General features: G+C 41.8%; 98 protein-coding genes and 2 riboswitches (1 of these 100 only partly in view). Of the genes, 69 read left to right on the top strand and 29 right to left on the bottom strand.

Annotated elements, in window-relative coordinates:
- The 6 genes in view from CSV68_RS08920 to CSV68_RS08945 are tightly spaced (at most 56 nt apart) and all read left to right on the top strand, a layout consistent with a single transcriptional unit that may run on beyond the window.
- Positions 1–545: the 3' portion of an ABC transporter ATP-binding protein gene (locus tag CSV68_RS08920; RefSeq protein ID WP_099661952.1), read on the top strand. Its footprint begins 166 nt before the window's first position; the window shows 545 of its 711 coding nt (coding positions 167–711); the start codon falls outside the window, past its left edge; its stop codon occupies positions 543–545.
- Positions 546–585: 40 nt separating this feature from the next.
- Positions 586–1,329, top strand: coding sequence for an IclR family transcriptional regulator (locus CSV68_RS08925; protein ID WP_099661953.1), 744 nt, complete (start codon positions 586–588; stop codon positions 1,327–1,329).
- 18 nt (positions 1,330–1,347) lie between these two features.
- Complete coding sequence (locus CSV68_RS08930; RefSeq protein ID WP_099661954.1) at positions 1,348–2,679, top strand: MmgE/PrpD family protein; 1,332 nt, start codon at positions 1,348–1,350, stop codon at positions 2,677–2,679.
- Positions 2,680–2,735: 56 nt separating this feature from the next.
- Positions 2,736–3,350 carry a flavin reductase family protein gene (locus CSV68_RS08935; protein ID WP_099661955.1) on the top strand — a complete coding sequence of 205 codons (615 nt, stop codon included), beginning with the start codon at positions 2,736–2,738 and terminating at the stop codon, positions 3,348–3,350.
- Positions 3,351–3,367: 17 nt separating this feature from the next.
- Entirely contained in the window at positions 3,368–4,582 is a 1,215-nt protein-coding gene (locus CSV68_RS08940) for a CaiB/BaiF CoA transferase family protein (RefSeq protein ID WP_099661956.1), read from the top strand.
- A gap of 14 nt (positions 4,583–4,596) precedes the next feature.
- Positions 4,597–5,538, top strand: coding sequence for a hydroxymethylglutaryl-CoA lyase (locus tag CSV68_RS08945; RefSeq protein WP_099661957.1), 942 nt, complete (start codon positions 4,597–4,599; stop codon positions 5,536–5,538).
- Between the two features lie 102 nt (positions 5,539–5,640).
- On the opposite strand, the gene CSV68_RS08950 is transcribed toward CSV68_RS08945, so the two are convergent.
- Positions 5,641–8,226, bottom strand: a complete 2,586-nt coding sequence (locus CSV68_RS08950) for a CBS domain-containing protein (protein WP_099661958.1) — start codon at positions 8,224–8,226, stop codon at positions 5,641–5,643.
- Between the two features lie 170 nt (positions 8,227–8,396).
- Positions 8,397–8,837 carry a cell wall hydrolase gene (locus CSV68_RS08955; RefSeq protein ID WP_099634562.1) on the bottom strand — a complete coding sequence of 147 codons (441 nt, stop codon included), beginning with the start codon at positions 8,835–8,837 and terminating at the stop codon, positions 8,397–8,399.
- A 364-nt stretch (positions 8,838–9,201) separates the two neighbouring features.
- Between CSV68_RS08955 and CSV68_RS08960 the strand changes: the two genes are divergently transcribed.
- From CSV68_RS08960 to CSV68_RS09000, 9 genes are all read left to right on the top strand, one after another.
- Entirely contained in the window at positions 9,202–9,981 is a 780-nt protein-coding gene (locus CSV68_RS08960) for a gluconate 2-dehydrogenase subunit 3 family protein (protein WP_099634561.1), read from the top strand.
- A 23-nt stretch (positions 9,982–10,004) separates the two neighbouring features.
- The gene (locus CSV68_RS08965; protein WP_099661959.1) at positions 10,005–11,765 is read left to right on the top strand and encodes a GMC family oxidoreductase; all 1,761 of its coding nucleotides are present in this window, start codon (positions 10,005–10,007) and stop codon (positions 11,763–11,765) included.
- A 72-nt stretch (positions 11,766–11,837) separates the two neighbouring features.
- A complete protein-coding gene (locus CSV68_RS08970; protein WP_099661960.1) occupies positions 11,838–12,410 on the top strand; it encodes an SCO family protein in 573 nt (190 codons plus the stop codon).
- Between the two features lie 223 nt (positions 12,411–12,633).
- On the top strand, positions 12,634–14,229 hold the full coding sequence (locus CSV68_RS08975; protein ID WP_099661961.1) for a long-chain-fatty-acid--CoA ligase: 1,596 nt from the start codon (positions 12,634–12,636) through the stop codon (positions 14,227–14,229).
- Positions 14,230–14,427: 198 nt separating this feature from the next.
- Positions 14,428–15,717, top strand: a complete 1,290-nt coding sequence (locus CSV68_RS08980; protein ID WP_099661962.1) for a polysaccharide deacetylase family protein — start codon at positions 14,428–14,430, stop codon at positions 15,715–15,717.
- A gap of 19 nt (positions 15,718–15,736) precedes the next feature.
- Positions 15,737–16,237, top strand: coding sequence for a sigma-70 family RNA polymerase sigma factor (locus CSV68_RS08985; protein ID WP_099634556.1), 501 nt, complete (start codon positions 15,737–15,739; stop codon positions 16,235–16,237).
- Positions 16,230–17,306 (top strand): S26 family signal peptidase, encoded by a 1,077-nt coding sequence (locus CSV68_RS08990; protein ID WP_099661963.1) that lies wholly within the window; start codon positions 16,230–16,232, stop codon positions 17,304–17,306. Before CSV68_RS08985 ends, CSV68_RS08990 begins: the two co-directional genes overlap by 8 nt.
- 384 nt (positions 17,307–17,690) lie before the next feature.
- Positions 17,691–18,083 carry a hypothetical protein gene (locus CSV68_RS08995; RefSeq protein WP_099661964.1) on the top strand — a complete coding sequence of 131 codons (393 nt, stop codon included), beginning with the start codon at positions 17,691–17,693 and terminating at the stop codon, positions 18,081–18,083.
- Positions 18,084–18,651: 568 nt separating this feature from the next.
- Positions 18,652–19,131, top strand: a complete 480-nt coding sequence (locus CSV68_RS09000) for an OsmC family protein (protein WP_099634553.1) — start codon at positions 18,652–18,654, stop codon at positions 19,129–19,131.
- A gap of 89 nt (positions 19,132–19,220) precedes the next feature.
- On the opposite strand, the gene CSV68_RS09005 is transcribed toward CSV68_RS09000, so the two are convergent.
- Together CSV68_RS09005 and CSV68_RS09010 are read right to left on the bottom strand one after the other, a co-directional pair.
- Positions 19,221–19,652: a GMC oxidoreductase gene (locus CSV68_RS09005; RefSeq protein WP_099661965.1), complete on the bottom strand. Its 432-nt coding sequence runs from the start codon at positions 19,650–19,652 to the stop codon at positions 19,221–19,223.
- A gap of 26 nt (positions 19,653–19,678) precedes the next feature.
- Complete coding sequence (locus CSV68_RS09010; RefSeq protein ID WP_099634551.1) at positions 19,679–20,482, bottom strand: gluconate 2-dehydrogenase subunit 3 family protein; 804 nt, start codon at positions 20,480–20,482, stop codon at positions 19,679–19,681.
- Between the two features lie 359 nt (positions 20,483–20,841).
- Here CSV68_RS09010 and CSV68_RS09015 point away from each other — a divergent pair, with 359 nt between their 5' ends.
- Positions 20,842–21,414: an SCO family protein gene (locus CSV68_RS09015; RefSeq protein ID WP_099634550.1), complete on the top strand. Its 573-nt coding sequence runs from the start codon at positions 20,842–20,844 to the stop codon at positions 21,412–21,414.
- A 72-nt stretch (positions 21,415–21,486) separates the two neighbouring features.
- Here CSV68_RS09015 and CSV68_RS09020 read toward each other — a convergent pair whose 3' ends face one another.
- From CSV68_RS09020 to CSV68_RS09030, 3 genes are all read right to left on the bottom strand, one after another.
- Positions 21,487–22,623, bottom strand: coding sequence for a CapA family protein (locus tag CSV68_RS09020; RefSeq protein ID WP_099661966.1), 1,137 nt, complete (start codon positions 22,621–22,623; stop codon positions 21,487–21,489).
- A 182-nt stretch (positions 22,624–22,805) separates the two neighbouring features.
- Positions 22,806–23,780 carry a bile acid:sodium symporter family protein gene (locus CSV68_RS09025; protein WP_099661967.1) on the bottom strand — a complete coding sequence of 325 codons (975 nt, stop codon included), beginning with the start codon at positions 23,778–23,780 and terminating at the stop codon, positions 22,806–22,808.
- Positions 23,777–25,177: an FAD-binding oxidoreductase gene (locus CSV68_RS09030; protein ID WP_099661968.1), complete on the bottom strand. Its 1,401-nt coding sequence runs from the start codon at positions 25,175–25,177 to the stop codon at positions 23,777–23,779. Before CSV68_RS09030 ends, CSV68_RS09025 begins: the two co-directional genes overlap by 4 nt.
- Before the next feature lie 313 nt (positions 25,178–25,490).
- Between CSV68_RS09030 and CSV68_RS09035 the strand changes: the two genes are divergently transcribed.
- The 4 genes from CSV68_RS09035 (at position 25,491) to CSV68_RS09050 (ending at position 28,969) form a co-directional block, all read left to right on the top strand.
- On the top strand, positions 25,491–26,714 hold the full coding sequence (locus tag CSV68_RS09035) for an ATP-grasp domain-containing protein (protein WP_099661969.1): 1,224 nt from the start codon (positions 25,491–25,493) through the stop codon (positions 26,712–26,714).
- A 6-nt stretch (positions 26,715–26,720) separates the two neighbouring features.
- A complete protein-coding gene (locus CSV68_RS09040) occupies positions 26,721–27,740 on the top strand; it encodes a YheC/YheD family endospore coat-associated protein (protein WP_099661970.1) in 1,020 nt (339 codons plus the stop codon).
- A gap of 164 nt (positions 27,741–27,904) precedes the next feature.
- On the top strand, positions 27,905–28,258 hold the full coding sequence (locus CSV68_RS17625; protein WP_368665179.1) for a CotY/CotZ family spore coat protein: 354 nt from the start codon (positions 27,905–27,907) through the stop codon (positions 28,256–28,258).
- A gap of 24 nt (positions 28,259–28,282) precedes the next feature.
- Positions 28,283–28,969 (top strand): DNA alkylation repair protein, encoded by a 687-nt coding sequence (locus CSV68_RS09050; protein ID WP_099661971.1) that lies wholly within the window; start codon positions 28,283–28,285, stop codon positions 28,967–28,969.
- A 360-nt stretch (positions 28,970–29,329) separates the two neighbouring features.
- Here CSV68_RS09050 and CSV68_RS09055 read toward each other — a convergent pair whose 3' ends face one another.
- Together CSV68_RS09055 and CSV68_RS09060 are read right to left on the bottom strand one after the other, a co-directional pair.
- Positions 29,330–29,803, bottom strand: a complete 474-nt coding sequence (locus CSV68_RS09055; RefSeq protein WP_158233507.1) for a hypothetical protein — start codon at positions 29,801–29,803, stop codon at positions 29,330–29,332.
- 40 nt (positions 29,804–29,843) lie between these two features.
- Positions 29,844–30,368, bottom strand: a complete 525-nt coding sequence (locus tag CSV68_RS09060) for a hypothetical protein (RefSeq protein ID WP_233190447.1) — start codon at positions 30,366–30,368, stop codon at positions 29,844–29,846.
- 114 nt (positions 30,369–30,482) lie between these two features.
- Here CSV68_RS09060 and CSV68_RS09065 point away from each other — a divergent pair, with 114 nt between their 5' ends.
- Positions 30,483–31,370: a 5'-3' exonuclease gene (locus CSV68_RS09065; RefSeq protein WP_099634541.1), complete on the top strand. Its 888-nt coding sequence runs from the start codon at positions 30,483–30,485 to the stop codon at positions 31,368–31,370.
- On the opposite strand, the gene CSV68_RS09070 is transcribed toward CSV68_RS09065, so the two are convergent.
- Positions 31,359–31,874 carry a C39 family peptidase gene (locus CSV68_RS09070; RefSeq protein ID WP_099634540.1) on the bottom strand — a complete coding sequence of 172 codons (516 nt, stop codon included), beginning with the start codon at positions 31,872–31,874 and terminating at the stop codon, positions 31,359–31,361. The genes CSV68_RS09065 and CSV68_RS09070 overlap by 12 nt on opposite strands.
- A gap of 345 nt (positions 31,875–32,219) precedes the next feature.
- Positions 32,220–32,540, bottom strand: coding sequence for a thioredoxin family protein (locus CSV68_RS09075; RefSeq protein ID WP_085426827.1), 321 nt, complete (start codon positions 32,538–32,540; stop codon positions 32,220–32,222).
- Positions 32,541–32,748: 208 nt separating this feature from the next.
- On the opposite strand from CSV68_RS09075, the gene CSV68_RS09080 reads away from it, so the two are divergent.
- The 16 genes from CSV68_RS09080 (at position 32,749) to sufB (ending at position 50,584) form a co-directional block, all read left to right on the top strand.
- Positions 32,749–35,133, top strand: coding sequence for a 3-hydroxyacyl-CoA dehydrogenase/enoyl-CoA hydratase family protein (locus CSV68_RS09080; protein ID WP_099661972.1), 2,385 nt, complete (start codon positions 32,749–32,751; stop codon positions 35,131–35,133).
- Between the two features lie 27 nt (positions 35,134–35,160).
- Positions 35,161–36,336: an acetyl-CoA C-acetyltransferase gene (locus tag CSV68_RS09085; protein WP_099634537.1), complete on the top strand. Its 1,176-nt coding sequence runs from the start codon at positions 35,161–35,163 to the stop codon at positions 36,334–36,336.
- Positions 36,337–36,369: 33 nt separating this feature from the next.
- On the top strand, positions 36,370–38,169 hold the full coding sequence (locus CSV68_RS09090; RefSeq protein WP_369823520.1) for an acyl-CoA dehydrogenase family protein: 1,800 nt from the start codon (positions 36,370–36,372) through the stop codon (positions 38,167–38,169).
- Positions 38,170–38,856: 687 nt separating this feature from the next.
- Entirely contained in the window at positions 38,857–39,216 is a 360-nt protein-coding gene (locus CSV68_RS09100) for an arsenate reductase family protein (protein ID WP_099634534.1), read from the top strand.
- 76 nt (positions 39,217–39,292) lie between these two features.
- Positions 39,293–39,673, top strand: coding sequence for a glycine cleavage system protein GcvH (gene gcvH / locus CSV68_RS09105; RefSeq protein ID WP_029054457.1), 381 nt, complete (start codon positions 39,293–39,295; stop codon positions 39,671–39,673).
- Between the two features lie 62 nt (positions 39,674–39,735).
- Positions 39,736–40,089, top strand: coding sequence for a toprim domain-containing protein (locus tag CSV68_RS09110; RefSeq protein ID WP_099634533.1), 354 nt, complete (start codon positions 39,736–39,738; stop codon positions 40,087–40,089).
- Positions 40,082–40,381, top strand: coding sequence for a thioredoxin family protein (locus tag CSV68_RS09115; RefSeq protein ID WP_099634532.1), 300 nt, complete (start codon positions 40,082–40,084; stop codon positions 40,379–40,381). The genes CSV68_RS09110 and CSV68_RS09115 overlap by 8 nt, the downstream gene beginning before the upstream one ends.
- A 49-nt stretch (positions 40,382–40,430) precedes the next feature.
- Positions 40,431–40,536, top strand: a riboswitch (SAM riboswitch).
- Positions 40,537–40,914: 378 nt separating this feature from the next.
- The gene (locus tag CSV68_RS09120; RefSeq protein WP_099634531.1) at positions 40,915–41,940 is read left to right on the top strand and encodes a methionine ABC transporter ATP-binding protein; all 1,026 of its coding nucleotides are present in this window, start codon (positions 40,915–40,917) and stop codon (positions 41,938–41,940) included.
- Positions 41,933–42,601: a methionine ABC transporter permease gene (locus CSV68_RS09125; RefSeq protein WP_099634530.1), complete on the top strand. Its 669-nt coding sequence runs from the start codon at positions 41,933–41,935 to the stop codon at positions 42,599–42,601. The genes CSV68_RS09120 and CSV68_RS09125 overlap by 8 nt, the downstream gene beginning before the upstream one ends.
- Positions 42,602–42,665: 64 nt before the next feature.
- Positions 42,666–43,523 carry a MetQ/NlpA family ABC transporter substrate-binding protein gene (locus tag CSV68_RS09130; protein ID WP_099661973.1) on the top strand — a complete coding sequence of 286 codons (858 nt, stop codon included), beginning with the start codon at positions 42,666–42,668 and terminating at the stop codon, positions 43,521–43,523.
- Positions 43,524–43,933: 410 nt separating this feature from the next.
- Positions 43,934–45,115 carry a dicarboxylate/amino acid:cation symporter gene (locus tag CSV68_RS09135; RefSeq protein ID WP_099661974.1) on the top strand — a complete coding sequence of 394 codons (1,182 nt, stop codon included), beginning with the start codon at positions 43,934–43,936 and terminating at the stop codon, positions 45,113–45,115.
- Positions 45,116–45,382: 267 nt separating this feature from the next.
- Positions 45,383–46,162, top strand: a complete 780-nt coding sequence (sufC, locus tag CSV68_RS09140; RefSeq protein ID WP_099634527.1) for a Fe-S cluster assembly ATPase SufC — start codon at positions 45,383–45,385, stop codon at positions 46,160–46,162.
- Positions 46,163–46,180: 18 nt separating this feature from the next.
- The gene (gene sufD / locus CSV68_RS09145) at positions 46,181–47,488 is read left to right on the top strand and encodes a Fe-S cluster assembly protein SufD (RefSeq protein ID WP_099634526.1); all 1,308 of its coding nucleotides are present in this window, start codon (positions 46,181–46,183) and stop codon (positions 47,486–47,488) included.
- Positions 47,488–48,717, top strand: coding sequence for a cysteine desulfurase (locus CSV68_RS09150; protein WP_099634525.1), 1,230 nt, complete (start codon positions 47,488–47,490; stop codon positions 48,715–48,717). Before sufD ends, CSV68_RS09150 begins: the two co-directional genes overlap by 1 nt.
- Positions 48,707–49,144: a Fe-S cluster assembly sulfur transfer protein SufU gene (sufU, locus tag CSV68_RS09155; protein WP_099634524.1), complete on the top strand. Its 438-nt coding sequence runs from the start codon at positions 48,707–48,709 to the stop codon at positions 49,142–49,144. Before CSV68_RS09150 ends, sufU begins: the two co-directional genes overlap by 11 nt.
- Before the next feature lie 42 nt (positions 49,145–49,186).
- Positions 49,187–50,584, top strand: coding sequence for a Fe-S cluster assembly protein SufB (gene sufB, locus CSV68_RS09160; protein ID WP_099634523.1), 1,398 nt, complete (start codon positions 49,187–49,189; stop codon positions 50,582–50,584).
- Between the two features lie 56 nt (positions 50,585–50,640).
- Here the strand turns inward: sufB and CSV68_RS09165 are convergent, their stop codons facing one another.
- Positions 50,641–51,063, bottom strand: a complete 423-nt coding sequence (locus tag CSV68_RS09165; RefSeq protein ID WP_199168523.1) for a PaaI family thioesterase — start codon at positions 51,061–51,063, stop codon at positions 50,641–50,643.
- Between the two features lie 197 nt (positions 51,064–51,260).
- Between CSV68_RS09165 and CSV68_RS09170 the strand changes: the two genes are divergently transcribed.
- Both CSV68_RS09170 and CSV68_RS09175 read left to right on the top strand, forming a co-directional pair.
- The gene (locus CSV68_RS09170; RefSeq protein WP_099661975.1) at positions 51,261–51,734 is read left to right on the top strand and encodes a MarR family winged helix-turn-helix transcriptional regulator; all 474 of its coding nucleotides are present in this window, start codon (positions 51,261–51,263) and stop codon (positions 51,732–51,734) included.
- Positions 51,735–51,901: 167 nt separating this feature from the next.
- A complete protein-coding gene (locus CSV68_RS09175) occupies positions 51,902–52,879 on the top strand; it encodes an NAD(P)H-dependent flavin oxidoreductase (RefSeq protein WP_099661976.1) in 978 nt (325 codons plus the stop codon).
- A gap of 77 nt (positions 52,880–52,956) precedes the next feature.
- Here CSV68_RS09175 and CSV68_RS09180 read toward each other — a convergent pair whose 3' ends face one another.
- Entirely contained in the window at positions 52,957–53,310 is a 354-nt protein-coding gene (locus tag CSV68_RS09180; protein WP_099634520.1) for a hypothetical protein, read from the bottom strand.
- A gap of 130 nt (positions 53,311–53,440) precedes the next feature.
- Between CSV68_RS09180 and CSV68_RS09185 the strand changes: the two genes are divergently transcribed.
- From CSV68_RS09185 to CSV68_RS09240, 13 genes are all read left to right on the top strand, one after another.
- Positions 53,441–53,677: a glutaredoxin family protein gene (locus CSV68_RS09185; RefSeq protein ID WP_099630793.1), complete on the top strand. Its 237-nt coding sequence runs from the start codon at positions 53,441–53,443 to the stop codon at positions 53,675–53,677.
- Positions 53,678–53,841: 164 nt separating this feature from the next.
- Entirely contained in the window at positions 53,842–54,198 is a 357-nt protein-coding gene (locus CSV68_RS09190; RefSeq protein ID WP_199175022.1) for a rhodanese-like domain-containing protein, read from the top strand.
- A 172-nt stretch (positions 54,199–54,370) separates the two neighbouring features.
- Complete coding sequence (locus tag CSV68_RS09195) at positions 54,371–55,231, top strand: DUF72 domain-containing protein (protein ID WP_099661978.1); 861 nt, start codon at positions 54,371–54,373, stop codon at positions 55,229–55,231.
- Positions 55,231–56,055 carry a sulfite exporter TauE/SafE family protein gene (locus CSV68_RS09200; protein WP_099634517.1) on the top strand — a complete coding sequence of 275 codons (825 nt, stop codon included), beginning with the start codon at positions 55,231–55,233 and terminating at the stop codon, positions 56,053–56,055. Before CSV68_RS09195 ends, CSV68_RS09200 begins: the two co-directional genes overlap by 1 nt.
- 5 nt (positions 56,056–56,060) lie before the next feature.
- Positions 56,061–57,440: a bifunctional metallophosphatase/5'-nucleotidase gene (locus CSV68_RS09205; protein ID WP_199168514.1), complete on the top strand. Its 1,380-nt coding sequence runs from the start codon at positions 56,061–56,063 to the stop codon at positions 57,438–57,440.
- A 47-nt stretch (positions 57,441–57,487) separates the two neighbouring features.
- Complete coding sequence (yunB, locus tag CSV68_RS09210; RefSeq protein ID WP_099634515.1) at positions 57,488–58,255, top strand: sporulation protein YunB; 768 nt, start codon at positions 57,488–57,490, stop codon at positions 58,253–58,255.
- A 55-nt stretch (positions 58,256–58,310) separates the two neighbouring features.
- A riboswitch (Lysine riboswitch) is annotated at positions 58,311–58,486 on the top strand.
- Positions 58,487–58,678: 192 nt separating this feature from the next.
- Positions 58,679–60,247, top strand: coding sequence for a Na+/H+ antiporter NhaC family protein (locus CSV68_RS09215; protein WP_099634514.1), 1,569 nt, complete (start codon positions 58,679–58,681; stop codon positions 60,245–60,247).
- 160 nt (positions 60,248–60,407) lie between these two features.
- Positions 60,408–61,928 carry a sodium-dependent transporter gene (locus CSV68_RS09220; RefSeq protein WP_099661979.1) on the top strand — a complete coding sequence of 507 codons (1,521 nt, stop codon included), beginning with the start codon at positions 60,408–60,410 and terminating at the stop codon, positions 61,926–61,928.
- The gene (locus CSV68_RS17065; RefSeq protein ID WP_233190445.1) at positions 61,929–62,066 is read left to right on the top strand and encodes a methionine/alanine import family NSS transporter small subunit; all 138 of its coding nucleotides are present in this window, start codon (positions 61,929–61,931) and stop codon (positions 62,064–62,066) included.
- Between the two features lie 241 nt (positions 62,067–62,307).
- Positions 62,308–63,273, top strand: coding sequence for a lipoyl synthase (lipA, locus tag CSV68_RS09225; RefSeq protein ID WP_099634512.1), 966 nt, complete (start codon positions 62,308–62,310; stop codon positions 63,271–63,273).
- Between the two features lie 18 nt (positions 63,274–63,291).
- Complete coding sequence (locus tag CSV68_RS09230) at positions 63,292–63,645, top strand: YutD family protein (protein WP_233190444.1); 354 nt, start codon at positions 63,292–63,294, stop codon at positions 63,643–63,645.
- Positions 63,646–63,742: 97 nt separating this feature from the next.
- On the top strand, positions 63,743–64,189 hold the full coding sequence (locus CSV68_RS09235) for a DUF86 domain-containing protein (RefSeq protein ID WP_099634510.1): 447 nt from the start codon (positions 63,743–63,745) through the stop codon (positions 64,187–64,189).
- Positions 64,186–64,953 (top strand): TIGR01457 family HAD-type hydrolase, encoded by a 768-nt coding sequence (locus tag CSV68_RS09240; RefSeq protein WP_368665178.1) that lies wholly within the window; start codon positions 64,186–64,188, stop codon positions 64,951–64,953. The genes CSV68_RS09235 and CSV68_RS09240 overlap by 4 nt, the downstream gene beginning before the upstream one ends.
- 546 nt (positions 64,954–65,499) lie before the next feature.
- Here the strand turns inward: CSV68_RS09240 and CSV68_RS09245 are convergent.
- On the bottom strand, positions 65,500–65,736 hold the full coding sequence (locus CSV68_RS09245; protein ID WP_083032962.1) for a YuzB family protein: 237 nt from the start codon (positions 65,734–65,736) through the stop codon (positions 65,500–65,502).
- Positions 65,737–65,874: 138 nt separating this feature from the next.
- Here CSV68_RS09245 and CSV68_RS09250 point away from each other — a divergent pair, with 138 nt between their 5' ends.
- Positions 65,875–66,942, top strand: a complete 1,068-nt coding sequence (locus CSV68_RS09250; RefSeq protein WP_099634509.1) for an NAD(P)/FAD-dependent oxidoreductase — start codon at positions 65,875–65,877, stop codon at positions 66,940–66,942.
- A gap of 144 nt (positions 66,943–67,086) precedes the next feature.
- Here the strand turns inward: CSV68_RS09250 and CSV68_RS09255 are convergent, their stop codons facing one another.
- Positions 67,087–67,413, bottom strand: coding sequence for a YuzD family protein (locus tag CSV68_RS09255; RefSeq protein ID WP_099634508.1), 327 nt, complete (start codon positions 67,411–67,413; stop codon positions 67,087–67,089).
- A gap of 83 nt (positions 67,414–67,496) precedes the next feature.
- Here CSV68_RS09255 and CSV68_RS09260 point away from each other — a divergent pair, with 83 nt between their 5' ends.
- Complete coding sequence (locus CSV68_RS09260; protein WP_085131439.1) at positions 67,497–67,736, top strand: NifU family protein; 240 nt, start codon at positions 67,497–67,499, stop codon at positions 67,734–67,736.
- 60 nt (positions 67,737–67,796) lie between these two features.
- Here CSV68_RS09260 and CSV68_RS09265 read toward each other — a convergent pair whose 3' ends face one another.
- Entirely contained in the window at positions 67,797–68,501 is a 705-nt protein-coding gene (locus CSV68_RS09265) for a DUF2225 domain-containing protein (protein ID WP_199175023.1), read from the bottom strand.
- A 120-nt stretch (positions 68,502–68,621) separates the two neighbouring features.
- Here CSV68_RS09265 and CSV68_RS09270 point away from each other — a divergent pair, with 120 nt between their 5' ends.
- The 3 genes from CSV68_RS09270 to CSV68_RS09280 all read left to right on the top strand — a co-directional run bounded on the left by CSV68_RS09270 (position 68,622) and on the right by CSV68_RS09280 (position 70,985).
- Entirely contained in the window at positions 68,622–68,987 is a 366-nt protein-coding gene (locus tag CSV68_RS09270; RefSeq protein ID WP_099634507.1) for a HesB/IscA family protein, read from the top strand.
- A gap of 236 nt (positions 68,988–69,223) precedes the next feature.
- On the top strand, positions 69,224–70,441 hold the full coding sequence (locus CSV68_RS09275; RefSeq protein WP_099634506.1) for an NAD(P)/FAD-dependent oxidoreductase: 1,218 nt from the start codon (positions 69,224–69,226) through the stop codon (positions 70,439–70,441).
- A 217-nt stretch (positions 70,442–70,658) separates the two neighbouring features.
- The gene (locus tag CSV68_RS09280; RefSeq protein ID WP_099634505.1) at positions 70,659–70,985 is read left to right on the top strand and encodes a YuiB family protein; all 327 of its coding nucleotides are present in this window, start codon (positions 70,659–70,661) and stop codon (positions 70,983–70,985) included.
- Positions 70,986–71,220: 235 nt separating this feature from the next.
- Here CSV68_RS09280 and CSV68_RS09285 read toward each other — a convergent pair whose 3' ends face one another.
- The gene (locus tag CSV68_RS09285) at positions 71,221–71,697 is read right to left on the bottom strand and encodes a divergent PAP2 family protein (protein WP_099634504.1); all 477 of its coding nucleotides are present in this window, start codon (positions 71,695–71,697) and stop codon (positions 71,221–71,223) included.
- Positions 71,698–71,854: 157 nt separating this feature from the next.
- Between CSV68_RS09285 and CSV68_RS09290 the strand changes: the two genes are divergently transcribed.
- Together CSV68_RS09290 and CSV68_RS09295 are read left to right on the top strand one after the other, a co-directional pair.
- Positions 71,855–73,369 (top strand): leucyl aminopeptidase, encoded by a 1,515-nt coding sequence (locus CSV68_RS09290; RefSeq protein WP_099661980.1) that lies wholly within the window; start codon positions 71,855–71,857, stop codon positions 73,367–73,369.
- A 70-nt stretch (positions 73,370–73,439) separates the two neighbouring features.
- Positions 73,440–73,682, top strand: a complete 243-nt coding sequence (locus tag CSV68_RS09295; protein WP_099634502.1) for a hypothetical protein — start codon at positions 73,440–73,442, stop codon at positions 73,680–73,682.
- 18 nt (positions 73,683–73,700) lie between these two features.
- Here the strand turns inward: CSV68_RS09295 and mnhG are convergent, their stop codons facing one another.
- Genes mnhG through CSV68_RS09330 form a run of 7 tightly spaced genes read right to left on the bottom strand, consistent with a single transcriptional unit; the run spans position 73,701 to position 79,470 of the window.
- Complete coding sequence (mnhG, locus tag CSV68_RS09300) at positions 73,701–74,084, bottom strand: monovalent cation/H(+) antiporter subunit G (protein ID WP_099634501.1); 384 nt, start codon at positions 74,082–74,084, stop codon at positions 73,701–73,703.
- A complete protein-coding gene (locus CSV68_RS09305; RefSeq protein ID WP_099634500.1) occupies positions 74,068–74,349 on the bottom strand; it encodes a Na(+)/H(+) antiporter subunit F1 in 282 nt (93 codons plus the stop codon). The genes mnhG and CSV68_RS09305 overlap by 17 nt, the downstream gene beginning before the upstream one ends.
- Positions 74,346–74,828: a Na+/H+ antiporter subunit E gene (locus CSV68_RS09310; protein WP_099634499.1), complete on the bottom strand. Its 483-nt coding sequence runs from the start codon at positions 74,826–74,828 to the stop codon at positions 74,346–74,348. The genes CSV68_RS09305 and CSV68_RS09310 overlap by 4 nt, the downstream gene beginning before the upstream one ends.
- 6 nt (positions 74,829–74,834) lie before the next feature.
- On the bottom strand, positions 74,835–76,319 hold the full coding sequence (locus CSV68_RS09315; RefSeq protein ID WP_099661981.1) for a Na+/H+ antiporter subunit D: 1,485 nt from the start codon (positions 76,317–76,319) through the stop codon (positions 74,835–74,837).
- Positions 76,312–76,653 (bottom strand): Na(+)/H(+) antiporter subunit C, encoded by a 342-nt coding sequence (locus CSV68_RS09320; RefSeq protein WP_099661982.1) that lies wholly within the window; start codon positions 76,651–76,653, stop codon positions 76,312–76,314. Before CSV68_RS09320 ends, CSV68_RS09315 begins: the two co-directional genes overlap by 8 nt.
- Positions 76,653–77,075 (bottom strand): Na(+)/H(+) antiporter subunit B, encoded by a 423-nt coding sequence (locus CSV68_RS09325; RefSeq protein ID WP_029054412.1) that lies wholly within the window; start codon positions 77,073–77,075, stop codon positions 76,653–76,655. Before CSV68_RS09325 ends, CSV68_RS09320 begins: the two co-directional genes overlap by 1 nt.
- On the bottom strand, positions 77,062–79,470 hold the full coding sequence (locus tag CSV68_RS09330; protein ID WP_099634496.1) for a Na+/H+ antiporter subunit A: 2,409 nt from the start codon (positions 79,468–79,470) through the stop codon (positions 77,062–77,064). The genes CSV68_RS09325 and CSV68_RS09330 overlap by 14 nt, the downstream gene beginning before the upstream one ends.
- A gap of 182 nt (positions 79,471–79,652) precedes the next feature.
- Here CSV68_RS09330 and CSV68_RS09335 point away from each other — a divergent pair, with 182 nt between their 5' ends.
- Entirely contained in the window at positions 79,653–80,225 is a 573-nt protein-coding gene (locus CSV68_RS09335; protein WP_099634495.1) for a DUF5366 family protein, read from the top strand.
- Between the two features lie 46 nt (positions 80,226–80,271).
- Here CSV68_RS09335 and CSV68_RS09340 read toward each other — a convergent pair whose 3' ends face one another.
- The gene (locus tag CSV68_RS09340) at positions 80,272–82,125 is read right to left on the bottom strand and encodes a transglycosylase domain-containing protein (protein WP_233192896.1); all 1,854 of its coding nucleotides are present in this window, start codon (positions 82,123–82,125) and stop codon (positions 80,272–80,274) included.
- Positions 82,126–82,246: 121 nt separating this feature from the next.
- Complete coding sequence (locus tag CSV68_RS09345; protein WP_099634494.1) at positions 82,247–83,488, bottom strand: MFS transporter; 1,242 nt, start codon at positions 83,486–83,488, stop codon at positions 82,247–82,249.
- A 666-nt stretch (positions 83,489–84,154) separates the two neighbouring features.
- Between CSV68_RS09345 and CSV68_RS09350 the strand changes: the two genes are divergently transcribed.
- The 4 genes from CSV68_RS09350 to yugI all read left to right on the top strand — a co-directional run bounded on the left by CSV68_RS09350 (position 84,155) and on the right by yugI (position 85,869).
- A complete protein-coding gene (locus CSV68_RS09350) occupies positions 84,155–84,745 on the top strand; it encodes a peptidylprolyl isomerase (protein WP_099635633.1) in 591 nt (196 codons plus the stop codon).
- A gap of 29 nt (positions 84,746–84,774) precedes the next feature.
- Positions 84,775–84,996, top strand: a complete 222-nt coding sequence (locus CSV68_RS09355; RefSeq protein ID WP_099635632.1) for a hypothetical protein — start codon at positions 84,775–84,777, stop codon at positions 84,994–84,996.
- Between the two features lie 114 nt (positions 84,997–85,110).
- On the top strand, positions 85,111–85,377 hold the full coding sequence (locus tag CSV68_RS09360) for a DUF1871 family protein (RefSeq protein WP_099635631.1): 267 nt from the start codon (positions 85,111–85,113) through the stop codon (positions 85,375–85,377).
- Between the two features lie 117 nt (positions 85,378–85,494).
- Entirely contained in the window at positions 85,495–85,869 is a 375-nt protein-coding gene (gene yugI / locus CSV68_RS09365) for a S1 domain-containing post-transcriptional regulator GSP13 (protein ID WP_029054404.1), read from the top strand.
- Between the two features lie 199 nt (positions 85,870–86,068).
- Here yugI and CSV68_RS09370 read toward each other — a convergent pair whose 3' ends face one another.
- Positions 86,069–87,379, bottom strand: coding sequence for a sigma 54-interacting transcriptional regulator (locus CSV68_RS09370; RefSeq protein WP_233192897.1), 1,311 nt, complete (start codon positions 87,377–87,379; stop codon positions 86,069–86,071).
- Between the two features lie 171 nt (positions 87,380–87,550).
- On the opposite strand from CSV68_RS09370, the gene pruA reads away from it, so the two are divergent.
- The 3 genes from pruA to CSV68_RS09385 all read left to right on the top strand — a co-directional run bounded on the left by pruA (position 87,551) and on the right by CSV68_RS09385 (position 91,704).
- Entirely contained in the window at positions 87,551–89,095 is a 1,545-nt protein-coding gene (gene pruA, locus CSV68_RS09375) for an L-glutamate gamma-semialdehyde dehydrogenase (protein WP_099635630.1), read from the top strand.
- Between the two features lie 33 nt (positions 89,096–89,128).
- Positions 89,129–90,322, top strand: a complete 1,194-nt coding sequence (locus CSV68_RS09380) for an ornithine--oxo-acid transaminase (RefSeq protein ID WP_099635629.1) — start codon at positions 89,129–89,131, stop codon at positions 90,320–90,322.
- 137 nt (positions 90,323–90,459) lie between these two features.
- Positions 90,460–91,704, top strand: a complete 1,245-nt coding sequence (locus tag CSV68_RS09385; protein WP_099635628.1) for a Glu/Leu/Phe/Val family dehydrogenase — start codon at positions 90,460–90,462, stop codon at positions 91,702–91,704.
- Between the two features lie 50 nt (positions 91,705–91,754).
- Here the strand turns inward: CSV68_RS09385 and CSV68_RS09390 are convergent, their stop codons facing one another.
- Positions 91,755–92,012, bottom strand: a complete 258-nt coding sequence (locus tag CSV68_RS09390) for a DUF378 domain-containing protein (protein WP_099661983.1) — start codon at positions 92,010–92,012, stop codon at positions 91,755–91,757.
- A gap of 104 nt (positions 92,013–92,116) precedes the next feature.
- On the opposite strand from CSV68_RS09390, the gene CSV68_RS09395 reads away from it, so the two are divergent.
- Positions 92,117–93,280, top strand: a complete 1,164-nt coding sequence (locus CSV68_RS09395; RefSeq protein ID WP_099661984.1) for an iron-containing alcohol dehydrogenase — start codon at positions 92,117–92,119, stop codon at positions 93,278–93,280.
- 108 nt (positions 93,281–93,388) lie between these two features.
- Here CSV68_RS09395 and CSV68_RS09400 read toward each other — a convergent pair whose 3' ends face one another.
- A complete protein-coding gene (locus tag CSV68_RS09400; protein WP_099635625.1) occupies positions 93,389–94,111 on the bottom strand; it encodes an MgtC/SapB family protein in 723 nt (240 codons plus the stop codon).
- A 125-nt stretch (positions 94,112–94,236) separates the two neighbouring features.
- Between CSV68_RS09400 and CSV68_RS09405 the strand changes: the two genes are divergently transcribed.
- On the top strand, positions 94,237–95,139 hold the full coding sequence (locus CSV68_RS09405) for a DMT family transporter (RefSeq protein WP_099635624.1): 903 nt from the start codon (positions 94,237–94,239) through the stop codon (positions 95,137–95,139).
- Positions 95,140–95,387: the final 248 nt, after the last annotated feature.

The following is a 95,387-nucleotide window of genomic DNA, read 5'->3' on the forward strand; positions in this document are numbered from 1 at the left end:
GAGAAATATACTTTGACGGGAAACCTATCCATAATTCGACATCTGAACAAATTGTAAAAAGTGGTCTTGTGCAAGTACCTGAAGACCGCAAACTATTTACAGATATGACAGTGCAAGAAAATTTAGAATTAGGTGCATTTATTCCAAATGCGCGAAAACATCTAACGAGAAATTTGGATTATTGTTTTGAACTGTTTCCTATCTTAAAAGATCGTAAGTCACAAGTCGTAGGTACGATGAGTGGTGGTCAGCAACAAATGGTAGCCATTGCTAGAGCGTTAATGGCTGAACCGAAGTTATTGATATTAGATGAACCTTCCATAGGGTTATCTCCATTGCTGACGAAACAAGTATTTGATATTATTTCTGAAGTAAAAGAAAACGGCGTTACTATATTGTTGGTCGAGCAAAATGTTAACCAAGCGCTACGACTTGCTGATCGTGGATACGTGATTGAAAATGGTGAAATTGTTATAGAAGGAAATGCGAATGATCTATTAAATGATGAGAATTTGAAGGCATCCTATTTAGGGATTACTACGTAAATATATTTCCTATATTAAATAGTAAGGAGGCAAAGTGACTGTGATTAAATCTTTTCATAAAATGTTTGAAATTCTCTCTTTGTTTACGATGGAACGTACGAGTTTAGCTATAAGTGAAATAGAAGAAGCCAGCAATATTCCTAAAAGTACGATTTTTAGGATCTTGAATACGTTAGAAAGTGGAGGATTTATCACTAAGAATCCAGAGAATCATCGTTATTCATTAGGAGCTGAATTCTTTCGACTCGGAAGTATCTTCAATAGCCAATTAGATTTTCGTTCGGTTGCATTGCCTTTCATGAAAGAGTTGGCGAAAGAATCATCTGAAACAATTGAGCTAAACATTATTGATGATTTAAGCAGAGTGTGTATTGAAAAAATCGACAGTACGTTAGCTGTACGAAACTTTGTCAGAGTTGGGGATCGACATCCTATTCATTTAGGTGCTTCAGGAAAAATACTGTTGGCGAATCTTCCCGACAATGAGATGGAAGAAAAAGTACTTCGAATTGAAAAGGAACTAGGTAAACCACAGAAGAAGTTAAGGGAGGACCTAATACGAATTCGGGAACGAGGGTATACTTTTACAAAAGGCGAAAGGGTACCAGGGAGTTTTGCTATAGCTGCTCCTTTGTTTGATGTATATGGCGAGACTATCGGTAGCATTACATTAGCAGGACCTATCCAGCGTTTATCCGAAGAGCGTGAAAGTTTCCTGATTCAGTTATTGATAAACTCTGCAAAAGATATATCTAAAAATCTAGGTTTTTCAGACTCTAAATAATTTTTCAGGAGAGATTCTATGGAAATGTTTATCCAAAGAGTGACTGACTACTCTTTTGAAGATATAGATCAGACAACGTTGGAATCTGCAAAAAAAGTATTGATTGATACAATAGGTGCAATGATTGTAGGTGTCTACGATTCAAGTACAGAGCAGCTTCTGGATGAAGTTGAACCACTGCATCCAGGTACATATCAAATTATTGGTAAGAAAAAGACAGTTGATTTAAATTCGGCTGCTTTCATTAATGGTGTAGCGACGGTCGCTGTGGAGCTTGATGAAGGTAATCAGTTTAGTAAAGGTCATCCCGCGGCTCATGTCGTCCCTGCAATGCTTACGTATGTGCAAACAAAAAAGGAGTATTCAGGAAGGAATTTTATTTATAATCTCATAAGATCCTATGAAGTATGTTCGCGCTTCGGCAGAGCAACCACATTATTGTCAGACGCTCATGCTCATGGTACATGGGGGGTTGCCGGATCTGCAGCGAGTATTTTATTAATGGATGACGTGCCGGTAAGAGAAATGATGGATGGTTTAAATATCAGTGCATCATTTGCAATGCCGACCATGTGGAACGCTGCAATTGAGGGTGCGTTAATCCGTAATGTCTACGTTGGGCAATCAATTGAATCTGGTATAAAAGCCGCATCACTATTAAGAGCAGGTTATTATGCGCCAAAGCATAATATGGAATATGTGTTCAGTCAAGTTATTGGTAGTGATTTCGACTTTACCTCTTTTGATGGTTCTAGTAATTCTGGTTGGGATATCAATCGTAATTATTTTAAAACGCATGCATTTTGTCGTTATACACATGCACCATTGGATGCTTTTCAAGCGATCATAAAAGAAAATGATATACAACCATCAGATATAAAAAGCGTTACTGTCTCTACCTACACGAGAGCTTCTACTCTTGATAGTAAGGAATGTGGTAACTCCTTGTCCGCAAAATTCAGTATCCCATATGCATTATCAATATGGCTGCATAAAAAAAAGACCGACCAAACAGTTTTTAATGAAAACATTCTAGATGATCTAGCAATTAAAGAAACAGCTAAAAAGATTCAAGTAGTTCAATCAGATGAATTTGACAGGGATTATCCTTCAAATATGCCAGTTGAAATATTAGTAACTTTGCACTCTGGAGAATCGTTTAGACAACGACTTGATAATGCAAATGGCGCGCCTGGAAGCCAGATGACTCGACAGGATATTATTGATAAGTTTAAAAGTAATACTAGTCCCTTCATCTCATCTTCTAAACAGAATGAAATTATTGCCTGGATAGCTGATATAGAAAGTAAATCCGATATGAACGATCTACTGAATTTACTTTGTTGCTAACATAGTACTAACAAAGAAAAAATATACGAACTATGCAGACGGAGGGGAGTTTGTCCATGCTATATGAGATGAGTAAGTTAAATGAAAGAGATAAATATCGTTTATTGACTAGCTGTATAGTGCCTAGACCGATTGCATGGGTAACTACTATAGACACCCAAGGAATTGTAAACACGGCTCCATTCAGCTTTTTCACTGGTGTCTCAATAGAGCCTCCTTTAGTGATTTTTGCAGTTGAAAGAAGAAAAGGCGAGAAGAAAGATACAATCGTCAATATTGAAAACACAAAGGAATTTGTGATTAATATAGTAACTGAAAAGAATGTTAAGCAAATGAATGAAACTTCACCAGATTACGAGCCAGAAATCGATGAAATGCAAAGTGCTAAGTTAACACCTATTCCATCTCATTTTGTTAAGCCTCCTTCTATCAAAGAGTCTCCCATTCATTTAGAGTGCACGCTAGACCAAGTAATTGAAATCGGATCTTCCCCACATAGCTTAGTAATAGGAAAAGTAGAATATATTACAGTGGAGGACGTATTGATTGATGATGGCAGAATCTCTATGAAGGATTTGCAAGCTGTAGGGCGTCTGGGTGGCAAGTGGTATACCGAAACAGCAAATCTATTTGAGTTGGATCGATTGGACTGGAGAAAGAAAGAAGTATAAAAATGGAGGTATGTGCAATGAGAAATCAAACAGAAAAAAAGGGTCCATTGGATGGTATTCGTATATTGGATCTTTCCACAATGATTGCAGCGCCTTATGGAGCAACATTGCTAGGTGACTTTGGTGCTGAAGTTATAAAAATTGAAATGCCGGGTAAAGGTGATACGCTTCGGGGGATGGGACCGTTTAAGGGGGATGAACCTTTACGTTGGCCTACCATGGCAAGAAATAAAAAGTCATTAACTTTAGATTTGCACGATGAAGCAGGTCAGAACATCTTGAAGCAGTTGGTTGCTAAATCTGATGTTGTCATAGAAAATTTCCGACCAGGAACACTTGAAAGCTGGAACGTAGGATATGAAGACCTAAAAAAAGTGAATGATAACTTAATTATGATTCGTGTTACAGGTTATGGACAAACAGGACCTTACTCACATAAAGCTGGTTTTGGTACTCCTGCTACTGCATTTAGTGGGTTTACATATTTACATGGTTTTACTGACCGTCCGCCGATTAGTCCTTCATTTTCATTGGTTGATTACATTACAGGTATTCATGTAGCGTTTGCCACTACTACGGCGCTATATCATCGTGATGCAACAGAGGATGGGGTTGGACAGTATGTAGATATGGGCTTATATGAAACTGTTTTTAGAATGATGGAATTCCTTGTAACGGATTATGATCAAAATGGTATCATAAAAGAACGTTCTCCAGGTTTAAGTGGCCATTCAAGTCCAGCGGGCACTTTTCAAACGAAAGATGGTCATTGGGTTGTTCTAGTAACTAGTTCTGACCGTACATTTGACCGTCTTGCAGAAGCAATGGATCGAAAAGATATGCTAACAGATGAGCGTTTTCATACAAATGCCGTTCGTCTACAGCATTTTGAACTAACGAATGGGATTGTGGCGGATTGGGTAAAGACGAAAGATAGAGACGAACTGCAAAAACACTTGGATGATTTTGGTGTACCAATTAGTCCTATCAATAGTATTGAAGACATTTTTAACGACGAACAATTTAAGGCTAGAGAAAACATTGTAGAAGTGGAGCACCCGAGGTTAGGGAAAATGAAAATGCCAGGTATTGTTCCGAAGTTTTCTGAAACACCAGGTTCTATTCGAAATATTGGTCCTGACTTAGGCGCTAACAATGAAGAAGTACTAAAAGAAATCATAGGTTTAACGGAAGAAGAAATTGAGGATTTGAAAAATAAAAAGATTATTTAAGGAGCGATCTATTAATGGACGACATTAAAGAAGTAAGGATTACTGAAGTTAGTCCGCGAGATGGTTTCCAAAGCATTTCTCAATTCATACCTACAGAAGAAAAAATAAAAATTCTTAATCGCATTATTAATTTAGGATTTCCACAAGTAGAGGTTACATCATTTGTACATCCAAAAGCTGTACCACAAATGAAAGATGCAGATGAAGTATTGCGCGGAATCGAACGTCCTGAAGGTGTATTATTGCGTGCATTAGTGCCTAATCTGAGAGGATTAGATAGAGCAATTGAAGCAAAAGTGGATAAGGCAAAACTCATGCTATCTGCAACAGACGCACACAGTTTGCACAATGCCAACGCGAAAACGTTTGATGCAATGCGGGACTTTTACTTGCTTGTTGACAGGTCGCAAGGAACGACTGTACATGTCAGTGGTTCAATATCTGTAGCATTTGGATGTCCTTATGAAGGGATCGTACCGATTGAACGTCATATTGAAATATGTGAGCGGTATGAACAATACGGTATTACCGAAATTTCATTGGCAGATACGACAGGTATGGCGAATCCTGAAAGTATTAAACGTATCATCCATGGCTTGAAGGAGAAATTTCCACACTTCAAATTTTCACTTCATTTACACAATACGAGAGGTATGGCATTTGCGAATGCGGTAGCCGGCTTTCAAGAAGGAATTGTGGATTTTGACAGTGCACTATCAGGGTTGGGCGGATGTCCATATGCACCAAATGCAAGTGGGAATATTGCAACAGAAGATATAGTACATGGCTTTGAAGAGATGGGAATCCGAACGAATCTAGACTTGGATGCTATCATAACTGAAGCACGAAAGTTAGAAACTAGCTTTCCAAGCTATTCTAACAGCTTTATTTTGAAAGCTGGTAAATGTTCGGATCTCCATATCGCACCAGGTAAACAACAAAAAATTGGGGATTAACTTTATGAAGAACTAGAATATTTTCTGAGAATATGTCTTTGTATTAAAAAGCATTCTCGCTCTCTCAAGAGAGCAAGAATGCTTTTTCTATTCTCGCAATAGTTATAGCGTACATAAATACTCTTCCAACCACTGATCCGCATCCTCTTTTGAAGAAACGTCTCCATTTAGCTGGCTAACTTCTAAGTGTAGCAAGATCTTAGAGAAAGTTGGACCCGGCTTCAGTCCTGCTTTGACTAAATCACCGCCATTCAAATAGCTTTGCAGCTTGTTACGATCATATAAATACTCCATAACGGATTCCTGATAGGGCACTTGATTAGCCACTAGAATAAACAGAATAGCTTCATCGGAGTAGTCATGTAAAAACAGATGGTAGTCTCCTGTTTGTGTAGACTCATTCCATTGTTCATGTTTTTGCAACTCCATGATTTCTTCCAATAACTTTTTCCTGTTCTTCCGCAACGTGAATTTCTCTGCGGCATACAAGCTATCATTACAATAGAAGGGGAGTAAAAAGTAATTGAACCAACTAGGTTTTTCAGCGATTTTTAAATTCGTAATCTTACGTACTTGTTCGTTGTAAATTTGTTCTAGATTTTCAGCCGTAGCAACCGATGCATCCAACTGTTTTTCATTCACACCGAACTGTTGCCAAACATTCAGTTCAAACAAGCGTCGGATGACTTCTTGCGGACTGCCTTCGGTAAATAAACGGATCATCTCTTCGTTAATGCGTTGAGGTGACAAATGGATTACTTTATCGATAGACTCAAGCGCCAATTTTTCTGTCTGTTCATCCATCGAAAATCCGAAACGTTGTTCAAAACGTACCGCTCGGAAAATACGAGTAGGGTCTTCGACAAAACTAATATTATGAAGAATTTTGATTTTCTTCTCACGTAGATCATTCTGCCCGCCAAACGGATCAATCAATTCACCGAACGCTTCGGCATTGAGATGGATGGCCATGGCGTTGATCGTGAAATCACGTCGCTGCAAATCATCGCCGAGAACGGATGTCTCGATCTCGGGTAGGGCGGCAGGCTGTTCGTAATATTCGAGTCGAGACGACACGACATCGATCGACAAGCCAGATAGTGTATTCCATGTCGCTGTGCCGAAACTTTCATGTTCAATGACGTCGCCACCATGTGTTTCCATCAAGCTATTCGCTAATTCAATTCCATTACCTTCCGCCACGATATCAATATCGAAATTTGGCTTGTCCAATAAAATATCTCGTACAATCCCGCCAATTAAATAGACAGGCATGTTGATCCGGCTGGCTGTTTCTCCGATTTCTTTCAACAGCTGGAAAGCTTCTCCTGCCAGTTGCTTTTGCATTTTATTAATGATTTCATGGGAAGGTGGAGTGTCTGCTGTTTTTATATCTGTCATCATATCGCTGTACAGAACTTGGATAATATTCGATCTAGTCACAATGCCAACGATTTCTCCGTCTCCGATGACAGGCAAACGACCGATATTGTGTTTAATGACAAGCTCTTGGATTTCTTCGAGTGAAGTATCCGGCTCAATGGTATACATTTTAGTCGTCATATACGCTTTTACAGGCGCATGACCGAGTCCGTGGTGATTCCCTTTATCGAGATCACGTCGAGTAATGAGACCGACTAGTTTGTCATTTTCGACAACCGGGTAGCCAGAGTGTCCGTAGCGATACATACGACGTCCTGCTTCTTCGATCGTTGTATCAGGTGTCAGTGTTTTAACAGGAGAAGTCATCAGCTCTTTTGCGGTAATCGCTGGCCGCAGTATTGTTTCCAAACTGCTGTTGATATCTTCAAGAATCGCTTCTTTATCTCCTTTTTTCACCGTGGCGGAACCTGCATGTTTGTGTCCGCCACCGCCAAGCTTTTTCAGAATGGGTTGCAATGTGATGCGTTCTGAGTTTGCACGTCCCACGATAAACACGGAGTTTTTCATTTTAACAACAGCAATGACCGCATCGGTTCCTTTAACGCCTAACACCTTTGTTGTAATCAACGCAAGGCCGTTTACGAAATGATCTAACTCATGTGTGCTGACGGCAATTTCAAGACCATCTACTTCATGAATTTCAGTATGGGTAAGAAGTTGATCTAATAAATCTTGCTGTTCGAATGTCAACGTTTCTTCCGCGAAACTCCCGACCATTTCGAGGCTCATTCCTTGCTCAAGCAGATAAGCAGCTGCCTTCATATCCCGTACCGTGGTGCTCGCATATGTAAATTTTCCTGTGTCTGTATACAGGCCAAGCCCGAATAATGAAGCTTCGAAACTTGAAATAGCTATATTCTGTTTACGTATTTCTTCAATAAGTAGAGTGACCGCAGCGCCAGTTAATTCAACGATACCTTCATCATATTGCACATCATTTTCACCTTTTTGGTGATGGTCGTAGACGATGATTTTTCGCTTAGATGCATCGAAATCGTCAGGAAGTTTGCCGATTCTAGCTAAAGATGCAACGTCGACGATAATCATTTCCGTCACTTGTTCCCAGTCGACTTGAGCGCTTGGCACAAAGTCGAAGACATCCCGATACATATTTAAGAAACGTTGTACGCGACTTTCGAGCTTATCTGAAATAATTAGTTGTGCGTCCGGATACAGTTTTTTCGCCGCAATCATTGAAGCAAGTGCGTCGAAGTCTGTATTGACGTGTGAAGTAATAATTTGCACGGGTAGTACCTCCTATTTGAAAGTGGTTCAAGTAGTATAAAAAGAAAAGTAACCACCCTCTATCCTGACCAAGTGGAAGGTGGTTACTCGTTAATTTCGATTGTGTTCATGAGACCAGTTTATCATCTTCAACCAATATGTTCAATTCAGTCTAGTAAATGGTACTTGCCTTAACCCATATACACACTTTCGCACGTACCGGCTACTGGCTCATAGAAACAGTGATTTTTAAATTGCCCTGTAAACGGCTGACCATACCAAGTAGGTGGGCAGGGGGCGTATGGATTAAAATACCATAACGCATAGTGGGCGGGATGTTGACGCCAGTTTGTTAGAGTCCGTTCAGCTAATCTTTTTTCAGAAGCTCGAGCGCGTTGGTAGAACAAGTTTCCTTTTTGCACCGCTTCAAAAGAATAATTATTGCCTTGTATTTGGAAAATGACATCGTTTATAGACCGCACATCTCTGAAGTCTAGACAATCGGCTACTGCACGATTCACGATAACATTTCCGACATATAACATACCTTGATTACCTTCGGCCTCGGCTTCCGCTCTCATCATTCTTGCCATTAAGTCGACATCTGAATCTCGATATTTGACTCTCGCCATAGTTTTCACCTCATTCATAGTGTATGAGAACAGCGGGTAATGATGTGACATTTTTAGAAGGAACTATAGAAGTACTTCGAAGAAAATATTGAATGTAGATCGTCGAATAGGCTTATATTTTTAAAAAGTAGGGTAAAGGTTAATAGTTTGAAAAATCTGGACTAAGGATTTAGACTGTGCATAGGACAGTACATTTCTATACAATCACTGTGAAAATAGTATTTTAGTGTCTGCTAGTATTTACGATAATCACATTGTGATAGCATTACTGCATACGCATTCAGTTTTCCGAAAAGTGGGAATGTATTCCGATGTGCATCACTAATGTAGTGTTGAACTATTTACATAAAGAGGAGGAAAGCCAATGGCTGATAATAATTCGAACAACCCGAAGAACACAAATGAAGTTTCCGATCCGGGACGCCGTAATTTTGTTAAGAACACAGGAATTGCTGTCGGAGGTGTAGCCGGTGGTGCGCTACTTGGCGGTCTATTCAGCAGTCGATCTAAAAACGATACGAATTCGAATACCGCTGGGGATAAAGGAAGCGGTAAAGAAAAGCGATATGAAGAAGCGCGTATGTATTTCACACGTATTGCTGATTTCGCTATTTTGGAACAGGCAGTGGAGCGAATCTTCCCTGAAGATGATAACGGTCCTGGAGCGATAGAATTAGGAGTTCCTTATTATATCGATAAACAGTTGGCAGGTCCTTATGGATCCAATGTCGGCGATTTCAGACAAGGTCCTTTCATAGGTTCTAAAGCAGCGGCTTCGGACTCTAGCCTCGACCGTGGGCAGATTTTCATTAATGGTTTACGAACAATGGATGCCGAGAGCCAAAAACGCTTTGATACGAATTTCGTTAAAGCGACCGAAGATCAGCAAGTAGAAATTATGACGGACTTTGCAGATGACAAAGTGGAAGTCAAAGGCATTAGTTCAAAAGGATTCTTTAATTTATTGCGTTCTACTACGCTTGAAGGCGCGTATTGTGATCCGTTATACGGAGGCAATCGAGATATGAAAGGCTGGAAAATGAAAGAATATCCAGGTGCTATCGCATCGTATGCCCATATGATAGAAGAAGATAAGTTCGTGAAAATGGATCAAGTGAGCCTGACAGATTATCAACCTAAATAAATGATAGGAAAGGGGAGAAAAGAATGGTAAAAACATTAGAAAAAGTAGATGCGGTCGTTGTAGGTTCAGGCTGGGCAGGTGGTATTGCAGCAGCTGAATTAACGAAAAAAGGATATAAAGTAGTTGGATTAGAAAGAGGGAAAGCGCAGAAGCGAGAAGATTTTGTCGGTGCAAAAGATGAACTTCGTTACGATGTGCGGAAACTCATGTTCCAAGAATTGAACAAAGAAACGTTGACGATCCGCAATACGCTGGATGAAACGGCGACGCCTAACCGAAGTAACGATACAAATGCGATTAATGGTACAGCTACTGGCGGTTCAGGTGTTCACTGGAACGGCATGGTCTATCGTTGGCTTCCAACAGATTTTGAAATGCATACGAAGACGGTAGAAAAGTATGGAGAGAAGATTATCCCGAAAGATATGCAGCTTCAAGACTGGGGTATTACATATGATGAATTGGAGAAGTATTACGATCAGTTTGAAAAAACAGCTGGTATTTCTGGTGAGCCGGATCCATTGCGACCAGATCAGCGTTCGGATGATTACCCGACACCCCCAATGAAAGAAACGGATATCATTCGTACCTTTACGAAAGCTGCTAAAGATTTAGGGTACCATCCGTATCGTATAGCTTCTGCAAATATATCCGAGACATATACGAATCCTGACGGAGAGACAATCAACGGATGTGTGTACTGTGCGTTTTGTGAAGCTTTCGGCTGTGACTTCGGAGCGAAAGCGGATCCGATTGCTACAGTGTTAGCTACAGCAAATAAAAGCGGTAAGTATGAGTTGCGCAATAACTCGTACGCAGTTCGGATTGTCCATGAAAATGGAAAAGCAGTCGGTATTAAATATGTAGATACGGAAACGGGGGAAGAGTTCATTCAACCGGCAGATATTGTCGTTGTGGCTGGATTCACCTTTACGAATACGCGTCTCATGTTATTATCCGAAATCGGCAAGCCATACAATCCAAAAGACGGAACAGGCGTGATTGGTAGCCATTTAACTGCTCACCAGCGCAACTTGACGCATACACGTGTACGTGGATTCTTTGATGAAAAGAAATTCAATCGCTATGCAGGTACCGGCGCACTTGGTGTGACGATGGATGATTTCAACGTGGAGCAACTGGATCACACGAAACTCGATTTCTTGCATGGTTTCTGTTTGCGTACGTCTCAAAGAGGAGATCGACCGATTACGAATAACCACGTTCCAGCAGGTGTCCCTTCTTGGGGGAAAGAATTTAAAGACAAGTCCATTTTCTATGCGAACCGTCGGATAGACGTTCAGCAACAAAATGGTGCGCTTGCTTGGCGTGAAAACTATATGGACTTAGATCCGACGTATACAGATATGTTTGGTGATCCATTGCTACGCGTCACGAGCAAGTTCCATGATCAAGACCGCAACATTGTCAGATATGCTCACCAAAGAGGTAAAGAGTTACTGGAACAAATGGGTGCCGATCATATTACCGTGCCTGAAATTACAGAGGAAACGGAATTTGATAAAACGTCATTATCTGACCATACAGGTGGCGGTGTAGTCATGGGAGACAATCCTGAAACATCCGCTGTCAATAACTATTCACAAGTATGGGATATGGATAATTTATTCGTCGTAGGGGCTTCTTCATTCCCACTTATGGGTAGCTCCAATCCTACAGCGACAGTTGGTGCTCTCGCGTATCGTGCTGCAGAAGGTATGATCAAGTTCTTAGAGAACGGCGGAGGCCAATTGGTTAAAAAAGAGGAAACAGCAAAAGCATAATTTGCCAAGAGGAGAGAGGAATCGAAACCTCTCTCCTTTCTTTCATACCTATTTAAGCGAGGAAAGATGCCTATGACTATACGATCCGTCCTCATACTTTTGGCAGCTGCTCTTTTTCTGAGTGCCTGCAACAAGACAATTGAAACGAATATGTCAGAGAAAATCCCAGATTTCGACTACACTACACAAGACGAGAATACACTGGGCTTGGATGATTTAACAGGCGATTGGTGGATTTCTTACTTCTCTTATACGCACTGTACGACCGTTTGCCCAAGAACGACGGCGAATATGGTCGGTATTCAGGAGAAATTAAAAAAAGACGGCTTCACCCCCCCTATCATTTCGTTCAGCATTGATCCAGACAATGATACACCGGAAGTTTTACGAGAATATGCAAAGGACTATGGTGCTGACCTACAGACGATGACGTTTTTAACAGGTTATGAGTTTGAAGAAATTCAAGATCTATCGGTTCATACGTTTAAAGCTTTTCTGGAAAAAGGGGCACTTGATCAGCGATCGCACAGTTTTTTCTTTTACTTAATAAATCCTGACGGAGAGATCGTCAAGCAGTATAACGGTATGAGCGATACGGAAAATGACTTGCTAGTAGCAGACGTGAAGAAGGTTTTAGGGAAGTAGCGTTTCTGTCATGCAAATAAAAAAGCATTCATTTACTCTAAAATAGAGTAAATGAATGCTTTTCTTTGTAAGATTTACGAACGCCATACTACAGATGAAAACAGCTATAGAAGATAGTTCTACTGATCTTTTATTATATAATTGTTTTAAAATATTAGAAAATATAGTAAAATGGAAACGTTTACTATACAATTGTGTTAGAACAGAATGAGGAGGTATGCAGATGAATGTTCCATTAGTTTTGACGCAATTCCTAGATCGTGCCGTTACGCTGTATGGGGGTAAGGAAGCGATTTTTGGAGAAGAAGGACGCACTTTTACATACGCACAGTTAAACGGTCGTGTAAATCAGCTATCACGTGGTTTACGTGACTTGGGTATTGAAAAAGGAAATCACGTAGCGTATTTATGTGGAAACTCGATTGAAATGCTTGAAGGCTTTTATGGACTCTATCAAGTAGGTGGCGTCATGGTACCGTTAAATACACGACTGAAGCCAGAAGATTATGTATTCATTTTAAATCATAGTGAGTCGAAGTTGTTATTTGTTGACCAGGACTTATATCATCTCATCAAACCGATTGAGCACTCGCTCGACACGGTAGAGAAAATTATTATTCATCATAATCAAGATGATTCAAACGCAATAGATTACAATGTCTGGCTCGAATCTTTCTCTACGGATTCATTTGACCGTGCGGACGTGCAAGAAGATGACGTGTGTAGTTTACTCTATACGAGTGGAACAACAGGTAATCCGAAAGGGGTTATGCTAACGCACCGCAATAACTATTTGCATGCTATGAGTGCGATGCATCATTTGCGTGTGACCGATGATGATGTGCTACTTCATGTGTTGCCGATGTTCCATGTCAACGGCTGGGGGTCACCATTTTATTATACGGCGAACGGAGCTTCTCAAGTTTGCTTACGTAAAACGTCGCCGCAGACTATTATCGAAGCGATTCAACAGCATAAAGTCACGATATTGCATATGGCACCGGCTGTGTTGAATTTGCTCTTCCAATATTGTGAAGAGCATAAGCCAACGTTCACGCATAAGATCCGCGTGATTGTTGCGGGTTCTGCTCCGCCTCCATCCTTCATCTCACGTGTGGAAAAAGAACTCGGTTGGGAATTCATTCAAGTCTATGGCATGACGGAAACTTCTCCGTTAAGTTTGTTCTCGACGATTCGCTCGACTGTCCAACATTTATCCGATGAAGAGCAGCTTCAGTTAAAAGCAAAAGCAGGCTATTCGATGATCGGTGTAGATGTCCGTTTAGTTGACGATTATGGTGAAGAAGTAGCCAAGGACGGTCAGCAGACAGGTGAAATCACAGTCCGTAGTCATGGGGTTATGAAAGGCTATTGGAAGAACAAAGAGGCGACTGATGAAGTGTTACGTGACGGCTATATGATGACAGGGGATATGGGGACGATTGATGAGCATGGCTACGTCAATATCGTTGACCGCAAGAAAGACATCGTCATTAGTGGCGGTGAAAATATTTCGTCTATTGAAATCGAAGGTGTGCTCTATGACCATCCCGCTGTTCTAGACGCTGCGGTCATTGCGGTGCCTCACGAGAAGTGGGGAGAGACGCCGCATGCCTATATCGTATTGCGTGGCGGTTCAGTAACGACCGAGCAAGATATTATAGACTTCACGAGAGCGAATCTCGCACATTTTAAAGCAGTAACAGGCGTGACGTTTGTGGATGAGCTGCCCAAAACAGCGTCAGGTAAAATCTTGAAAGTGCAGATTCGGGACGATTACTGGGAAAAGGTAGGGAAAACGGGTCGTAAAGTGAATTAATAAAATGATGGGCATTCTTTCGTTCTATAAAGAGCGAAAGAGTGCCTTTTATTATGAAGAAGTAGAAGGATTCAGGAACAGCTGCATCCAGTTCTAAGAGAGTAAAAAGATTGTGAAAAAAACTTTTTAAAAAACTTTTGAAACTTTTTCGGGAATCCTCCGTCTGTAGGGTGCGCAAATGATAATAGGGGGATTCACATGAAGAAAATATATAGCTGTGTTCTGTTACTTGCGAGCTTACTGTTATTTATAATGGGAAATGAAGCCAAGTGGAATTTGAATGAAGTACCATTGTTCCATGAGCAATCAGCTACAGCTTTTGCAGAAACTATACAAAACAAACCGTTTATTACAGAAAAAGAATTTGATCAGGTGTTGACGCTAACAAATAACCAACCGATCTATATGAAGGAAAAGAACCTTATCCGAATCGGTGAACTACAAGCCAATCAAGCGGTTGCCTTGATAGGAGAAGATGAGGAGTATTACGAAATTCGAGTAGGCAAGATGCCAGCTTTCATTCGTAAAGGTCAGGCAAAAGTAGAAAAGAACGTGTTGAAAGCTCCATTACATACAGAACGACTGGGCTCTGTAAAAACCGCCCAAACAACGCCTGTGTATACAGATTCGAATATTGAAAGTGATGTCCTCATTCAATTAAGAAAAGGCTATCGCTACCCGGTCATACAGGAAGAAAAAGACTGGTATCTCATCAAAGTAGGTGAGCGAGCAGGTTATATCCACAAGCCTTCAGTAAAAATGGATGAAGGATTACCGGTGCTGCTGTATCACCAAGTGCTACCTCGTAAACAGATGAAAACGGAGATGAGTACCATTTCACTCGAAAGCTTTGAGAAACAGATGGCGTATTTGGCTGATGAGCAATTTACGACATTGACCTCACAACAGTTGTATGATTATTTAGAAGGCCGACTTGTTGTACCCGAGAAGGCGTTAATTATTACATTTGATGATGGTTTATTGTCATCCAAAGAATATGCCTATCCCGTCTTGAAACGATATGGCTTTACTTCGCCACAACATATTATTTCTGCCCGTATGGATAGAGAAAAAGGTGGTCCGGCATTTGACGGTGGAGGATTGCTGAAATATTTGAATGTAGAAGACTTAAACGAAATGAACGATGTATTTCAGTTCGAAGCCCACACTTGTGCATTACATGAACTAGGTAGAGAAAGTGGAGCTGGCTTAGTATTTGAACATACAGAAGAAGAAATTATTGAAGACTTGCAGACCAACTTACAACACGTACCTTCAGCCGTTTCTATCGCATACCCGTATGGACAATATAATGAAGAGTTCATTGCGGCGGCTAAAGAAGTAGGGTTACTGATCGGCTATACAACAGTCGAAGGATATGCCAATATGGATCAGTCCAATTATGAAGTGAACCGCTTTGGCATGACAGAAAAAAGGTCATTCAAGGATTTTGCAACGTATGTTGACGGAGACATGATATGGCCATAGAAGAGAGTGACTAACCCAAATGAATGAAATGGATCAAATAATGAATGAACATTCGCATTATTTAGTGCGTATCGCTTATTTATACGTGAAAAACTGGTCGACCGCGGAAGATGTCGTGCAAGAAGTCTTCGTTACGTATTTCCAGAAAAGTGACCAGTTCCGTAATGAAGCTTCAATTAAAACGTACTTAACGAAAATGACCGCTAATCGTGCAAAAGATTATTTGCGCTCCTGGAAACATAAGAAAGATGTGGTGTTCGAGTCGATTTTTGTATCTACTAAAAGCTCGGAGCAACAATTACTCGAGCAAGAGCAGCTAGCTTCACTCGAAAAGCATTTATTTCAGCTGCCATTGAAATACCGCGAGCCATTACTTTTATATTATTATGACGAGCAATCGATTGCCGAGATCGCAGAATTTCTTGAGCTTAATGAAAATACGATCAAGACTCGATTACGAAGAGCGAAGTTGCAACTTAAGGGATTTTTTGCGGAAGAGGAGGTAGAAACCTATGAATGATTTTAAACGAAAACTGGACCAAATGATGGGAGATACAACGGAACAGGAGCGACGAATCAAACAGCGGGTACATGAAAACCTTCAACCTTCGCAAAGGAGGCAGTTTTCTTGGCAAGCGCTGCTAGTTACGGCGGCACTACCGGTAGTCGCTTTGTTATTAGTATTTAACTTTGTTTCAGATAGTCAACTGTCTGCTGATCAAGGTCCAGGAACGCCCTATGATCCACTTGACGATATGGCTTTGATTTCTGCGTTGCAAAAGAAAGATCAACTATCCGCTATTGATTACGAAGAATTTTCTTCATTACCCGTCGTGAGAAAAGTAGACGGTCTATTATATGTCGATGACGAATCGTTTTCACTTCAGTGGAGTCCGGATACGTATCATCCAGTTATAGAACGTAAAGCAGACCTGTACGATGCCTCAGTTTATGATCCGGGGGACGTAGTACGGACATTTACGAATACGAATAGCCACTTACCGACGTATACAGGTGTCTATTATGAAGTCGTCGCCGTTCCTGGAGATCGTGTTGTCTTGCAAAACGGCAAGTTGAAAGTCAATGGGAACGAGTTATCATCCGAACTGATGGATCGGTATAAGGAACAACATGTAACGATTGCTGGTGGCTATGATCAGCTGTTGAACGCTCGGGAATACTTATTATTGAACCATTTCCCAGCTAAAGACACAGTGCAAGGAGCGACGATCACGCCTATACACAAGATTTATGGCAAACTGATTGGTGTAGCAACCGAAGAAAAAACGGAATCTATCTATATAGATTATCTAACAGATCAACTTAAGAGCGACTATACGCCCGAGCAGTACTTTGATTTATATTTATACGATCAGCTAACTGGTTTGAATAAACTACCTGAATCTGCGGTGTTCGCACAATCAAGCCGAATAGGAGAGTTATTCCTTGAAGCATCGTATCGTAAAGCTATTCCGATTGCCAATGACAAAGTAGAAATACGTTATCAATATGGTCGAGAAGGTGTCGTGGAGCAAGTGTTCACTATGGGAAGGGATACAAGCTCCGGGCAATGGATAGTGGAAAAATAAAGGCGTATACGCTGTAAAGGAGGTGATGCCCGAACGATCACGCAAACCAGGTTGGCACCTGTTCAGCACTAGCCGTCAACCAACCGCTCGCTTATTGAGCCAGCCTGGTTTTCATTAGTTGTAACATAAGCAAGAACAATGGGAAGCATTAACGAAGTAAGAAATAGAAAAAGCACCAGGCCGGCACCTGTTTTGCATAAGCCGTCAACCAACCGCTCGCTATATAGAGCCGGTCTGGTGTGTATACATAAAGATTTATATGGAACGAGATAGAAACGAAGTCCATCTACAATAAGTAAGGGATGTTGTCCGCATGCTCTTGCTTGCATTGAGAGTTACATGATGAAATACTAAACGTGTATACTCACAATAGGAGATGATACTATGGCACTCAGCAGAAAAGATTACTTACAGAAAATCATTGGATTACATGAACGCTTGATCATAGCCTCAGAAGAATACGAAGGTGTTTCTGAAGAATTCATTTCAAAACAAGAGCTCGATATTCCAGGGATGAAAGAACAATGGGTAGTAAAAGTAGAAGAGTTCAAGCAGATCTTAGCCGACATGAATGCATTGGAAGTTCCGAACGCGTTTGAAACGGAAGGCAATGAACTAAAAGAAGCGTATACTATATTCGTCAACTGTGTAGAAGAGAAGACGGAGAAGTTCAGCGTAGAGACTATGGAAAACGGCGAGCTCGATGCCCTTCAGTCGAAAGAAATGCATGCTGCGGAAGATATGGAAGAATTGATTGAGAGTATGTTTGAGAAATAAGATGTAAAAAGTTATAAAAAAATAAAGAAAAATTTAAATGGCAGATATACTTTTAGTAAAAGTTGTCTGCTGTTTTTTTGATAAAGTTATTAATTATCGAAAATTGACGAGTGACTATTCATGGAGGTACGACGAGAAGGTTAAATTAGTCCCTTCAATCGAGCGTTTTGTTCCACTCCATGGGAGAGTTTTGCTACTAGCAATAACCTAAGAACTTAAGCAAACTACAAAAAAGATTTAGTGCGTGTGGAAAAAACATTTCCACACTCTGTATCCTTTTTTCTATCTGACTCTATATAGTGTGCGAAGGGGGAGTCAGCGATGACATATTGTTTATTAGTTTGCCAACCGAGATATGCTGCAGGCTTGATGGGCAAAAACATTTCAACTATAGGATATGTAGTAACGATCAAAATGTCATAAGTTTAGGTTCTATACTTCTTGTTAGTAATAGAAATTTGCTACCCTATAAATAAAGATGCCGTAAAGCGTAATGCGCACCTTATTAGCAAATCAATGTTATACATGTATAATAGACACCATAAGAATGATCTGGAGGCTTTAAAAAATGAGCACAACAAAAATTATGAATATAATGAAAAAATTAATAGAGCAAGATCCATCACTCGCAATTAGTGAATGGCAAGGGACATGTCATTATGTAGTGGGGGAAATGATGTCGCTCGAAACGAAAGACTTGCAGGAGATTGATTTGGAAGGGATTGCGAAGCCAGGAGAAAAACAAGTGATGCCGATTGAATTATTGATCGCTGCGGCCACTACTAGTTTCGGGGTTACATTCCACTTAGAAGCGTATAATCAAGGAGTGACTGTAGACAGAGCGGAAATCGTTTTCAGTGGAGTATGCGATAAAGCACCGTTTTTAGGAATTCAAAGTGGCAATAGCGGGATTATGAAGCCGATGATCGTGTTATCTGCCGAGTCCACTACGAATAAAGGGCAACTGGCTGAAATCGCAGCTATTGCGGTTGAACGTTCACCCATTCTTTCTAGTTTGAAAGAAGAAGTTACATTGCATATTAAGTGATTTCATAGAGCTATAATGTGTTCATACAAATAAATACGCCATCACCTTGTTCATTCAGATAAGGTGGTGGCGTATTTATTTACTTAAAATCAAGCGTTCTTTTCAAGTGGTGTAACTGCGATATTGCCACCTTCTTTTAAGAATTTGATCATTCCTTCAGCTGCACGATAAGCGAATGCGCCAATCGTAACGGTTGGGTTGTAGTTACCAGTATGCGGGAATGAAGATCCGCCTACGACAAATAGGTTTTCCATATCCCACATCTGTGAATAGGTGTTAACTGCGGAGTTTTCAGGAGAAGCTCCCATGATCGCACCACCAAAGAAGTGATCCGTAAAGAATTTATGGTCGAATACAGTATCATCTTTTACTACATCGACGTTCATTTGGTCTGCACCCATTTCTTTCATGATCTCTTCACACCGTGCGACTCCTGCTTTTGTTAGTTCAGCCGCCGCGATTCCACCGACCCAGCCGGAACCTACGATGACCGCATCTACTTTTTCAAGTTTTTTTACCATTGCATGTCCTCCTTAGTGTTTCTATTTTAATGCCCTTGGTAATCTCTTAGACTGACGGGATCCAGTTTGGTAAATTCATCAGATTCAATATAATTTGCGTAGGAAGCCACTGCGCCCGGAAACTCTTTCATTTTCCAGCCTTCCATATTGATATTGCCACCATACAACGGATCACAATAAGCACCTTCTAATGTGGCTTGTTTTAACAAAATGAAAAACTCAGAAGCTTTTACACCTCTCATCTGCACTTTGTTTGCCTCGACGTCGGTCATGATTTCCATTTGTTGTTCCTCAGTTGCTTTATCAAAAGTGACTTCGAAACGTTTTTGACTTTCTTCATCCATTTTACGTAACCCAAGCAGGAAGATCATGCCGCGATCCAAAATGGATTGTTCTCCACCAGGTCCAGCGGTTTGATCGACAGCTTTCAAATCGATTGCGTATGGAGCTTGTCGATAATCGTATGCATTGACACCCCAACGTCCTGCTAATTGTTTGTCAATATAATAGGGTACACCTAATTTAATAGCGCCTGGACCGAGTTCGTCTTCAGGAAAAATCTGTTCAGTTGCTGCATTTAACACTTTGAAATCTTGATGACGTGTGAAGAATTGACGTGCTTGCGTTACTTCAATACCTTTAGAGCTAGTGTTTTCAGCTGTCTTGTCATTTTTCTTATCCAAACCACCTGAAATCAGACCTCCGAAAAGAGATCCACCGACGAGTCCGCCAGCTACGAGTCCCGTGTTTTTCAGGAAGTTTCTCCGGCCTATGTCTTGCTCGTGTTGCGGTTTTCCATTTACGTCTTTGGGCGGTTGTTGATCTGCCATCATAATCCCTCCTTATAGATAAAAACGTAAGTATTATTTCACGAACTGAATATTGGGAGTATTGCATAAAGTGTACTATTTATCTTACCCGCATTTATCATATTTAGACAATAATATATTCAATTGTCATATTTATATTGAGTTTTTTTGATATAGTAAGTGGGAAAGTAGTAGACTGTGATAAGTGTCGTTATATATTTGAATCAATAAAATAGATCAAGTACGATAAGTTGCACTAAAAATGATACAATCATTTAAAGCATCAGATAAATTAATGGAAAATGAGCAATAATAAACAGAAGTTATGTATGGACAAACCACTTTATTTATTGCGACATACTAAAAAAGGGAGGATCTTAATGAAAGTAAAAATAGCTGTTATTTTATTTACAATGATACTTATGTTAAGCGGCTGCAATAAGAAAATCGAAACGAATATGTCTGAAACTGTCCCAGACTTTGAATTTACTACACAGGATAACGAACCACTTGGCTTGAAAGATTTAAAGGGCGAGTGGTGGATTGCTTATTTCTCTTATACGAACTGCATCACAGTATGCCCAAGAACGACCGCAAATATGGTCGGTGTTCAAGAAAGATTAAAAGAAGACGGCTTGACACCCCGTATTGTCTCTTTCGGTATAGATCCTGAAAATGATACACCAGATGTATTAAAGAACTACGCTGCAGATTTTGGAGCGGATCTCAGTACGATGAGTTTTTTGACAGGCTATGATTTTAAAACGATTCAAGAAATATCGAGAAACACATTCCTTTCTATATTAGAAAGTGGCGCTTTAGATCAACGTGCGCATAGCTATTATTTTTATTTAGTTAATCCAGAAGGTGTAATTGTCAAAAGATACGATGGTTTAACAGAGACTGAAAATAAATTGTTGATAGAGGATGTCAAGACAGTATTAGGTAAATAATGAGATACTATTCAATAAAACATAAACGCCTGTCTAATCGATTGATTAGACAGGCGTTTTTATTTTATTTGTTTACCATTTCGGTACACCGACATGGTTTTCCACCCATTCTTCATTGTAATGAATGGTTGAATTGGCTTTATGAAGAGGGACGACTTTAAATCGCTTCTCTTGATCTTTAATGACGCCAGTTGGTAAGAAGCGTGGATCTTCGATTGTTACAGTCTTTTGATCACCTGTTTGTTCTTTCGTTACAGAAAGTCTTGCAATTCCACCGAAGTTCGTATAGTCGAACGGTTGGGCAGAATAGAAATTACCAAGTGAGAAGAATACTTTGGTATTGCCCACTTCGCCATAGCGTTGTAAGACGTGTGGGTGATGGCCGAACAGTACATCGGCGCCTGCATCCGAAACGAATTGCGCCAGTTCTGCTTGATCTTCGGAAGTCTCCAAGTGATACTCAGGACCCCAGTGCAAAGAGACGATCGTCACATCTACCATAGGTTTCATTTGTTGGATTTCATTTTCCATCCGTTCACGATCGATATAGTTAACCAAGTACTCTTTGTCATGTAAATCGAGCTCTACATTTGTGCCGTACGTATAGGCAAGTACTCCAATTTTGATACCGTTAACTTCAACAATCCGTTGTGTTTTGCGGTCTTTAAAAGATTCATAAGCGCCTACATACTGCATGCCGTATTCTTGCGCATGTTCAATTGCTTTGCGAACACCATTTTCCCCTTTATCAAATGTATGATTATTGGCGAATGTAACCATGTCTACGCCAACATTTTGTAAAGCGGGTAGGATATGTTTTGGACTGTTGAACTTTGGATAAGTAGATAATCCAAGTTCCACACCGCCGGGCATAGATTCTTGGTTTGCCATGAGAAAATCAATACTTTCCATTTTCTCCTTTACTGCTTCGAATGCAAAATCAAAGTTAGGATACGTGTAAATAGGATTATGTAATAATACATCGCCAACCATACCGATTGTAGCCGTATGGATAATTGTTTCTTCCAACTTTTGATCTGGTTCTACTTCAGTCAATTTTTCAGATGAATCCTTTGTAGCAATTGGTGGGTCTTTTCTTTCTGCTTTAGCAGATAATGCGTGCTCTCTGTCGTTCCAATCGTTCCATAAAATTACGCCACCAATAATCCAAACAAAGATTAAAGATGTAACAAGCCATTTCCTCTTCACAAAAATCTCTCCATATCTACAAGTACTATTCTAGTAAGTCTCTAAAACTAACGATAGCACACTAGTAGAATGGTAAACAATTAAATATGTAAAATATAGTAATAAAATATTTTCTTCATCTTTTTTATATAGAAAACGCCAAACTTCGACAAGAATATCGAAGTCTGACGTTTTTATTATTATCATACATTTACTTTTGTTTGAATCAAGGCTTTTTGTTCTTCGACATTTTTAGTCGGCTTCTTCGACCAGATCGTCGCAAGAATAGGGCCAGAAATATTATGCCAGATCGCGCCCCATACGCTTGGAAGTGCAGCAAGTGGACCGAAGTGAGCAGTAGCAAGCGCTACACCAAGACCCGAGTTTTGCATACCAACTTCGAGTGAAATGGCCCGTCTGTCGTTTTCGTTCAATCCGAGTCCAAGTGCAATCAAGTACCCGAGAAGTAATCCGATACCGTTATGCAAGAACACAGCGATAAATACGATTAAACCTGAGCTTGCGACGTTACCAGCATTTGCGGAAGTAACCGCAGCCACAATGATGAGAATCGCGACAACCGAAATGATCGGTACGACGGATACGCTTTTCGCCACCGCCCCGGGGAAGAATCGTTGGATGAGTAGCCCTAGAACGATTGGAATAATAATCACTTGTACGATCGACTTAAACATCGACAACGCATCTACCGGAAGCCATTGACCTGCTAACAATAATAATAATAGTGGTGTGACAAGTGGTGCCAATAATGTGGAAAGGGACGTCATGGCCACAGATAATGCAAGGTTCCCTTTTGCCAGATAGACCATAACGTTTGAAGCGGTACCGCCTGGAACAGATCCAAGTAATACAAGACCGGCTGCTAGTTCAGGGGGCAGCTTCAATAAATAGGCTAAACCGAAAGCAACCAATGGCATCACAACAAATTGTGCGGCTACTCCAATGATTACGGGTAACGGGTTTGTCAGAATGATTTTGAAGTCCACTGCACGTAACGTCAAGCCCATTCCAAACATGACCACGCCGAGTAAAATCGTGATGTATGCACCGAGTCCGAGGAACGGAGTCGGGAACATGAACGCCATCACAGCGACGATGATTACCCAAAAGGCAAAGTACTTTCCTGCGATAGAACCGATTGCTTCGAGTGCTTTCATCGTTTCGTCACCTCAGAGTCTAGGTGAAATATTTTGTTCGGATTCAGTAGGTGATTCGGATCAAGAGCCCGTTTAATCTTCTGCATGACAAGCAATGCAGGACCATGTTCTTGTTGCTGATATTTCTGTTTGCCTATTCCGACGCCATGCTCTCCTGTGCAAGTTCCACCACGTTCAAGTGCGTAACGAACAATCTTTTCGTTTAATTCGTCGGCTTTGTCTAGTTCTGCCGGATCATTCATATCCATCATCAGCAACACGTGGAAGTTTCCATCGCCTACATGGCCGATAATTCCTCCAGGCATTTCAAGCGACTCAACTATTTCGCGTGCATAATTTACCGCCCCAGCTAGTTCTGAAATGGGTAGGCAGACGTCTGTGACCATTAACTTTTTTCCAGGATTCCCGTGGATATAAGCGTATGCCAGGTTATGACGTGCTTCCCACAATCGATTTCTTTCCGCATGGTCTGTTTCAAATTCAATATGTTCGCAGTGGTGATCCGCCACGATTTCTTTCGTGAACTCGACGTCTTGTTGAAGTCCAGCTTCGTTGCCGTGGAACTCAAGGAATAGTGTCGGTTGTTCTTGATAATTCGTTTCGCTGAAAATATTTACTTGACGCATCGAGGATTCATCGACTAATTCTACACGCGCGATGGGAACGCCTGCTTGCAAGATGGAAACAACGGCTTCTACCGCATCCTTCACGGAAGGGAAAGATGCACGGGCTGCTGTTATAAATTCAGGAATACCATAGACGCGTAACGTTAGCTCGGTGAAGCAACCGAGTGTGCCTTCTGAACCGACGAATAATCCGTTCAAATGAAGACCAGAGGCAGATTTTGCCGCTTTATTTCCTGTATGTATGACTGTTCCGTCAGCCGTGACTACTTCAAGGTCACGTACCTGGTCGCGCATCACGCCGTACTTGACGGAAGTTGTACCGCTAGCATTTGTAGCTGCCATGCCGCCAAGTGTCGCGTCTGCGCCTGGGTCAACAGAGAAGAACAATCCATGCTTCTTCAATTCTTTATTTAATTGAGTACGCGTGACACCTGGTTGTACAGTTACCAGGAAATCTTCTGCACGTACGTCTAGAATAGCGTTCATGTTTGAAAAGTCGATGGTGATTCCACCATTATCCGGAATGACACTACCTTCTAAGCTCGAGCCGAGTCCGAATGGAATGACCGCCACGCTTAGTTCATTCGATACGCGCATGATCTTGCTTACATCTTCCGTGCAAGAAGGGAAGACGACGATATCTGGTAATTTCATTGTATGGTAGGACTCATCCTTGCCGTGTAGTTCTCGCACGGTTTCATTAATAGTTACTTGTTCTTCGGTTAAAACTTCTTGTAAGGACTGGACGATTTTTTCAGTAGTCGCTGTCATAGTTGATCTCCCCTTAATGATGAATTCGTTTCGCTGGAAGTATTTCCACTGGTTAGAATTTTGTAATTATTCTAACGGACATTATACTATTATACTTACTAATCTGAACAATTCAATGATAGTTTACTTATTATTCTTTTTTTATTCAATGTTTCACGGGCATAAAAACTATAACCATGCATGTTCGAAGGCCTATCTGACTAGCTGTAAGCTTTCATATGAATAAAAGAACGCTAAAATAAGTGACTGTTTTGTTTGTATTTTTATTAACACATACAAATGATTAACAGTCTTTGGCTAAGGAGAGTGTGAAATGGATACTATTTTGTTTGTGGAAACCACGAAAAGTGGTTCGAGCAGAGAGGCCATAAAGGCTGCAGAAAGGATAGGCTATGCCACGGTGTTGGTAACCGAGAATATGAAGTATCTCGATCAAAGAGAGGAATTCCCTGAAGTTACGCAAATGATTCATGTTGATAGCATAACGGAAGGGATGATTCGACAACAGATTCATGAATTACAGAAGTCGGGAATGAAGCTGAAAGGTATCTTCAGTTTCGTAGACCCCTTTGTATCGATGACCGCCCATCTAGCGAATGAATTTTGTCATTCGAAAATATCCGCTGATGCCTATCTGAAAATGGAGGATAAAGTGTTAACTAGAACAGCATTAGCTAAAAACGAAGCGACACCTAAGTTTATGATTTATGAGACATCGGAAAATTTGAAGCAGTTCATCAGCAAACAAGAGATATTTCCTCTCATTATCAAGTCGCCGCTTTCAAAGGCGTCAAGAGATGTGTATCTCGTAGAAGATCGAAACGAAATGATGCGTGTCATGAAGGGTATGTTGAAAGCCCATCCTACCCAGCAGGTTGTTGTTGAAGAGTATTTGGATGGACCACAGTATTTGGTTGAACTTGTGGTGGTTGATGGGGAGCTACATTTAGTTGCGGTGATTAAACAAGATATCCAAAAAGACTTGAAGTTCATCATTACCGGTTATGATTTTCAACTAACACTAGAGAAAAGCTTATATGACAAGCTTTTCAAAACAGTGGAATCCATTTGCAAAGATCTCGGAGCGAAAAATGTAGCCTGCCACCTAGAACTACGATATGTCAGGGATACCTGGAAGTTGATTGAATTGAACCCAAGAATTTCAGGCGGAGCCATGAATCGTATGATAGAAGAGGCATATGGAATCAATTTGATGGAAGAGACATTGAAACTATTTATCGGTGAAGAAATGAATTTAAAGAAAAGGCACGAAAATCATATTTATACGCATTATATTACCGTGAATGCTTACGGTACATTATTGAAAGTGACGGGAAAAAACAATGCAATGAAGTATGAAGGTGTGCGTGAAGTCTATGTGAAGCCACGTAAAGGTGCATTCATGACACCACCCAATTCAATGGGGAATCGATATGGTTATGTCATCGCTACCGGTGATACAGCATCAAGTGCGAAACGAAACGCCTTGCATGCAGCGAAGAATATCAAGTTCTATATAGAAACGAATGAGGAGTGAGCGCAGATGATAACAGTGGGGATGTTGCATTCAAAGAAACACCCGAGCAAAGTAAAGAAAGCTTTTGCCTGGGCGGCAGTTGCTAAAATGGAAGGAGTGAATTTTTACTATTTTTCACCACATGATGTTGATTTTACGACGAACACTATTTCAGGCTATGTATATGAACGTGGCGAGTGGATTCAAAAAGACTTGTTATTTCCGGACGTCATCTATAATGCATATGGGATGAAAACTGACGAGGAAATCGACGTCTACAATAGATTAAGTAAGATGATACCTTTCACATCACACTCGGTTGGCAATAAAATGAGTGTTTATAAAAGGATCAGTAAAATACCGGAATTTGAGGATTATTTGATTCCATCGATACGGGTCGATCAACCTGAAGATGTGTTACAGGCTATGACAAAATATACAAAAGTAATTATTAAACCAGTATCCGGAAGTCAGGGTAAGGGGATTTGGTTCATTGAGCAAGATGGCGAGCATTTCCATAAGATAGTCGATACAGAGAAGACAACCACAAATCGAAAACAACTTATTTCCGATCTTCAAGATTTAATCAATGGGCAAGACTATTTGGTCCAGCCGTATATATCTTGCCGTACAAAAGACGGAAATCCATATGATTTTAGACTGCATGTGCAGAAAGACGGGGAGGGGAAATGGGTAGTTTCGATTATTTTCCCGCGGATAGGAACGATGGATCGAGTGACTAGTAATCTTTCGCGTGGTGGCAGTATGGGAATGTTTCGATCGTTTTTAGAAAGAGAATTTGGTGATGAACGGAAGAATATGAGACAGACTTTAGAGAAGTTTGCTGAACGTTTCACTAATGAATTCGAAAGTACTTTCGACGTGAAATTTGATGAACTCGGTATTGATATTGGTGTCGATGAAAATAATAAGCTCTGGATATTCGAAGTGAATTGGAGACCAGGAAATGAGGAGTTTGTATTTGATATAGCAAAGAATCATATTCCTTATGCAGTGTATATTGCCAATCAGAATAAAACGAACTAATGTTTTTCCAATAACTACCAATGAATGCTTGACCGCACCTAACCTATCTCTCAACCCCATCATATATATAGAAGATACGTATATATGAAAGGAAGGTTGAAAAAATGAATAACCCAAGTGTGATGTGTGTGGAGATGATGAAATTATTGGAAGAACAAGCGTTGATGACTAAATTCGGTCATGGATTTCAATTTGTCTGTTCGTTTCCCCTCTACGATACGATCCCCTTTACGCTTCACGACTGCGAGTTACAAAAACCGTTCAGCGCCCATTATAAATGTATAAAGACGCCGTACTTCAGATTGGAAAAACTCGATATAGATACATGCTGTGCAACATTAACCTTACTAGAGCCAGTTGATATGGATGGGAATTCAGTAGACTCTTGCGAAGAACTATACTCCCTTAAGAAGACAAAAAGCTGTATCATAGTTAATATCAATTGTTTTTGTACAATCACACCATTTTCCCCTAAGCTAGTTGATAGAAAACTACCTATCATTGAACCGAAAAAATAAATGAAAACCTATAGGTGATAAAATATGCACAATACTATTAGAAAGCAATTAGTTGAACGAATAGATCCCGGCTATCAGAAGTTCTCATCGGCACTTATTCCGAATGTCGATAATATACTCGGGGTACGTATGCCAGAACTCCGTCAACTCGCAAAGGAGATCGCAAAAGGTGACTGGCGGGCGTATTTACAAACAGCAAATGATGAGTACTTTGAAGAAGTGATGTTACAGGGCCTGGTTATTGGGTATGTAAAAGCGGACTTGGAAGAGCTGTTGACGTACGTAGCGGAATTTGTGCCGAAAATAGATAACTGGTCAGTTTGCGATAGCTTCTGTTCGGGGTTGAAAATGACCAAGAAAAATAAAGAACGTGTTTGGTCTTTCCTCCAATCCTATCTAGTTTCTGAGAAAGAGTATGAACTGCGCTTCGGAATTGTCATGTTGCTCATTTATTATAGTGAGCCCGACTATGTCGATAGAGTCATCGATTTGTTAGATCGTGTGCAACATGAAGGGTATTACGTCAAAATGGCAGTTGCTTGGGCTTTGTCCATTTGCTTCGTGAAGTTGCCTGACAAAACGATGAATTATTTGGCAGGAGAGAATTCATTGGATTTGTTTACGTATAATAAAACGTTACAGAAAATCACAGAGTCGACGCGTGTGGAGCAAGATATGAAGAAATTGATTCGGAGTATGAAAAAGCGTTAACAAAAACCTAGTCTTATGACTAGGTTTTTTTGTTATGTGTATGCATTTTACAATAGAGTGATCTAGCCCACTTTGGCTGTATGTTCAATGTACTATTGTATAAATAGAGATGTATTAAAAATAAGAGAAACCTGACAAATGGTCAGGTTTCTCTTAGCTCGATTACGTTTATTAGTATTTTATTTCACATACATCTGAACGAATCAATTTTCTGCAAATCTAATCCATAATACTCCCAGCGATAATGACGTGGATCCCATCGATAGCCAGCTATAGAAGTTCTGCCAACAAATGTCGGGTAGTACCAGAACCCTTTGTTTCGCGAAGTCCATACATACGTGTAACGATACAAGCAACCTGCTATACCGCCGGGATCAACAGCGCGTAGATGAGCGTCCGGATAGCTCGGTATTTGGTTTGGAGGAGCGGAAGTTGGCGCACTTTGCTGCGGTTGACTTCCTGGCTGTCCATGGTGTTGGTGTCCTTGGTGATGATCGTGGTTTCCATGCTGTTGATGATGTCCGGGATACCCTTGATGGCCAGGCTGTCCGGGATAACCCGAATGCCCTGGATAATTCGGTTGTTGAGGGTAACCGGGATAACTTGGTTGACTTGGATAACCGGGTTGATGTTGCGGTGGATATCCTTGTTGGTGACCCGGATAACCAGGTGGCCATTGCGGATTTTGTTGATTGGGTGGTGGATATCCAGGGGAGTTTCCACCTGGCCACCCTTGCTGTTGTTGGCCGTGTTGCGGGTGACTCTGTTGATGGTGAGCATCATACTGCTGACCTGGATAACCGTCAGGCAGCTGCGGATACCACATGCCTTCATCCTGCTGATTCAAACTATCACTCCTTCATTTTGACTGATTTCAGACACAGCGAAACTGATCAATACGTTGTAAATCAATGCCTATATACTCCCAGCGGAATCTGCGTGGATTCCACTGAAACCCTGCGACGGATTGACGACCGACAAATGTCGGGTAAAACCAAAATCCATTTCGTCGTGAAGTCCATACATACGTAAAGCGATACAAACAACCTGCGATAGCACCTGGATCTACCGCAAACGTCTGAAATTCTGGATAGCTTGGAATTTGATTTGGTGGCGGGGAAGTAGGTGCAGCCGCCTGACCACCTTGGTTTGGTGACCCTGGATTCCCTGGCCGACCTGGTTGCTGTCCAGGGAAATTAGGTTGCTGTGGAAAGCCGGGTGATGAAGGGAAGCCCGGCAAACTCGGAAACCATTGCATACCTGGGAATCCTTGAGATCCTTGCATACCTGGAAACCAAGGAGAAAACGATTGTGCTGTGGAGAAGCCTTGTGGACCAGCACCTTGCCAATATTGATCTGAGTATTGCGGGTACCCCATAAACTCATCTTGTGGATTCAACTAGTACGCCTCCTTTTCTATTCGTTTTATCATATGCAGTCTGTTGGATTTTTGACCTTACTGTCTCTTCGTGCGACAGCTGTGCTAAACTAGAGAAAAAGGAAGTGGAATATAATGAATGAAAATAAACCTCATATTTTAGTAGTGGACGGAATGGCGTTGTTGTTCCGTTCATTTTTTGCGACTGCACATAGCGGGCAGTTTTTCCGCAACGCATTGGATGTACCGACGAATGGCGTCCAAGGGTTCGCGCGGCATACGATGAGTGCCATCTCGATTTTCCAACCGACACATTTAGCGGTGTGCTGGGATATGGGCTCGAAAACATTCCGTAATGAATTATTCGCAGACTATAAAGCGCATCGCCCAGCACCTGCACCGGAATTAATTCCGCAGTTCGATATGGCACGTGAAGTATCGGAAACACTAGGGTGGAAGAGTTATGGAATTAAGAACATGGAAGCGGATGATCTAATTGGTTCGCTAGTGGAAACGTGGAAAGACAAAGCAAAATTAACAGTGGTGTCGGGGGATAAAGATTTACTTCAGCTATTGAAGCCGGATGTGTCGATTGCGCTAACGAAAAAAGGCTTCACGCAGTATGATGAATACACGGAAGCTCGTTTTATAGAAGAGTATGGAATTACGCCGAAGCAATTCATTGATATGAAAGCATTTACTGGAGATTCAAGCGACGGATATCCGGGAGTGAAGGGGATTGGACCGAAGACCGCATTAAAGCTCATACAGGAGTATGGTTCGGTCGATGGCGTGCTTGAAGCGAGAGAAAAACTAACGGCAGGCGTACAGAAGAAGCTAAATGCGGAAGAAGAGATGTTGATGATTTCAAAGGATCTGGCAACCATTCATTGTGAAATCAAACTGGATGATCCTTTAGAAGAATTAATCATTCCTGAATTCACTGCAGAAATGGCCCAAGTAATGGAAGAACTCGGCTATTCCATGATCGCTAAACAAGGACTAGCTGTTTCACCGTTCTAATGGTTCGAACTTAACAAACGTCAAAATCTTTTTATTTGGCTCATAGGGGATGGAGCGTACACGGCTCGCGCTATTTCTGCCACCGTGATCATGAACGAGTACATGCAGATGATTGTCTACATATTCATACCCAACCATCACGACCCAGTGATAATCAAATGAAAAACGACTACGCCATTTGAACTTGAACCATTTATCAAATTTCACAGCAACAGGACGGTCTTCATCGATCTGCTCGATAGCCTGCTGTGCAGTACAAGTTTCCACATTCCATAGTGGGCCGAGCAGTTGGTTCAGCCTACGAACAAAGCGCCAAGTAGGCAAACCGATCTTCGTACTACCCAATGTTTTATACAGCTCATTAATAGAAGGAGTTTGTTCAGCAGGGAAGAAATGACGCAACAACACATACGCTGTAACAGGTCCGCAAGCCGACGGGCGGTAGCGTGGTTCAATGTCGAGGTCATATTGCGATTTGCCTTTCACTTCTATGTATTTGGACATATAGAACTCCTCCTATAGGGGAAATGTTGTTGTTTTGTGGATGTGGCGGCGTGTGGCGCTCATATTTGTTGCTTAAACGCTCAATGACCCCGGCTATGCGCTCAATGTATCTTGTTAAGTGCTCTATCCAGCCAATCATACGCTCTATGTAGTGGGGTAACCGCTCATACTTGCTGCTTAAGCGCTCAATGAACCTCTCTATGCGCTCATTGTATCTTGTTAAGTGAGCTATCAAGCCAGTCTACTGCTTATACAAGCTACTTAACCGCTCGATCCACCCCAATAACCGCTCAATAAAACAAATGCTGAGAACCTATAGGCTCTCAGCATTTTTACATATCATCTTTAGATTTTTACTTCATCCAAAAACGCCATGACTTGTTCAGGTGACTTTGCAAACGCACTATGCAAGTGTGCATGCTTCTCACCATTTTTGAAGACTAGCAAGCTTGGAATACCCATGACTTCATACTTCTCAGCAATTTCAGGAATAACGTCGCGATCCGCATCATACCATGTGTATGTATCGTATTTTTCAACGATAGGATCGATGAACATATCCATCCGCTTACAGTCTGGGCACCAGCCTGCTTCGAATTTCACAAGGACTGGTTTGTCGCTTGCAATGATTTCTTCAAACTCACTTGCCGTTTTAATTTCTTTCACTTGTATCGCCTCCATTCAGTAAATAGTGTACAATGAATAAAGAATGTTTGGTATTAAATTGCTTATTTTAAAAAGTCTGATTAAATATGAAATAAATATTGCGAAATAGTTTCAAATGATTTATACTAACAATTATAGGCAACGCGTATTTTTTTTACGCTATAAATGAATGAGCGTTCATTCAAAGAACATAAGGGGAGGATTGCACGTGACTTATCAAATTAGAAAAGCGGCAGTTTTAGGATCTGGAGTTATGGGTTCTGGTATCGCAGCACACTTGGCGAATATTGGGATTCCTGTACTTTTATTAGATATCGTACCACCGAAATTAGGTGCAGATGACGAGGCAAAAGGATTAACGTATGACGATCCAAAGTTCCGTAATAAGTTTGCGGCTACAGCATTGGAGAAATTACTAAAACAAAAACCGGCACCTCTGACAACGAAGAAAAGTTTATCATTACTTACACCAGGAAACTTCGAGGACCATTTGGATCAATTGAAAGACGTAGATTGGATCATTGAAGTCGTTGTAGAAAACTTAGATATTAAAAAGAGCTTATATGAAAAGATTGAACATGTGCGGAAGCCAGGCACCATCATTTCATCCAATACATCGGGTATCAGTATTGAAGCGATGACAGAAGGACGTTCGGAAGATTTCCAGAAGCACTTCCTTGGAACACACTTCTTTAATCCTCCAAGATACTTGAAATTGCTTGAGATTATTCCTACAGAAACCACATCACCTGAAGTTGTAGAATTCATGACAGTGTTCGGTGAGGATCGTTTAGGTAAGGGAGTCGTAATTGCGAAGGATACGCCAAACTTTATCGGTAACCGAATCGGAACGTATGGTTTACAAGTGACATTGCATGAAATGCTAGAACGCGGTTATACAATCGGAGAAATTGACTCGATTACAGGTACATTAATCGGCCGTCCGACATCCGCAACATTCCGTACATTAGATGTCGTGGGACTAGATACGTATATGCACGTTGCGAAAAACGTCTACGATCAGACAACGGGTGAAGAGAAGAAAACATTTGAACTACCTGATGTCGTCACGAAAATGATCGATAATGGCTGGATCGGCGCGAAAGCAAAACAAGGCTTCTACGTGAAAAAAGGCCGAGACATTATGGAATTGGATATGAAGACATTTGAATATGTTCCTACACAGAAAATGAAAGCGCCTTCAATAGAGATGGCAAAACAGCAAAAAGGACTAGCAAACAAAGTGAAAACGTTACTGTATGCAAAAGATCGTGCAGGTGAGATCTTGTGGAATACATTAACTCCGACGATGCTATACGCTGCACAACTTCACGGTGAAATTGCAGACGATATCGTTTCGATCGACAACGCAATGAAATGGGGCTTCGGCTGGACACAAGGGCCGTTTGAAATTTGGGACGCAATTGGCGTGAAGAAGTCTGTTGATCTGCTGAAAGAAGAAGGCAAGGAAATCCCTGAATTCGTTCAGTCATTGCTTGATAAAGGCTATGAAACTTTCTATAAAGAAGAGAATGGCGATACGTACTACTTCGATGGCACGGACTATCAAGCTGTACAAGTAAATGAGAAAGCCATCAACTTGAAACAGTATAAGAAAAAGCACGGTGTCATTAAGAAGAACTCTGGCGCAAGCTTGATTGACCTTGGTGATGGTGTAGCCTTACTTGAATTCCATTCACAATCGAATGCTATCGGTTTAGACATCATTCAGATGATCAACTTCGCAGTAGATGAAGTGGAGCAGAATTTCAAAGGACTTGTGATCGGGAATCAGGGGAAAAACTTCTGTGTTGGTGCAAACCTTGGCATGATTTTAATGGAAGCACAAGATGATAATATTTTCGAACTCGACTTTGTCATTCGTTCATTCCAAAACGCAATGTTGAAGATCAAATATAGTGGCAAGCCAGTTGTTGCGGCGCCATTCCAGATGACACTAGGTGGCGGAGCAGAAGTTTGTCTTCCAGCTGCACATATTCAGGCATCTATGGAAACGTATATGGGACTAGTTGAAGTAGGGGTAGGCTTGATTCCAGGTGGTGGCGGTAACGTCAACTTGTATCAGAAGCACTTAAAAGGTTTACCAAACGGTGTACCTACTGATTATCAACATATTGCAAATAAAGTATTTGAATCGATTGCGATGGCGAAAACGTCGACATCTGCTGAAGAAGCAAGAGAGAACAACTTCCTCGACTTTGCAGACGGCATTAGTGTCAATCCGGATCATCTGATCTATGATGCGAAGCAAGCTGCTTTGTCATTATATGAAGCTGGCTATGTAGCGCCAAAGAGAGCGAAAGTTCCTGTAACAGGCGATTCAGGCTATGCGACATTATTACTTGCAGCAGAAGGAATGTTCAGTTCTGGATTCATTAGCGAACATGATTTGAAGATTGCGAAGAAACTCGCATACGTACTGTCAGGCGGGAAGATCCCGTATGGTACACGTGTTGATGAGCAGTACTTACTGGATTTAGAACGCGAAGCATTTTTGAGTTTAGTGGCAGAACCGAAATCACAGCAGCGTATGCAGCATATGCTGGTCAAGGGTAAGCCGTTACGTAACTGATGAGAGATAGCTAAAGGAGGAAACAGAATGCGCGAAGCAGTAATTGTAGCCGGTGCTCGAACACCGATTGGAAAAGCAGGAAAAGGTTCTTTGGCAACTGTACGTCCGGATGATTTAGGGGCGTTGACTATAAAGGAAACATTGAAGCGTGCAGGAAATTATGATGGACCAATCGATGATTTAATCATCGGTTGTGCCATGCCAGAAGCGGAGCAAGGCATGAACGTAGCGCGTAATATTGGCGCGTTGGCAGGATTGCCAGATACCACACCGGCTGTAACGGTCAACCGTTTTTGTTCATCCGGTTTGCAGTCGATTGCTTATGCGGCAGAACGCATCATGCTAGGTCACTCGGAAGCAGTTCTAGCGGGTGGCGTTGAATCGATGAGTATGGTCCCGATGATGGGAAATACAATTCGTCCGAACTTTAAACTGGCGGAAGAAGCACCTGAATACTACATGGGAATGGGACATACAGCGGAGCAAGTGGCGCAAAAGTATGGCATCTCTCGTGAAGATCAGGACGCGTTCGCGGTTGAATCTCATAAACGTACGCAAGCGGCAATCAAAGAAAACAAATTTGTCGATGAGATTGTACCAGTTGAAGTAACGAAGCGTTTTGTCGATGCAGATGGCAAGTATCAGGAAAAAACGGTTTTATTCGAAATGGATGAAGGCGTACGACCAGGTACGACGACTGAGATTCTGGGGAAATTACGTCCGGCCTTCTCAGCGACAGGTTCTGTCACAGCTGGAAACGCGTCACAAACATCTGACGGTGCAGGAATGGTTTTATTAATGGATCGAGAAGTTGCTGAAGGGCGCGGCTTGAAGCCAATGGCAAAATTCCTTTCATTCGCAGTAGGCGGCGTTCCACCAGAAGTGATGGGGATTGGACCGATTGTAGCTGTTCCAAAAGCTTTGAAACTAGCAGGTCTATCTATTGAAGACATCGATCTGTTCGAGCTCAATGAAGCATTCGCATCTCAGTCACTCGCAGTGATTCGCGAACTTGGACTGGATACGGATAAAGTGAACGTCAATGGTGGAGCGATTTCATCAGGTCATCCACTAGGCGCGACAGGAACTATTTTAACTTTGAAATTAATTAATGAATTGAAACGCCAAGGCAAAAAGTACGGTGTCGTCACGATGTGTATCGGTGGCGGAATGGGAGCAGCTGGAGTGTTCGAAGTTCTATAAAAATAAAACAGACAAACAATAGGGGGAAATTAAATGACTAAAGCTATGGAGGGAACAACTATGACTGAATTCGTAAAAGGTGGGGCATTTTTAACTGAGGATATGGACGCTAATCGCGTTTTCACACCAGAGGATTTCACAGATGAGCAAAAGATGATTGCTAAAACAACGGAAGAGTATGTTAAAAATGACGTAACACCGTTAATTGAAAAGCTAGAGAACCATGAATTTGAGAACTCTGTAACATTGCTGAAGAAAGCTGGAGATCTAGGTCTTCTAGCAGCAGACATTCCAGAAGAGTATGAAGGACTTGCACTAGATAAGATTTCATCTGCATTGATTGCGGAGAAATTATCAGTAGCAGGCGGCTTCTCAATCACTCACGGAGCGCACGTAGGAATCGGTACATTGCCGATTGTATTATTCGGTAACCATGAGCAGAAAATGAAGTACTTGCCAAACTCCGCAAGTGGAGCGAAAATTTCCGCTTATGCATTGACAGAGCCAAGCTCAGGATCAGACGCATTAGGCGCGAAGACAACTGCTAAATTAAACGCTGCAGGTACACACTATGTACTGAACGGTGAAAAACAGTGGATCACGAACTCTGCATTTGCTGATGTCTTCGTAGTCTACGCAAAAGTAGATGGCGACAAATTCACAGCATTTATCGTTGAAAAAGAGTATCCGGGCGTTTCAGTAGGACCGGAAGAGAAGAAAATGGGTATCAAATCATCTTCTACACGTACGTTGATTCTAGAAGACGCAGAAGTACCTGTTGAAAACTTATTAGGTGAAATTGGTCGCGGACACGTGATCGCGTTCAACATTCTAAACATCGGTCGTTACAAGCTTGGAGTAGGTACAATCGGCGGATCGAAGCGTGCACTTGAATTAGCTATCAAATATGCGAATCAGCGTAAGCAGTTCGACACACCGATTTCTTCATTCAACTTAACAAAAGAAAAGTTCGGTACGATGGCTTCTATGTTGTACGCAACAGAAAGCTTGATCTATCGTACAGTAGGATACTTCGAAGAGCGTAACGCGGCGATGAGCCCTGAAGAGCAAAAAGACGGCGCAAAAGTGGCGGCTTCCATTGCTGAATACGCAATTGAATGTTCTATCAATAAAGTAGTAGGTTCAGAAGTGTTGGATTACATCTCTGACGAAGCGGTTCAAATTCACGGTGGTTATGGCTTCATGGCTGAGTACGAAGTAGAGCGTATCTATCGTGACTCACGTATTAACCGTATCTTCGAAGGAACGAATGAAATCAACCGTATGATCGTTCCAGGCACATTCTTGAAGAAAGCAATGAAAGGCGAATTACCATTGCTTCAACAAGCACAAGCATTACAAGAAGAGTTGTTAATGCTTATGCCGGAAGAAGTGGGCGACGAAGCATTGGCTCAAGAGAAGGCGCTTGTGAAGAACGCGAAGAAGATCGGTATCTTGGTTGCAGGACTTGCAGCACAGCGTTATGGCACGAAGTTGGATCAGGAGCAAGAAATTCTTGTGAACATCGCAGATATTGCGAATGATCTATTCGGTATGGAGTCTGCATTGCTTCGTACGGAGAAGGCGATCAACAAGAATGGTGAAGAGAAAGAGAACCAAAAGCTTCTTTATACACAGATCTTCTGTCAAGAAGCGTTCGGACGTATCGAAGCGGCAGCAAAAGAAACATTGCTTGCAGCGGTCGACGGCGACAACCAGCGCATGATGATTTCGGCGTTGCGTAAGTTGACTCGTAACAATCCGTATAACTTGATTGCGAAGAAGCGTGAAGCGTCAGTGAAGCTGATCGAAGCAGAGAAGTATATCGTTTAATCATAGCTTAGACAAAACGCCTCCAATGTGGGGCGTTTTTTGTTGTTTCTGGAATTGTTTAAGTTCAAAAGCGAGTGTTTGGGAGTAGTGAGTGAATTTGTGAGTGGTTCGGGATGGAAGCTCCAGTTGGGGGACGCTTTCCCATGGGCCCGCGGTGAGCCAACCAAGTCGCTGTGCTCCTTTTTGGTTGTCTCACCTGATCGGGCTGATCCTGCGGGAAGAGCCGTTACGAAGAACGGCTTTTGCGAGTAAAAGCGAAGCGTTAGGAGCACATCTTTGCACTTCGCCCCCAACTTCCGCTTCCCTCCTACGTTGATATTGCTAGGACTTAGATCACTCATTGTAGGTAGTGTGTGAATTATTGTTTTGTTTTAACTTATTTAAGTACAATTACTGAAGTTCAAAATCTATTACAACACTTACTTTAATGCACAACAAAAAGTTTCATCCATTCACATTGCAAGGAATTGGCGTGTAGGAGGGGGCGACTCCCAGAGGATCAGGTCGACAGGAGAGACAACCAAGGGAGCGAAGCGACTGGTTGGCTCGCCGCGGCCCCTCTAGGAAAGCGTCCCCCTCCGTAGCGCCAATTCCCAACCCTAGCCCCATGTCAGCCTATTCTTCTTTCGCTTAGCTAGTACCCCCACACCTTTATTTGCTATACTGAAAAAAAGGAGGATTACGACTATGACTATCACATACTACGGCTATCCGAAATGTACCACATGCCGCAAAGCGAAGAAATGGCTCGAGAACGAGGGGATTTCATTCGAAGAACACAACATCGCCGAACAACCACCGAGCGAAGACGACCTTCGTAGCATGATCGCAAACTCCGGGCTCGAAATGAAGAAGTTCTTCAACACAAGCGGCATGAAATATCGCGAGCTCAATTTGAAAGACAAACTACCTACCCTGACAGACGACGAAAAGATCGCGCTCCTCGCTTCAGATGGGATGCTCATTAAACGCCCAATCGTTTCTGACAACCAAAAAGTAACCGTCGGATTTAATGAAACAACCTTCACAGAAACGTGGAAGAAGTGATCTAGAATCTTGTCTTTATGCGGGAACTATGGCAAACTAAAGGTAGATTAACTATTATATTTTTGGAGGTAACGACATGAGCACACCAAAAGATTTACGTTATTCAGAAGAGCACGAATGGGTTAAAGAAGAAGACGGTAAATACCGTATTGGAATCACACATTTCGCACAGTCTGAACTAGGGGATATCGTATTCGTTGAGCTTCCACAAGTTGGAGATCAATTAAAATCAGACGAGCCTTTCGGAAGTGTTGAATCAGTGAAAACTGTTTCTGAGTTGTATGCTCCACTAACTGGTAAAGTTGTAGAAGTGAACGAAAACCTTGAAGACAGCCCTGAATTGGTTAACGAATCTCCATACGAAGGTGCATGGATGGTAGTAGTTGAAATCGATAACAAAGCTGAATTAGATGAGTTAATGACGGCTGAGCAGTACGAAGAAATGACAGCTGAATAATATTCTAAAAGAAAAGCGCTGGAACGTCCCAGTGCTTTTTTTACACGCTAGGAGGAAACAGGATGGACCCGAAAGTTCTCATTGTAGAAGGCGGTTCGGATCGTAAGCGGCTAGTGCCGATCCTTGCCGAGCCTGTAGAGATTCTTTGTACGAATGGCACCATCAGCGCGTACCATATTGAGGAACTGCTTGAACCGTATGAGCAGCAGGACCTGTTTGTTTTTATGGATGCGGACGCGTCAGGTGAGTCCATTCGTAAGCTGTTCAAACAACTGTATCCAGAAGCGAGACATTTATATACCGATCGTCTCTACCGCGAAGTAGAAACGACACCCATTAAACTATTGGCTAGCATTTTAGCTGCCGCCAATTTTAAAGTACATTCCAAATACTTGGCAGGTGGACCACATGAATAATTGGACAATTGAAGACTGGCAACGCGCACAGGCGGCAGAGCAAGTAGCCGCTTTTTATTTATATACACCGATGTGTGGAACGTGTGCAGTCGCTTCAAAAATGCTTACGGTGATCGAGGCAATGCGCCCGAAACTACCGATTGGAAAGGCGGACTTAAATTACGTCCAAGACATCGCAATAGAATATGAGGTGGAAAGCGTTCCTTGTTTACTCATTCAACGCAAAGGACAACCATTAGAAAAAATTTACGCCTTTCAATCCGTCCCGTATCTGCTAGAGAAGCTCAGTTGACAAAAGAAATCAAAGTATGGTATAAGTAGTTAATCAATTGAATACGTAACTCTTATAAAGAGCGGTGGAGGGAAGTGCCCTATGAAGCCCGGCAACCGTCACATATGTGAAATGGTGCCAATTCACTCAAAGCCTAACGCTTTGATAGATGAGAGAAATGGTAACGTACATAACTATATACGTTCGGCCTTTCTGCTTGTCTGCAGGAAGGCTTTTTTTATTAACAAAAGCGGAAAGCGCCATGTAGGCTCGACAGGCGTTGGAGGACTTTCCACAAAGGCGCACTTTGCCTTTTTGTAAAGTCTGAAACGACCCGAGAGCCTGGCGCTTGCAGCTGGATGAAACAAAAGCGGAAGATGCCGTTTAGCTCCGACAGGCGTTGGAGAGCTTACAAGCAAGGTGCTTTTTGCCTTGAATGTAAGATCGAAACGACCCGTGGAGCTGGCATCTGAAGCTAGATGAAACAAAAGCGGAAAGCGCCATGTAGCTTTCAAAAAACACAACAAAAAGACTTAATCAAGGTGGTGCGGAAAATGATTCAACTAACAAACGTTCATAAAAGATTCCAATTGAACCGTTCAGAAATTGTCGCGGTAGATGACGTGACATTAGCCATCGAAGAGGGAGAAATTTTCGGCGTCATCGGTTACAGTGGGGCAGGGAAAAGTACATTAATTCGATTATTAAATGGTCTTGAAACACCTACGTCCGGCAGTATTATGATTCACGGGCAAGAAATGACGACATTGAAAGGTTCTGGCCTTCGCGATGCACGTCAGAAAATCAGTATGATCTTCCAGCACTTTAATCTACTGTGGTCAAGAACGGTAGAAGAAAATATTATGTTTCCTCTTGAAATTGCTGGCGTGAAGAAATCGGCACGAAAGCAAAAAGTGAAGGAATTGATTGATCTCGTTGGACTGACGGGCCGTGAACAGGCGTATCCATCGCAATTATCAGGTGGTCAGAAGCAACGTGTCGGCATTGCACGCGCGCTTGCGAATGATCCAGAAGTATTGCTTTGTGATGAAGCAACGTCCGCACTAGATCCTGAAACGACGAATGCTATTCTGGACTTATTGACAGATATTAATGAACGACTTGGACTAACAATTGTTTTGATTACGCATGAAATGCACGTCATCCGCAAAATCTGTCATCGCGTAGCGGTCATGGAGGCGGGGAAAGTAGTAGAGGCGGGTAATGTACTGGATGTTTTCCAATCCCCACAAGCGGATATTACGAAGCGTTTCATCTCGCAAGTAACGGATACCGGCGATACGGACGCGGCGATGACGCATTTACAGGAAGAATCACCGCACGGCAAGTTGATCAAGCTAGCTTTCATTGGCGAACGTACAGAGCAGCCGGTACTTGCTGAATTGATTCGTAAATTCCCAATCGACGTCAACATCGTACAAGGGAATATTTCGACGACACGTGACGGCGCATACGGTACACTCGTCTTGCAACTAGTAGGGGACGTGGCAGTTATCGAGGAAGCTATTGCTTTCCTTGATGCCAATGAAGTGAAGACGGAGGTGCTGGTCCATGATTGAGCAATGGTTCCCAAACGTTAACTGGGATAAAATGTGGCAAGCAACGGGCGAGACGCTTTATATGTCTGCCTACTCAACAGTCTTCACGTTTATTTTTGGTATTGGACTCGGACTGTTATTGTTTTTAACAAATCCTGGACAGTTATGGGCAAATAAAATCACGAATGTCTTTACAGGCGCATTTGTAAATATATTCCGATCGATTCCGTTTATCATTTTGATCATTTTATTGTTGCCGCTGACTAATTTATTAATAGGAAGTATGCGTGGACCGAATGCCGCATTGCCTGCGTTAATTATTGGTGCAGCTCCGTTTTACGGACGCATGGTATTAATTGCATTGCAGGAAATCGATAAAGGGGTTATCGAAGCGGCACGTTCGATGGGTGCCAAAACGTCTACGATCATTTTCAAAGTCTTGTTGCCAGAATCCATGCCTGCACTCGTGTCAGGGATTACGGTGACGTCGATTGCGCTTGTTGGCTACACAGCGATGGCAGGAGTAATCGGTGCTGGAGGACTCGGTACGCTCGCGTATCTCGAAGGGTTCCAGCGTAACCGTGGAGATGTCACGATGATGGCAACGATTTTAGTGTTAGTTATCGTGTTTATCATTCAGTTTATTGGTGATTTCATTGTAAAACGTTTGGACAAGCGATAATAGGATTTTCAGGGAAACCTGTTAACCATAAAACATTCCATAATGGAGAGGGAGAAATGTGGACATGAAGAAGTTTTTATTCGGTCTATTCGCAGCTGTATTAGTGCTTGCACTGGCAGCTTGCGGAACAAAAGACGAGGGTAGTAAAGATAATGGAGCACCAGATGTAGATGATGCGGAAAAAGGCGAGAAAACGTCGCTGATAGTCGGTGCGTCTAACACACCGCACGCAGTAATCTTGGAGGAAGCTAAGCCACTATTAGCTGCAAAAGGCTATGACTTAACAATTGAAAGTTACACAGACTATGTATTGCCAAATAAAGATCTAGAAGAAGGTACAATTGACGCGAACTACTTCCAACACATTCCGTATCTAGAGAGCCAAATTGCTGATTTTGGCTATGATTTCGTCAATGCAGGCGCCATCCACATCGAACCAATCGGTGTGTATTCTAAGAAATATGATTCACTAGAAGAACTTCCTGACGGTGCGACGATCTTAATCAGTAACTCTGTTGCTGACCACGGCCGTGTACTAGCAATGCTTGAAGAAAAAGGATTGATCAAGCTAGCTGACGACGTAGAAAAAGTGAAAGCTGAAGTAGGCGACATCGTAGAAAATCCAAAGAACTTGGAGTTTGATGCAAACTACGAAGCGGCATTAATGCCTCAGCTATATAATAATGATGAAGGCGATGCACTGTTGATCAACTCCAACTACGCTATCGATGCAGGCTTGAATCCAATGGAAGATTCGATCGCATTGGAAGATAAAGAATCACCATATGTTAACGTAATTGCTGTGAAGAGCGGTAACGAAGACAGCGATGCTATCAAAGCGTTGGTAGAAGTATTAACTTCAGAGCAAATTCAAGATTTCATTTTGAATGAATGGTCTGGATCAGTTGTTCCAGTAAAATAATCATGTGAGGGCCGGTAGCTATTGCAGCTGCCGGCTTTTTTATTTGTATGAGTGGTGGATGTTTTGGATTAATTGTACAAAATTTAGGGCTAACTACTCTATGAAGTGCGTTAAGCGCTCAATGTGTTGGGTTATTCGCTCTATGTAGAACGTAAACCGCTCAATGGTGATGTTTGTCCGCTCTATCAGGTGCGTGATTCGATCAATGTGCCAAGCTATCCGCTCAATCTAGCGCGACAACCGCTCAATACCGCAAACAATTCGCCCTACCCAACATCAAAACCACTCCACCTCAAACCCATCAAGAAAAATATCAATAAAAACCAAACAAAATCTTCTTTATTCTATCGACTTGTGATAAAGTTAATTTTGTTTGGGTAATACATATGTGTATTTGAGGAGGACGTATTGTGAAGTTTAAATTAGGGCTCATTTGGCGAATTCTGATCGCTATTGGGCTAGCGATCGGGCTTGGTTTGTTATTGCCGATGCTCCATGAAGGGGTTGCGCATTGGTTCGTCCGTTTAGCAGCTACTTTTAATATGTTATTCGGTGGATTCTTGAACTTTGTCGTGCCACTGATTATCATCGCGTTTATCGCACCAAGTATTGCAAAGCTTGGGGCAGGTTCAGGGAAATTACTTGGAATGTCTGCTGCTTTTGCGTATGGTTCCACGGTTATTGCGGGATTGCTTGCGTATTTTGCGGCAACCACTATCTTGCCGAATTTTATTCGTGAATCTACTAATACAGAAATTGCTGAAGGTGCACGTACAGCAGGAAAAGCATTTTTCAAAATGGAAATGGATCCGATGATGGGTATTATGACTGCGCTACTGATGGCATTCTTACTTGGAATTGGTATGGCAGCGATTAAAGGCAAGACGATGCTGTCATTTTTCGAAGAGTTTAACTTAATTATTGATAAAGTTATTTCTGTCGTGATCATTCCACTATTACCATTCCATATATTCGGGATTTTCCTGAATATGACGTATACAGGGGAAGTAGCGAATGTGCTTTCTGTCTTTGTATTTGTTTTCATTATGATTATCGTACTTCATTTAATCATGCTGACATTCCAGTACACGGTAGCAGGCACATTGAACAAGAAGAATCCGTTTGTCTTAATGAAAACGATGCTTCCTGCTTATTTAACAGCAATCGGTACGCAATCTTCAGCTGCTACGATTCCTGTTACGCTTCGGCAAGCGAAAAAGACTGGTGCTTCTGAACGGGTTACAAACTTTGCGATACCATTATTTGCAACGATTCACTTGTCAGGTAGTACGATTACGATCGTTTCTTGTTCCGTAGGAGTCATGATGATGAATGGAATCGACATTAGTTTTGGAGCTTATCTGCAATTCATTTTCATGCTCGGTGTTGCAATGATCGCGGCACCTGGCGTACCAGGTGGCGCGGTAGTTGCGGCAACTGGACTTCTTACGAGCATGCTAGGCTTCAATGAGAGCATGGTAGCATTGATGATCGCGCTGTATTTGGCGCAGGATAGTTTCGGAACAGCAACAAACGTAACAGGTGACGGTGCGCTTGCGATGATCGTCGACCGTTTCACAAAAAAAGTATAAAGTAGTAGAGAAGTCGGTTACTTAACCGGCTTTTTTGCCGTCTAATTCTTATGTACTAAGGTTTAATTGATTCTCATTCACTAGTTGTCAAATGAAAAATAATAGTCATGAAAAATATACTCATCTGCGTAGTGGCGACGAAATTAATCAATATGTGTAATGATTCTTAAAGATTTGCAACCAACCCGAATATGGGTTAAGATTAGAATGATACTAAATAGAGAATGGATCATAACCATTCAACGCGATTATACTGGAGGTATTGGAATGGCAATTTTGGAAATTAAAGATCTTCATGTCCAAATTGAGGACAAAGAAATCTTAAAGGGTATTACCTTAACAATAAATACAAATGAGATCCATGCAATCATGGGTCCCAATGGTACGGGGAAATCTACGCTTGCAGCAGCAATCATGGGCCACCCGAAATATGAAGTGACTTCTGGATCGATCACAATCGATGGAGAAGACGTACTAGCAATGGCAGTAGATGAGCGTGCGAAAGCTGGTCTATTCCTAGCAATGCAATATCCAAGCGAAATCACTGGCGTAACGAACGCAGATTTCCTCCGTTCTGGAGTGAACGCACGTCGTGAAGAAGGCGATGAAATTTCTTTGATGAAATTCATTCGTGAAATGGATAGCAAGATGGAAGTTCTTGAAATGGAAGAAGATATGGCAACTCGTTATTTGAACGAAGGTTTCTCAGGTGGAGAGAAAAAGCGTAATGAAATTCTCCAGCTAATGATGTTAAAGCCGAAGTTTGCAGTACTTGACGAGATTGACTCTGGTCTAGATATCGACGCATTGAAAATTGTTTCTAACGGAATCAACCAAATGCGTGGAGAAGGCTTCGGTTGCTTAATTATCACTCACTACCAACGTTTGTTAGATTACATCGAGCCAGATAAAGTGCATATTATCATGCAAGGTAAGATTGTTAAAACGGGTGGTTCTGAATTAGCTAAGAAACTAGAAGTTGAAGGATATGACTGGATTAAAAATGAACTAGGTATTGAAGACGAAACTGTTGGACAAGAAGCATAAGAAAGGGGACGACTCAAAATGACGGTTGAAACAACATTGGCATTGACCGAACAAGACGTCCGCTCTTATTCCGCAAAAGTGGAGGAAGCTGCTTGGATGGCAGATTTTCGTTCGAACGCTCTAGCAAAAGCTGAAGTGCTCGAAATGCCAACACCAGATAAAACTAAGATTACAAAGTGGAATTTCACGGAATTCCCTTCACATACAGTTGAGAGCTCGATTTTCGCAGGGTTGGAAGAAATGCCAACTGAAGCAAAAGCATTGATCGATGACGAACAACAACAAAATATTTACGTGCAACACAATAATACACCTGCATACCTTTCGTTGTCAGAGGACTTGAAGTCACAAGGCGTTATTTTGACGGATATCTTCACGGCATCACGTGAACATAGTGAGTTGCTACAGAAATACTTGATGACTGACGGTGTCAAAGTGGATGAGCATAAGTTAACGGCTCTTCACGCAGCATTGATCAACGGTGGAGTATTTGTCTACGTACCTAAAAACGTAGTAATCGAAGATCCACTGCAAGTACTCTTCATTCACGATAACGAGGAAGCATCATTATTTAACCATGTTGTAATTGTTGCAGAAGAAAACAGCCAAGTAACGTATGTAGAAAGCTATCTTTCTACTATGGAACATGCAGAAACTCAAGCGAACATTGTTTCTGAAGTATTTGCTATGGCGAATGCGAAAATTGTCTACGGATCAGTCGACGTTTTAGCGGAAGGTATGACAACTTATGTCAACCGTCGCGGTGTTACTGGACCTCACGCTCGCATTGAGTGGGCGCTAGGACTGATGAACGACGGCAATACGATTTCTGAAAACATCACACATTTAGTCGGTGACGGCTCATCAAGTGATATGAAATCCGTTGTTGTTGGACGCGGTAGCCAGAAACAAAACTTCACTTCTGAAATCGTACACTGGGGACTTGATACAGACGGCTTCATCTTGAAGCATGGTGTAATGAAAGAAAACTCCTCTGCTATCTTTAACGGAATCGGACGTATCGCAAAAGGTGCAACTCGTTCCAACGCAGTGCAAGAGTCCCGTATTCTTATGTTAGGTGAAAGAGGACGCGGAGACGCGAACCCGATTTTGCTTATCGATGAAAATGATGTAACAGCAGGTCACGCAGCTTCAGTAGGACGTGTAGATCCACTTCAAATGTTCTATCTAATGAGCCGTGGTATTTCACAAGAAGAAGCAGAACGCCTCATCATTCATGGTTTCTTAGCTCCGGTTGTTAGCAAACTGCCAATCGCGGGAGTTAGAAAACAATTGACGGAGGTTATTGAAAGGAAAGTGCGCTAATGCTCAGCAAAGACATCCGCAATCATTTCCCTATATTAAACCAAGAAATCAATGGACATCCTCTTGTTTATTTGGATAGCGCTGCAACTTCACAAAAGCCTGTTCAAGTAATTGAGACACTTGATCGCTACTATCGCTTTGATAACTCCAATGTTCACCGCGGTGTGCATACACTTGGAAATCGTGCGACAGATGGTTATGAAGGTGCTCGTGAGAAAGTCCGTAAATTTATTAATGCTAAATCCACGCAAGAAGTAATCTTCATGCGTGGTACAACAACAGCAATTAACACCGTTGCGCAAAGCTATGGTCGTGCCAATGTCTCGGAAGGTGACGAAATCGTCATTACACATATGGAGCATCACTCCAATATTATTCCTTGGCAGCAGCTCGCTAAAGAAACTGGCGCCGTGTTAAAATATATTGATCTAGAAGAAGACGGTACATTATCACTTGATAAAGTACGGGAAACTATTACAGACAAAACGAAAATCGTTTCCATCATGTATGTTTCCAACGTTCTCGGCACCATGAATCCGATTGAAGAAATCACAAAAATTGCCCATCAGCATGGAGCAGTAATGTGTGTGGATGCTGCACAAGCAGCTCCGCATTTAAAAATAGATGTACAGAATCTAGATTGCGACTTCCTTGCATTTTCCGGACACAAAATGTGTGGACCTACCGGTATCGGTGTCCTCTACGGTAAGAAGGATTTGCTCAATAATATGGAACCTATCGAATTCGGCGGCGAAATGATTGATTTTGTCGGATTATACGAATCCACATGGAAAGAGTTGCCTTGGAAATTTGAAGGCGGCACACCTATTATTGCAGGAGCTATCGGACTCGGTGCAGCCATCGACTTCCTGGAAGAAATCGGTTTGGATGCTATCGAAAAGCATGAACACGAACTTGCTGGTTATGCTATGGATAAAATGTCTGAAATCGACGGTTTGACCATTTACGGTCCAAGAGATCCAGAAAAGCGCGCAGGATTGGTCACATTCAATTTGGATGACGTCCATCCTCACGATGTTGCTACTGTACTCGATATGAATGGTATAGCTGTTCGTGCAGGTCACCATTGTGCACAACCGTTGATGAAATGGTTACAAGTTTCTTCGACAGCACGTGCTAGCTTCTATCTTTACAACACCACTGATGACGTAGATCGCCTCGTGGAAGGACTTCGCACAACAAAGGAGTATTTTAACGATGTCTACTAATAAATTAGATCAACTTTATCGTTCTGTAATTATGGAGCATTATAAACACCCGAAAAACAAAGGCGTCTTGGAGAATGGTAATGTTACAATCGACATGAACAATCCAACTTGTGGTGACGTCATCCGTTTAACAATGAACGTAGAAGACGACATCGTCAAGGATGTTAAGTTTGAAGGCGAAGGATGTTCCATTTCAATGGCATCTGCTTCCATGATGACACAGATGATTAAAGGTGAAACAACAGAGCGCGCATTGCAATTAGCTCATACTTTTTCAGATATGATGCTAGGCAAAGATATTGATGAGTCGATTGATCTTGACGACTTAGAAGCACTATCGGGTGTCGCGCAATTCCCTGCCCGCATAAAATGTGCAACATTGAGCTGGAAGGCGATGGAAAAGGGAGTCTCTGGCGAGTCGCAGTGACCTTGGCCATAGTACGAGCAATTATGGGACGGAGGAATAGTAATGGCAAAACAGATGCCGGAAATCGGCGATTACAAATATGGTTTCAGTGATAAGGACGTCTCGGTGTTCCGTTCAGAACGTGGACTGACACGCGAAATCGTAGAAGAAATTTCTGGAATGAAAAATGAACCACAATGGATGTTGGATTACCGTCTGAAATCTCTTGAGATCTTCTACAGTAAGCCAATGCCACAATGGGGCGGAGACTTGAATTCATTGAAATTTGATGAAATCACGTACTACGTAAAACCATCTGAAGGTGCAGAAACTTCTTGGGATGAAGTACCTGAAGAAATCAAGCGTACGTTTGATAAACTAGGTATTCCTGAAGCAGAACAAAAATACTTGGCAGGTGTATCTGCACAGTATGAATCTGAAGTGGTTTACCACAATATGAAAGAAGAACTAACGGATCTAGGAATTGTCTTTAAAGACACAGATTCTGCACTTCGTGAAAACGAAGAGTTGTTCAAAAAGTATTGGGGTACGGTAATTCCTAACTCAGATAATAAATTCTCAGCGTTAAACTCTGCTGTATGGTCTGGTGGATCATTTATCTATGTACCACCTGGCGTAAAAGTAGAAACACCGCTACAAGCCTATTTCCGTATTAACTCGGAAAACATGGGACAGTTCGAGCGTACAATGATCATCGTAGACGAAGGCGCAAGCGTTCACTACGTAGAAGGTTGTACAGCGCCTGTTTATACAACGAACTCACTACACAGTGCGGTTGTTGAAATCATTATCAAAAAAGATGCGTATTGCCGTTACACGACAATCCAAAACTGGGCGAACAACGTCTACAACTTGGTAACGAAGCGTGCAATCTGTGAAGAGAATGCGACAATGGAATGGATTGATGGTAACATTGGTTCTAAATTGACGATGAAGTACCCAGCAGTCATCCTAAAAGGTGAAGGCTCACGTGGTCTGACTCTATCCATCGCATTAGCAGGTAAAGGACAGCACCAGGATGCCGGCGCGAAAATGATGCACTTGGCACCTAACACGTCTTCTACTATTGTTTCAAAATCAATCTCTCAACACGGCGGAAAAGTAACGTATCGCGGAATTGTCCACTTCGGACGTAATGCGGACGGAGCTCGTGCCAACATTGAGTGTGATACGTTGATCATGGATAAGCTATCTACTTCAGATACGATTCCATACAATGAAATTTTGAACAACAATATTTCATTGGAACACGAAGCAAAAGTATCAAAAGTTTCTGAAGAACAGCTCTTCTATTTGATGAGCCGTGGTATTCCTGAATTGGAAGCAACAGAAATGATTGTTATGGGCTTCATCGAGCCATTCACGAAAGAACTACCGATGGAATATGCGGTAGAGATGAACCGTTTGATCAAGTTCGAGATGGAAGGTTCCATCGGATAAAACAACAAAAACCTGCACGCATCTACATGATGCGGCAGGTTTTTTTGTAGACATTTTTATAGTCTATCTTTTCTCTTCTCAACAATAGCAATCGTGCATCTAGAAACACTAATTAATTTTTCTTCTTCATCCGTGATTTGAATATCCCATACCATCGATGTACGCCCTTTGTGAAAAGGGATGGCAGTAGCAGTCACTACACCATCCTGTTTACCTCGTATATGATTCGCATTAATTTCGAGGCCAACGGGATAATGTGTTTCGGGATTTACGTTTAAGGCAGCGGCAATACTAGCAGCTGTTTCAGCGAGTGCTACTGAAGCGCCACCATGTAGTAATCCCATAGGCTGAACAGTTTTCGGTCCAACTGGCATTTCACAGACGACTTTGTCGGGATCTAGTTCTTTAAAGCTAATTCCCAATGCACCAATCAGCGTCTGTTCCAAATCAATACCGTCCAATAAATTAAGTTCTTTCATCATCCTCTTTACCCCCATTTCCATGATATACTACCAATACATGTATATACATACATACAGTTGGAGCATACTACTCATTCTATCGAGAAACCAACGCAAAAGTTAATATGCTACATGTAGACTAATCTAGAATAGGATAAATTGTCAAGGATAGCTGAAACATGGCTATATTCATTTTTAAGGAAGGGGTGCATTTCATGAAAAAAGATTTGGATCAGGAGCAAGCTGCTTATATTATTGACGTATGCGCCAGTGCTAATCTGCGTACGGTATCGGGTTCACTTACGCAATTGTACAATCATCTGTTGAAACCTACGGGATTGAAAATCACCCAGTATTATATGCTTGGAAATATTTATACTTCACCCGATATTTCGATTAGTAAATTGGGCGAGATAATGTTGTTGGATCAAACGACCGTAACACGTAACTTGAATATTTTAAATGATTCAGGATATGTACAAATCAAAAGGGCAGAGCAAGACTCACGAACAAAAGTAGTCACGATAACGGAATTAGGGTACGAAAAATTAAATGACGCTACGCCTATTTGGATACGAGTACAGGAAGAAATTGAAGGTTCTATCGGTAAAGCAGAGTATATGGATTTACTAGAGAAGTTGGACGCATTACAAAATGTGATAGACGACTTCAAAAGTTCATCCACATAAAAATGAACATTCATTCATAAATTGATTGACAACTCAAAAAAATCAAGTAAAATACATGTATATACATGTATCAAAGATTTGGTAGTTATGAAGAGCGGAGAGTGGACGTTCTTGACAGACACTGAATACAATTTGAAAGCGCTTACGATAAAAGGAGAGTGTTATTGATGAATCTAGTAGAATTGAAAAAAAGTATGAGTCTTCCGGTGATTGCTTCCCCAATGTTTATTATTAGTAATCCTAAGACGGTAATTGAGCAGTGTAAAGCAGGAGTAATCGGTTCTATGCCTTCATTAAATGCGAGACCGGTTTCGCAATTCGAAGAGTGGTTGATTGAGATTACGGAAGAATTAGCGGATTATAATGCAAAAAATCCTACTAAACCAGCTGCACCCTTTGCGATTAACCAAATCGTTCATCGGTCCAATGAAAGATTACAAGAAGATATGGAGCTGTGTGTGAAGTATAAAGTTCCTATCATTATTACATCTCTAGGTGCAAGAGAAGATGTCTACGAGGCTGCACATAGTTACGGCGGGATTGTTTTGCATGATGTCATTAATAATATGTTTGCCAAGAAAGCTATTGAAAAAGGGGCGGATGGATTAATCGCCGTAGCAGCAGGAGCAGGCGGGCACGCGGGTCCAAAAAGTCCGTTCGCACTCGTTCAAGAAATCCGTGAATGGTTTGATGGTCCACTAGCACTTGGAGGTTCTATAGCAACTGGCGGTAGCGTATTAGCTGCTGAAGCAATGGGAGCAGACTTTGCGTATATCGGGTCTCCATTCATCGCCACTGAGGAAGCAAGAGCAGTTGAAGAATACAAACAGGCCATCGTGGACGCAACTTCGGATGACATTGTATATAGTAATTATTTCACCGGAATACACGGAAATTATCTGGCTGCATCGATCCGTGCATCGGGCTTAGATCCAGAGAACTTGCCTGAAAGTGATCCAAGTAAAATGAATTTTGGTGGAGATGCGGGTCAAAAAGCTTGGAAGGATATTTGGGGCTGTGGACAAGGAATCGGTGTGGTCGATAAAGTACAACCGACAAAAGATTATGTTGCACAATTAGCGCAGCAATACAACGAGGCAAAGGATAAGCTAGTTGGAGATAGAGTGAACACAGCGAGCAGGTAATATGGAGAAAAAGTGAATCGTATCGCGATAAAAAACAAGTATGTCGATTCTGACACGCTTGTTTTTTATTTGCTTACTTAGTAGTTGTGAACGGAATGCGTTTCAATACGGCTGATTTTTAAATCATTCATCGCGGTCTTTTGATAGCTGAATTCTACATCTAATTGGAGTTGTTTGAGTAAGGAGAGGGTTTTCATTTGTGGTTCAGATAAAGATCCAATTTGCTTGTAGATAATATCCTGTTTACTTTCAATTGAAGACAAGCGCTTATCAGTCAGTTGTTGTTTCTTTTTCACTTCTAACATTTCTGTATTGAGGGCATCGACATTCGACTTAAGTGTCCCAACATCTGACTTAATCACAGAGACGTCAGTTTTAATGCTTTTCATTTCGCTAAATATTTGTTGTAATAGAACGTCGCTCATTTTCATCCATTCACTCTTTTTATTAGCATGTATTTCAAGAACACTAAGTGCCATCCTAACGCTAAATCAATTCATTGATTTTATACCTAGAGGGGTATATAATACATATATAAACGAATGGAAGGGAGCTTTTTACATGTCTGAAAAAGCAACTGTATATGTATCATCTACTTGTCCGTATTGTACGATGATGACGAATTATCTAGACGAAATCCATGTACCTTACGAGACGATTAATGTTTCTACGAATCCGGCAGAGGGAGAGCGTCTGATGGAGTTAACGGGACAAATGGGCGTTCCACAAACGCAGTTGAATGGGAAATGGATTATTGGCTTTGACCCAGCAAGTATTCACGCTGCACTGGATGCATGAATAAATTCAAACAGATTGTATTCAAGCGAAGCTGTACAATTCAATCAGCCGAAAATATGGAAAAGAAGTTATTTCCGCGCTTTTGTATTGGCAACCTAGCGTTTATGGTGATGGGTGTAATCCTCGTCATTATAGAATGGACTCACTAATAGGAGGCACCAATTATGGGATGGATCATCATAGCACTTGTCGTCGGCTTAGTAGTTTGGCGAATGAAGCCTGCAAAAGGTGTGCAAACAATTTCAACTGAACAATTAAAAGATAGACTAAAAGATCAAAACGTCCAGTTGATCGATGTACGTTCACCTGCTGAATACAAAGGGCGCCATATACAGCAATTTAAGAATATCCCATTAAATGTGCTTTCGAATAAAATGGGAACATTGAAGAAAGACCAAGAAGTCATTGTCATCTGTCAAAGCGGCATGCGCAGTTCAAATGCGGCAACACAGCTGAAGAAGGCAGGGTTCGTGAATGTAACGAATGTACGCGGTGGAATGAGCGCGTGGCAAGGTTCATGATAGAAGAAGCGTTTCGAGGATCCTATCTCGAGACGCTTTTTTACTTGGTAATGAAATCGAGTTGATTCAGCAAAATCCAGTTGAGGGGAAAGCCAAGTCAGTACGTACGATTTTTCCGATAATACATAAGATATGATACACTAAGCTAAAGATAAAAAGAGGAGGGCTTTCCATGATACATGTTGGCCTGACAGGGTGGGGAGACCATCCAAGCCTATATAATGAGCATACAGTGGCGAATAAAAAACTTGTAGATTATAGTAAACACTTTCCAATCGTCGAGTTAGATTCGACGTTTTATGCGATTCAATCAAAGAAAGTAATGGATAAGTGGACAGAGGAAACGCCCGCTAATTTCCAATTCGTCGTGAAAGCGTATCAGGGCATTACAGGTCATCAGCGTGGGAAGATTCCCTATGATTCTGAAGAAGAGATGTTCTCGCTGTTTAAGCTGTCGCTAACGTCGTTTGTTGAGGCAGGAAAGCTTGCGATGGTACTGGTGCAGTTTCCGCCTTGGTTTGACTGCAAGAAAGAAAACGTGGATCGTATTCGCTATGTGCATGAACAATTACATCCATTACCGATAGCAGTGGAGTTCCGCAATCAAACGTGGTACTCTCCAGCATATCGAGAAAAAACACTCGATTTTCTGAAGAGCTTACACGTCATCCATGTGGTCTGTGATGAGCCGCAAGTAGGGGATGGAAGTGTGCCACTCGTCCCGGTTGCGACCGACGAGAAAGTGCTGTTACGACTCCATGGACGTAATGATAAAGGTTGGGTCAATACGATGGGAGATAGTAAAGCATGGCGAAAAGTCCGCTATCTTTATGATTATAATGATAAAGAGTTAGAGAGTATGAGTGACATCGTTACACATCTAGAGAAGCAGACAGAAGAAGTGTTTGTCATTTTTAATAATAACTCTGGACAGCATGCGGCGAAGAATGCCAAACAATTCGCGGGATTACTCAACATAGAATACGGTCAACCTCTCACTAAGCAAATGGATTTATTTGAGGGGGATCTCTAATGGAATTTGTAGCACTCGCCTTAATTGGTTTGGCATCCGGTATTATCGGTTCAATTGCCGGTCTTGGTGGCGGAACGATCTTGGTTCCGGTCACATTGTTTGTCGGATTAAATCTTGGAATGATTCCTGATATTACACCGCAAAGTGTGGTTGGCCTGTCGGTCATCATGATGATTGCGAATGGACTTGGCTCGACACTATCCTATATGAAGGTAAAGACAATTGATTATCGCAGTGCTTTTCTATTTTTTGCTGCGAGTATACCAGGTATCGTACTCGGTGCATTGGTCAATAAAAACGTAAGTTTGCAATCATTTAATTTATATTTTGGTATATTGCTCATTGTTTTATCTACACTGTTACTAACGAGGAAATATTTGAAGCCGATTAGGTGGTTTGTAGATAACGGAAAAAAGATCAAGTTTACTGATCCTCAAGGTAAAACGCATATCTATGGATATCCCATTTGGTTTGCCATTCTATTGGCGTTGTTCATTGGATTTACGTCAGGATTATTCGGAATCGGTGGCGGTACGATGATCGTTCCAGCCATGATTTTACTATTCTTGTTCCCACCACATGTGGCGGTCGCGACATCGATGCTCATGGTATTCTTATCAGCTATCGTCAACTCGATTTCGCATATTTCACTCGGTCATGTACCATGGCTTTATACGATTCCTGTTGTGCCGGGAGCCTATTTCGGTGGCATGCTAGGAGCCTATTTAAATAGCAAAATGAAGTCAGAAACAGTAGTTTTAGTCATACGCATCATTTTACTCATCTTTGGATTACGTTCCATTTATGAGGGGATTTGGGGTTGACATATATGAAGGAAACGGTAGCGACGATTCACATTTATCATACGAATGACGTCCATAGTCATTTCGAAAACTGGCCACAAATCCAGCACTTTCTTAAAGAGCGCAAGCAACAGGCTGAAGCCAATGGGGAGTTTTGTTTTCTATTTGATATTGGAGACCATATTGACAGATCTCATCCGTTTACCGAAGGAACAGAAGGTAAAGGAAATATAGAATTATTAAATAAAGCAGGATACGATGCCGTGACGATTGGCAATAATGAAGGTATCACTATGTCTAAGGGTGCGCTGAATACATTATATGAAGATGCGCACTTTGATGTAGTGCTGTGTAACTTGACTGAACTGGACGGTAAGGTGCCTTACTGGGCGAAGAAATCTAAAATATTTGAGACTACAGAAGGTGTGCGCATCGGTGTCATAGGTGCTACAGCTCCATACTACGCCTTTTATGAACAACTTGGCTGGAGTGTAGCTGAACCGCATGCAGCGTTGCAGGAAATGGCACGCAGCTTGCGTCCAGAATGCGATGTCATCGTGTGTCTCTCCCATTTAGGAATCAATGAAGATCGTCTATTGGCTTCGCAATGTTCGGAGATCGATGTCATTTTAGGGGCACACACGCATCATTTATTACCGAATGGTGAGTGGGTTGACGATACGCTACTTGCGGCAGCTGAAAAATTCGGTCACTATATCGGTCATGTCCAAGTCGATGTAGACCGCATAACGGGCCAAGTCGTTCATATGAAAGCAGAAGTTTTTCCAACACAGATGATGGAAATGTCGGAAGAGGATATTGAACAAGTGAATGGCTTATTTGCCAAAGGGGAAGAGACTCTTGAAGTACCGGTGTTTTATAATCCTTCTCCGTTATCACAGCGCCTTTCAGGAGAAAGTCCATTATCCTCGCTGTTTGGCCGTGCATTACTGACGTATCTGGATGCCGACTGTGCGTTGTTTAACGCAGGGATATTCCTCGGTAGTTTAGATAAAGGTTGGGTAACAAGAGGGGATTTACACTCTTTATTGCCACATCCTATCAACCCATGTCTTATCCATTTGGATGGTACTGATCTGCTGACAATCTACGAGCAGTCACTCGACCCAAAGTGGACGGAACTTCCAATAAAAGGTCTAGGTTTTCGTGGTACGCTAATGGGTAGCATGATACATGAGCACTTATACCGTAACACGAGCGGGCAATTATTTGCAGGAAACCGTTTGGTCGTGCCAGGTGAGATGTATAGGTTGGCAACACTTGATATGTTCACGTTTGGCTTTTTCTATCCATTACTAAAAGAGGCTAAAAAAGAATACATCATGCCAGAAATGCTTCGCGATATTCTCGGTTGGTATGGAAAAAAATATTTCAATGAACGCTAGTTATGTACGCCTCCTATTTCGCATAATGTGAAGTAGGAGGCGTATTTATGCGGTTTTATACGAATCAAAAACGGCCAAAGAAACATAACTATGGCAAAATCATACTGCGCTTTGTCATCCCGGGCATTTTGGTGGGAGTGGCGATGTTTTTCTATACGGTCAACAAACAGCTAACGCCAATATACACACAATATGCTGAAGTGCAGACGCAAAAAATAGCCAGTCATGTCATCAGTCAAGCCATTAATAATCGCACCACCAGTGTTTACGATGTCAATGAAATTATCGAAAACGTCCCCGATGATACAACAGATACGGTGACGACTAAGTTTAACGCAGAAATCATTAGCCAGGTTATGTCAGAAATTCATCAGCTCGTAGAAAATCATCTAGAGCGTGCAGAAGGCGGAGATTTGGATATGTTACCGCCACTCGGAGATCTCGAGTATAATCCAGATCGCATGGAAAAAGAACAAGGTATTGTGTTTTTTGTTCCAATTGGGCAAGCAGCGAATATTCCGTTGCTCGGTAACTTGGGGCCGAAAATCCCTATCCGCTTCCACGTCGTTGGAGATGTACATGCAACAGTAGAAACTGATATTCGTGAATTTGGTATCAATAATGCGTATGTGGAAGTGTATCTAATGTTACAAGTCAATGTACAGATTATTGTACCGCTAGCAACAAGTAGGAGTGTAGTAGAGCAGAAAATACCGATTGCGATTGGCTTGATAAGAGGAAAGGTACCTCAAATTTATTCGAAAGGAGAACAAACGCCAGCACAAATCGAAGTCCCGCTTGAGAAGACGGAGTAAAAGGCTATTGTGAACAATGTCGATTATTGCTACACTAGGAATAGAAGAATATCGAGACTTACGTAGAGGCTGCATTGTTTATAAGTAACTGGCGAGAGAGTGACATCTAGGACCGCGAGCGAAAGGAGGCAATGCCGAAGTTTGAGAAGGGTCAACTTCTCAAGTTGGGGTCATTTCGAAGAGGAATGACACTGTCATACAGCGATAAATGTATGGAGAGCTACAGTTGCCAATTGTACTGCGATTTATGAATGTATTGCTTGATCAATTGACTGGCCGACTCCTACACGTATGCTATTGCCTGTGGAGTTGGCTTTTTTTATCGGGAAATGAAGGAATTACAGGATAGTATCGGCTTTCCACTCTTCGAAAGATCTTCTGCATTTCGATTTCATCTAGCAACTAGAAAGAGGAGGAATTACAATGATCGGAACATGGGTCTCTATTTTACCTCCTATTATCGCCATCGTGATGGTGTTAGCAACAAGGAGAGTATTATTATCATTAGGAGCAGGAATTGTTACAGCAGCTTTACTTTTAGCGAACTTTGCTCCGTTCGAAACACTAAAAGGTGTATGGAGAGCCATGACAGTTTCGTTTTGGGATGGCGGGCTCAATACATACAATATATTTATTATGCTATTTCTATTATTACTAGGTGTCATTACGGCATTTGTCAGCCTATCTGGAGGAAGCGCTGCATTTGCACGCTGGGCTGTCACGCGTATCCGTACAAAACGTGGGGCAAAGCTGTTAACGATGGGGCTTGGAATTGCAATTTTTGTAGATGACTATTTCAATGCCTTGGCAGTTGGACAGATTGCAAGACCAATTACAGACCAGCACAAGATTTCTCGTGCGAAATTGGCGTATTTCATTGACTCTACATCGGCACCGATCTGTGTCGTGTCACCCATCTCTAGTTGGGGCGCATTCTTAATTGGACAACTTGCACTTATTTTAGGTACGACAGCAGCGGTGAGTTATTCACCATTAACTGCATTCATTATGATGGCACCGATGAACTTCTATGTCATTGCGACATTGTCGATGGTCTTTTTCTTCGCTTGGACGAATAATGACTTCTTCGAAATGAAGAAGCATGAAGATCGTGCAATGAATGAAGGGGAACTATTTGACCAATCTAAAGAAATACCAGGTCAGTTAAAAGAAGAATTCCCTGAGCATACGCACGGAAAAGTTCGCGATTTGGTTGCACCAATCGTGACGTTGATTGCGGTAACGCTTGGTATGATGATCTTCACAGGCTATAAAGAAGCAGGCGTTTTCGATATTTGGGCAATCTTTGAAAATACTGATGTACCATTTTCTTTGGTAATTGGTGGTACAACAGCTACATTGCTAGCTATGTTGTTATATATTTTACAAATGAAAAAGAACGAAACAGCAAGTGTTTCATGGATGGGCCGCGCATTTATTAGCGGAGTGAGAGCGATGATGCCTGCCATTCTCATCTTAATCTTTGCTTGGGGATTGACTGAACTAATCGCTTCCCTAGATACAGGATTATTCCTTTCTACTATGGTAGAGCAATTAAATATTCCAGTCACTTTCCTTCCAGTACTAATCTTCGTATTAGCAGGGTTAATGGCATTCTCGACAGGTACTTCATGGGGTTCTTTCGGTATCTTGATGCCGATTGCGGGTACTATCATGGTCAATGCGGCACCAGAATTATTATTACCAGCGTTGGCAGCGGTGCTTGCAGGTGCGGTATTCGGAGATCATTGTTCACCGATTTCTGATACGACCATTTTATCTTCTACTGGAGCAGGTTGTAACCATATGGATCACGTATCTACCCAGTTGCCTTATGCTCTTGTTGCGGCAAGTGTAGCAGCCCTTGGGTACATCGTTCTTGGGCTAACTGGTTCTGTCTGGATCGGTTTAGTAGCTGTTATTATTACCCTAATAGTTTTATTTACGTACTTGAACGCAAAAGGAAAGAAACGCACAGAACAAATAGCATAGTTTACCTTTTAGACTAAGAGTGATAATTACTTCATTCTTAGTCTAAATTTGTTTTGACATCTCTAATTGGGCTGTTTATACTAAATATACGGAACTAGAATTATCTGAATAAATCGAATGGTGAAAGTTTTGTAAAATAACAAAAAAAGAGGTGAGTTGTATGGAAAATCGTTCACAGTGGGGAACGAGAGCAGGTTTTATACTGGCTGCGGTCGGATCAGCTATAGGACTTGGAAATATTTGGCGCTTTCCTTATGTAGCCTATGAAAATGGCGGCGGCGCATTTTTTATCCCGTACTTATTTGCATTATTAACAGCTGGTATCCCGATTCTGATCATGGAATTCACAATTGGTCATAAATACCGTGGATCAGCACCTCTATCATTCTTCCGTTTAAACGGTAAGAAAGCAGAGTTCTTAGGATGGTGGGGGATTTTCGTTTCGTTCGTTATTTCCACCTACTATGCCGTGATCATTGCATGGGCAATGAAATACACGATCTATTCATTTAACTTATCTTGGGGGAAAGAACCTGAAGCGTTCTTCTTCGGTGATGTTCTGAAATTGGCCGATAATCCAGGAGATGTCGGGGGAATTGTAGGGGGCGTGGCATTGCCACTACTATTCGTCTGGGTTCTTTGTTATATCATTTTGATCGGTGGAGTAAAGAAAGGGATCGAATTAGCGAACAGAATATTTATTCCTATTCTATTCATACTCTTCTTATTCGTCGTCATCCGTGCCATCACACTAGATGGAGCTATGGTTGGACTGGATGCATTCTTTAAGCCAGATGTCGATAAATTACTGAACCCACGTGTATGGGTTGCAGCATATGGACATATCTTCTTCAGTTTATCGATCGCATTCGCTATCATGATTACGTATTCTAGTTATTTGCCAAAGAAGTCAGATATTACGAATAACGCATTTATCACAGGTTTTGCAAACTCTTCTGTTGAGTTATTAGCGGGTATCGGAGTATTTGCAGTACTAGGATTCATGGCAACGAATTCAGGGGTGGAAGTAGCAGACGTTGCGACAGCCGGTGTAGGTTTGGCCTTCGTCGTGTTCCCTGAAATTATCAATCAAATGCCAGGATTAAACGGCCTGTTCGGCGCATTCTTCTTCCTGTCACTGACACTTGCGGGTATTACTTCACTAATCTCAATTACTGAAACATATATCGCAGGTATGTCAGATAAATTCAATATTTCAAGACGTCGTTCAGTAACTATTGGCGTCGGGCTTTCAGCAGTGATTTCTTTGCTATACGCTACAAATGGAGGTTTATACTTCCTAGACGTAGCGGATTACTTCATTAACCAATTCGGTATCGCAGTCATCGGTTTAGTCGAAGTCGTCTTACTAGCTTGGGTATTCCGGAAACTCGGATTGTTCGAACAGCATGCCAACGCAGTATCGGATATTCGTCTTGGCTGGTGGTGGAAAGTATCGCTATCATTCATCACACCAGTAGTATTGGGTACGATGTTATTCTTCCTAATCAAAGACAATATCGCTGAAAATTACGAAGGATATCCAACGTCATTCTTATGGACAATTGGCTGGCCAGTTGCAATTGGTGCATTTGTTATGTCGATCGTATTCACATCGCTAAAATGGAGAGACAACACAAGAATTACATCAGACTATGATGAAGATAAAGGGGGGCTATAAATGGATACAGGAATGAGCGGCTCTGCAATCCTCATGATGCTACTCGGCGTGACGATCATCTGGGGCGGTCTATTTATTAGCATCTTTTACGCTACGATCCTCAGTAAATTCAGAAAGAAATTCAAAATCGAACAGTAAACGATTTACACCTGCAACCGGAAACTTGGTTGCAGGTGTATTTTTATTGTGAATATGCGTTTGGGAAAGTGTCCAGAGACATACGATTAAGAAAACCTTCACGACTGCAATGAAAATACAAAATCGGTCATCTTATTCCAAATTTCTACTCGCATACCTTATTGCTTGCAATGTGTGTCAACTATAATTGAAGGTTATCTGAATTTATGTTACATTGACATGAGTAGAATCTATCAACAGAATGGAGTCGGTAGCGTTGTCATGCAAACCTGAGACAGGAAGAAAATCTGAGCATATTAGAAAGCCAGATTGGCTGAAGATTAAGCTAAACACCAACGAGAATTATACAGGTTTAAAGAAATTAATGCGCGAGAAAAACTTGAATACCGTATGTGAAGAAGCACGTTGCCCAAATATTCATGAGTGTTGGGGAGAGCGTCGTACAGCTACCTTTATGATCTTAGGTGCTGTGTGTACACGTGCATGTCGTTTCTGTGCAGTCAAAACAGGTTTACCTAATGAACTAGATACCGCTGAGCCGGAACGCGTAGCGGAATCCGTTGAATTGATGAATTTGAAACATGCTGTTGTAACTGCTGTAGCACGCGATGACTTGAAAGATGGAGGATCGGCTATTTTCGCTGAAACTATTCGAGCGATACGTAGAAAAAATCCATTTACTTCTATTGAAGTGTTGCCTTCGGATATGGGTGGGGATATAGAGAACTTGCAACGTTTAATGGATGCAAAACCAGATATCTTGAACCATAATATAGAAACAGTACGCCGTCTCACTCCGAGGATTCGTGCGCGTGCAACATATGATCGTTCACTTGAGTTACTTCAACGTGCAAAAGATATGTATCCTGAGATCCCGACGAAGTCTTCATTAATGGTCGGACTTGGAGAAACAGTGGAAGAAATTATTGAAACAATGGATGACCTTCGTGCACACAACGTAGATATCATGACAATTGGTCAATACTTACAACCAACAAAAAAACACGCTAAAGTGGTAAAATATTATTCGCCCGATGAGTTTGGTGAATTGCGTAAGATCGCAATGACTAAAGGATTCTCTCATTGTGAGGCGGGGCCGCTTGTGCGTTCAAGCTACCACGCAGACGAGCAAGTTAATGCTTCGGCTAAAGAGAAACAGCGCCAAGGTGAAGAACTGCTAAAACTTGAAGGACAAGCGAGCAGTTAAATGGAAGTGAAGCAGAGAATGGTTATTTTAGAAAATATGCAATATGAGATTGCAGAAGAGTTTCGCGATGGGTTCGATGAAGAAGCCTTGAATGAACGCTTTAGCGAAGTACTGTTAAAGTATGATTTTATTTTGGGTGACTGGGGATATGGTCAATTACGATTAAAAGGCTTTTTCGAAGATCGTAATTCCAAATCCACATATGAAACAAAAATCAGTACCGTTCAAGATTATATTTATGAATACTGTAATTTTGGTTGTGCGTATTTCATCTTGAAAAAGATCGGAAAAGTAAAACCGGAACTAACGGAAGTGGAAGTTGTAGAGGAAGTACAACCTGAAACGGCATCTACACCAAAAGTGGAGCAATAAAAATGAAAGCTTCGAGCAAATTTGCTCGGAGCTTTCATTCGTTTTACAATAAATATGGTAAGATAGACGTATGAAGTATATGAGGAGGAAGAACATTATGTATTTTGTAGATCAAAATCAAATTAATAAAACGTTAGTGTATATGGAGCAGTTAATCGATATATTTGAAAAGGAAACGAACTGGCTACAAAGCGATGTAAATAAACTTGCTTTAGAGCGAATTGCACATGGCTTGATTGAAGGAATCATTGACGTAGGTAATTCTATGATTGACGGATTCATCATGCGTGATCCTGGAAGTTACGATGATATTATCGATATTCTTGAAGATGAAAAAGTCATTCAATCTGAACAAGCTATCCCATTAAAAGCATTCATTTCATTACGTCCAATGATTGTGCGCCAATTTGTGGAAGTCGATTCAGATAAAGTAGCACGATCTATCCGCGAGACACTTGATGAACTACAACAATTCCCAGGACAAGTTCGAGACTACTTGACGAATGAATTAGGTCCAGTTTCGGCGTTTCTTCCAACAGAATGATGAGACCATATAAAGCCTATTGCTTCGATTTGGACGGCACGATGTATCGCGGTAGTGAACCAATCCAAGAGGCTGTAGATTTTGTTGCAGCGTGCCAAGCACAGGGGAAGGGAACGTATTTCATTACGAATAATGCTGCTCTGACGCGTACTGCTCAACAGAAGAAACTCGCAGGTTTTGGTGTGAATACAGAAACCGACTTCATTATGAATTCGGCCACGACGCTGGCTCGGTATTGCAAACAGCATTATGAAGGTGCAAACGTCATGATGATTGGTGAAGAGGGATTACGTGAAGCACTGGAACTTGAAAACATCCACATCACGACGACGAATCCGGATGTCGTTTTAATGGGACTTGATCGTCAGATTACATACGATAAACTTGCGGATGCTTGTTTGGCGATACGTAACGGTGCTCATTTTTTAGGCACCAATCAAGACATCAAATTCCCGACTGAAAAGGGACTAGTACCAGCTAACGGTTCTTTCCTGACGTTGATGGAAGCAGCCACAGATACAAAGCCGCTCATTGTAGGAAAGCCAGAGCCGTATATGCTGGAGTTCATTCGCCAGCAAGGGATGTACGAGAAAGAAGATATGATTCTGATTGGCGATAATTACGATACGGATATTATGGCGGGGATTCGCTATGGTATAGATACGGCGTATGTCGCAACAGGGGTCACGCCTATGGATGAAGTACTGAAGAAGACGCAGCAACCCACTTATTTGCTGAATTCGCTTGCGGATTGGCTGAAGTAATATGGAGCTATCTAGGAAGCCGTGATGCTACGGCTTCTTAGATAGCTTTTTTTAATGTTATAAGATAGTTGTAAGGGAATAGGGCTGTTGGGATGGGGATTGACGCTTCGGAGGGGACGCGTGTTTTATGGGTTCGCGGTGAGCTGATCCTCTAGGAGTCGCCCTCCTACGCGCCAATCCTTGCAATGTAAGTGGATGATACTTTCTGTTGTGCTTTGAATAGGGGATTGTGAACAGTTTGTGCATTTGAACTTGAACATATTTAACTACAAAGATACGTAACACACTAACCACAGTAAATGATTTGAGAATCCTACTAAGGACGGCTTTTGCGAGTAAAAGAGAAACGTTAGGAGCATGTTCTTTCATAGATTGCCTTGAGTAAGCCAGTCCTCAGGAAAGCGTCTCCAGATGGGGCTTCAATCCTTTTGTACTCAGTGATTACCTTACTTCTGCAAATATAAACAGATTTCACTTTAATCCCATTCGAAAAAGGATGTCCTAAAAGCGTGGTAGCTTCTAAGACATCCTGTATAATTTATTTTATTAAAAAAGTGGATTATCTTCAATAAACTGATAAATTTCCTTTGTCAATTCATCGGCAGTATCCGCTTCGACAAGTTCACCATTCACAATTGCGTACAACGTATCACTACATTTCGTACAATAGCTCAAGCAGCCGTATTCCAGTACGTCGATGTTTGGATCACGTTCCAACGTTTCGAATACGGGGTAGGCACCATTTGCCAAATTACTCATACAAAACTCCACGATGGGATTCATCTTTCTCACCTCGCCTACTAGAAATGGTACTCTTTTTTTACAAAATCGTCAATGAACATGACATATTGTGAAAGTTATCACAAACTGCTATAATAACAAATGAGATGCACGAGAAAATTGACATAGAAGGAGAGCATTATGAGAAAATTACTTTTACTAGGTGCCGGCTATGGTAACATGAGAATTTTATTGCGTTTGCTAAATAAAGAATTACCAAGCGATATTGAAATTACACTTGTCGATAGAACCCTATTTCATAGTTTGAAAACAGAATTTTATGCACTGGCAGCAGGAACAGTTTCTGATTCCGATGTACGTGTAGCAATCCCTGTTCATGACCAATTGAAAGTGGTAGAAGGCGAGATTCAAGAAATTAAACTTGAAGAAAAAGAAGTGTTGTTGGCAGACGGTCAAGCACTTGCATATGACGAATTAGTCATCGGGCTAGGTAGTGAAGATAACTACCACAACGTACCTGGAGCGGCTGAACATACGCTAAGTATCCAAACAATCGGCAAATCCCGCAGGACGTATCAGACGTTACTAGGATTAGGTGATGGCGCAACAGTAGGAATCGTTGGTGCTGGGCTTAGCGGTATCGAATTAGCGAGTGAGTTACGTGAAAGTCGTCCAGATTTGAAAATCAAATTATTCGATCGTAGCCCGCGTATATTGCGTGACTTTCCTGAACGATTGAGTAACTTCGTAAAAGGTTGGTTTGATCAGAACGAAGTAGAAGTCGTTGCGAATTCCAACATTACTAAAGTTGGCGAACATATTCTATATAACCATGAAGATACAATTGATGTAGATGCAGTGGTTTGGACAGCTGGTATTAAACCAGGTAAGGTCGTGGATGATTTGGTCATTCAGAAAGACCGTTCAGGCCGTATCGTACTCAATCAATATCACCAAGTCCCTAATTACCGAAACGTGTATGTTGTCGGCGATATTGCTGCGCTTCCACACGCACCAAGCGCACAGTTGGCAGAAGTTCAAGGGGAGCAAATCGTTCAAGTATTGCGCTCGACTTGGAAAGGTGAGCCACTGATGCTTGAAATGCCAGAGCTAAAACTAAAAGGTTTCATGGGTTCATTAGGGAAGAAACAAGGGTTTGCGTACTTGGCGGATCGTACCGTTACAGGAAGAATCGCCCGTCTAATGAAATCCGGCTTGCTATGGATGTATAAATGGCATAATGGGTAATATACTATGTACAAGTCACTTCAATGAAGTGGCTTTTTTGGCTGTAATTTGTTTTGGTCTGGATACAAAAAAAACGGTCGGTTCAACATGTAACGACCGCTTAAGTGAATGTATTGTTCTCAATTAATCCATCAAATTATCAATTTATCCTGCGTGATAGCCATGCGTTTCTAAAGCATTGAAAACAGGCTTCAGTTGAATATGGCCTTCGCCAATCATTTCATCATTAATCATAACGAGTGGATAAAAATACTCGTCTTCACGAATTTTCTCGACGATTTCCTGCTGTCGTGATTCTTTTACTTCTTGCTCGATATCAATATACGTAATAGTAAACGGTTGTTCAGGGTACTTTCTGGATATTGCCGCTTGGAGCCATTCATACGTATCTTTGGAAGAAGGTGCATTGACACAACTTGCACAGATGATTTCTGCTCCATATACTTCAATTGTTACTGGGGATTGTGACATATTAATCAAACCTCCGATTCATTATTGGATTTTTTCTGCTTGGCAGTTTATAATAAGTATAAGGAAAGGAGAGTGTGATTACAATGACAACAGATATTAAATTATATGAGCCGGTAAAAGAAGTGCTAGATAAATTGCGCCCATTCCTCTTGCGAGACGGAGGGGACTGCGAACTAGTGGATATTGATGAAGGAATAGTGAAGTTGCGCCTTTTAGGAGCATGCGGAACTTGCCCTAGTTCGACGATTACATTAAAAGCTGGTATTGAACGTGCATTACTTGAAGAAGTACCAGGCGTAGTAGAAGTAGAACAGGTTTTTTAATTTCATTAAATAAAAAGCCGTGCAAATGAAGTATGATCTTCTTTGCACGGTTTTCATTATTCAGCTAGTTTTATGAGCAGTTTGTTCATCACGGATTTCTTGCCATCGATCTTTAGCCATCTGGATGATGGTAGGTTCAGTCGATCTTTTTTGCGTTTCAATTACACGTGAGAAGTTTCGAATGGCTTCTGCACGGTCCTGGATGCGCCAGGATAACTCGGCAATAATATATTGCACACGGGTTTCGGACATTTGTGTTCCGATATAATCACCCTCAGAAAATGCTCTTATGTACAGATCACGAGAGATTTCTAGATAACGCATTTCTTTCTGACGGTTTTCATCATTACGGTAAATCCAAGCTATACGCAACATCATCCCAGCCATCGTTAAATGCTTTTCTTTTTTAAAGTGGGCATTTAAATACGCTAATTTATAGGCTTCAACTGCTTGCTCTTTCGTCCGTACACCACCAAATGAGCGACTATGCCATTTGGCCGTTATATTTTTGGCGATCAACTCTTTTGTGCTTGGCGCAAAATACGGTGCGAAATCATCAGTGAATGCAAAACCGCAATGCGGACAAACCGCAACATTATAAAAAATAGGATTAACTTCCTTGTCTATATAAATAGGTCTAAAATCGCTATCATGGTCAATTACACTTACTTGGCGAGAACGAATTTTAGTAGTAGGGAAAGGCTCTTTACACAGTAAACATTGCATCTTTTTCTCGTAATAGGGGCTGATTTCCACTAGTATCATTCCTTTCTTTCCTGAGTCTTATTATACATTAAAATAGACCTAGTAGGGGGACTATTTGTTTGCATTGTGATGAAAGAGATTGATATGATAAAAAGAAAACGTGGAAAGTGAGTGATATTAATGACGAATACAGTAGAGATTACAGAAGCAGCAGCATTTCACGTGAAGAAAATGATGACGAATAACGAGGAAGAAGGATCTTTCTTGCGCGTTTCCGTTAATGGCGGAGGTTGCAGCGGATTAACATACGGTCTTGGTTTTGCCCAAGTAAAAGAAGATGATGATATTTCTTATACAGCTCATGGAGTTCCTGTAGTTGTGAAAGAAGAGGATGCAGCTATTCTCGTAGGTACAAAAGTGGATTATAAAGAGTCGTTAATGGGTGGCGGATTCACGATCGACAATCCAAATGCGATTGCGAATTGTGGTTGTGGTACTTCATTTAGAACAGCTAAAAAAGCTGGCGCTCCTGCAGATTGTGATTGAATTTAAACATCTAAGTCGAGCAGGATTTGATGAAATTATAGAAAAGGCAAATTACTAGTCTAAATTGATTATTCGCACAATAATAATTCTGTTGAAATGCGTGCTCAAAAGGTCTACTATTAGTAATGAAAGTAAGATTCTATTCATATCAAACTAAATGCCGGCACTGCAAAACCAAGTAAGACTGATTTTACACGTACTCGGCGTTTAAGAAACTAAAAGGTGGTTCGATTTACGTGAAAAGACCAACAATCTTAGTATTGGGTGCAGGTTACGGCGGTTTGATGACTGTTGTAAATTTACAAAAGTCATTAGGTGCAGATGAAGCAGATATCGTGCTGATTAACAAAAATGACTATCACTATGAATCTACTTGGTTGCATGAAGCGGCAGCTGGAACATTATCCCCAGAACAAGTTCGCTATGATATTTCAAGTGTAATCAATAGTAATAAAGTAAAGTTCATCGAAGCAGAAGTTACGGGCATCGATGTTGCGACTAAAAATGTAAAAACGAATCTCGGTTCACACACATATGATTACCTAGTAATCGGCCTTGGTTTCGAAGGGGAAACTTTTGGAATCCCAGGTTTGGACAAGTACGCATTGTCGATTGCCAATGTGAATGCAGCTCGTCAAATTCGTGATCACATGGAATATCAATTCGCTACATGGTCTACTGAAGAAGTAAAAGACGATAGCCGTTTGACTATCATTGTAGGTGGAGCAGGTTTCACAGGAATTGAGTATCTAGGTGAACTAGGAAACCGTGTACCTGAATTATGTAAGGAATATGATGTGCCAGCCAAAAAGGTTCGCATTCTATGTGTAGAAGCAGCGCCAATGGTATTGCCTGGTTTCGATCCGGAACTTGTGGAATACGCAGTGCGTCAATTGGGCACTAAAGGTGTAGAATTCTCTATCGGTACACCGGTTGTAGAAGCAACTCCTGAAGGTGTGAAGATTAAAAAAGGCGAAGATGAGTTTGAATTCATCAAAGCGGGTACGGTGGTATGGGCTGCCGGTGTTCGCGGTAACCACTTGATCGAAGAATCAGGTATAGAAAACATGCGTGCCCGTGTTAAAGTTGAAAAAGATATGCGTGCGCCAGGATACGACGATGTATTTGTAGTAGGTGACTGTGCATTGATGATCAACGAAGCAATCAATCGTCCATACCCACCCACTGCACAAATTGCTATGCAACAAGGTGAGATGATTGCTAACAATATCATTGCGTTGATGAAAGGAAACCCAACTAGAGAATTCGTACCCGATTTAAAAGGTAGCGTTTGTTCTTTAGGCGATTCTGATGCAATTGGTGTAGTATTCGATAAAAAAGTGACAGGTACGAAAGCGTCATTCATGAAGAAAATGATCGATAATCGTGCACTATTCATGATCGGTGGTCTTGGACTAACGATTAAAAAAGGTAAATTTAACGTTCTAAAATGATTTATAAAAAAGCACTCGCTCTTGTGAGTGCTTTTTATGTGCAACAAAATAGACAACAAGTCAACCGTGAAAGCCGTCGAAGTAGAGGAAATCGTCTGTCAGATTTTAAGAATTCATGACATCTGAAAAGAACGTTCTGTGTATACTGTCTCATTCTATTGAAAGCCGTCGCATCATCCTGTAAAATGTGGAAGTGATGAACTGGAGGTTAGCAAGCATGCAAACTATATCCATAGCACAAGTAATGCTATCGATCTTGATATTTATTGTTATGTTTTTCGGTATCGGCTTTTTATTAAATATGCTGTTACGTATGACGTGGCTTATGGCTATTATTTATCCGATTATCGTGATTTTTATTATTGATGATGTGCCGATGTATCAGTACTTTACAAAGCCTGGCTTTGCTTTTAGTGAGCTAGGAGCGAATCTTATGTCGCTTCATGCTGTCGATATCGTGATTTTGGCGAGTGGTATGGTCGGAGCGATTATCGCAGGTTTCGTAATGAAGGTTTTACGCAAGATGGGCTATCAGATGTTCTGATACGTGTTGACATGAAAAAACGGAGCTGGACAGGAAGTCGTAAATTACGACATCTTGTGACAGTTCCGTTTTTTTTGCTTTTTACTATTACGTGAAAGGTTGGGGAGGTATTGGCACTGTTGTCCTACGTGCCAAACCCGTTCACCTAGATTGTTCTACCATTCTTAGTGATCCGGGAAAGATTCTCTCACACCTGCGAGAGCCATACGCAAGCGTCGTAGTAGGTTTGATAACGTTATAATATAACCGTATACGTAAGGATCGAGATGAGAATACCTGTTAAAGCTCCAAAGAATACTTCGTTTGGTTTGTGGCCGAGGAGGGTTTTAAGTTCCTGAATTTTAGCGTCGTTGTCTTTCTTTGGCCAATCCTTTAAATCGCTGACGAACATTTGGAAGTCGGAACGCATTTGGTTGATGATTAAGGCTTGTTGTCCGGCTTGGTAGCGAATGCCGGTTGCGTCGAACATGACAATGACCGCGAATATGGCGGATATGGCGAATAATGGTGAATCCAGTCCAGCTTCGAATGCGATGGAAGTTGTAAGCGCAGTGACTGCTGCTGAGTGAGAACTGGGCATGCCACCTGTGGAAGTCATGAGTCCGAAATCGAGTTTACGTGTTAATAAAAAATGAATAGGAATTTTCACAAATTGGGCAAAAAAGATGGCGAATAGCGCTGCGAGGAGCGGTATGTTTTCAAAAATAGCCAAGAGATTCCACTCCTTTATTGTCAGTAGTTTTGCACTCAGTATAACATAATCTGGATCTACTCGTTATGTAACCAACAATTATTTGTAGTTGGAAGTGCTAATCTGACTAGTCTATACTAGTATGGGGAACGCGTAAAGAAAAGGGGAGGAACAACACATGATAAACGTAGACACAGCATCCGCAATTGATCAGAAAGAAGTAGAAGTACTTATTGTAGGAATACCAGATCATCCAGAGAACGTAGAAGGCTTTGATACGTTCGTTAAATCTTTCCATCCTTCATTACCAGATTGGATCAAATCACACGACGTTCAACAGAAGTTCAAGGCGATTACTAAAATGCCTGCGTTATCAACGCAAAGTTACGACCGTGTGTACTTTGTCGGCGTAGGCAATCAGAAGCGGCTGACAGAACAGCCATTGCGCGAATTATTCGCTGAGGTAGGTAAACAACTACACAAAGACCGTATACGCTCTGTAGGGGTCTGGACAGCGCCGTTCTGTAATGAAGAGATTGATAGTGAGGACGTTGCGTTCTTGGCCTCTGAGGGTATCGGAATGGGCTCCTATACGTATGAGGGATTCCAGACTTCATCCAATGAAGTGGATGTCCCACTAACTACTGTTACATTCTTCGCGCCAGGAGATGAAGAAAGTATCATTGCTGCAGGAGAGGTCGGCATGATCTCTGCATATGCAGTGAACGAAGCTAGGACGCTAGTCAATGTACCACCTAACTTATTGACGCCAACTAAGATGGCGGAGTACGCACGAGAATTAGCGGAAAGCTATGACTTGGAAATTGATATTCTTGGTAAAGCAGAAATGGAAGAGCTTGGTATGGGAGCAATTCTTGCGGTCAATCAAGGTTCAGTAGAAGAACCGAAACTCATTGTGCTGAAGTACCAAGCGACCGAACAGTGGGAAGATGTCGTCGGTCTAGTCGGTAAAGGGATCACGTATGACACAGGTGGCTATTCATTGAAGCCTAAAGACGGTATGGTCGGAATGAAAGGGGATATGGGTGGCGCAGCGGCTGTTCTCGGTGCTATGGCAATCATAGGGGAGTCACGACCGAAGAAAAATGTTCTTGCAGTCATTGCTTCATCCGATAACATGATTTCCGGTGAAGCATTCAAGCCGGACGATGTCATCACATCATTAAGCGGTAAGACGATAGAAGTGTTGAATACAGATGCAGAAGGACGTTTAGTACTGGCTGATGCAGTGACCTATGCGAAGCAAGCGGGCGCTGAGTATTTGATTGATGTGGCCACGCTAACAGGTGGTGTCATTGTGGCGCTCGGAAATGATAAAACAGGTGCACTAACGAATAATGACGCATTCTATAATAAATTCCAGGAAGCCGCGGATGAAACAGGGGAATTCATTTGGCAAATGCCGTTAACTGAAAGCGATCGTAAACGGATTCGAAAAAGTGATGTCGCAGATTTAAACAACTCACCGGGACGAGATGGCCATATGATCTTCGGAGGCGGCTTCGTCGGAGAGTTTGTCGGAGATACACCGTGGATTCATTTAGATATTGCCGGTACGTCTGACGCGGCTAGTCCACATGTGCTCGGCCCTAAAGGTGCAACTGGCGTGATGGTCCGTACATTGGCGACCTTCGTAGAGCGCTTGGCGGCTGAATCAGAAGAACAAGAATAATTCGAGATAGGCGCTTTCCCCACTCCTTCTTTCCGGTCTGTCATAGGATAAAGGGAAAGGGGGAGCTTGGATGACAAGAAATTATAGAGGTGGATACGGTGGACGTGGTCATGGTCACCATGGTGGCGGTTATGGAGGTGGCTTTGGTGGCTTCGGCGGATTCGGAGGACCTTTCTTAGGTGGATTAGTGGGCGGATTTTTAGGTAATGCAATTTCTCCAGGTTACGGCTACGGTGGTGGATACTACCCACCTTACTACAACAGCTATCCATACTATCCACAACCGTATTATCCATATTACCCGTACTATTAAAAAAACACGCCGTGATGACTATTCGTCATCCGGCGTGTTTTTATCTGATTCTTTACGTTGTTCTTTGACAGCTTCTTTTAGATCATCCCCAACCGTTAATTCGGTAGGCTGTACACCCGACATATAAGCAGCACGTGTCATTAAATGACCGCCAATCGGAGAAGTGATGAACAAGAAGACGATACCGAGCAACAGCGCCACACTGAAATGGCCTTCATTCCACCAAAAGTGAAGGAATACACCAAGCAGTAAACTCATAACCCCTAGCGTAGCGCTCTTTGAAGCAGCGTGTGCCCGTGTGTAGACATCCGGAAGCCGCAAGATACCAATGACTGTGACGATCGTGAAAATGATCCCCACCGTAACGAGTAACACAATAATAATGTCAGCGATTAGGTCCACGTTCGATGATCTCTCCTCTCTCAATGAATTTGGAGAAGGACACTGTGCCGATAAACGACATAATGGCGATCAATAGAATCGCATCGATGAAGAACGGTGTATCGAACAAGATGGAAAGCAGCGCGATTGCTGATATGAGCATGACGCCAATCGCATCGAGCGCGACTAGACGATCCGGCACGGAAGGACCCTTCCATACACGATATAGTAATCCGAGCATAGACAGGATGACTAGCACGAGACAGACGGAATAAAACAAGTTCATCCTCGGCTCACCTCCATAATGGCTTTCTCGAATGTGTTTTTTATAGAATCGATTGCTTCATCCACGTCGTCTACATCAATCGCATGGATATACAAAGTTCGCTGATCATCTGATACATGAACGACGACCGTACCAGGCGTTAACGTAATTAAACTAGATAACAATGTGATTTCCCAATCTTTTTCAAGTTCAGTTGGCATAGCGAAGAACATCGGCTGCATAGTCGACAGATCCGGTTTGATCACTAGTAGCAACACGGAAATATTCGACAAGATGAGCTCTTTTAGGAAAATCGCTGTTAATTTTACTGCAGACCAGATTCGCCATATGTACAAGCGTCCACTGAAATAGCGGCGTGTCATGATGATCATCAACAGCCCGATAAGATATCCTATGATGAACGTAGAAGGTGTCAATGAACTTGACATGAACATCCAAACGACTGCAATGAAGAAATTTAATAGTATCTGAAAAGCCATTGACCTCTACTCCTTTAACACCGCATTTATATAGATGGATGGATCAGCCAGTACATTCGCTGCATCCGTCATATATGGCATAAGCCACTCTGCACCGACACCGTATGCTACCGTAATGAGTACCAACATAATAGCTGGGAACATCATCTGGCGATACGTGCGTTGATCACGAACAGGCAACTCGTTCTTCTGAGGACCCCAAAATGCATAAATAAAAATTCGGATGACGGACAGTAGCACAACGAGGCTAGAAGCCAAAATAATGATACTGCCGATCACATGATCCGCTTCAAACGCACCTTTCGTGATGAGCACTTTCCCAATAAATCCACTCAACGGAGGAATACCAGCCAGACCAAACGCAGCGATTAAATAGGTCCAACCAAGCGTTGCATGGGTTTTAATTAAGCCGCCCATTTCCCGCAAGTTCGATGTGCCAGTTGCATAAATAATGATACCGATCAAGACAAACAATGCACCTTTGATCAACATATCATGAATCAAATAGTAGACCGCACCTTCTAGTCCAGACGTGTTCATTTGAGCTACGCCGAACAAGATAACACCTACTGCAATGATGATGTTGTAAATGATGATTTGTTTTAAATCGAAATACGCAAGGGCACCGATACAGCCAGCAATGATCGTTAGTAACGACAGGATCATTAGAAACTGATGCGTAAACCCGATGTCGTGTACGAAAAACAACGTATAAGTACGCGTGATCGCATAGACACCTACTTTAGTCAGTAAGGCACCGAACAATGCCAGAATCGGTATCGGTGGCGCAGCGTACGAATTGGGCAACCAGAAATACAAAGGGAAAATGGCTCCTTTAATTCCGAAAACGATTAAAAACAAAATCGCTATGACAGAAATGATTCCTGGTTGATTGATCTCGGCAATCTTTACCGAAATATCCGCCATATTCAATGTGCCGATGATCGAGTACAGATACGCTACCGTAACGACGAAGAGGGCAGATGAAATGACGTTTACCAATATGTATTTAATGGATTCCCGAAGTTGCCGTTTCTCGCCGCCCAGTACAATCAGCAAATAGGACGCGATCAGTAGCACTTCGAAAAATACGAACATATTGAAAATATCGCCTGTTGTGAAGGCGCCATTGATTCCTGTAATCATGAACAGAATCGCGGGATAGTAGAAAAATCTCTCTCTTTCTACACCAATGGATGAAAAGCTATAGATGACGACAAAAAATGTAATGATAATCGTCGTCGTGACGAGCAAGGCGGAGAACATATCCGACACCATCGTAATGCCGAATGGTGCAGGCCAGCTCCCAAGTGTCACGGTTTGGATTCCTTCTGTCTTCACTGTCGCGATAAGCCAAAAAGAAGCAACTAGACTGAGAGCCAATCCGATCAGTGTCAACACTCTCTGGATGACCACCTGCTCTTTGAAAAACAATAAGATCATCGCGAAAAAGAAAGGAATAATGATCGGAAATAAAAGAAGATTAATCATGTTCATCATTCCCTCTCAATTCATTCATATTATCTGTTTGGTGTACAGCATACATCCGATATGCCATGACAAGCATGACCGCCGTCACACCAAAACTGATGACGATCGCAGTTAAGATCAATGCTTGTGGTAGGGGATCTGCAAAATCAGTCACACCGTCGAGTACAACGGGAGCCGCGTTGCCTCCGAGTCCACCCATCGTTAGAATGAGTAAATGCGCACCATGACTGAGCAAACCAGTACCTAAAATCACTTTTAGTAAACTCCTCGATAATATCAAATAGACGGCTGCCGTAAATAATATACCGACGAGAATCGCAAGAATAAACTCCATCAGTCATCGCCTCCAATCGATTGAATAATCGTGATGGCGGAACCGACGACAACTAAGTACACTCCACTATCAAACAACATCGCTGTATGAAGAGACGTATGTCCGAACAGTGGTAAATCAAAATCACTGAATGCATGTGTGAAGAATGGCACATTAAAGAAAATGGAGCCCGCCGCTGTACCTAATGCAAGCAATAATCCGATCGCAGTCATGATCGTAAAGTTAAACGGTAGAATTTGTTGGATCGTACGTAAATCGAATGCCAACAACAACAGCACAATCGCCCCTGTTGTCAACAAGCCACCAACGAACCCTCCACCTGGTGCATAGTGACCCGCGAAAAAGATGTGGATGGAGAACAGGAAGATGATGAAAAACACTACTTTGGCTGTAGTTTGTAAAATAACATCATTTGTTTTCATCGTTCGGCTCCTTTCTCGATACACGCAAGCGAATCATGCCAAGTACCGCGATCCCTGCAATAGCGAGTACTGCGATCTCAAATAATGTATCAAATCCACGGTAATCTACTAGAATGACGTTGACGATATTTCCGCCAGCTGCTTCTGACTCGACCGTATCTTTATAGTATTGAGAAATCGAAGGGATCATTTTTTGTGAGTGGCTGGATAGGGCGACCAATGTCACCATCACACCTACACTCAATGAAACAATCAAGTTGACTACTTTATTGCGTTTTGTTTCCCCGTGCGTACTGAGTGCCGGCAAATGCTTGAATGCTAGCAAGAACAACGCAACGGATACTGTCTCGATTACAAGTTGCGTCAATGCTAAGTCTGGCGCTTTGAAGATGACGAAGAATAACGCGACGGAATACCCGACGCCGCCAAGCGCGATAATGGCAGCTAGACGAGACTTCGCAAACACAACAAATCCGACAGATAAAATTAACACGATCGCATTTAACGATCCGTATAATGTAATCGCTGTGAAACTATTCATATCGAGAACAAATGCGTCCTTGATGAACAAGATCGCGATGATCGTAACCGACATGAAGGCGAACATATACAATAAGTATGTCCGGATCTTGCCCGTCATATAAAGACGAGAAACCCGATTCAATCCTTTTTCACTTCCACGCATCAGCGCATCATAGCCATTATTCAGCGATAGCTTTTCAGGCTGGATACGATAAAACGGTTGCCATTTCGGAATGGTTAGATAGAGTAATGTACCGAATACGACCACACCGATTGTCAGCCATAAGCCAGCAGCCCCGAACCCATGCCATGCTTTGACATGAATATCAACAGCGGAAGGACTTGCGTACAATGTCGGTTGAATCGCCATCACAGCTGGTTTAATAATCCACTTACCAATGACATTCGGAATAAAGAACACAAGAATGACGATCGTTGCCAAAATCATAGGGGCAATTAGCATACCAATCGGTGCTTCATGCGGTTGTTTCGGCAATTGTTCAAACTTCTTCTGTCCAATAAATGTTTTTAACACAAAATACATACTGTACGTAAAGGTAAACACACTGGCAACCCACGCGACGATCGGGAACATAATGCCCCATGTATCGAAGTTGAATAATTCAAAGTGTCGAAGCGCTACCATAGATTCTAAAAACATTTCTTTACTTAAGAATCCACTGAACGGTGGCAAGCCAGCCATAGACAATGAACCGATTGCCGCTACGGTAAAGCTGATCGGCATGACGCTCATCAATCCACCAAGCTTACGAATATCTCTGGTACCGGTTTCATGATCAATAATCCCTGCAATCATGAAGAGGCCACCTTTAAATGCTGCGTGGTTAATTAAGTGGAAAATCGCCGCATACGTCGCGAAGCCAAATATGGCTGCGGTCGCATGATAGGAGATAGCACCTGCCCCAAGTAAAGACATAATTAAACCGAGTTGACTGACTGTTGAAAATGCTAAAATCGCTTTCAGATCCGTTTGCTTTACTGCGAAGAATGATCCCCAGAACAGCGTCAACAATCCGATTCCAGTGACCAGCCAAATCCATGTGGACGCAGAGCCGAAAATCGGCGTGAATCGTGCGACCAAATAAATACCCGCCTTTACCATCGTGGCAGAGTGTAAATACGCACTAACGGGTGTGGGCGCTTCCATTGCATCTGGTAACCAGATATAGAATGGGAATTGTGCCGACTTCGTAAAGGCACCTAGCAAGAGCAATACCAATGCCAGAGTGAAATACGGTTGATTCATCAGATCAGGAGCTTGGGCAATTAATTCCCGTACTGAGAAAGTTTCTCCCATGATGCTGAGTAAAATGAATGCCCCGAGCATCATTAATCCACCAAACACCGTAATCATCATCGATTTCAGTGCGCCAAAACGTGACTTGTCCTTCGTGTACCAAAAACCAATCAATAAGAAGGACGAAATGGACGTTAACTCCCAGAACAAATAGAGTGTCATCGTGTTGTCAGATTGCACAACTCCGAGCATAGCGGTCATGAAAATCAGTAAGTAGACATAAAAGCTGCCAAGATCTTCTTTCTCCCTATCCATGTAGAACACAGAGTACAATACAACTAACGAACCGATTCCGGTGATCAATAGCGTAAATAATAAACTAAGACCATCTATGTATGAAGTAAACGCAATTCCAAGTGAAGGAATCCATTTCATTTCAGAAATAGCATGACCACCATCCATGACTAGCGGTAAAAAGCTTACGTAATAGCTAAATAACACTAGTGGTACTAATAAAACAAACCAACCCGTATGTATTCCTTTAATTTTCTTATAAGCAAAAGGAACAAGTATCGCGAAGATTACAGGTAAAAAAATAAATAACACGAATTCCAAGAGAATCCTCCTTCCAACCATGTTCTTCACATATTCAAATTCCCGAGGCATAAGCGTGGGCGTATTTGTTAGTATAGCGTAAAACATTTCAAATTGCATAGACGACAGTTGACCGATTATTGCTTTATTCGACTTCCTTCTTATATTATTAGAAGGGTGAAAAATTATTTTTCGGAGGTATTATGAAAAATCCATATTTGTTCAGTTATTTACCATTTGTCACCGTGCTATTATTCAGTTTGACCTTTGGTGTCTACAGTGTAGGGGAGACACTGATTCTCTTTAAAGAAATCGGTCTCTATCAAGGTATGAGGGAGTTCTTATCAGATCTTCAATTGCGTATCTTTTTGCTGACAATGTATTCTTTAGTATTCTTCATGCTATTTGCGGCTTTAAAACTGATTGCTGTCACCATTCACGAAACGGCCTTATTATTTTTCCTGAAAGAAGAAGCCGATGCATCGTATAGCGCTTCAAAATCCGGTGTCGTCATTTATTTTATCGGTGCCATCGTTTCGGTAATCGGTATTCAATCGTGGAAGATGCTTGCATTGATCTTTCTCATCACTTCATTCGTCTACTTTGTGTATGTAGTCTACAAATTAAGTCCATTCATGCCACTGACACACACGGTAGGTTTGATTTTCTTCCAAATTATTATCTGGAGTGTCTTGGTGGCGGGACTAGTGTACATCATTTTCCGTCTATACAACGGGCTGCTCGCCAGTATTCCGTTAGCTAATCCAGTGAAATAAAATGAAAAGCCTTGCAGATCCGAAGTAAACGGACCTTGCAAGGCTTTTATGGTCGCATCGTCGAGGAAAATGCACGCAGGTGAATTTTTTGATCACGCAGAAGTGGAATGGGTGTCGGTCTGTCATATCCGATCCAAACAGCTGACGTATAACGGTCATTCATACCAATAGTCCACAAGTCTTTAAACGCATCGGTCGTTCCTGTTTTTGCCCCAGTATAGCGAGTGGTATAAGTAATTCCTTCACCTGAACCGTTGACGACCACTTCTTTCATCAACGACCGAATACTGTTGACTGTAGAAGGGGACCAAACGGCTTTTGACGTATCTTTCCATTTGTATAATACTTCGCCTTTACTATTCTTTACCGAGCGAATCGCGTGAGGCGTCAAGTACGTCCCATCGATAAAGCTTGTAGTCGCCTGGGCAAGCTCAAGCGGTGTGACACCTTTAGAAAATCCACCGAGCGCTGCAGGATAAGAACGATCAGCCGCCACGATGTGTTGGAAATGAAAAGGTGCTAAATGTGAGAAAGCTTCGTCAATCCCTACCCGTTGCAATAAACGTACCGCCGTCGAATTATAACTATTGCGGAATGCTTCCCGTACTGTAGTCGTACCAAATTGATAGTTGCCAAAGTTTTTCGGACAATAACCTGCAATACAAATATCGCTACTGTTGACGGGAGTATCCGCATGATACGGACCACTTTCAAAAAATGGTGCATAGACAAGCAAAGGCTTAATAGCGGATCCTGGTTGTCGAACCGCTTGATACGCGCGATGGAAGTCCGTTTTATTATAGCCCGAACCTGCATATAGACTGACGATTTCGCGCATGTCATTGTCGATCACAGCAGCTCCAGCCTGCACACCACCCGTTCCAATCAGTGCATTTAAACGATTTTCATCATGCTGTTGCTTGTTTGGATCAAGTGCCGTATCGATTGTCACGCCTTTACTGATCACTTCGCGCGTACGACGATTGATTTCATTTTGCCAGCGTTGACGTTCTTCTGGTGTTTTCGCTTTACTCATCGACACATCGAGCCTTTCTGTCTGCGCGATGAGCTCTTTTAATTCTTCTAATACGTATGAGCTGTACATAGGATAAAACTGCTCTTTTTTCTTGACGTTCAATTGAATAGGCAATGTACTGTACGCTTCAAATTGCTCTTCTGTAATAACTTGCTGGTCGCGCATAACTTGAAGAAGTCGTAGTTGACGTTCTTTTGTTTGATCGAAATGCTTGATTGGATTATAAAGCGAAGGATTGTTTGGAATGGCAGCCAAAAATGCGATTTCTGCCTCATGTAATTTTTCGAGAGGGCGACTGAAGTAATAGCTTGCCGCACCGCCGATTCCGTACACTTGATTGCCGAAATACATTTCATTCAAATACATTTCCAAAATTTCATCTTTTGACGATTGCTTCTCCAGTTCTGCTGCAAAGAAGAGTTCTTTAAACTTTCGTTCATACGTTTTCTCAGTCGATAAATAGCGCATCCGCACGACTTGCTGTGTAATAGTTGAAGCTCCTTGCTGTTTAGCGTCTGCCGCTGCGTTGATCGTGAAAGCTCGAATGATCGCCGCAATATCATAGCCCCGATGCTCATAAAATGTCCGGTCTTCACTTTTCAAAAACAACTGGCGCGTGAAAAACGTCATATCTTGCAAATTAATCGGCTGTCGCCATTCAGTATATTCTTCCGCAAATAAAGTCCCGTTACGGTCTTTCATTTGAATAGGGGAGATCATGGCTGGCACGTCCAACTGCACTGCATCACGAATAGAAGCATGCAATGTTTTCGCCTGCACGGTTTCTTCGTGGATTTGATTTTGGATAAATAATAATAGCGGAACGCAAGCAAGCGTGATTACTAATCCAATCGTTTGTTTCAACTTACTAGCCTCCCTGTACATTCGCATAGCTATAGAAAAATATAACATATACCGACAAGTGCCGCCTGAATCATAGGACATAAAAAGCCCCGCAACCGATTAACGGTTTGCGGGGCTAAGATTATGTGTGTTCGTCTGCTTCAACTTGCCGGTCTTCCAAGAAGTGTTCGAAATCCTGTGTAGGTCGTCGTACTGCTCTAGATAAGAACAAATAACCGACTATGAACAATGCACCCGTCACAATGAATACTGCAGGAATCCCGATATATCCACTAACAATCCCACCAAACATTGGCCCGATAATATTACCAAGGAAGCGGAAACTCGTGTTGTAACCCATTACTTCGCCTTGAACTTCCAGTGGCGCTTCTCGGCGGACAAGTGCTGTCGTCAGTGGAATCATACCACCTGTCGAGATACCAAATAAGAACCGCAGCAAGACCAGTTGCCAAAGTTCCGTAACGAACGCTTGCGGGATAATGAAGACGAACGACATGATCAGCAGTAATCCAAGAATTTTTTCATACCCGACATCGTCGCCAACCTTCCCCCAGTACCTGGCAAATAGTAAATTACCGAGTCCTGTAGCACTAAACGTCAACCCTGCAAGGAACGCTACATTCGTTGCAGCGTGAGTCAAATCCGCTACGTAAAGTGACAGCAACGGTTGAATGCTGAAATTCCCGACTTGGATCAACGTCGTGACGACCATGACGTTGAACATCAGACGGTGTTTGAATAATCCGCCCAAAATGACTTTCCGTGAATACTTCGCTACTTTTCGCACTTTGACACGCGCTTCTTCTTTAATCCCAAATAGCACAAGCAACGTCGCGATCAGTACGGAAACGGACGTGATGATGAAAGCATACTCAAAACCGAACGTATCAGCCATCAGACCACCAAGAACAGGTCCAAATAACATACCCGCAACCCCGCCCATTTGCAGCGTTCCGAGCATCTTACCTGCTTCCTCACGAGGCGTCTGAGATGAAATGAAAGCTAATGAGGTCGGTAAAAATCCTGTAACTAGACCCATTAGAAGTCTTAAGACGAAAAAGGTTTCTACGGAATTCACAAAGCCCATCAAAAAGACCGAAATTGTAATCCCGAAACCATTAATTAGCAAGATGGGCTTAAAGCCGAAACGATCTGCAAATCGTCCCCAAATAGGAGACATAATCAGCGCAGTAATAAACGTAGCACCAAATATTAATCCTGCCCATTTCTGGACGTATGCATCAGAATAATCCCCAAACGTTTCAATATATAACGACAGGAACGGCATAATCATCGTCATCGTCCCTGCTACAAGAAAGTTTGTGACCCAGATGATAATGAAATTTTTCTTATGTCGACTCAACGTTGAACCGCCTTCCTCCTGTAATGCTTAGATGGTACATAGTATAAAACAATTCGGCAGTCGAAGGAAACTTAGTGCCTACACCTGATGTGGAGTAGATTTTGGTGTTCCGCTGCCATTGAAGGACGTTTATTGGCTTATGGGATTCAAAAGTAGAGGAAACGCAGAGGGTTATGAGCGGTTGAGTGGCATGATTGATCGCATAACCCGTAAGTATGAGCGGATACGGATCAAGATAGAGCAGTTATCTCTCGCTATAGAGCGGCTACGCAACAACTATGATCGCTCACACGAATTAATGAGCGCGGCAGCAATTGCCCACTAGATACGGTAGGGCAATGAGCGGTTGAGTGGCATGACTGATCGCATAACCCGTAAGTATGAGCGGATACGGATCAAGGTAGAGCAGTTATCTCTCGCCATAGAGCGGATAGGCGCGAACTATGATCGCTCACACGAATGAATGAGCGAACACGCAACTACGTCTCCCGCAGCTAGATGAACATTGTCCTCTCCTCATATTGCGCTTTTTCTCAGCACAATAAACATTGTCAACTAACTGTCACAGTTACAATTATCGAATTTTGGTATCATATATGATAGACTGTTTTCATATACAAAACACGCATCAAAATGAATATGCACGTAAATCTGAGGAGGAATATCATGTATCCACAACTATCGACTGAAGTAGCAGAAAACGAAGCACTAGTAACGATGAACACAACAATGGGGCCAATCAAAATCAAGCTTTTTAAAGAGCAAGTTCCAAAAACAGTAGAAAACTTCTTGACTCACGCAGAAAACGGCTATTACGACGGGATTATTTTCCACCGCGTTATACCTGAATTCATGATTCAAGGTGGAGATCCAACAGGAACGGGAATGGGTGGAGAAAGTATCTACGGCAACACATTCCAAGATGAGTTTACAATGGATCTATTCAACTTACGTGGTGCTCTTTCTATGGCAAACGCTGGACCGAATACAAACGGTAGCCAATTCTTCATCGTACAAGCATCTTCACTTGCTGGCGCTTCAGCGTCACAATTGAAAAAAGGTGGATGGCCTGAAGAAATTGCAGATGCATATGAAGCAAACGGTGGAACGCCACACTTGGATCAGAAGCACTCTGTATTTGGTCAAGTACTAGAAGGAATGGACGTTGTGGACAAAATTGCGAATGCAAAAGCTAACCGTGATAACAAGCCTAAAGAAGAGATTAAAATTGAATCAATCGAAATTATCCAAAAGTAATCGGATTTGATTCGTAGGGGGAAACTAGCATGGACTTCGTTCTATTGATGCCGTTTCTTTATTTTCCTGAAGATAAATCAGAATACATCCCAGCAGCAATCTCTTTCGTCGTCTTTATGACGATAATGCTGTTCGTATTTCGTTGGATTATTAAGAAATCTAAACGGCAGGAAGAAGAAACGAAAGAGCTGGAACAACGTATTTTAAAAGAGCGACAACAACATAAAAATCCAGGACATCCCATCGATTGATCGGGATGTTCTTTTTTAATCTGTCGGATTCGTAAACTGTCAAAATATCTCTAACTGTTTTCTTACAACCTGTTGTGCTATCATTAAAAGAAAATACAAATCAGGTGAAGAATCATGCAAACCATTGAAATGAATAAAAAAGCAGTCTCACTTCTTAAACAATGGGATCCATTCCAAGAAGGGGAATATGCAGATGGTGCGGAAATCGCTGAAATCGTGACGAAGCTTCAATATGTAGATCATCCAGCAGACTTGGCTAAATATATTCGTGATGTCTATGAGCACACCCATGAAATTTGGATACCTCTAGAGAACTGTATGGACATATCCTATAAACTGATTGCTGTTAAATATGAAGCTAAATCAATCGTTCAATATTAAATGCTTCACGCCATCTATTCGGATGGCTCTTTTTTGTTCAAAACTTTGAAATATGGTATACTATGAAGCGGCCTTAGTGGCAGACTAGATACTACTTTAGATTGGGAGCTGTTTTGCATGTCTCACAAATTTGCAGTAGGAGATGAGCTGACCGGAAAAGTTACCGGAATACAGCCGTACGGTGCGTTTGTGGCGCTGGATGCTTCAACGCAAGGTTTAGTGCACATCTCTGAAATCACGTATGGATTCGTTAAAGACATTCATGAATTTTTGGAAGTTGGGCAAGAAGTTCACGTCAAAGTATTGGATGTGGATGAAGGAGCTAGTAAAATCAGCTTATCGATCCGTGCATTACAAGAGCCACCAAGTTCTTACCTGAATCACTCCCGTTCACGTCAATCATTGCAAGAACGTGTAGATCAGCAAGATGCAGATGGCTTTAATTCACTGAAAGATAAACTACAGGGCTGGATTGAACAATCCGGACGTTAATAAAAGGACTGTCGCAGAAGTGGTTATGACTTCTGCGACAGTCCTTTTTTGCTTTTAAAATAGACATACTGTCGTTTAATCTCTAAGGTATTGGGAGATTGCTTTTTGCTTGTACTTCTAGGTTTTATCGTAGTTTTTAGAAGCTGAAACGTTGAATGGATGGCAACTATCAGAAGATCAACAGAGTTTTACCATGTACTCATTCCTTCATCTTTCTTAACCGGTATTGTAAGTTCTGTCTACTCATGCCAAGAGAGCTGGCGGTTTTCGTAATGTTGTGATCATGCAACTTCATGGCTTTTTGAAGATAATATCTTTCGGCTTCTCGTAAATACTGATCAAACGGCAACAGTTTTGAATCGCTCTGTACAACAAAGTCTTTTGGTTTTGAAGCGTCATTCGCGATGGACTCCACCTTCATCTTAAATTGCAAAGGCAACATATCAAATGTCAGCGTATCTTCTGTTGTACGCATAGATGAAACCTCATCGAGAAGTAGCTCGAGCTCTCGCAAATTCCCAGGCCAGCCGTACGCATGAAGTGATTCTCTCACTTTGTCATCGATTTTCGTCAATCCTGTTCCTAGCGACTCTATTCTAATCTGTAAATACGATTCTGCAAAAGGGATAATATCTTCTGGACGCTTCCTAAGGGGAGGGATCCTAATGGCGAAGGATGCGAAGAAGTAATAGAGTTCCTTTAGCAATGTTCCAGAAGCGATAAGCTCGACAGGGTCATCCCCGATACTCGCAATGAATTGATGGGCGGGTGTTTTCTGCAAGACATATAGGAGAGCTTGTTGCAAAGAAATGGATATACTATCGATTCGTTCGCAAAATAACGTCATAGGTGGTTGCTGTTGTAAAGTTTCTTCGAGTTGCTGGATGATCTCTGTATCAGCATGGAGACAATGGAATGTGTGGAATATTCGCTCGTTGTCTACAGACCCATAGTGGATCGCTTCGGCAAGATTATCCTTTCCTACTCCCGTTTCCCCAATTAATAAAACGGGCAAGCCGGCCGCTGCTGCTTTTTCAGCAGTGGAAATGACCGACTTCATAGCAGATGAATGAGCGGTGAGTTGATTAAATGTAATCGGTCCGCGATTTTTACGTAGTGGTTGCAAAACGAATTTTTCCAATGCCGTAATATCTTGAGCGAACTCAATCGCCCCGATTAATTCCTGCTGTTCATAAATAGGGTAAGTGTCGTTCATCGTCGTGATTTCTACTTTATTCGTATTCCAGTATCTCTGCTTCACACGCAATTGGGGTTCTCCACTTTGCAATACTTTCAATAACGTACTCTCATTTTTATCAAAGTTAAATAGCTCCAAAATAGAATGCTCTTTTATATCTTCAAGATTTAATCCTTCGATTTCCTTCATTTTACGATTATAGACAATGGTTCTTCCAAAATGATCCACAGCGTGTATACCGATATTTGCATGATCCACTGCAAACTGATTGCATCTATTCAATAAATTTTCGTGTGTATTTATTTGAATCACCTTCCTAACATAAGTACGTATCAAATTTCAGTTGCTAAATTAGTAGAATTTAAAAATAATTACATCAAAACACTTGCAATGTGCAACGTTTTCTTGCATCATTATAAATGTAAACGCTACCAAACGCAAATATATTTTGCGCCCTAATTATAAAGGAGGATTTGATTCCAAATGATTCCATACAAACATGAACCATTCACAGATTTTACAGTTAAAGAAAACCAGAGAGCATATGAAGAAGGCTTTAAAATCGTAGAAAGCTATATTGGGCAAGATTATCCGCTAATTATCGGCGGTGAACGCATAATGACAGATAAGAAGTTAGCATCCACTAACCCTTCCGATAAAAAAGAGATTATCGGTAACGTCTCGCAAGCTAGTCGTGATCTAGCAGAACAAGCGATGAGTACTGCAAAAGAAACATTCGAAACGTGGAGAAAAGTTAAGCCGGAATTTCGCGCTGATGTATTATTCAAGGCAGCTGCAATCGTTAGACGCCGCAAGTTTGAGTTTTCTGCTTTGCTTACGAAAGAAGCAGGCAAGCCTTGGAATGAAGCGGATGCAGATGTCGCTGAAGGAATCGACTTTATGGAATATTATGCACGCCAGATGCTTACACTAAAAGAGGGTATGCATGTGGAGAGTAGACCGGGAGAGTATAACCGATTCGATTATGTACCACTGGGTGTAGGTGTAGTCATTTCACCATGGAATTTTGCGTTTGCGATCATGGCGGGAACAACGGTAGGTGCACTTGTAACAGGAAACACCGTGCTGTTGAAACCAGCATCTACAGCAACAGTTGTTGCGTATAAGTTTATCGAAGTCCTTGAAGAAGCAGGCATGCCAACGGGTGTCGTCAACTTCATCCCAGGATCAGGTTCTGAGATTGGTGACTACTTGGTTGACCATAAAGATACTCGTTTCGTTTCATTCACAGGTTCACGTGAAGTAGGTACACGTATTTTTGAACGCGCAGCAAAAGTACATGACGGTCAAATTTGGCTGAAACGTGTAATTGCAGAAATGGGCGGTAAAGATACAATTGTTGTCGATAATGAAGCAGATTTGGAATTGGCTGCGCAATCTATCGTTTCCTCATCATTTGGATTCAGTGGTCAAAAGTGTTCAGCGTGTTCTCGCGCCATCATTCATGAAGATGTCTACGATGAAGTGGTAAAGCGTGTAGAAGAAATCACGAAGACATACAACTGGGGCGATCCAATCGATGGGAAAAACACAGCCGGTCCAGTTATTGATCAGGCTGCATTCGATAAAATCATGGATTATATTGAAATTGGTAAGCAAGAGGGACGTCTTATTGCAGGTGGAACTGGCGACGATTCAAAAGGTTATTTCATAGCGCCAACTGTATTCGCAGACGTAGATCCAAATGCACGTATTTCTCAAGAAGAAATCTTTGGTCCGGTTGTGGCACTTTCAAAAGCTTCATCATTTACAGAAGCGATTAAATTTGCGAACGATACAGACTACGGCCTAACAGGTGCGGTCATCACAAAGAACCGTCACCATATTGAGCAAGCTCGTGAAGACTTCCATGTAGGAAATCTGTATTTCAATAGAGGTTGTACAGGCGCTATCGTTGGCTACCAGCCATTTGGCGGTTTCAATATGTCCGGTACCGATTCAAAAGCTGGCGGACCTGATTACTTGCAGTTGCATATGCAAGGAAAAACTACATCAGAGATGCTGTAAAACGTTGAAGTGAATTTGAAGGAGTGAACGGATATGACGAAAACGACGAATGTTATTGAAAAAACAAAAAAATACGGTGCGAATAACTATAATCCGCTACCGATTGTAATTTCTGAAGCGGAAGGTGTCTGGGTAACAGATCCTGAAGGCAATAAGTATATGGATATGTTGGCTGCCTACTCGGCACTCAACCAAGGACACCGCCATCCGAAAATCATTCAAGCGCTGAAGGATCAAGCCGATCGTGTCACGCTAACGTCACGTGCATTCCATAATGACCAATTGGGTCCGTGGTATGAAAAGATGGCAGAGCTTTCAGGTAAAAACATGGTATTACCGATGAACACAGGTGCAGAGGCAGTGGAGACTGCTTTGAAAGCAGCAAGACGCTGGGCGTATGACGTGAAAGGTGTAGCGGGCAATCATGCAGAAATCATTGCATGTGTAGGAAACTTCCACGGCCGTACACTGGGTGCGGTTTCATTGTCATCTGATCCAGAATATAAAAAAGGATTTGGTCCATTGCTACCGGGGATCAAATTAGTAGAGTACGGGGATATCGAGGCATTGAAAGCGGCTATTACTTCAAATACTGCTGCATTCCTGATTGAACCGATCCAAGGTGAAGCTGGAATCATCATTCCTCCAGAAGGATTCATGAAGGAAGCATCCGAACTATGTAAAAAAGAAAACATTCTCTTTATTGCTGATGAAATTCAAGCAGGACTCTGTCGAACAGGGGAAATGTTTGCATGTCAATATGATGGTGTCACACCGGATATGTATATCCTTGGAAAGGCACTGGGTGGAGGAGTATTCCCAATTTCCTGTGTACTTGCGAATGATGATATCCTAGGCGTATTCAATCCAGGATCTCACGGATCTACATTTGGTGGAAATCCAATGGCATGCGCAGTATCCATAGCGGCACTTGAGGTGTTGGAAGACGAGGAGCTTGCGAAGCAATCCAAAGAATTAGGAAACTATTTCATGGATGAATTGAAGAAACTAACACATCCTTCAATAAAGGAAGTGCGTGGACGCGGATTGTTTATTGGAATGGAATTGACAGAAGAAGCACGTCCGTATTGCGAAGAATTAAAAGACCTTGGTTTATTATGTAAAGAAACACATGATACCGTAATTCGTTTCGCTCCTCCCTTGATCATCACGAAAGAGGAGTTAGACTGGGCATTGGATAAGATTCGCACAGTATTTAACAAGTAAGTAATACCTTGCCGCCAAGCTTTTTATCAAACGAAAAAATTCGGAAAAGATTTGGAATCGATGTGTGGATGTTTGACAATGCTCGTGTTATAATGTGTCCGTGAAAGACAATAACAAACAAAGAGGCGAGCCATACAATGACAGAAAACCTGAATCTATTTACGTCTACACAAGTTGTTATAAAAGAAGCACTTGAAAAGCTAGGCTATGATGAAGGAATGTATGAACTATTGAAAGAACCACTTCTTATGGTAGAAGTGCGTATTCCTATCCGTATGGACGATGGAAAAGTAAAAGTATTTACAGGATACCGCGGACAACACAATGATGCAGTTGGACCCACAAAAGGTGGAATTCGTTTCCATCCTAACGTAAGTGCTGATGAAGTGAAGGCGCTTTCTATGTGGATGACACTTAAAGCAGGAATTGTAGACTTGCCATATGGCGGTGCTAAAGGCGGTATCATATGCGATCCGCGAGAAATGTCGATGGGTGAATTAGAACGTTTGAGCCGTGGCTATGTGCGTGCACTTAGTCAGGTAATGGGACCTGCAAAGGATATTCCTGCACCGGACGTCTTTACGAATTCACAAATCATGGCATGGATGATGGATGAATATAGTAAGATAGATGAATTCAACTCACCTGGTTTCATTACAGGCAAGCCAGTTGTACTTGGTGGTTCACACGGCCGCGAGCGTGCAACAGCTGAGGGTGTAACGATAATTATTAATGAAGCGGCGAAACGTCGTAATATTGATATGAAGGGTGCACGCGTAATCATTCAAGGATTCGGTAACGCGGGAAGCTTCCTATCTAAGTTTTTACATGATTCAGGTGCGAAAGTAATCGGGATTTCCGATGCATACGGTGCATTGTATGACCCTGATGGTTTAGATATCGACTATCTACTAGATCGTCGTGACAGTTTCGGAACAGTTACTACACTATTCGACAATACGCTAACAAACGCGGAACTTCTCGAAATGGAATGTGATATTCTAGTTCCAGCTGCTATCGAAAATCAGATCACTGAAAAAAATGCTCATAATATTAAAGCGAACATCGTAGTGGAAGCAGCTAACGGTCCAACTACTTCGGAAGCTACAAAAATCCTAACAGATCGCGGTATTCTACTAGTGCCTGATGTATTGGCTAGTGCTGGTGGCGTAACTGTATCGTATTTCGAATGGGTTCAGAATAATATGGGGTATTACTGGTCTGAAGAAGAAGTACGTGAAAAAATGACAGCGAAAATGGTTCTGGCATTTGAAAATGTATATAACGTATCGTCTACACGTAATATCGATATGCGTTTAGCGGCATATATGGTTGGTGTACGTAAAACAGCGGAAGCAAGCCGTTTCCGTGGCTGGGTATAATAATAATAGTAATAATAAAAGGCATCTCCTCGAGTGTGAGGAGATGCCTTTTATATTTGTTCGATAGATGAAGCGGATCGAATTTCTTCTGTTGATTTCGGCTCCTCTTCCCTGCGCCAATACGTAAAGAGAACTTGTAACGCCACGAGACCAGACAAACCGATGACGATATAAAGAAAGCGTGCTAGTGGTTGATAGGCGCCTTCTGTCAGTTGAGCAATGACATCGAAACGGAAAATCCCGACAACTCCCCAGTTTAATGCACCGATAAGTGCGATCGCTAACGTAACTTTTTGTAAAGTTTCCATTTTATCTCCTCCTACAAAAAGTATATCCTGTTTTCAGAACACTATACTTGCATCGTAAATACATCTTTTTCATAATAGGGAGTAGGAAGAAGGAGGCGTACGATTTGGATAATTTTATTTTCAACAATCCGACAAAATTAATTTTCGGCACAGATCAATTGCAACATTTACCAAAAGAACTTGAAACATTCGGTAAAAAGGTTTTGCTTGTATATGGTGGCGGCAGTATTAAGCGCAATGGCCTATATGATGAAATAACGAAATTGTTGAACGACAATGATTTTGAAGTAGTAGACATGCCTGGTGTTGAACCGAACCCACGACTGTCGACAGCTAAAAGAGGAGCGGAGCTTTGTAAAGAGCATAATATCGATGTGATTCTTGCAGCTGGTGGTGGGTCTGTAATTGACTGTACTAAGTTGATTGCTTCCGCAGCGAAATACGACGGTGACCCTTGGGATTTCGTAACAGGTAAAGCAACACCTAAAGAGGCACTTCCATTTGGCACGGTGCTAACGATCACTGCAACTAGTTCAGAAATGAATGCAGGTTCTGTTATTACGAATGAAGAAACACAAGAAAAATATGGCTGGGGTGGACCGTTAAGCTATCCAAAGTTCTCTATATTGGATCCTAAATACACATTGTCCGTGCCACTTGATCAAACAGTGAATGGTATTGTGGATACGATGTCCCATATCTTCGAGCAATATTTCCATACGGCAAACAATGCTTCGTTACAGGATGAAATATGTGAAGCGGCATTACGTTCCGTTATGAAAACTGGGGAGCAACTCGTGAAAGATCCTGAGAACATAGAGCTTCGCGAGTCTATGATGTTTGCAGGGGTTTGGGGATTAAACGGTTTCCTATCAATGGGTACAAGAGGAGACTGGGGTACGCATAATATCGAACACGCGGTATCTGCCGTCTACGATATACCTCACGCTGGCGGTTTAGCAATTTTATTCCCGCACTGGATGAAGCAAACATTCCCGAAAAATCCACAACGTTTTGTTCAATTGGCTGTTAATGTGTTCGGAGTAGATCCAGCTGATAAGACGGATGAAGAAGTGGCTATGGAAGGAATCGACCGTTTGAGTGCTTACTGGAAGAAGATTGGCGCACCCGTCACGCTGGCGGATTATGATATTGATGACTCTAAATTAGAGTTAATGGCAGAAAAAGCAGCTGTGAATGGTCCGGTCGGTGGGTTTGCTAAGCTATCTGAGGATGAAGTGCTATCTTTATTGAAAGCTAGCTTGTGATTTCTATAGTTCTATGTAATTTGAATAAATAAAAAGACTGAAAACAAAGCCTGCGAGCGGGTTTGCTTTCAGTTTATAACGTCAGGTCACGTGGACTTGGCGTTTTTTTTATGGATAAATTACGAGTTCCACCGATTCTACATAGGAGAGTGTAGTGAGTTCAATATAGAGTGAAGAGGTAGATTTTTTTGGATGTGCCATAAGTTTGAATTGCAATTCGTGATGGTATTGATGTTCTGGTGTCTGGAATTGTCTGATACGCATATGGTCAATTTCCATATGCTCTTCTTTCAAGTACTTTACGAGATCGTCAATTTTAGACTTTTGAGTAATGATAATCGTACAATTCGCTTCCTTAGTACGCAATCGTTTAGGACCGAACTTGCCCAATAAAGGGGCTATTAGCTCAATAACAATCATAACGCTAACTACAGTGAAAAATGCTTCGATGTAGAAACCTGCACCTACGGCGATGCCAATACCCGCTGCACCCCAAATCATCGCGGCCGTAGTAAGCCCCGTAATATTATCATTATCTCTGCGCAATATAGCCCCGGCGCCAAGGAAACCGATACCGCTGACAATTTGTGCGGATAGCCGCAAAGGGTCCATTGTAATATTGATATCATTGCGAGAGGGGACTAAGTAAGCTGCTTCCATTGAGATAATTGTCAACAGACAACTGAAGGTGGCAATGACTGCGCTTGTTTTCAGACCAATAGGCTTTTTCTTGATTTCTCGCTCTACACCAATAATGATACTAAGTACGAGTGCAATACTGATTTTAATTAATGCTTCTCCATTAAAGGAATCGGCAAGTAATGTGAACATAAATTATCCTCCTTTACTTACAAAATAGGAAGATTACCTATATACTCTCTTTTATACGGCAATCGACTTGTACTGGCCTCTTCTTCTATTGTAATGGGAAGAGAGATAGAAAGAGAAGTGATATTTTGAATAAACCGTCAATTCATCCCTACATACCGATTGCGATTGGTGTCCTCACTGTTGGACTGTCTGCAATCTTTGTAAAGATGGCTACTGCCGATGCAGGAGTCATCGCCTTTTATCGTATGTTCTTTTCGGCCGTCATTATGCTTCCGTTGTTTTTAATTTCCTATCGTAGCGAACTTACTTCATTAACAAAAAAGGATTGGCTGTTTACCGCAAGTTCAGGAATATTTCTTGCTATCCATTTTATACTGTGGTTTGAATCGCTCAACTACACTTCAGTCGCTAGCTCCACCGTGTTAGTAACGCTACAACCAATATTTGCATTAGCCGGTACAGCACTGTTCTTTAAAGAAATCATCACAGGCAAAATGTTGACTGCTGTTATCGTTGCATTAACAGGGAGCTTCATTATTAGTTGGGGAGATTTTCAAGTAAGCGGAGCTGCATTATTTGGGGATTTACTTGCATTGCTCGCTTGTGCATTCGTTACAGCATATTTATTAATTGGCCAGAATGTACGCAAAAGAATATCACTCGTGACGTACACTTTTCTTGTGTATTCTATAAGTTCGGTAACTCTCTTTTTCTATGTGCTTCTCACGCAAGAGCCTTTCTTCGGATATCCCGCAGCGGATTGGGGATGGTTTTTAGCTCTGGCGATCTTGCCAAATCTATTAGGGCATACGTTATTTAACTGGGCAGTCAAATGGGTGAGCACAAATGTTGTGTCGATCGCCATCTTGTTTGAACCGGTACTCGCTTCCATAGCCGCATATTTCGTGTTGCACGAAAAAATAACTTCTCTTCAATTAGGAGGCGCAATCGTTGTCCTGGCAGGGGTTTTGCTGTTTGTCATTGATGTAAAAGCAATAAATAAAAAACTATTTACGAAAAACACTTGATTTCTCTATACGATCTATTGTATATTAGTTCTTGTCGCTTCGGACGTAATCGAGAACAACGAAAACAAAGAAAAATTTCTTTTAAAAAGTTGTTGACTTCGATAAGCGACGAGTGTAATATAGAGAAGTCGCTTTTATACGACTGACAAACACGAACCTTGAAAACTGAACAGCAAAACGTTAACGAAATACAGTTTGTGCACCTAACGGTGACACAAACAAAATGAGTATCTTAATTGATGCCAGCA

This window comes from Sporosarcina sp. P29, assembly GCF_002743265.1.
Taxonomy (GTDB): domain Bacteria; phylum Bacillota; class Bacilli; order Bacillales_A; family Planococcaceae; genus Sporosarcina.

Excerpts from the sequence above, each read along its gene's own strand:
- CSV68_RS08930 (WP_099661954.1), top strand. The coding sequence starts at position 1,348 with ATGGAAATGTTTATCCAAAGAGTGACTGACTACTCTTTTGAAGATATA.
- CSV68_RS08935 (WP_099661955.1), top strand. The coding sequence starts at position 2,736 with ATGCTATATGAGATGAGTAAGTTAAATGAAAGAGATAAATATCGTTTA.
- CSV68_RS08940 (WP_099661956.1), top strand. The coding sequence starts at position 3,368 with ATGAGAAATCAAACAGAAAAAAAGGGTCCATTGGATGGTATTCGTATA.
- CSV68_RS08945 (WP_099661957.1), top strand. The coding sequence starts at position 4,597 with ATGGACGACATTAAAGAAGTAAGGATTACTGAAGTTAGTCCGCGAGAT.
- CSV68_RS08955 (WP_099634562.1), bottom strand. The coding sequence starts at position 8,837 with ATGGCGAGAGTCAAATATCGAGATTCAGATGTCGACTTAATGGCAAGA.
- CSV68_RS08960 (WP_099634561.1), top strand. The coding sequence starts at position 9,202 with ATGGCTGATAATAATTCGAACAACCCGAAGAACACAAATGAAGTTTCC.
- CSV68_RS08965 (WP_099661959.1), top strand. The coding sequence starts at position 10,005 with ATGGTAAAAACATTAGAAAAAGTAGATGCGGTCGTTGTAGGTTCAGGC.
- CSV68_RS08970 (WP_099661960.1), top strand. The coding sequence starts at position 11,838 with ATGACTATACGATCCGTCCTCATACTTTTGGCAGCTGCTCTTTTTCTG.
- CSV68_RS08975 (WP_099661961.1), top strand. The coding sequence starts at position 12,634 with ATGAATGTTCCATTAGTTTTGACGCAATTCCTAGATCGTGCCGTTACG.
- CSV68_RS08980 (WP_099661962.1), top strand. The coding sequence starts at position 14,428 with ATGAAGAAAATATATAGCTGTGTTCTGTTACTTGCGAGCTTACTGTTA.
- CSV68_RS08985 (WP_099634556.1), top strand. The coding sequence starts at position 15,737 with ATGAATGAAATGGATCAAATAATGAATGAACATTCGCATTATTTAGTG.
- CSV68_RS08990 (WP_099661963.1), top strand. The coding sequence starts at position 16,230 with ATGAATGATTTTAAACGAAAACTGGACCAAATGATGGGAGATACAACG.
- CSV68_RS08995 (WP_099661964.1), top strand. The coding sequence starts at position 17,691 with ATGGCACTCAGCAGAAAAGATTACTTACAGAAAATCATTGGATTACAT.
- CSV68_RS09000 (WP_099634553.1), top strand. The coding sequence starts at position 18,652 with ATGAGCACAACAAAAATTATGAATATAATGAAAAAATTAATAGAGCAA.
- CSV68_RS09005 (WP_099661965.1), bottom strand. The coding sequence starts at position 19,652 with ATGGTAAAAAAACTTGAAAAAGTAGATGCGGTCATCGTAGGTTCCGGC.
- CSV68_RS09010 (WP_099634551.1), bottom strand. The coding sequence starts at position 20,482 with ATGGCAGATCAACAACCGCCCAAAGACGTAAATGGAAAACCGCAACAC.
- CSV68_RS09015 (WP_099634550.1), top strand. The coding sequence starts at position 20,842 with ATGAAAGTAAAAATAGCTGTTATTTTATTTACAATGATACTTATGTTA.
- CSV68_RS09025 (WP_099661967.1), bottom strand. The coding sequence starts at position 23,780 with ATGAAAGCACTCGAAGCAATCGGTTCTATCGCAGGAAAGTACTTTGCC.
- CSV68_RS09030 (WP_099661968.1), bottom strand. The coding sequence starts at position 25,177 with ATGACAGCGACTACTGAAAAAATCGTCCAGTCCTTACAAGAAGTTTTA.
- CSV68_RS09035 (WP_099661969.1), top strand. The coding sequence starts at position 25,491 with ATGGATACTATTTTGTTTGTGGAAACCACGAAAAGTGGTTCGAGCAGA.
- CSV68_RS09040 (WP_099661970.1), top strand. The coding sequence starts at position 26,721 with ATGATAACAGTGGGGATGTTGCATTCAAAGAAACACCCGAGCAAAGTA.
- CSV68_RS17625 (WP_368665179.1), top strand. The coding sequence starts at position 27,905 with ATGACTAAATTCGGTCATGGATTTCAATTTGTCTGTTCGTTTCCCCTC.
- CSV68_RS09050 (WP_099661971.1), top strand. The coding sequence starts at position 28,283 with ATGCACAATACTATTAGAAAGCAATTAGTTGAACGAATAGATCCCGGC.
- CSV68_RS09055 (WP_158233507.1), bottom strand. The coding sequence starts at position 29,803 with ATGAAGGCATGTGGTATCCGCAGCTGCCTGACGGTTATCCAGGTCAGC.
- CSV68_RS09065 (WP_099634541.1), top strand. The coding sequence starts at position 30,483 with ATGAATGAAAATAAACCTCATATTTTAGTAGTGGACGGAATGGCGTTG.
- CSV68_RS09070 (WP_099634540.1), bottom strand. The coding sequence starts at position 31,874 with ATGTCCAAATACATAGAAGTGAAAGGCAAATCGCAATATGACCTCGAC.
- CSV68_RS09085 (WP_099634537.1), top strand. The coding sequence starts at position 35,161 with ATGCGCGAAGCAGTAATTGTAGCCGGTGCTCGAACACCGATTGGAAAA.
- CSV68_RS09090 (WP_369823520.1), top strand. The coding sequence starts at position 36,370 with ATGACTAAAGCTATGGAGGGAACAACTATGACTGAATTCGTAAAAGGT.
- CSV68_RS09100 (WP_099634534.1), top strand. The coding sequence starts at position 38,857 with ATGACTATCACATACTACGGCTATCCGAAATGTACCACATGCCGCAAA.
- gcvH (WP_029054457.1), top strand. The coding sequence starts at position 39,293 with ATGAGCACACCAAAAGATTTACGTTATTCAGAAGAGCACGAATGGGTT.
- CSV68_RS09110 (WP_099634533.1), top strand. The coding sequence starts at position 39,736 with ATGGACCCGAAAGTTCTCATTGTAGAAGGCGGTTCGGATCGTAAGCGG.
- CSV68_RS09115 (WP_099634532.1), top strand. The coding sequence starts at position 40,082 with ATGAATAATTGGACAATTGAAGACTGGCAACGCGCACAGGCGGCAGAG.
- CSV68_RS09120 (WP_099634531.1), top strand. The coding sequence starts at position 40,915 with ATGATTCAACTAACAAACGTTCATAAAAGATTCCAATTGAACCGTTCA.
- CSV68_RS09125 (WP_099634530.1), top strand. The coding sequence starts at position 41,933 with ATGATTGAGCAATGGTTCCCAAACGTTAACTGGGATAAAATGTGGCAA.
- CSV68_RS09130 (WP_099661973.1), top strand. The coding sequence starts at position 42,666 with ATGAAGAAGTTTTTATTCGGTCTATTCGCAGCTGTATTAGTGCTTGCA.
- sufC (WP_099634527.1), top strand. The coding sequence starts at position 45,383 with ATGGCAATTTTGGAAATTAAAGATCTTCATGTCCAAATTGAGGACAAA.
- sufD (WP_099634526.1), top strand. The coding sequence starts at position 46,181 with ATGACGGTTGAAACAACATTGGCATTGACCGAACAAGACGTCCGCTCT.
- CSV68_RS09150 (WP_099634525.1), top strand. The coding sequence starts at position 47,488 with ATGCTCAGCAAAGACATCCGCAATCATTTCCCTATATTAAACCAAGAA.
- sufU (WP_099634524.1), top strand. The coding sequence starts at position 48,707 with ATGTCTACTAATAAATTAGATCAACTTTATCGTTCTGTAATTATGGAG.
- sufB (WP_099634523.1), top strand. The coding sequence starts at position 49,187 with ATGGCAAAACAGATGCCGGAAATCGGCGATTACAAATATGGTTTCAGT.
- CSV68_RS09165 (WP_199168523.1), bottom strand. The coding sequence starts at position 51,063 with ATGAAAGAACTTAATTTATTGGACGGTATTGATTTGGAACAGACGCTG.
- CSV68_RS09170 (WP_099661975.1), top strand. The coding sequence starts at position 51,261 with ATGAAAAAAGATTTGGATCAGGAGCAAGCTGCTTATATTATTGACGTA.
- CSV68_RS09175 (WP_099661976.1), top strand. The coding sequence starts at position 51,902 with ATGAATCTAGTAGAATTGAAAAAAAGTATGAGTCTTCCGGTGATTGCT.
- CSV68_RS09180 (WP_099634520.1), bottom strand. The coding sequence starts at position 53,310 with ATGAAAATGAGCGACGTTCTATTACAACAAATATTTAGCGAAATGAAA.
- CSV68_RS09185 (WP_099630793.1), top strand. The coding sequence starts at position 53,441 with ATGTCTGAAAAAGCAACTGTATATGTATCATCTACTTGTCCGTATTGT.
- CSV68_RS09190 (WP_199175022.1), top strand. The coding sequence starts at position 53,842 with ATGGGATGGATCATCATAGCACTTGTCGTCGGCTTAGTAGTTTGGCGA.
- CSV68_RS09195 (WP_099661978.1), top strand. The coding sequence starts at position 54,371 with ATGATACATGTTGGCCTGACAGGGTGGGGAGACCATCCAAGCCTATAT.
- CSV68_RS09200 (WP_099634517.1), top strand. The coding sequence starts at position 55,231 with ATGGAATTTGTAGCACTCGCCTTAATTGGTTTGGCATCCGGTATTATC.
- CSV68_RS09205 (WP_199168514.1), top strand. The coding sequence starts at position 56,061 with ATGAAGGAAACGGTAGCGACGATTCACATTTATCATACGAATGACGTC.
- yunB (WP_099634515.1), top strand. The coding sequence starts at position 57,488 with ATGCGGTTTTATACGAATCAAAAACGGCCAAAGAAACATAACTATGGC.
- CSV68_RS09215 (WP_099634514.1), top strand. The coding sequence starts at position 58,679 with ATGATCGGAACATGGGTCTCTATTTTACCTCCTATTATCGCCATCGTG.
- CSV68_RS09220 (WP_099661979.1), top strand. The coding sequence starts at position 60,408 with ATGGAAAATCGTTCACAGTGGGGAACGAGAGCAGGTTTTATACTGGCT.
- CSV68_RS17065 (WP_233190445.1), top strand. The coding sequence starts at position 61,929 with ATGGATACAGGAATGAGCGGCTCTGCAATCCTCATGATGCTACTCGGC.
- lipA (WP_099634512.1), top strand. The coding sequence starts at position 62,308 with ATGGAGTCGGTAGCGTTGTCATGCAAACCTGAGACAGGAAGAAAATCT.
- CSV68_RS09230 (WP_233190444.1), top strand. The coding sequence starts at position 63,292 with ATGGTTATTTTAGAAAATATGCAATATGAGATTGCAGAAGAGTTTCGC.
- CSV68_RS09235 (WP_099634510.1), top strand. The coding sequence starts at position 63,743 with ATGTATTTTGTAGATCAAAATCAAATTAATAAAACGTTAGTGTATATG.
- CSV68_RS09240 (WP_368665178.1), top strand. The coding sequence starts at position 64,186 with ATGATGAGACCATATAAAGCCTATTGCTTCGATTTGGACGGCACGATG.
- CSV68_RS09245 (WP_083032962.1), bottom strand. The coding sequence starts at position 65,736 with ATGAATCCCATCGTGGAGTTTTGTATGAGTAATTTGGCAAATGGTGCC.
- CSV68_RS09250 (WP_099634509.1), top strand. The coding sequence starts at position 65,875 with ATGAGAAAATTACTTTTACTAGGTGCCGGCTATGGTAACATGAGAATT.
- CSV68_RS09255 (WP_099634508.1), bottom strand. The coding sequence starts at position 67,413 with ATGTCACAATCCCCAGTAACAATTGAAGTATATGGAGCAGAAATCATC.
- CSV68_RS09260 (WP_085131439.1), top strand. The coding sequence starts at position 67,497 with ATGACAACAGATATTAAATTATATGAGCCGGTAAAAGAAGTGCTAGAT.
- CSV68_RS09265 (WP_199175023.1), bottom strand. The coding sequence starts at position 68,501 with ATGATACTAGTGGAAATCAGCCCCTATTACGAGAAAAAGATGCAATGT.
- CSV68_RS09270 (WP_099634507.1), top strand. The coding sequence starts at position 68,622 with ATGACGAATACAGTAGAGATTACAGAAGCAGCAGCATTTCACGTGAAG.
- CSV68_RS09280 (WP_099634505.1), top strand. The coding sequence starts at position 70,659 with ATGCAAACTATATCCATAGCACAAGTAATGCTATCGATCTTGATATTT.
- CSV68_RS09290 (WP_099661980.1), top strand. The coding sequence starts at position 71,855 with ATGATAAACGTAGACACAGCATCCGCAATTGATCAGAAAGAAGTAGAA.
- CSV68_RS09295 (WP_099634502.1), top strand. The coding sequence starts at position 73,440 with ATGACAAGAAATTATAGAGGTGGATACGGTGGACGTGGTCATGGTCAC.
- CSV68_RS09305 (WP_099634500.1), bottom strand. The coding sequence starts at position 74,349 with ATGAACTTGTTTTATTCCGTCTGTCTCGTGCTAGTCATCCTGTCTATG.
- CSV68_RS09310 (WP_099634499.1), bottom strand. The coding sequence starts at position 74,828 with ATGGCTTTTCAGATACTATTAAATTTCTTCATTGCAGTCGTTTGGATG.
- CSV68_RS09315 (WP_099661981.1), bottom strand. The coding sequence starts at position 76,319 with ATGATTAATCTTCTTTTATTTCCGATCATTATTCCTTTCTTTTTCGCG.
- CSV68_RS09320 (WP_099661982.1), bottom strand. The coding sequence starts at position 76,653 with ATGGAGTTTATTCTTGCGATTCTCGTCGGTATATTATTTACGGCAGCC.
- CSV68_RS09325 (WP_029054412.1), bottom strand. The coding sequence starts at position 77,075 with ATGAAAACAAATGATGTTATTTTACAAACTACAGCCAAAGTAGTGTTT.
- CSV68_RS09335 (WP_099634495.1), top strand. The coding sequence starts at position 79,653 with ATGAAAAATCCATATTTGTTCAGTTATTTACCATTTGTCACCGTGCTA.
- CSV68_RS09350 (WP_099635633.1), top strand. The coding sequence starts at position 84,155 with ATGTATCCACAACTATCGACTGAAGTAGCAGAAAACGAAGCACTAGTA.
- CSV68_RS09355 (WP_099635632.1), top strand. The coding sequence starts at position 84,775 with ATGGACTTCGTTCTATTGATGCCGTTTCTTTATTTTCCTGAAGATAAA.
- CSV68_RS09360 (WP_099635631.1), top strand. The coding sequence starts at position 85,111 with ATGCAAACCATTGAAATGAATAAAAAAGCAGTCTCACTTCTTAAACAA.
- yugI (WP_029054404.1), top strand. The coding sequence starts at position 85,495 with ATGTCTCACAAATTTGCAGTAGGAGATGAGCTGACCGGAAAAGTTACC.
- pruA (WP_099635630.1), top strand. The coding sequence starts at position 87,551 with ATGATTCCATACAAACATGAACCATTCACAGATTTTACAGTTAAAGAA.
- CSV68_RS09380 (WP_099635629.1), top strand. The coding sequence starts at position 89,129 with ATGACGAAAACGACGAATGTTATTGAAAAAACAAAAAAATACGGTGCG.
- CSV68_RS09385 (WP_099635628.1), top strand. The coding sequence starts at position 90,460 with ATGACAGAAAACCTGAATCTATTTACGTCTACACAAGTTGTTATAAAA.
- CSV68_RS09390 (WP_099661983.1), bottom strand. The coding sequence starts at position 92,012 with ATGGAAACTTTACAAAAAGTTACGTTAGCGATCGCACTTATCGGTGCA.
- CSV68_RS09400 (WP_099635625.1), bottom strand. The coding sequence starts at position 94,111 with ATGTTCACATTACTTGCCGATTCCTTTAATGGAGAAGCATTAATTAAA.